General features: G+C 62.2%; 108 protein-coding genes (2 of these 108 only partly in view). 50 read left to right on the forward strand and 58 right to left on the reverse strand.

What is annotated here, in order from left to right; all coding sequences use genetic code 11:
* Positions 1 to 156, reverse strand: partial view of a TetR/AcrR family transcriptional regulator gene (locus tag ACFQ6H_RS02480; protein ID WP_378643553.1) — the start only. 570 nt of this gene lie to the left of the window's left edge; the window shows 156 of its 726 coding nt (coding positions 1-156); its start codon is at positions 154 to 156; its stop codon lies beyond the left edge, outside the window.
* Positions 157 to 253: 97 nt separating this feature from the next.
* Between ACFQ6H_RS02480 and ACFQ6H_RS02485 the strand changes: the two genes are divergently transcribed.
* Complete coding sequence (locus ACFQ6H_RS02485) at positions 254 to 631, forward strand: VOC family protein (protein WP_378643557.1); 378 nt, start codon at positions 254 to 256, stop codon at positions 629 to 631.
* Here the strand turns inward: ACFQ6H_RS02485 and ACFQ6H_RS02490 are convergent.
* Complete coding sequence (locus ACFQ6H_RS02490; RefSeq protein WP_378643561.1) at positions 619 to 2,232, reverse strand: helix-turn-helix domain-containing protein; 1,614 nt, start codon at positions 2,230 to 2,232, stop codon at positions 619 to 621. The genes ACFQ6H_RS02485 and ACFQ6H_RS02490 overlap by 13 nt on opposite strands.
* A gap of 107 nt (positions 2,233 to 2,339) precedes the next feature.
* Here ACFQ6H_RS02490 and fepB point away from each other — a divergent pair, with 107 nt between their 5' ends.
* The 5 genes from fepB to ACFQ6H_RS02515 are packed head-to-tail and all read left to right on the forward strand — an operon-like array spanning position 2,340 to position 7,164.
* A complete protein-coding gene (gene fepB, locus ACFQ6H_RS02495; protein ID WP_378643571.1) occupies positions 2,340 to 3,353 on the forward strand; it encodes a Fe2+-enterobactin ABC transporter substrate-binding protein in 1,014 nt (337 codons plus the stop codon).
* Positions 3,346 to 4,404 carry a FecCD family ABC transporter permease gene (locus ACFQ6H_RS02500; RefSeq protein ID WP_378643576.1) on the forward strand — a complete coding sequence of 353 codons (1,059 nt, stop codon included), beginning with the start codon at positions 3,346 to 3,348 and terminating at the stop codon, positions 4,402 to 4,404. Before fepB ends, ACFQ6H_RS02500 begins: the two co-directional genes overlap by 8 nt.
* A 2-nt stretch (positions 4,405 to 4,406) precedes the next feature.
* Positions 4,407 to 5,456, forward strand: coding sequence for a FecCD family ABC transporter permease (locus ACFQ6H_RS02505; RefSeq protein ID WP_378644016.1), 1,050 nt, complete (start codon positions 4,407 to 4,409; stop codon positions 5,454 to 5,456).
* A 25-nt stretch (positions 5,457 to 5,481) separates the two neighbouring features.
* Positions 5,482 to 6,300 carry an ABC transporter ATP-binding protein gene (locus tag ACFQ6H_RS02510; protein ID WP_378643580.1) on the forward strand — a complete coding sequence of 273 codons (819 nt, stop codon included), beginning with the start codon at positions 5,482 to 5,484 and terminating at the stop codon, positions 6,298 to 6,300.
* A gap of 21 nt (positions 6,301 to 6,321) precedes the next feature.
* The gene (locus ACFQ6H_RS02515; RefSeq protein WP_378643585.1) at positions 6,322 to 7,164 is read left to right on the forward strand and encodes a siderophore-interacting protein; all 843 of its coding nucleotides are present in this window, start codon (positions 6,322 to 6,324) and stop codon (positions 7,162 to 7,164) included.
* A gap of 48 nt (positions 7,165 to 7,212) precedes the next feature.
* On the opposite strand, the gene ACFQ6H_RS02520 is transcribed toward ACFQ6H_RS02515, so the two are convergent.
* A complete protein-coding gene (locus tag ACFQ6H_RS02520) occupies positions 7,213 to 8,562 on the reverse strand; it encodes a lipase family protein (protein ID WP_378643590.1) in 1,350 nt (449 codons plus the stop codon).
* 289 nt (positions 8,563 to 8,851) lie between these two features.
* Between ACFQ6H_RS02520 and ACFQ6H_RS02525 the strand changes: the two genes are divergently transcribed.
* Positions 8,852 to 9,493, forward strand: coding sequence for a TetR/AcrR family transcriptional regulator (locus tag ACFQ6H_RS02525; protein WP_378448339.1), 642 nt, complete (start codon positions 8,852 to 8,854; stop codon positions 9,491 to 9,493).
* Between the two features lie 81 nt (positions 9,494 to 9,574).
* On the opposite strand, the gene ACFQ6H_RS02530 is transcribed toward ACFQ6H_RS02525, so the two are convergent.
* Together ACFQ6H_RS02530 and ACFQ6H_RS02535 are read right to left on the reverse strand one after the other, a co-directional pair.
* Positions 9,575 to 10,312 carry an SDR family oxidoreductase gene (locus ACFQ6H_RS02530; protein WP_378541611.1) on the reverse strand — a complete coding sequence of 246 codons (738 nt, stop codon included), beginning with the start codon at positions 10,310 to 10,312 and terminating at the stop codon, positions 9,575 to 9,577.
* Entirely contained in the window at positions 10,309 to 11,784 is a 1,476-nt protein-coding gene (locus ACFQ6H_RS02535) for an aldehyde dehydrogenase family protein (protein ID WP_378541613.1), read from the reverse strand. Before ACFQ6H_RS02535 ends, ACFQ6H_RS02530 begins: the two co-directional genes overlap by 4 nt.
* A 162-nt stretch (positions 11,785 to 11,946) precedes the next feature.
* Here ACFQ6H_RS02535 and ACFQ6H_RS02540 point away from each other — a divergent pair, with 162 nt between their 5' ends.
* Together ACFQ6H_RS02540 and ACFQ6H_RS02545 are read left to right on the forward strand one after the other, a co-directional pair.
* Entirely contained in the window at positions 11,947 to 12,606 is a 660-nt protein-coding gene (locus ACFQ6H_RS02540; RefSeq protein WP_378448336.1) for a TetR/AcrR family transcriptional regulator, read from the forward strand.
* 170 nt (positions 12,607 to 12,776) lie between these two features.
* Positions 12,777 to 14,456, forward strand: a complete 1,680-nt coding sequence (locus ACFQ6H_RS02545) for a hypothetical protein (RefSeq protein ID WP_378448335.1) — start codon at positions 12,777 to 12,779, stop codon at positions 14,454 to 14,456.
* A gap of 71 nt (positions 14,457 to 14,527) precedes the next feature.
* Here the strand turns inward: ACFQ6H_RS02545 and ACFQ6H_RS02550 are convergent, their stop codons facing one another.
* Genes ACFQ6H_RS02550 through ACFQ6H_RS02560 form a run of 3 tightly spaced genes read right to left on the reverse strand, consistent with a single transcriptional unit; the run spans position 14,528 to position 17,812 of the window.
* The gene (locus tag ACFQ6H_RS02550; protein ID WP_378643607.1) at positions 14,528 to 15,739 is read right to left on the reverse strand and encodes a winged helix DNA-binding domain-containing protein; all 1,212 of its coding nucleotides are present in this window, start codon (positions 15,737 to 15,739) and stop codon (positions 14,528 to 14,530) included.
* The gene (locus ACFQ6H_RS02555; RefSeq protein ID WP_378541618.1) at positions 15,739 to 16,380 is read right to left on the reverse strand and encodes a histidine phosphatase family protein; all 642 of its coding nucleotides are present in this window, start codon (positions 16,378 to 16,380) and stop codon (positions 15,739 to 15,741) included. The genes ACFQ6H_RS02550 and ACFQ6H_RS02555 overlap by 1 nt, the downstream gene beginning before the upstream one ends.
* A 16-nt stretch (positions 16,381 to 16,396) precedes the next feature.
* Positions 16,397 to 17,812 (reverse strand): FAD-binding oxidoreductase, encoded by a 1,416-nt coding sequence (locus ACFQ6H_RS02560; RefSeq protein WP_378643611.1) that lies wholly within the window; start codon positions 17,810 to 17,812, stop codon positions 16,397 to 16,399.
* A gap of 141 nt (positions 17,813 to 17,953) precedes the next feature.
* Between ACFQ6H_RS02560 and ACFQ6H_RS02565 the strand changes: the two genes are divergently transcribed.
* Positions 17,954 to 18,856: a LysR family transcriptional regulator gene (locus ACFQ6H_RS02565; protein ID WP_378643615.1), complete on the forward strand. Its 903-nt coding sequence runs from the start codon at positions 17,954 to 17,956 to the stop codon at positions 18,854 to 18,856.
* A 17-nt stretch (positions 18,857 to 18,873) separates the two neighbouring features.
* Here the strand turns inward: ACFQ6H_RS02565 and ACFQ6H_RS02570 are convergent, their stop codons facing one another.
* Together ACFQ6H_RS02570 and ACFQ6H_RS02575 are read right to left on the reverse strand one after the other, a co-directional pair.
* Entirely contained in the window at positions 18,874 to 19,950 is a 1,077-nt protein-coding gene (locus ACFQ6H_RS02570; RefSeq protein WP_378643619.1) for a helix-turn-helix domain-containing protein, read from the reverse strand.
* Positions 19,951 to 19,977: 27 nt separating this feature from the next.
* Positions 19,978 to 20,931 carry an alpha/beta hydrolase gene (locus tag ACFQ6H_RS02575; RefSeq protein WP_378643623.1) on the reverse strand — a complete coding sequence of 318 codons (954 nt, stop codon included), beginning with the start codon at positions 20,929 to 20,931 and terminating at the stop codon, positions 19,978 to 19,980.
* A gap of 92 nt (positions 20,932 to 21,023) precedes the next feature.
* On the opposite strand from ACFQ6H_RS02575, the gene ACFQ6H_RS02580 reads away from it, so the two are divergent.
* From ACFQ6H_RS02580 to ACFQ6H_RS02590, 3 genes are all read left to right on the forward strand, one after another.
* Positions 21,024 to 21,617: a hypothetical protein gene (locus ACFQ6H_RS02580; RefSeq protein WP_378643627.1), complete on the forward strand. Its 594-nt coding sequence runs from the start codon at positions 21,024 to 21,026 to the stop codon at positions 21,615 to 21,617.
* Positions 21,618 to 21,778: 161 nt separating this feature from the next.
* Positions 21,779 to 22,207, forward strand: coding sequence for a YciI family protein (locus tag ACFQ6H_RS02585; RefSeq protein WP_007735729.1), 429 nt, complete (start codon positions 21,779 to 21,781; stop codon positions 22,205 to 22,207).
* A 3-nt stretch (positions 22,208 to 22,210) separates the two neighbouring features.
* On the forward strand, positions 22,211 to 23,485 hold the full coding sequence (locus ACFQ6H_RS02590; RefSeq protein ID WP_378643632.1) for an RNA polymerase sigma factor: 1,275 nt from the start codon (positions 22,211 to 22,213) through the stop codon (positions 23,483 to 23,485).
* A gap of 15 nt (positions 23,486 to 23,500) precedes the next feature.
* Here ACFQ6H_RS02590 and ACFQ6H_RS02595 read toward each other — a convergent pair whose 3' ends face one another.
* A complete protein-coding gene (locus tag ACFQ6H_RS02595) occupies positions 23,501 to 23,914 on the reverse strand; it encodes a hypothetical protein (RefSeq protein ID WP_378643635.1) in 414 nt (137 codons plus the stop codon).
* A 154-nt stretch (positions 23,915 to 24,068) separates the two neighbouring features.
* Here ACFQ6H_RS02595 and ACFQ6H_RS02600 point away from each other — a divergent pair, with 154 nt between their 5' ends.
* The gene (locus ACFQ6H_RS02600; protein WP_317555728.1) at positions 24,069 to 24,239 is read left to right on the forward strand and encodes a hypothetical protein; all 171 of its coding nucleotides are present in this window, start codon (positions 24,069 to 24,071) and stop codon (positions 24,237 to 24,239) included.
* Between the two features lie 230 nt (positions 24,240 to 24,469).
* Positions 24,470 to 25,168, forward strand: a complete 699-nt coding sequence (locus tag ACFQ6H_RS02605) for a type 1 glutamine amidotransferase domain-containing protein (protein ID WP_378530439.1) — start codon at positions 24,470 to 24,472, stop codon at positions 25,166 to 25,168.
* Between the two features lie 77 nt (positions 25,169 to 25,245).
* Here the strand turns inward: ACFQ6H_RS02605 and ACFQ6H_RS02610 are convergent, their stop codons facing one another.
* The 3 genes from ACFQ6H_RS02610 to ACFQ6H_RS02620 are packed head-to-tail and all read right to left on the reverse strand — an operon-like array spanning position 25,246 to position 28,087.
* Entirely contained in the window at positions 25,246 to 26,544 is a 1,299-nt protein-coding gene (locus tag ACFQ6H_RS02610; RefSeq protein ID WP_378643638.1) for a DUF222 domain-containing protein, read from the reverse strand.
* Between the two features lie 59 nt (positions 26,545 to 26,603).
* The gene (locus ACFQ6H_RS02615) at positions 26,604 to 27,458 is read right to left on the reverse strand and encodes an alpha/beta fold hydrolase (protein WP_378643640.1); all 855 of its coding nucleotides are present in this window, start codon (positions 27,456 to 27,458) and stop codon (positions 26,604 to 26,606) included.
* The gene (locus ACFQ6H_RS02620; RefSeq protein ID WP_378541638.1) at positions 27,455 to 28,087 is read right to left on the reverse strand and encodes a TetR/AcrR family transcriptional regulator; all 633 of its coding nucleotides are present in this window, start codon (positions 28,085 to 28,087) and stop codon (positions 27,455 to 27,457) included. The genes ACFQ6H_RS02615 and ACFQ6H_RS02620 overlap by 4 nt, the downstream gene beginning before the upstream one ends.
* A gap of 68 nt (positions 28,088 to 28,155) precedes the next feature.
* Between ACFQ6H_RS02620 and ACFQ6H_RS02625 the strand changes: the two genes are divergently transcribed.
* A complete protein-coding gene (locus ACFQ6H_RS02625; protein ID WP_378643643.1) occupies positions 28,156 to 29,589 on the forward strand; it encodes an amidase in 1,434 nt (477 codons plus the stop codon).
* Here the strand turns inward: ACFQ6H_RS02625 and ACFQ6H_RS02630 are convergent.
* The 4 genes from ACFQ6H_RS02630 to ACFQ6H_RS02645 are packed head-to-tail and all read right to left on the reverse strand — an operon-like array spanning position 29,586 to position 31,561.
* On the reverse strand, positions 29,586 to 30,224 hold the full coding sequence (locus ACFQ6H_RS02630; protein ID WP_378643645.1) for a DUF5701 family protein: 639 nt from the start codon (positions 30,222 to 30,224) through the stop codon (positions 29,586 to 29,588). The genes ACFQ6H_RS02625 and ACFQ6H_RS02630 overlap by 4 nt on opposite strands.
* Positions 30,225 to 30,234: 10 nt before the next feature.
* Positions 30,235 to 30,879 (reverse strand): TetR/AcrR family transcriptional regulator, encoded by a 645-nt coding sequence (locus ACFQ6H_RS02635; RefSeq protein WP_378643647.1) that lies wholly within the window; start codon positions 30,877 to 30,879, stop codon positions 30,235 to 30,237.
* Positions 30,867 to 31,130 (reverse strand): hypothetical protein, encoded by a 264-nt coding sequence (locus tag ACFQ6H_RS02640; RefSeq protein ID WP_378530453.1) that lies wholly within the window; start codon positions 31,128 to 31,130, stop codon positions 30,867 to 30,869. The genes ACFQ6H_RS02635 and ACFQ6H_RS02640 overlap by 13 nt, the downstream gene beginning before the upstream one ends.
* Positions 31,127 to 31,561, reverse strand: coding sequence for a hypothetical protein (locus ACFQ6H_RS02645; RefSeq protein WP_378643649.1), 435 nt, complete (start codon positions 31,559 to 31,561; stop codon positions 31,127 to 31,129). The genes ACFQ6H_RS02640 and ACFQ6H_RS02645 overlap by 4 nt, the downstream gene beginning before the upstream one ends.
* A gap of 154 nt (positions 31,562 to 31,715) precedes the next feature.
* On the opposite strand from ACFQ6H_RS02645, the gene ACFQ6H_RS02650 reads away from it, so the two are divergent.
* Positions 31,716 to 33,044 carry a diacylglycerol kinase family protein gene (locus ACFQ6H_RS02650; RefSeq protein WP_378643651.1) on the forward strand — a complete coding sequence of 443 codons (1,329 nt, stop codon included), beginning with the start codon at positions 31,716 to 31,718 and terminating at the stop codon, positions 33,042 to 33,044.
* Here the strand turns inward: ACFQ6H_RS02650 and ACFQ6H_RS02655 are convergent.
* Positions 33,025 to 33,243, reverse strand: coding sequence for a hypothetical protein (locus ACFQ6H_RS02655; protein ID WP_378643653.1), 219 nt, complete (start codon positions 33,241 to 33,243; stop codon positions 33,025 to 33,027). The two genes, ACFQ6H_RS02650 and ACFQ6H_RS02655, sit on opposite strands and share 20 nt — an antisense overlap.
* 336 nt (positions 33,244 to 33,579) lie before the next feature.
* Between ACFQ6H_RS02655 and ACFQ6H_RS02660 the strand changes: the two genes are divergently transcribed.
* From ACFQ6H_RS02660 to ACFQ6H_RS02675, 4 genes are all read left to right on the forward strand, one after another.
* Complete coding sequence (locus tag ACFQ6H_RS02660; RefSeq protein WP_378643655.1) at positions 33,580 to 34,293, forward strand: response regulator; 714 nt, start codon at positions 33,580 to 33,582, stop codon at positions 34,291 to 34,293.
* Positions 34,290 to 35,984: a two-component system, sensor protein gene (locus tag ACFQ6H_RS02665; RefSeq protein WP_378643656.1), complete on the forward strand. Its 1,695-nt coding sequence runs from the start codon at positions 34,290 to 34,292 to the stop codon at positions 35,982 to 35,984. The genes ACFQ6H_RS02660 and ACFQ6H_RS02665 overlap by 4 nt, the downstream gene beginning before the upstream one ends.
* 74 nt (positions 35,985 to 36,058) lie before the next feature.
* On the forward strand, positions 36,059 to 36,736 hold the full coding sequence (locus ACFQ6H_RS02670) for a GAP family protein (RefSeq protein ID WP_378541660.1): 678 nt from the start codon (positions 36,059 to 36,061) through the stop codon (positions 36,734 to 36,736).
* A gap of 25 nt (positions 36,737 to 36,761) precedes the next feature.
* A complete protein-coding gene (locus ACFQ6H_RS02675) occupies positions 36,762 to 38,336 on the forward strand; it encodes a carboxylesterase/lipase family protein (RefSeq protein ID WP_378643658.1) in 1,575 nt (524 codons plus the stop codon).
* On the opposite strand, the gene ACFQ6H_RS02680 is transcribed toward ACFQ6H_RS02675, so the two are convergent.
* Positions 38,329 to 40,299, reverse strand: a complete 1,971-nt coding sequence (locus ACFQ6H_RS02680; protein WP_378643660.1) for a BTAD domain-containing putative transcriptional regulator — start codon at positions 40,297 to 40,299, stop codon at positions 38,329 to 38,331. The genes ACFQ6H_RS02675 and ACFQ6H_RS02680 overlap by 8 nt on opposite strands.
* An 82-nt stretch (positions 40,300 to 40,381) precedes the next feature.
* Between ACFQ6H_RS02680 and ACFQ6H_RS02685 the strand changes: the two genes are divergently transcribed.
* Positions 40,382 to 41,260, forward strand: a complete 879-nt coding sequence (locus ACFQ6H_RS02685; RefSeq protein ID WP_378643662.1) for an alpha/beta fold hydrolase — start codon at positions 40,382 to 40,384, stop codon at positions 41,258 to 41,260.
* Here the strand turns inward: ACFQ6H_RS02685 and ACFQ6H_RS02690 are convergent, their stop codons facing one another.
* A complete protein-coding gene (locus ACFQ6H_RS02690) occupies positions 41,261 to 42,238 on the reverse strand; it encodes an ABC transporter substrate-binding protein (RefSeq protein WP_378643664.1) in 978 nt (325 codons plus the stop codon). It abuts the gene before it with no gap.
* A 244-nt stretch (positions 42,239 to 42,482) separates the two neighbouring features.
* Between ACFQ6H_RS02690 and ACFQ6H_RS02695 the strand changes: the two genes are divergently transcribed.
* From ACFQ6H_RS02695 to ACFQ6H_RS02705, 3 genes are read left to right on the forward strand one after another with little or no spacing between them, the layout of a single operon-like run.
* The gene (locus ACFQ6H_RS02695) at positions 42,483 to 44,036 is read left to right on the forward strand and encodes an MBL fold metallo-hydrolase (protein ID WP_003942885.1); all 1,554 of its coding nucleotides are present in this window, start codon (positions 42,483 to 42,485) and stop codon (positions 44,034 to 44,036) included.
* Positions 44,037 to 44,050: 14 nt separating this feature from the next.
* A complete protein-coding gene (locus ACFQ6H_RS02700; protein ID WP_378448310.1) occupies positions 44,051 to 44,716 on the forward strand; it encodes a YoaK family protein in 666 nt (221 codons plus the stop codon).
* 40 nt (positions 44,717 to 44,756) lie between these two features.
* Positions 44,757 to 46,385, forward strand: a complete 1,629-nt coding sequence (locus ACFQ6H_RS02705; protein ID WP_378530485.1) for a cation:proton antiporter — start codon at positions 44,757 to 44,759, stop codon at positions 46,383 to 46,385.
* On the opposite strand, the gene ACFQ6H_RS02710 is transcribed toward ACFQ6H_RS02705, so the two are convergent.
* Positions 46,386 to 46,823, reverse strand: a complete 438-nt coding sequence (locus tag ACFQ6H_RS02710) for a DUF2867 domain-containing protein (protein ID WP_378530487.1) — start codon at positions 46,821 to 46,823, stop codon at positions 46,386 to 46,388. It abuts the gene before it with no gap.
* Positions 46,824 to 46,876: 53 nt separating this feature from the next.
* Here ACFQ6H_RS02710 and ACFQ6H_RS02715 point away from each other — a divergent pair, with 53 nt between their 5' ends.
* Positions 46,877 to 47,449 carry a TetR/AcrR family transcriptional regulator gene (locus tag ACFQ6H_RS02715; protein WP_378530489.1) on the forward strand — a complete coding sequence of 191 codons (573 nt, stop codon included), beginning with the start codon at positions 46,877 to 46,879 and terminating at the stop codon, positions 47,447 to 47,449.
* A gap of 179 nt (positions 47,450 to 47,628) precedes the next feature.
* Entirely contained in the window at positions 47,629 to 47,757 is a 129-nt protein-coding gene (locus tag ACFQ6H_RS02720; protein WP_003943237.1) for a hypothetical protein, read from the forward strand.
* Positions 47,758 to 47,817: 60 nt separating this feature from the next.
* Here the strand turns inward: ACFQ6H_RS02720 and ACFQ6H_RS02725 are convergent, their stop codons facing one another.
* Entirely contained in the window at positions 47,818 to 48,702 is an 885-nt protein-coding gene (locus ACFQ6H_RS02725; RefSeq protein WP_378643666.1) for an NAD(P)H-binding protein, read from the reverse strand.
* A gap of 56 nt (positions 48,703 to 48,758) precedes the next feature.
* Between ACFQ6H_RS02725 and ACFQ6H_RS02730 the strand changes: the two genes are divergently transcribed.
* Complete coding sequence (locus ACFQ6H_RS02730; protein WP_019745900.1) at positions 48,759 to 49,085, forward strand: helix-turn-helix domain-containing protein; 327 nt, start codon at positions 48,759 to 48,761, stop codon at positions 49,083 to 49,085.
* Between the two features lie 7 nt (positions 49,086 to 49,092).
* Here ACFQ6H_RS02730 and ACFQ6H_RS02735 read toward each other — a convergent pair whose 3' ends face one another.
* From ACFQ6H_RS02735 to ACFQ6H_RS02760, 6 genes are all read right to left on the reverse strand, one after another.
* Positions 49,093 to 50,154, reverse strand: a complete 1,062-nt coding sequence (locus ACFQ6H_RS02735) for an alpha/beta hydrolase (RefSeq protein WP_378643668.1) — start codon at positions 50,152 to 50,154, stop codon at positions 49,093 to 49,095.
* Between the two features lie 83 nt (positions 50,155 to 50,237).
* Entirely contained in the window at positions 50,238 to 51,707 is a 1,470-nt protein-coding gene (locus ACFQ6H_RS02740) for a cellulase family glycosylhydrolase (protein ID WP_378643670.1), read from the reverse strand.
* Between the two features lie 80 nt (positions 51,708 to 51,787).
* The gene (locus tag ACFQ6H_RS02745) at positions 51,788 to 53,911 is read right to left on the reverse strand and encodes a phosphocholine-specific phospholipase C (protein WP_378643672.1); all 2,124 of its coding nucleotides are present in this window, start codon (positions 53,909 to 53,911) and stop codon (positions 51,788 to 51,790) included.
* Positions 53,912 to 54,017: 106 nt separating this feature from the next.
* Complete coding sequence (locus ACFQ6H_RS02750; RefSeq protein WP_378643674.1) at positions 54,018 to 55,763, reverse strand: Ig-like domain-containing protein; 1,746 nt, start codon at positions 55,761 to 55,763, stop codon at positions 54,018 to 54,020.
* A gap of 29 nt (positions 55,764 to 55,792) precedes the next feature.
* Entirely contained in the window at positions 55,793 to 56,935 is a 1,143-nt protein-coding gene (locus ACFQ6H_RS02755; RefSeq protein WP_378448302.1) for an Ig-like domain-containing protein, read from the reverse strand.
* A gap of 269 nt (positions 56,936 to 57,204) precedes the next feature.
* On the reverse strand, positions 57,205 to 59,112 hold the full coding sequence (locus ACFQ6H_RS02760) for an O-acetyl-ADP-ribose deacetylase (protein ID WP_378643677.1): 1,908 nt from the start codon (positions 59,110 to 59,112) through the stop codon (positions 57,205 to 57,207).
* A gap of 78 nt (positions 59,113 to 59,190) precedes the next feature.
* On the opposite strand from ACFQ6H_RS02760, the gene ACFQ6H_RS02765 reads away from it, so the two are divergent.
* The 3 genes from ACFQ6H_RS02765 (at position 59,191) to ACFQ6H_RS02775 (ending at position 61,533) form a co-directional block, all read left to right on the forward strand.
* Entirely contained in the window at positions 59,191 to 59,871 is a 681-nt protein-coding gene (locus ACFQ6H_RS02765) for an NUDIX hydrolase (protein WP_378643679.1), read from the forward strand.
* A gap of 61 nt (positions 59,872 to 59,932) precedes the next feature.
* Positions 59,933 to 61,057 carry a dihydrodipicolinate reductase gene (locus ACFQ6H_RS02770; protein ID WP_378643681.1) on the forward strand — a complete coding sequence of 375 codons (1,125 nt, stop codon included), beginning with the start codon at positions 59,933 to 59,935 and terminating at the stop codon, positions 61,055 to 61,057.
* The gene (locus ACFQ6H_RS02775; protein WP_378643684.1) at positions 61,054 to 61,533 is read left to right on the forward strand and encodes a carboxymuconolactone decarboxylase family protein; all 480 of its coding nucleotides are present in this window, start codon (positions 61,054 to 61,056) and stop codon (positions 61,531 to 61,533) included. Before ACFQ6H_RS02770 ends, ACFQ6H_RS02775 begins: the two co-directional genes overlap by 4 nt.
* A gap of 2 nt (positions 61,534 to 61,535) precedes the next feature.
* Here the strand turns inward: ACFQ6H_RS02775 and ACFQ6H_RS02780 are convergent, their stop codons facing one another.
* The 6 genes from ACFQ6H_RS02780 to ACFQ6H_RS02805 are packed head-to-tail and all read right to left on the reverse strand — an operon-like array spanning position 61,536 to position 69,313.
* Positions 61,536 to 62,324 (reverse strand): SDR family NAD(P)-dependent oxidoreductase, encoded by a 789-nt coding sequence (locus tag ACFQ6H_RS02780; protein WP_378530509.1) that lies wholly within the window; start codon positions 62,322 to 62,324, stop codon positions 61,536 to 61,538.
* Positions 62,314 to 64,059 (reverse strand): amidohydrolase family protein, encoded by a 1,746-nt coding sequence (locus ACFQ6H_RS02785; RefSeq protein ID WP_378643686.1) that lies wholly within the window; start codon positions 64,057 to 64,059, stop codon positions 62,314 to 62,316. Before ACFQ6H_RS02785 ends, ACFQ6H_RS02780 begins: the two co-directional genes overlap by 11 nt.
* Positions 64,056 to 65,717 carry a class I adenylate-forming enzyme family protein gene (locus ACFQ6H_RS02790; protein ID WP_378643688.1) on the reverse strand — a complete coding sequence of 554 codons (1,662 nt, stop codon included), beginning with the start codon at positions 65,715 to 65,717 and terminating at the stop codon, positions 64,056 to 64,058. The genes ACFQ6H_RS02785 and ACFQ6H_RS02790 overlap by 4 nt, the downstream gene beginning before the upstream one ends.
* Positions 65,718 to 65,736: 19 nt before the next feature.
* A complete protein-coding gene (locus tag ACFQ6H_RS02795) occupies positions 65,737 to 66,777 on the reverse strand; it encodes an NAD(P)-dependent alcohol dehydrogenase (RefSeq protein ID WP_378530515.1) in 1,041 nt (346 codons plus the stop codon).
* On the reverse strand, positions 66,774 to 67,928 hold the full coding sequence (locus ACFQ6H_RS02800; protein WP_378643691.1) for a serine hydrolase domain-containing protein: 1,155 nt from the start codon (positions 67,926 to 67,928) through the stop codon (positions 66,774 to 66,776). Before ACFQ6H_RS02800 ends, ACFQ6H_RS02795 begins: the two co-directional genes overlap by 4 nt.
* Positions 67,925 to 69,313 (reverse strand): flavin-containing monooxygenase, encoded by a 1,389-nt coding sequence (locus tag ACFQ6H_RS02805; protein WP_378643694.1) that lies wholly within the window; start codon positions 69,311 to 69,313, stop codon positions 67,925 to 67,927. The genes ACFQ6H_RS02800 and ACFQ6H_RS02805 overlap by 4 nt, the downstream gene beginning before the upstream one ends.
* Positions 69,314 to 69,480: 167 nt before the next feature.
* Between ACFQ6H_RS02805 and ACFQ6H_RS02810 the strand changes: the two genes are divergently transcribed.
* Positions 69,481 to 70,137, forward strand: coding sequence for a TetR/AcrR family transcriptional regulator (locus ACFQ6H_RS02810; RefSeq protein ID WP_378530521.1), 657 nt, complete (start codon positions 69,481 to 69,483; stop codon positions 70,135 to 70,137).
* A gap of 3 nt (positions 70,138 to 70,140) precedes the next feature.
* Here the strand turns inward: ACFQ6H_RS02810 and ACFQ6H_RS02815 are convergent, their stop codons facing one another.
* Both ACFQ6H_RS02815 and ACFQ6H_RS02820 read right to left on the reverse strand, forming a co-directional pair.
* Positions 70,141 to 70,713: a TetR/AcrR family transcriptional regulator gene (locus ACFQ6H_RS02815; protein WP_378643696.1), complete on the reverse strand. Its 573-nt coding sequence runs from the start codon at positions 70,711 to 70,713 to the stop codon at positions 70,141 to 70,143.
* A 36-nt stretch (positions 70,714 to 70,749) separates the two neighbouring features.
* On the reverse strand, positions 70,750 to 71,865 hold the full coding sequence (locus ACFQ6H_RS02820) for an agmatine/peptidylarginine deiminase (protein ID WP_378643699.1): 1,116 nt from the start codon (positions 71,863 to 71,865) through the stop codon (positions 70,750 to 70,752).
* A gap of 174 nt (positions 71,866 to 72,039) precedes the next feature.
* On the opposite strand from ACFQ6H_RS02820, the gene ACFQ6H_RS02825 reads away from it, so the two are divergent.
* Entirely contained in the window at positions 72,040 to 72,354 is a 315-nt protein-coding gene (locus ACFQ6H_RS02825) for a hypothetical protein (RefSeq protein WP_378448288.1), read from the forward strand.
* A gap of 30 nt (positions 72,355 to 72,384) precedes the next feature.
* On the opposite strand, the gene ACFQ6H_RS02830 is transcribed toward ACFQ6H_RS02825, so the two are convergent.
* Entirely contained in the window at positions 72,385 to 73,971 is a 1,587-nt protein-coding gene (locus ACFQ6H_RS02830; protein ID WP_378643702.1) for a helix-turn-helix domain-containing protein, read from the reverse strand.
* A gap of 170 nt (positions 73,972 to 74,141) precedes the next feature.
* Here ACFQ6H_RS02830 and ACFQ6H_RS02835 point away from each other — a divergent pair, with 170 nt between their 5' ends.
* Positions 74,142 to 74,972 (forward strand): siderophore-interacting protein, encoded by an 831-nt coding sequence (locus ACFQ6H_RS02835; RefSeq protein ID WP_378643705.1) that lies wholly within the window; start codon positions 74,142 to 74,144, stop codon positions 74,970 to 74,972.
* Between the two features lie 74 nt (positions 74,973 to 75,046).
* A complete protein-coding gene (locus ACFQ6H_RS02840) occupies positions 75,047 to 76,132 on the forward strand; it encodes an ABC transporter substrate-binding protein (RefSeq protein ID WP_378643707.1) in 1,086 nt (361 codons plus the stop codon).
* Between the two features lie 117 nt (positions 76,133 to 76,249).
* Here the strand turns inward: ACFQ6H_RS02840 and ACFQ6H_RS02845 are convergent, their stop codons facing one another.
* Positions 76,250 to 76,630 (reverse strand): hypothetical protein, encoded by a 381-nt coding sequence (locus ACFQ6H_RS02845; RefSeq protein WP_378644018.1) that lies wholly within the window; start codon positions 76,628 to 76,630, stop codon positions 76,250 to 76,252.
* Positions 76,631 to 76,956: 326 nt separating this feature from the next.
* Here ACFQ6H_RS02845 and ACFQ6H_RS02850 point away from each other — a divergent pair, with 326 nt between their 5' ends.
* From ACFQ6H_RS02850 to ACFQ6H_RS02860, 3 genes are all read left to right on the forward strand, one after another.
* Positions 76,957 to 77,187, forward strand: coding sequence for a hypothetical protein (locus ACFQ6H_RS02850; RefSeq protein WP_378643709.1), 231 nt, complete (start codon positions 76,957 to 76,959; stop codon positions 77,185 to 77,187).
* Between the two features lie 55 nt (positions 77,188 to 77,242).
* A complete protein-coding gene (locus tag ACFQ6H_RS02855; RefSeq protein WP_378643711.1) occupies positions 77,243 to 78,400 on the forward strand; it encodes an acetyl-CoA C-acetyltransferase in 1,158 nt (385 codons plus the stop codon).
* 102 nt (positions 78,401 to 78,502) lie between these two features.
* A complete protein-coding gene (locus ACFQ6H_RS02860) occupies positions 78,503 to 79,090 on the forward strand; it encodes a sugar O-acetyltransferase (protein ID WP_378643714.1) in 588 nt (195 codons plus the stop codon).
* A gap of 11 nt (positions 79,091 to 79,101) precedes the next feature.
* On the opposite strand, the gene ACFQ6H_RS02865 is transcribed toward ACFQ6H_RS02860, so the two are convergent.
* From ACFQ6H_RS02865 to ACFQ6H_RS02910, 10 genes are all read right to left on the reverse strand, one after another.
* Positions 79,102 to 80,649, reverse strand: a complete 1,548-nt coding sequence (locus ACFQ6H_RS02865; protein WP_378643717.1) for an ATP-binding cassette domain-containing protein — start codon at positions 80,647 to 80,649, stop codon at positions 79,102 to 79,104.
* Complete coding sequence (locus tag ACFQ6H_RS02870; RefSeq protein WP_378643720.1) at positions 80,649 to 82,280, reverse strand: ATP-binding cassette domain-containing protein; 1,632 nt, start codon at positions 82,278 to 82,280, stop codon at positions 80,649 to 80,651. The genes ACFQ6H_RS02865 and ACFQ6H_RS02870 overlap by 1 nt, the downstream gene beginning before the upstream one ends.
* Before the next feature lie 129 nt (positions 82,281 to 82,409).
* Positions 82,410 to 83,303 carry a hypothetical protein gene (locus ACFQ6H_RS02875; protein WP_378643722.1) on the reverse strand — a complete coding sequence of 298 codons (894 nt, stop codon included), beginning with the start codon at positions 83,301 to 83,303 and terminating at the stop codon, positions 82,410 to 82,412.
* Between the two features lie 46 nt (positions 83,304 to 83,349).
* Positions 83,350 to 85,122 (reverse strand): sulfite reductase subunit alpha, encoded by a 1,773-nt coding sequence (locus ACFQ6H_RS02880; RefSeq protein WP_378643724.1) that lies wholly within the window; start codon positions 85,120 to 85,122, stop codon positions 83,350 to 83,352.
* A 34-nt stretch (positions 85,123 to 85,156) separates the two neighbouring features.
* Positions 85,157 to 90,625 carry a glutamate synthase-related protein gene (locus tag ACFQ6H_RS02885; protein WP_378643726.1) on the reverse strand — a complete coding sequence of 1,823 codons (5,469 nt, stop codon included), beginning with the start codon at positions 90,623 to 90,625 and terminating at the stop codon, positions 85,157 to 85,159.
* A 182-nt stretch (positions 90,626 to 90,807) separates the two neighbouring features.
* Entirely contained in the window at positions 90,808 to 91,851 is a 1,044-nt protein-coding gene (locus ACFQ6H_RS02890) for a ParB/Srx family N-terminal domain-containing protein (RefSeq protein WP_378643728.1), read from the reverse strand.
* Between the two features lie 184 nt (positions 91,852 to 92,035).
* Positions 92,036 to 92,896, reverse strand: coding sequence for a 3-hydroxyacyl-CoA dehydrogenase (locus ACFQ6H_RS02895; protein ID WP_378643730.1), 861 nt, complete (start codon positions 92,894 to 92,896; stop codon positions 92,036 to 92,038).
* Positions 92,897 to 92,914: 18 nt separating this feature from the next.
* Positions 92,915 to 93,526 carry a TetR/AcrR family transcriptional regulator gene (locus ACFQ6H_RS02900; RefSeq protein WP_378643732.1) on the reverse strand — a complete coding sequence of 204 codons (612 nt, stop codon included), beginning with the start codon at positions 93,524 to 93,526 and terminating at the stop codon, positions 92,915 to 92,917.
* An 84-nt stretch (positions 93,527 to 93,610) separates the two neighbouring features.
* Positions 93,611 to 94,207, reverse strand: coding sequence for a hypothetical protein (locus ACFQ6H_RS02905; protein ID WP_378530556.1), 597 nt, complete (start codon positions 94,205 to 94,207; stop codon positions 93,611 to 93,613).
* A 4-nt stretch (positions 94,208 to 94,211) separates the two neighbouring features.
* Positions 94,212 to 94,670 carry a hypothetical protein gene (locus ACFQ6H_RS02910; RefSeq protein WP_058038394.1) on the reverse strand — a complete coding sequence of 153 codons (459 nt, stop codon included), beginning with the start codon at positions 94,668 to 94,670 and terminating at the stop codon, positions 94,212 to 94,214.
* A 101-nt stretch (positions 94,671 to 94,771) separates the two neighbouring features.
* Here ACFQ6H_RS02910 and pip point away from each other — a divergent pair, with 101 nt between their 5' ends.
* Positions 94,772 to 95,731 carry a prolyl aminopeptidase gene (gene pip / locus ACFQ6H_RS02915; protein WP_378643734.1) on the forward strand — a complete coding sequence of 320 codons (960 nt, stop codon included), beginning with the start codon at positions 94,772 to 94,774 and terminating at the stop codon, positions 95,729 to 95,731.
* On the opposite strand, the gene ACFQ6H_RS02920 is transcribed toward pip, so the two are convergent.
* On the reverse strand, positions 95,719 to 96,321 hold the full coding sequence (locus tag ACFQ6H_RS02920; RefSeq protein WP_378643737.1) for a TetR/AcrR family transcriptional regulator: 603 nt from the start codon (positions 96,319 to 96,321) through the stop codon (positions 95,719 to 95,721). The two genes, pip and ACFQ6H_RS02920, sit on opposite strands and share 13 nt — an antisense overlap.
* 106 nt (positions 96,322 to 96,427) lie before the next feature.
* Here ACFQ6H_RS02920 and ACFQ6H_RS02925 point away from each other — a divergent pair, with 106 nt between their 5' ends.
* Positions 96,428 to 97,507, forward strand: coding sequence for an alpha/beta fold hydrolase (locus ACFQ6H_RS02925; RefSeq protein ID WP_378643739.1), 1,080 nt, complete (start codon positions 96,428 to 96,430; stop codon positions 97,505 to 97,507).
* On the opposite strand, the gene ACFQ6H_RS02930 is transcribed toward ACFQ6H_RS02925, so the two are convergent.
* Complete coding sequence (locus tag ACFQ6H_RS02930; RefSeq protein ID WP_378643741.1) at positions 97,478 to 98,599, reverse strand: endonuclease/exonuclease/phosphatase family protein; 1,122 nt, start codon at positions 98,597 to 98,599, stop codon at positions 97,478 to 97,480. The two genes, ACFQ6H_RS02925 and ACFQ6H_RS02930, sit on opposite strands and share 30 nt — an antisense overlap.
* A gap of 132 nt (positions 98,600 to 98,731) precedes the next feature.
* Here ACFQ6H_RS02930 and ACFQ6H_RS02935 point away from each other — a divergent pair, with 132 nt between their 5' ends.
* Positions 98,732 to 100,024: an MFS transporter gene (locus tag ACFQ6H_RS02935; protein WP_378643743.1), complete on the forward strand. Its 1,293-nt coding sequence runs from the start codon at positions 98,732 to 98,734 to the stop codon at positions 100,022 to 100,024.
* Here the strand turns inward: ACFQ6H_RS02935 and ACFQ6H_RS02940 are convergent.
* Positions 99,999 to 101,012, reverse strand: a complete 1,014-nt coding sequence (locus ACFQ6H_RS02940; protein ID WP_378643745.1) for an ABC transporter substrate-binding protein — start codon at positions 101,010 to 101,012, stop codon at positions 99,999 to 100,001. The two genes, ACFQ6H_RS02935 and ACFQ6H_RS02940, sit on opposite strands and share 26 nt — an antisense overlap.
* A gap of 88 nt (positions 101,013 to 101,100) precedes the next feature.
* Between ACFQ6H_RS02940 and ACFQ6H_RS02945 the strand changes: the two genes are divergently transcribed.
* Positions 101,101 to 101,928, forward strand: a complete 828-nt coding sequence (locus tag ACFQ6H_RS02945) for a transglutaminase domain-containing protein (RefSeq protein WP_378643748.1) — start codon at positions 101,101 to 101,103, stop codon at positions 101,926 to 101,928.
* Between the two features lie 13 nt (positions 101,929 to 101,941).
* A complete protein-coding gene (locus tag ACFQ6H_RS02950; RefSeq protein ID WP_378643751.1) occupies positions 101,942 to 102,736 on the forward strand; it encodes a 2-phosphosulfolactate phosphatase in 795 nt (264 codons plus the stop codon).
* Here the strand turns inward: ACFQ6H_RS02950 and ACFQ6H_RS02955 are convergent.
* From ACFQ6H_RS02955 to ACFQ6H_RS02970, 4 genes are all read right to left on the reverse strand, one after another.
* Positions 102,691 to 103,482, reverse strand: a complete 792-nt coding sequence (locus ACFQ6H_RS02955; protein ID WP_378627840.1) for an ABC transporter permease — start codon at positions 103,480 to 103,482, stop codon at positions 102,691 to 102,693. The two genes, ACFQ6H_RS02950 and ACFQ6H_RS02955, sit on opposite strands and share 46 nt — an antisense overlap.
* Positions 103,479 to 104,420 carry an ATP-binding cassette domain-containing protein gene (locus ACFQ6H_RS02960; protein WP_378643753.1) on the reverse strand — a complete coding sequence of 314 codons (942 nt, stop codon included), beginning with the start codon at positions 104,418 to 104,420 and terminating at the stop codon, positions 103,479 to 103,481. The genes ACFQ6H_RS02955 and ACFQ6H_RS02960 overlap by 4 nt, the downstream gene beginning before the upstream one ends.
* 14 nt (positions 104,421 to 104,434) lie before the next feature.
* Positions 104,435 to 105,310 (reverse strand): DUF4097 domain-containing protein, encoded by an 876-nt coding sequence (locus ACFQ6H_RS02965; RefSeq protein ID WP_378643756.1) that lies wholly within the window; start codon positions 105,308 to 105,310, stop codon positions 104,435 to 104,437.
* Between the two features lie 65 nt (positions 105,311 to 105,375).
* The gene (locus tag ACFQ6H_RS02970; RefSeq protein ID WP_378530576.1) at positions 105,376 to 105,891 is read right to left on the reverse strand and encodes a toxin-antitoxin system HicB family antitoxin; all 516 of its coding nucleotides are present in this window, start codon (positions 105,889 to 105,891) and stop codon (positions 105,376 to 105,378) included.
* A gap of 131 nt (positions 105,892 to 106,022) precedes the next feature.
* Between ACFQ6H_RS02970 and ACFQ6H_RS02975 the strand changes: the two genes are divergently transcribed.
* Positions 106,023 to 106,619, forward strand: a complete 597-nt coding sequence (locus ACFQ6H_RS02975) for a CHAP domain-containing protein (RefSeq protein ID WP_378643759.1) — start codon at positions 106,023 to 106,025, stop codon at positions 106,617 to 106,619.
* Here ACFQ6H_RS02975 and ACFQ6H_RS02980 read toward each other — a convergent pair.
* Positions 106,610 to 107,380 (reverse strand): acyl-[acyl-carrier-protein] thioesterase, encoded by a 771-nt coding sequence (locus ACFQ6H_RS02980; protein ID WP_378644020.1) that lies wholly within the window; start codon positions 107,378 to 107,380, stop codon positions 106,610 to 106,612. The genes ACFQ6H_RS02975 and ACFQ6H_RS02980 overlap by 10 nt on opposite strands.
* 126 nt (positions 107,381 to 107,506) lie before the next feature.
* On the opposite strand from ACFQ6H_RS02980, the gene ACFQ6H_RS02985 reads away from it, so the two are divergent.
* The 3 genes from ACFQ6H_RS02985 (at position 107,507) to ACFQ6H_RS02995 (ending at position 109,308) form a co-directional block, all read left to right on the forward strand.
* Complete coding sequence (locus ACFQ6H_RS02985) at positions 107,507 to 107,851, forward strand: ArsR/SmtB family transcription factor (protein WP_378643761.1); 345 nt, start codon at positions 107,507 to 107,509, stop codon at positions 107,849 to 107,851.
* Complete coding sequence (locus tag ACFQ6H_RS02990; RefSeq protein WP_378530584.1) at positions 107,851 to 108,522, forward strand: cation transporter; 672 nt, start codon at positions 107,851 to 107,853, stop codon at positions 108,520 to 108,522. Before ACFQ6H_RS02985 ends, ACFQ6H_RS02990 begins: the two co-directional genes overlap by 1 nt.
* A 369-nt stretch (positions 108,523 to 108,891) precedes the next feature.
* On the forward strand, positions 108,892 to 109,308 hold the full coding sequence (locus tag ACFQ6H_RS02995) for a hypothetical protein (RefSeq protein ID WP_378530586.1): 417 nt from the start codon (positions 108,892 to 108,894) through the stop codon (positions 109,306 to 109,308).
* 94 nt (positions 109,309 to 109,402) lie between these two features.
* Here the strand turns inward: ACFQ6H_RS02995 and ACFQ6H_RS03000 are convergent, their stop codons facing one another.
* Positions 109,403 to 109,615 (reverse strand): hypothetical protein, encoded by a 213-nt coding sequence (locus ACFQ6H_RS03000; RefSeq protein WP_003943015.1) that lies wholly within the window; start codon positions 109,613 to 109,615, stop codon positions 109,403 to 109,405.
* Positions 109,616 to 109,873: 258 nt separating this feature from the next.
* Between ACFQ6H_RS03000 and ACFQ6H_RS03005 the strand changes: the two genes are divergently transcribed.
* The 3 genes in view from ACFQ6H_RS03005 to ACFQ6H_RS03015 are tightly spaced (at most 15 nt apart) and all read left to right on the forward strand, a layout consistent with a single transcriptional unit that may run on beyond the window.
* A complete protein-coding gene (locus ACFQ6H_RS03005) occupies positions 109,874 to 110,533 on the forward strand; it encodes a GAP family protein (RefSeq protein WP_378447568.1) in 660 nt (219 codons plus the stop codon).
* A 15-nt stretch (positions 110,534 to 110,548) separates the two neighbouring features.
* The gene (locus ACFQ6H_RS03010) at positions 110,549 to 111,262 is read left to right on the forward strand and encodes a GAP family protein (protein ID WP_378643764.1); all 714 of its coding nucleotides are present in this window, start codon (positions 110,549 to 110,551) and stop codon (positions 111,260 to 111,262) included.
* Positions 111,259 to 112,111 carry the 5' portion of a SulP family inorganic anion transporter gene (locus tag ACFQ6H_RS03015; RefSeq protein WP_378643767.1) on the forward strand. Its footprint extends 848 nt past the window's final position, so 853 of the gene's 1,701 nt are visible here — the first part of the coding sequence; the start codon lies at positions 111,259 to 111,261; the stop codon falls past the right edge of the window. Before ACFQ6H_RS03010 ends, ACFQ6H_RS03015 begins: the two co-directional genes overlap by 4 nt.

Below are 112,111 nucleotides of genomic sequence, written 5' to 3' on the forward strand. Positions count from 1 at the left end.
ACGCACGGTCACGGCGTCGAGCCCCTCGGTATCGGCAAGGGCGAGCGCAGCGTCGACTGCCTGTGAGGTCGTGACCTTCGCCCGCGGGCCGCGGGCGCCACCCTTCGGTGCGAGGGGGTGATCGCGCCAGAGTAGGTCGATCAGTTCGCGTGCCATCAGTCGTCTCCAAGAATCGGGAACACCTCAACTCTGGTATACCTTATACGGTGCATACTGTATGCACTGCATAAGGTTTATGGTCATGGAGGCCACGATGAAAATCACCAGCACTGCTCTGTCCTTGAACGTTGCCGACACCGACGCGTCGGCGCGCTTTGCGAAAACCCATTTCGGTTTCACCGAGGCCATGGCCGACGACGGCTTCGTTTCCCTGAATCATCCGGATGCCGGGGTCAACGTGGTCTTCCTGCGCACTGGCCTCGGGACGTTCAAGCCCGACTTCGTCGCAGGTCCGGCCGGTCAGGGCATGCTCGTCGCATTCGTGGTCGATGACCTCGACGCCGAGTTCTCCCGAATCGCCGCCGAAGGTGCCTCCGTCGTCACCGAGCCGGAGACCGAACCGTGGGGCGAGCGCTACTGCCAGTTCGTCGACCCCAACGGAATCGTGTGGCAACTCGTTCAGTGGGTGTGAACCCGAGTGTTCGGCTCGGCGGCGCGCGGCACCGAACGTAACCAGAGGGCGCGTTCGACGGACTGAGCTTGGAAACGCTGCGGTGAGATCCCGTGCGCAGTGCGAAACGCGCGGCTGAATGCGGACAGGTGCGCGTAACCCAGGTTTCTCGACACAGTGCCGGGTGCAATCCCGAGTTGGAGTTGGGTGCGCGCCTGGGTCATCCGCGAAAGGGAGCGCCATTGCGGATACGTGGAGCCGGTCTCGGTCCGGAACTCCCGGCGCAGACTGGCCGCGTCGGTGCCGAACTCTTGCGCCCACTCGTCCAGTGTGCGAGGGTCGGCCGGCCGGGCGGCGATTGTCGCTGCCAGTCGCGTGGCAATCGAATCGGCGACGGATTCGTTCGAAACCGATTGCGCGAGAGGGCCGGTGGCGATGATGTCGAACACCGCGTTGCCGTCGTGGCCACGTGGCCGCAAGGGCGTGTACGCGGCGACGAATGTGTGCAACAGGGCCAATTCGTGTTCGCGGGAGAACTGGACTGTCTCGAGGGCGTCGGCAGTAACGGTCGACCCGTTCGAGGCGCGGAAGCCGAGCGGTAGCAGCAGTGAACCCATCGGAACTGTGACGGTATTGCGGACGCCTGCAGGCAGGATCATTGCCTCGCCGGTGCGCAGTTCCCAGCTGCAGTCGGCGACATCCACCCGAGCTTCGCCTCGGTAGACCCACACTGCGACGTGGGCGCCGTTGACGCGCGGCCACGTCGCGTTGGCCGGGATCGGCGGCGCGGTGTCCCCGGATTGTCCGGGCTGTGCGAGCATGCGGACCAATGCCTGGTCATTGTCTGTGCGCGCACTTCGATCGGTTGGGCGGGAGCGGGTCCGTCGACGATAGTCGCTCGGGCTCTCTCCTAACTGGGCTCGGAACGCGCGAGTGAATCCGCTGCCCGTTTCGAAGCCGACTTCGTTTGCTATCCAACCGATCTCGCGGTCCTGCTTCAGATACTCCAACGAGGCGGCGATCCGCGCTCGAAGCCGCCAGCGAGTGAAGGTGAGGCCGGTCTCCTCCACGAAATACCGCTGGAGCGTTCGAGTGCTGATCCCGGCGCGCTTCGCGAACTGTCCCTCGGTGTCGTCGGCGCCAGGTGTTCGCAACAGGGCGTGCGCGATCTCGAACGCTTCCCGTGACTGCGGCAGTCGCGGCAGCGACGTGCATCCGTCGTCCGCCCGGGCGATCATTTCGAACAGAGACGTCGGCCTTTCCGCGTCTCCGCGCAGATAGCCCAGGTTGTGAACGAACTCGTGGATCAGTCTGTCTTCCCACCCCGGCGGCACGCGCAGGCGAGTCACGGCCGTTGGTCCGTCGGTGACGCCGTCCGAGGGTGGAAGCAGGATGGGGAACGCGACGGAATTCGAATCCGTCTCCATCGCGTATCGCACGCCGGCCGGGATCCACAGCAATTCGCCTGCCGGTATCTCGTGGACGGCCGATCCGGCTCTGACGCGTCCGCTGCCTGCAAGAACCCAGAACAAGAGTGGTGAGCGGCCGGTGCTGAGTTCGGTGCTGCCGGCGCGGATCGGCCCCAAGTCGACCGTGTCCGACCCTCCCGATAGTGGTAACACGTTGGCGCTCCTGGACAACCTTTGCTACTTAAGTATGGCTAACTTTACCTCTCGGTCGGTCTGCGTTCGCAGCGGCAACTCTCGTACCGTCAGAAAGCCACATACTCATGCGCAGATCTCTACGCCCGGCGGCGGCAATACTCGCCGCGGTCGTCGCCCTCGCTCTAGCAGGCTGCTCGAATTCGTCAGGTAGTGACACCGGAACCGAGGGCACCCAGAAAACCTCCGGGTCCACCGAGGGATGGCCGCGCACCGTCGAGCACGGTGGCCGCAGCACCGAGATCACCGCAAAGCCGACTCGGATCGTGTCCACCTCGCCGTCCTTGACCGGCACGCTGCTCGCGATCGGTGCACCGGTGGTCGCGAGTGCGGCAACAACGCCGTCGGGAATGACCGACAGTCAGGGATTCTTCTCTCAGTGGTCGGACGTGGCGGCTGATCGTGGCGTCGAGGTGCTCTACCGAAATCTCGAGCTGGACCTCGACGCGATCGAGACCTTCGAGCCCGATCTGATCATCGGGTCCGCCAACGGCGGCGACTCGACGCTCGACGCCTACGCACAGCTGAGCGATATCGCGCCCACCGTTCTTCTCGACTACGGCGCCAGCTCCTGGGAGGAGCTTGCGGCTCAGCTCGGGGCGGCGACCGGACTCGAGACCGAGGCCGACAAGACCGTCGACGAGTACGACAGCTGGGTGACCACGCAGGCCGGGAAGATAAAACTTCCCGAGCAGCCGGTGACGGCACTGGTCTACATGGGAGCCGACGGGGTCTGGACATTCCGAGCCGACAGCCCGCAGGGCAATCTGCTGACCTCGCTCGGCTTCACCTATGCCGAGCCCTCCGAACAGTTTGTCGCCCCGGACAAGCGGGGTGCCTCCGGCGTCGCGATCGTCAGCTCCGAGAACATGTCTGCCGCACTTGACGGTTCGCAGACGCTGTTTGCCGTCTCGATGGGCCCCAAGGACGTGGAGAAGCAACTCGCGGCCGACCCGCTCCTTGCGAATCAACCTGCGGTCAAGGGTGATCGGGTCTACACGATGGGAACTGCAGCTTTCCGTCTCGACTACTTCAGTGCGAAGCAGACAGTCGAGCTACTGGTGTCCACGTTCGGTGGATGATCGCGTGACCACTTCTGCGCAGTCCCAGATTGAAGCACCGCTGCGGTCTGGGACAGCCGCGCGTGCGGGGTTGTTGGTCGCCGCCTCCGTCGTCGTGATCGTGCTGGCATCCATCGGTGGACTCGTCCTCGGCTCTCGTAACATCCCGGCCTCCACTGTGATCGACGCAGTGCTTTCCTACGACGCCGGCAGTAACGAGCACCTCATCGTGATCGAATCGCGGTTGCCTCGAACAATTCTCGGGCTTGTCGTCGGGGCCGCGCTCGGACTGGCCGGTGCGCTGATGCAGTCGATCACCCGCAACCCTCTGGCTGATCCGGGGTTGCTGGGGGTGAACGCCGGAGCGTCAGCGGCAGTTGTGATTGCGATTGCCTATCTGGGGGTGACCTCGGTCGGCGGTTATCTGTGGTTCGCGCTCGCCGGCGCGGCCATTGCCTCGGTAGGTGTGTACATGTTGGGGTCGGCGCATCGCAGCGCCGCGACCCCAGCGCGCATGGCGCTCGCCGGTGCCGCTGTGGCGACGGCGATCACGGCGCTCACCAGCATGGTTCTCATCAGCAACGAGGCCGCATTCAATCAGTTCCGATTTTGGGCGGTCGGCTCGTTGCAGGGCCGCGGCGGGGACGTGATCGTCACCATCCTGCCCTTCGTCATTGTCGGTATCGCGTTGTCGTTGTTGCTGATTCGACCACTCAATGCGATCGCGCTCGGCGAGGACGTCGCCAAAGGGCTCGGCGCCCGCACCGGACCCGCCCGGATCGGGTCCGCTGTTGCAGTCATCCTGCTGGCGGGAGCCGCTACTGCGGCCGCAGGCCCACTCGGCTTCGTGGGGCTCGCTGCGCCGCACATCGTGCGCGGCGTTGTCGGACCGGATCTGCGGTTGCTTCTGCCGTGCGTGCTCGTCGTCGCGCCGGCGTTCCTGCTCTTGGCCGACGTTCTCGGCCGCGTTGCCACCGCACCGGGCGACCTCCAGACGGGGATAGCAGTGGCTGTGCTCGGCGGCCCGTTGTTTGTCGCGCTCGTTCGCTCGCGGAGGGTGGCGTCGCTGTGAACATGATTGCAGCGCAGCCGGTCCCACCGCTGTTTCGCGGCTGGGTAGTTCGAATCGGGTCGGGGTCGTGGCGAATCGTCCCGCGAGTGCTGTTCGTAGCCATGACAATCAGTGCGGCACTGGCGGCACTCTCGTTTGCCACGCTGATGTACGGGACCCTGGACCTGTCGTTGGGTGAGGTGTGGCGCGCCCTGCACGGCGAAGGCAGCGCGGCGGCGGTTCGGTCCGTCCAGAACCGCCGTCTGCCACGGCTGATCACGGCGATCGGGGTGGGCGGCGGCCTCGGTGTGGCCGGCGCGGTTTTCCAGACGCTTTCGCGCAACGTTCTCGGCTCGCCGGACATCATCGGTTTCACGACGGGCGCTGCGACAGCGGCGGTGGTCCAGATCGTGTTCTTCGGCGGCGGGGTACTGCAGACCGCGGGCGCCGCTGTTCTCGGCGGCATGCTGACCGCCTTGCTCGTGTACGCCCTGGCACGTAAAGACGGGGTCAGCGGCGGCCTTCGCCTCGTCCTCGTCGGCATCGGAGTGGGCGCGATGCTGAGCGCGGTGATGTCTTTCCTTGTGGTGCGCGCGGATATCGACGACGCCACCGTGGTGCAGCAATGGACGGCCGGTTCGCTGACCGGGCGCGGTTGGCCGCACGCGGTCAGTGTTGCGATCGCCGTTGGTGTTCTCGTTCCCGCTCTCGTCGTGGTTTCCCGGCGCGTCACCATGATGGAGATGGGCGACGACGCAGCGTCTTCGCTCGGAATCTCCGTGGAGCGATACCGATTCGCCGGCATCCTGCTTGCGGTCGCGCTCACCGGAGCAGCGACAGCCGCCACCGGTCCCATCGCATTTGTTGCGCTCGCCGCTCCCCAGATCGCACGCCGGTTGGCACGGCGCAGCGGTGTTCTTGTCGCAACCTCCTTCCTGCTCGGCGCAGTTCTGTTGGCGGGCGCCGACTTGATCGCGCAAGCGGTCGAGGTCGGTCTCCGCGCGCCGGTCGGTCTTGTCACCAGTCTGCTCGGCGGTGCCTATCTGATCTGGCTGCTCGCCCGTCAGGCCTGAAAAAACCTCGTTACGAAAGAGATTCATGACCACTTCGACATCAAGGCTGCGCGCTGAGAAGATCGAGCTTCGGTACGCCGATCGAACCATCGTGGACGAGTTGAGTCTCGAGATCCCCGACGGCGGGTTTACCGTGGTCGTCGGACCGAACGGGTGCGGCAAGTCGACTCTGCTCCGAGCGCTCGGCAGAATGCTCACTCCCCGATCGGGCCGGGTTGTGCTAGGCGGTAACGATATTCGGTCCTGCCGCACCAAAGAAGTGGCCCGGCGAATCGCTCTGTTGCCGCAGTCCCCGCTTTCCCCCGGAGCGATCAGTGTCGCCGACCTCGTCTCCCGCGGCCGATATCCGTACCAGAGCATGCTGCGCCAATGGTCACCCGAAGACGAGCGAGTTGTCTCCGAGGCGCTGACCGAGGTCGGAATGCGCGATGCAGCAGATCAATTGGTAGACGAGTTGAGCGGTGGGCAACGACAACGTGTGTGGATAGCGATGACACTCGCGCAGCGCACCCCGGTGTTGTTGCTCGACGAACCGACCACCTTTCTCGACATCGCCCATCAGATCGAAGTTCTCGACCTCTGTTCCCAACTTCACCAGTCCGGTCGAACATTGGTCGCGGTCCTGCACGACCTGAACCTCGCGGCCAGATATGCCACGCATGTGGTCGCGATGCGGTCCGGAAAAATCGTCATGCAGGGCGGTGCCTCGGAGGTCTTCACCCCCGAGTTGTTGCGCGAAGTGTTCGACCTCGAGGCTCTGGTTCTCGAAGACCCGGAAACCGGACGGCCACTTGTTGTTCCGCGTGATCGCCGACCTGTCACCCCGCTACCCGTCCGCAATTGAACCACCGATCAGGAGATATCAATGACTACCGCATCTCGACCTGAAGAAACTGAAACGTCTGCGTCGGCAAAGGCGCCACGCGGAGAAGACCACGACCGCGGTCTCAACGACGTGGTCGCCGTCGTCGAACGCGTCGAACGCCCGACCGAGAGTATCCTGCGCATCACGGTCCACTTGACCTCGTCGGCGGATGATCCGAATTGGTTGCGTCCCAACGTCGCATTCCGCATTCAGCTAGGTCCGCAGTACGGCGACATCTCTCGTGTCTACACGGTGCGCACTTTCGACGCGTCGAGTGGTTCGATGACCTTCGACGTCGTGCTGCACGGGCACACCAGCCCGATGATGAGGTGGGCCGACGAGCGCCGTGTGGGTGACTCGTTCTCGCTCACCGGTCCTCGCCCGCACTTCCTCGTTCCCGAGATCGCTGGTCGCCGCGTCGCGCTGTTCGCCGACGACACCGCAATACCCGCTCTCTATTCGATTCTGCTTCAGTGGCCCGAGGGCCTGACCGGCGTCGGCTGGGTCGCCACCGGTGACGCCGAGGCGTTCGCGGAACTGCCCGTGATCCCCGGTCTCGAATTGCACCACGTCGAGGAACGCCTCGCCGAGTATGCTCTCGAGCTCGAGAATCCAGGGGACTACGCGGTGTGGGGAGCCGGGGAGCGCGACGAGATGCGTGCTATCCGAGCGCATTTCCGAAAGATAGTCGGCCTGGCGAAGGATGACGTGGTTGTCTTCGGCTACTGGAAGCGCGGGGTCAGCACCACCGAGATCGATCAGAACCGACTTCGGAACTACACGAGCATCCTCGAAAGCGGCGGCACGCTTGCAGATATCGACGATCTGGCAATCGGGATCTGACTACGCGGGATCTGACGACGCGGGATCTGACGACGTCGGTTGGATTGTTCAGCCCACCGCGTGCTCTTCCGGCGCCAGCGAGTTACCCGGTGCGATGTTCGAGCAGTTGTTCGGCGCTGGGTTCCCGTTGAAACGGTCGTTGAGCCAGGTTATGGCGCCGGGGAGCCACAGCGCGCCACCGGGAACGTGACTGATGGTGTCGTACTGGTCGTACTGGATGGGTAGACCTGCGTCGCAGTAACGAGTGGCGAGTGTGCGGACGTCCCCGGCAACCATGACGCCGTCGCCGGGGCCGACGCCGGGCCCACCTGGCTGGGTGCCTTCGAGAACTCCGTTTGCCGCCTGGGCAATGAACATCGGGATGGTGGGTATCGGCGCGATGCCCATGTTGACCTTGTTTGCGACGTCGACGTACTCGGATACCGAGTTGGGATTGGCGTACTCCGGTTTGGCAATGTCCTGCCAGGTGACTCCCGGATACTGCAGGATCACGTTCCCGATCGAGGCGTCCTCGAGGCGGGGCAGGAGTTCACGTCCCCGATCGCTGATATACGGATCGAAATCGATGTCGTAGGCACGGGCGAGTCCGACGACTGCCATCCCGACAACGCCTGCCCAACCGATACTTCCGTTCGCGTACCGGAGATTGTTTGCCGGGTTGACCAACAGTCCACCCTGGGCCGCGCCGATCAGGTCTTCGTTGATGTCCGGGGCGTAGTCCGGTGCGAGGATGGACGCCCAATTGGTGGCTATTGCACCACCCGAGTACCCCATCAGTCCGATCTCGGCTGAGTCGGAAATACCTGTCTCGGGAGTGTTGCGAGCGGCGCGGATGGAGTCGAGAGTCATCATTCCGTATTCGGGTCCTGCCGCGAAGTCTGCGTTCGGGCCCTCGGTGTCGGGAATGACGACGGTGTAGCCCAGCGCCAGTAGAGGACCGAACATGACGGCTTCGCCGGAAGCGAGAGTCCCGCCGAAGGCGACATTGCGTCCACTGGTGGACAGGCTGCCGATCGGGGTGTCCCCCGCGACGGCCCGTGACGGCCCGTCTTCTGGGTTCAGTGAGTCGTAAGCCGACTGGAATGAGACGACTTTGTCCGGCTGGGCGTTGGGCGGTCGAAGAATCGAGGTGACATTCGCAGACGGCCGGCCCAGAGCGTCGGTCGACCGGTACAGCACCTGTACGGCCTGCAGCGGGGTGGGGATGTTGACGGCGTGATAGGGCAAGGTTCTCGTTTTGAGAACGGCCCCAGGCTGATACGAAGACAGCGGTGCCAAACCGTCGTACTGGTAGAAGGGATCTGCCGACGGTTGCGCGGCGACAGTTGGTGCTGTGATGCCCGTGAGTGCAATGGCTGTCAGTGCCACCACTCCCCGAAAGAGAATCCTTGATGCCACGGCCGACCCCTCGATTTCGTATGTCACTGTGCGCTTGACGAACTGTTGTGATGGCGCCCACACGTTATCTTACTTTTGAGTAATAAACGAGGGGGTTTGTCTTGTTCATTCGAATCAGATTTGGATGCAATGGCTTTGAGGGATGATCAGCTGCCGTGAGGCTCTCTTTCTGCTGTCATGTGTACGATACGACTAGTAGCTATCGCATCCATCGGGTGCCTCGGGCCGCATGCGCTCGACATCAACAAAACCCCTGTGCTGCAAGGGGTTGACGGGCAAAGGAGGACGCATGGGCAAACGCACTCCCAGCGAGGGGGTGTCTCGCAATCCCGGCAATACCGAGACGGGATTGCTCACTCCTCCAAGTGGCACACGTAGTGAAGTGGCCCACGAGAAGGCCCTCCGATCGGCGGAATCCCTTCTGAAGTCCGGTGGGATGAAGGCCGCGACCATCGATGCGATCTCCGAACAATCGGGCGTCAGCAAGGTAACTCTGTATCGGCACTGGCCGTCGCGCCAGGCGATCGCCGCTGAAGCGTTCGGTGTGCTCATGGCCCGGCACTTGACGTTTCCGGAGTCTGACAGTGCGCAAGCCGATTTGAACGACTACCTCGGGGACATCGGAAAGTTCTACGGAGGACCGCTCGGTTCGATCTTCGCTGAACTTGTCGGCGCGTGTGCCAACGATCCGACGACGGCGGCGTACTTCCGCACCTTCTTCCTCGACGAACGTCGTCGCGGCTTCGCCGAACTGATTCGACGATGTGTGGAGTCCGGATACTTCCGCGACGACATCGAGATCGAGGAAGCGATCGATCTCTTCTTCGGACCCTTGGTCTACCGGATGTTGGTGGGGCACGCGAGTATCGACGACAACACGGTGCGCTCGATCATCGATCATGCCGTTCGTGGACTCCGGAGCGATACCTAAGAGGTTTATCCGTTGGAATCCTTGTGCTGGAGAGGGCGAACTGCCCTCTCCAGCGTTGCGATGTGTGTCAACTGGGTGCCGTCAGCTGAGCATTTTCAGCACGTTCTGGTACTCACCGTTGATCTCGGCATAACGAAGTGGCTTGGCGGCCTCGACCACGATTTCCGTGGCGTTGTCGTGTGCCTTCAGTGCGGTAATGGTTTCGGCGATGTAATCGTCGAGCGGCAGAGCAGATTCGGAGTTCTCCTGGTTCATCAGCGTGGTGCGGACGCCCGGTGGGATGAGCTCGATGCACTGGATCGAAGTATCGGCGAGTTGCACACGCATGCTCTCGGTGAAGAGATGAACAGCAGCTTTCGTCGCGTTGTAGGTCGGAGTGATGGGAAGCGGGACGAAGCCGACGGCGGATGACACAGTGATGATGGTGGCGGTGGGCTTCGTCAACAGATGCGGAATGAACTGGCCGGCCAGTCGAATTGTCCCGAGTAGGTTCGTCGTGATCGTTCGCTCGGCGACGTCGAGGAAGTCCGGGCTTTTAAGATCCTCCGGGTACATGATTCCCGACATTGTCACAAGGACGTTCAGGTCGGGAAAGTCTTGCGTGACAGATTCATACGCCTCTCGGATGGAATTCGTGTCGTCCACATCGATGACGACGGTACTGATCTTCGGATGCTCGCTCGAGATCTCTTGCAGCAGAGTGGATCGCCGTCCACCGATGATTACCTTGTTCCCCTCGTTCTGCAATGCCAGTGCAAGTTCGAGGCCGATTCCGGAGGTTCCGCCGGCAATGAAGATGGTATTTCCCGTGATGTTCAACTTGTGATTCCTTGCTTTGACGGGGGAGTCGACGTGACTACAGTGATCGATTTGAGTTGGGTGTATTCGTTGAGCGTTTCGAGGCAGAACTCTCGCCCGAGACCGCTTTCCTTGAATCCTCCGAAGGGAACGCCGCCTCCCAGGTTGAAATACTGATTGATCCAGATACATCCGGCCGCAAGACGATCGGCGGTTTCCATCGCGTTCTTCAAGTTCGACGTATAGATCCCGGCAGCGAGCCCGTATGGAGTGTCGTTCGCTTCTGTGATCACTTGCTCGTAATTGTTCCACTTGAGGACGCACAAAACAGGTCCGAAGATTTCGTCCTGCGCAATTCGCATCGAGTTCGTGACCTCCAGAATTGTCGGTTCGATGAAGTTTCCGGCTTCGAATCCCGGCACTACTGTTCGTTTGCCGCCGGTAAGTAGTTGTGCGCCTTCTTCGATTCCGGAATTGATCATCGAGATCACACGATCGGCATGTTCTTGGTGAATCAGGCCACTCAGCTCGGTGTCTTCGCTCAGAGGTGGCCCGACTCGCAACGATCGGAATGTGGCGACGAGTTTTTCCACGAAGGTGTCGTAGATATCCTCGTGGATGAACAGACGTGTTCCGGCTAAGCAGGATTGGCCATTGCACATCAGGACGCCAGAGGTTGCGTCGGCGACCACAGCATCGACGTCGTCGATGTCAGGAAAGACGATGCTCGGACTCTTGCCGCCGAGTTCGAGAGTGGTCGAGATCAGTCGGGATGCTGCGGCGTGTGCCACCAGCCTGCCGACTTCGGTGCTCCCGGTGAAAGCGAGTTTGCTGACTTTCGGATGACCGATCAGGGCTGCGCCGGCCTCTTCGCCGAGGCCGGGTACAACATTGAGAACGCCTTTCGGGAACACTTCGGCGGCGATCCTCGCCAGTTCCATGACTGAAACACAGGCATTTTCATCAGGTTTGAGTACGACGGTGTTTCCGGCAGCGAGAGCGGGAGCAATCTTGAATGCCGTCATCACAACGGGATCGTTCCAGGGAATGATCTGTCCGCACACGCCCAAGGGCACCCGTTTCGCAACCAGATATCCCGAGGCCAATTCGCGGCCGAAACCGTGGTGCGCCAACGAAACTGATGCAAAATATCGTAGGTGCGACACTGCGGCCCGATAGTCTTCTCGCATCTCCCTGATGTGTCGCCCGGTGTCCATGCACTCGAGTTGGGCAAGCTCTTCAGTTCGTTCCTCCACCAGTGCGGCAAACTGCAAGATTTGTGCGGACCGTTCTTCGGTCGTCAGGCCTGCCCACGCCGGAAATGCCCGTCCGGCGGCTTCGACCGCATCATTGATTTCTTCTGCCCCGCATCGGGACAGTGTGGCGAGCAGAGCGCCGGAAGCGGCGTCGCGTGCCTCGAATGTGGATGTGCCCATGGCTCGGAACGATCCATCGATGAACGCACCGTATTCACGAACTGCTGGACCCTCCATGGAACCTCCTAGATCGGTCAGTCGCTGACGAAGATAACTGTACTGTACGTTTCGTACACTTGTCGATGGTTGGCTGTCGAACTGGCCTCTCCGTCACCGGCGGAGCCCGTTGGCTACTCTCACTTTGGTCAAGTCGAGAACGCGGCGGTGAGAGGCGGGGTGGTGACGGCGAGAATTACCGAGGGCGTGTTCTTCACTACGCCGCCGGATTTGCCGCGAGGTAGGCATGAACTGAGCAGGGAAGACGTTCTGACTGCGCAGCGTGAGCGGTTGATGATCGCTACGACGGAACTGATGGCGGAGTCGGGCTATCAGGGCGTCGGGGTACGTCAGATTGCCAAGCGAGCAAAGATTTCGCCGGCCGCTTTTTATGAGTGTTTTCCCGACAAGGATGCGTGCGTCTTTGCCGCGTACGGCAGGTTTATCGAAGTGCTGCTCACTCGTATTCGTGGGATCTTGCCGGTGGGCTCTTTCACCTGGGAGCGCCACGCCATCTCCGATGTGGTCGAGGGTTACCTCACGGCGTTGAATGCAGATCCTGTTGTGGCACGAGCATTTCAAGTCGAGATGGATGCGCTCGGGCGACGCGCGCGCGTGCAACGAAGGGCGGCGCTGGTCGGGATGTCCGAGGTGCTCAAGGCGGAGCGTGAGCGCGCTCCCGGCAATCCGCGAGTTCCGCTGAGTGCGTATGTCGGAGCCGTATATGCCATTCGGCAGCTCGCGTCCGATGTGCTCGACGAGCCGGGAAGCGGGTCGATCGAGGCTCTGTCGGCAGAGGCCGGCGTGTGGGTCGAAGCCATGCTTTCAGCCGTGTCGAACTGAGCTGTGTCGAACTGAGCAGTGTCGCACTGAGCTGAGTCGAACTGTGCCTTGCCTGGGTCGAGAAGTGCCTGGATGGTGCGTCTCGAAGAAGTTCTGCGTGACTTGCGTCATACGAACCTGTATAAAAGAAACGCCTGTAACTTTTATGGCTCGAACAGAAAGACTCCCTCATGATCCTTCGTCGCGTGATACCCGCGATTGCGGCATCCGCACTTCTCGTAATCACGAGCGTCGCCCAAGCGAACGCGGAACCATTCACTGGTTCAACCGGTTCCGTCGGCTCGTTCGGCTCGACGGGCCCTGTTGCGGCCTGCCCCGAGTCGATCGACCCGGCATCGTTCGCCACGGCTGACGATCTGCGCGACCTCAATGCAAAGATTGCCGGCTTCGGTCTCCGATCGACGGCAAGCGCCGAGCACGAGAGCATGATCGACTGGGTCGAAGACAGCATGCGTGCTCTACCTGGCGTCGAGACCGCATCGGACGAATATCAAATCAAGCGCTGGCAGCCGTCGCCACTGGCGACAGACGGCCCTGGCCGCGACCTTGTGGCGGCCGGCAAGCTGGCGGTGTTGCAGCCGGATACTGCACCCGAGGTTCTACGAACCGCAGGCGCAGTCCCGTACTCACTGCCTACGGGCGACGAAGGCCGCACGGCCCCACTGGTCTATCTTCCACCCGGCACCGCGATCACACCGGAGAACTCGAAGGGGCGCATCGTGATTCGCGACGTCCAGACTCCGGCAGTGCCCTATGCGACCTTTGCTGCATTCTCTCACTACATGACACCCGACTTTCCGCTGGCGGGTGACTACGAACGGCCGTTCACTGCCGAGCTCGGAAAAGACCCGCTGGCAGCAGGACTCGCTGGCGCAGCCGGGCTGATCCTCGCGTGGAACGTTCCTGCGGAACAGATTCAAGGCTACTTCGACCCGCACAACGGCACACACTTCACCGTGCCCGCGGTGTGGGCGGGTATCGACGAAGCTGTCCGGCTCAAGCAGTTGGCGGAGTCCGGAACCGAAGCGAAGATCTCAGTTCTGGCGGACGTCGATTCTGCTCCCACTCGAAACCTGATCGCCACGATCCCCGGGCAGAGTCAGGAAAGAATCGTGATCAACACGCACACCGACGGGGCAACCTGGGTGCAGGAGAATGGCAGCGCTGCGGTTCTGGCACTTGCACAGTATCTTTCGCGTCTGCCGCTCGAATGCCGTCCGCGAACCTACGAGTTCGTCTTTGCCAGTGCACATCTGCATATGTCGCGAGAGGGAACGGATCGGTACGCGACGGAACTGGACAAGGAATACGACAGCGGATCCGTCGCCTTCGACTTCTCCGTGGAGCACATGGGTACACGCGAGATTCTGCCCGTCGATCGAACTGATGGACCTGGTCAGAGGCTCGAATTTACCGGGGCCGGCGAACCGTACTCGTGGTTTGCCGGAACTGAAAGTCCAGCACTGGTCAACGCATTGGTGGCAGCGGTCAAATCTCATCCCCTCGATCGAACGGCAGTTCTGCGGGGCTTCGACCGGCCGCAACCGACTCGGGTTCCCATGTTCTGCAGCTTCGGTGGCCTCGGTACCAGCTTCCACAATCGACTGATTCCGACCATTGGAGGAATCTCCGGCCCGTGGTCGCTGTGGGCTCCGTCGTTCGGCGCCGACGCGATCGACTTCGAACGGATGCACCAGCAGACGCTGGTCATGGGCGACGCCCTGCTTGCGCTCGACAGCACTCCCCGTGAGGAACTCGCGGGTGGTTATCCGGCGGAGAGGGTAGCGCGTGCGGCCGGTGCAGAGACATGCGCTCACTTGCTGCCTCCGGAAGATGCGCCGACTCGGTAGTTGGTATGACGAGTAGTTGGTATGACGAGTAGTTGGCATGACAGGATCGGCTGGGCGACAATGATTGTCGTTCAGTCGATTGCCAGTGCAGTCGGCATACCTTTCATCGCCGGCGAGACGTAACCGGTGCCGATCTTGACGCCGCTCAGCCACTCGGTGAGGCGCGCCGCCTCGGCATCGAGAGAGCGTCGTGCAGACGCCGGCACGCTCTCGAGCAATCGAACGTGCACAACACCGGCTTCGTCTTGGATCCAGCAACCTACGACGCGACCATCGACCCATGCTGTGGTGCCGGCGTTACCGCGGGTGTCGAAGAGTTGGTTGCGGTGTGGTCCGAGATAGAAGTCGCGGTCCTTCCAACCCATGATCGTGGGGTCGAGCACCGGTAAGAGCGCCACCCAGGGCCCCGGATCGGACACCTCGGCGACATCATCCGGTAGCAACCAACCGGTGCCGTCCCCGTCGAGTGAGACTGCAACGGCGTCGAGTTCGGTGAGGGCGGCCCGGACGACCGTCTTCGTGGAGCCCAGCCACCAGACGATGTCGTCTTCCGTTCCCGGTCCGAAGGTGTAGAGCCAGCGCCGGACTATTTCTCGGTATCCGTCCCCGGGTTTGAGGTCGTCGGGTTTGAGGTCGGCAGATTCGAGGTCGGCGGGGGCGTCGTCGAGCCAGTGTCGAGTGAGAGTCCACAGTGGGCGTGAGACGGGGAAGCGGGCAGTGTTGGTGCCCCGCATGATGTCTGCGGTCGCCCCGAGGTGCGTGAGAATCCTGGGTGCCGACCAGATTTCACCTGCCGAACCCTCGACCTTGACGTCTATCATCGGCACGGCCTGACGAATCTCTACCGCTGAAAGCCCTTCAGGCCTATCGGTGAGCAACTTCAGTACTTCCGTCCGTGCGCGATCGAGCCAGTCGTTGCCGTCGACGGCGAGTCCGGCCTTGACGACATCCTTGGACATTCGAGCACGCTCGGTGTTGGCGACGCGGGCGGATGCACTCGACCACGCGGCCGGTAGCAAGTCTCGGGGAAAGGTGAAGAGCGTGCGGCGCATGGCCAATTGCTTGACGAGACTGCGTCGGTCGTACAAGGCGCGGTCGACATCGGCGGCGTCCAAGGATCGAGCCCTCGCCCAGCAAGACAGATAGACCGTCGCTGACTCGGTGGCGTGAAGCACCGTCATCGCCCGAGTCGCAGCTTCCGGGGAATCGACGCGGAACGAGGGCGCCAGCGCATGACGTACGCCCATGCGTGCACGGCGTTCGTCGTCGGAGACATGGCGCATCAAGCCATCGTGCCACAGTCCAGGTGCGAGGTATCGGCTAGCTGTGCGAGAGTTCGATTGCGCCAGTAGTCGTCGTGCTGGAGATGAGTGATTGCACCCGGTGTGGTCGCGAAAGTTGCAAACCCTGCGGCTTCGATGGGGATCTGCAGCCAGGCGGAGACTACGAATGTGTGTGCAAAGCCGTGTGTTACGACAATATGATCGTGGTCGAGATCGGTCATCAGTTCGCGAGTGCATTCGCCGACCCTCGATGCGATGTCGCGGCGAGTCTCGGCACCGGCAACGGGGCCACGGTGATCGAGGCGGTTGGTGTCGGGAGCCGGCACCTGGCGCTGGGCGAGCCACGAGTTCGGGCGTCCTTCGGCTTCTCCGAAGCTGATTTCGCGCAATCGTGAATCCGTTGTCACCGGAGTGCCGAGTGTCCGGGCAATAATCGTAGATGTCTCGGCGCAACGACGGAGGTCCGACGAGGTGATGCGGATCGGGCGCGAATTTCCTGTGCGTCGTCGCTTCAGGGCTGCCGCGATCAATTCTGCATCGCGCCGACCGGACGGGGTGAGAACCGAATTGTGCCAACCGCCGACGACGTCCTGCGCTGTGTGTTCGGCATGAGGATGAGTGACGACGTAAAGATCCTGCACGCGACCGCCTTTTTGCTTACCCGACCTTTTCCGGCAACAGTATTCCAGGATTGAGGATTCCACGCGGGTCCCAGGAAGATTTGATCAACTGCATCGCGGTGATGTCGGTGTTCGTGCGCCCCAGCGTTACCCACGGAGACTTCGCGCGACCTATCCCGTGCTCGGCGCTGATGCTTCCATGGTGGGCGGCAACGAGTTGGAAGACCGTATCGGTCAGTTCGTGTGCGACCCCAGGGGCGGCATCCAGGAGGTTCACATGAATGTTTCCGTCGGCGAAGTGCCCGAACAAGATTGGCCGCACGAGGGGGAATCGCTCGTCCAACGTCTCTCGAAGGTTCCCGATGAACATGCCCATCACGGACAAGGGCACGGAGATGTCCAGCTTTACAACCGGTGTCGTCGACGAAGCGCTGATGCTTTCGGTGTGACTCTCCCGCAAGGTCCACAGTTTTCGAGCGGGTCCAGGTTCGACCGTCGCGTCCTCGATGAGATCGGCAGAGTCGGAGAGAACTTCGAGGAGTGACTCTTCCGTCTCGCGCGGCGACGACACCTCGATGAGTGTGTACATCGGCGAAGGGGCGCCGAACGGACGACGGGCGTCGGTGTGTGCGCAGACGAGGTCGATGCCGTCGTCAGTCATGATTTCGGCGGCTTCGACGGTCAATCCGCTCTGGCGCACGCGATTACACAGATGCAACGCTTGATCGACGTCGCTTACACCGGCGAGTACGACCTGGGTGTCGGTCGCGGGGGTGACCAGCTTCATCAATACTTTGGTGATGACGGCAAGAGTTCCCTCGCTGCCGGCAAGAAGGCCTGGAATGTCGTATCCGACATTGTCTTTGACGAGTGGCGTCCATCTGCTCAAGACGGAACCGTCGGCGAGCACTGCCTCGATGCCGAGGATCTGTGCCCGCGTGTTTCCGTATCGGACCATGCGCGTACCACCGGCGTTGGTAGCGACGATGCCGCCGAGTGTCGCGGATTCCTTTGATGCCAAATCGATTCCGAACCGGAGACCGTGTGCAGATGCGGCCAGGTCGGCGCGGGCAACGGTCACGCCGGCGCCGGCTGCGATTGTCCGGCCGATGGGATCGACGGACTCGATCGTCTCCAACCGCCTGGTACTCAGCACCACGGACCCGGCCGAGGCGATTCCGCCACCGACCAGTCCGGTGTTGCCGCCTTGGGGCGTCACAGGTACCCCTGCATCGAAGCAAGCTCGAAGGACAGCAGACACTTCGGCGGTGTTGCCCGGACGAACTATCGCGATCGCGTCGCCGATCCATCGTCCCGTCCAGTCGCGCGTGTAGCCCTCGATCAGTTCGGGATCGGTGAGGACATGCGTTTCGCCGACTATCTCCGCGACGGCGTCGAGGAGTCTGGCGTCCGTTGCGGGTTCGCGCGGTTCGGCGAGTGTTCGGGGGTTCATGTGCAACCTTGTGATCGTTCGGGAGACAATATTTCGGGAGACAAGCGGTGGAGCAGCGTGACCTCGATCCTCCGACCTCAGGTGATGCCATGTCCAAGACCAAGTAGTGACACCACCATCTGTTCTTCTTATAATCGCCGTATGAACCTGCAGCGCGCCCGTTATCTGATCGCTCTCTCGGATCATGGCAGCTTCACTCGCGCCGCCGCGAACGTCCACGTCGCGCAGTCAGCGCTCAGTCAGCAGATCAAGGTTCTCGAGCGCGAACTCGGAGTGCCTTTGGTGGATCGTCGAGGTCCGCAGTTCACCTTCACCGACGCCGGCCGGGTAGCGGTACGAGAGGCGCGCTTCTTGCTCGGGTGTGCGGACCGGGCGGTCGAACGAATTCGATTGGCTGCGCGCGGAGTGGATGGAGAACTGCGCATCGCGTACACGCGTTCGTGGGCAGGCGGCGCAGTCGCGGATCTGGTCAGCGCCTATCGAAAGCTCTACCCGGGGGTGGAGGTCGTCGTCCATCGTGGCACGTCGGCGCAGACAGTTGATCTCGTCCGAAACGGAGCAGTCGACGTCGCGGTCGTCCGGCCGCCACTCGATGACGGCGATCGCGAACTTCCCCTGATCGTCCTCGACACCGAACCAATCCTGGTTGCGGTGCCTGCGGATCATCCGTTCGGGAGTCGAACGACCCTCGAACTCGGGGACCTGGTCGGCATTCCCGTCGTGTTCTGGCCCGAGGCAAACGCTCCGGGCATGTATTCGCGTACTCTCGAACAGCTTTGGCCGGACGGCACTCCCAATATCGTTCGATTCGAAGCTGACGACGAGCAGGTCCTCCATGCCGTATCGGACGGAGTGGGAATTGCGCCGATCCCTCAGGGGCGGGCCAGGATGCTCCGCATTCCGGGTATCCATCTGTGCGAAATCGTCGGTGAACAACCAACTCTCGATGTTGCTGTCACCTATCGACAGGACAATCCGAATCCAGCGCTTGCGCCGTTCGTTGCGCTCGCCGAACGCGAAAGATCGTCAACTGCTTCGCCGTGACTGATCCTGGGCCGGATCTATTCGGCGTCGAGAACCAGCATCATTGCGGTTGCGCGTGCTCGGTTCTCGACGGTGTCAACGTGAAACTCGACGTGCTGAGATAGCTTTGACAATCGGTGCGCGACGCTGCTGTGATGGAGATGCATGGTATCCGCCGTGGCCCTCAATGTTCCGGATCGCAGATATGTCCTCAAGGTTTCCAGCAGCTCTGATCCCTGCTTGGTGTCGCCAATCCGTCTGGCAAGAACCAAATCCGGGATTTTCGTGTGATCGATGTGCGATCCGGGCGCCAGGAGGTTGAGGGCGCCGAAGCTGTCGGCGTTCACGATCGGTGTTGTTACCGAGGTCTGAGTGTGAGCGAATCGTGCTGTGCTGATTATCGTGTGCATTTCGGAAGCGGCGGCAGCCAAAGATATTCCAGCGCGGATGGATGACGCCAACGCTGCCTCGGACAGTTCGGTTGTGGGTGTGAACGAATCCTTCACGATATCCAAATATTCTCCGTCAGCCTCTATCCTGATGGCTTTGCCGGGAATGCAATCCCTCGAAATGGTAAGACGTGCAGTGCTGTTCGCCGCACCCGAGGAAACCGTGGATACGACAACACGGACTGGGGCGCCGGGTTCAATCCCGAGACCAGCGCACGAAGTGAGTACGGTCAACTCGTCCATCGGAAAGAGCAGATTGCGGGTGTGCTCGGCTTCGGTAGGTAAGCGGCGGGGCTGCAGGATTATCGAGGCAGTCAGAGCCATTCGGTCGACGAGCATCTCGTCGAGCGGCAAGTTTGCACCAGGACGCTCGATCCATACCCTCCCGAGAACGTCATCGTCGACGGCAATCTCCCTGGTAATGCTGGGGGCGAGACAGGATTCGGGCGACCATCGGCCGCGCGGGTCGCAACGACGTGAACTCTTCTTGTTGCCGTGTTCGACGATCTCGATGCCCACAACGCAGTCCGCCAACTGTGCGCTCGCGCGCATCAATGATGCTGTGTCGGCGCCGTGCCGCACGAGGGTGTCGAAGTAGTCGATGACACGTACCAGGCCTGCCGAGTCTGAGTCGAGCTCGGCAAGCCGGTACATCAGTCCTTGCATCTCGCAACGCTACGAGACGCGTGCCAGCTAGCGCAACCCTTTCCGGAGCGCGGTGAGTCTCTCGGCGGCACCTCGTTTGCTGACCTCCGCGGCCGCGATGAGTGCCGACCCGTGAAAGGTGCCGGGGAAGGAGTGCAGCTCGACACTGACGCCGGCTTGGAGTAGACGAACGGCGTACTCGATTCCTTCGTCGCGAAGTGGGTCGAGTTCCATGGTGCACACGTAGGCCGGGGGCAAGTTGCCGAAATCGGTTGCGCGAGCCGGGGCGGCGTAGATCGAGACGTTCGGTTCTTCGGGCCCTGAATACGACTCGCCTAGATAGAACTGCCACGACAGAATCGCGTTGGGTCGGTGCCAATTCGGAGTGTCGACGAAGTCCGTCATCGATGTCGAGGTCAGGCGGTCGTCCAGTGCCGGGACCTCGAGAAACTGGAATGCGACGGGGACAACGCCCTCATCTCGGGCTTTCAGCACGGTTCCGGCGGCAAGTCCACCTCCAGCACTCTGACCGCCGACTGCGATGCGACTGGGATCAATACCCAGTTCCTCGGCATGGGCGTGTACGTACGTGAGTGCGGCATAGCAGTCGTTGAGGGGGCCGGGAAAGGGAGTCTCGGGGGCAAGGCGGTATTCCACGTTGGCGACGGCGAATCCAAGCTCGCGTGCTACCTCGAGGCATAAGGGATCACTGCTTTCTGCTGTGCCGACGGCAAATCCGCCGCCGTGCATCCACAACAGAACTGGGACCGGACCGGTTGCGTTGTCCGGGGTGAAGAAACGTATCGTGACCTCCGGATCGCCGTCGAGGCCGGGGGCGGATAGTTCGCGAAGCGTGACGCCGTCGTATGAAAGGCCGGCCAACGTGGCGCCGATCAGTGCGTTGTAGGTGGCTCTCGTGGTTGGGAGGTCCGAAAAATCGACCTTCGGGAGCATCGTGAGTGCCACAGCGAGTTCGGGGTCGAGGGTGGGGAAAGTCGTCATGTATTCATCATCGAGCTGCAAGTGGCGTGCGGCATCGGCGATTTGTAGGGAATTGGGGAGTCTCTATCCGACGGGCGTCGGATCTCCCTAGGATGACGCCGGTGGACACAGTACATCTCGGGGTGGACTCGAGCGATTCGGCGATTGGGGCTCGGATCGGTGGACATCCGCCGCAGGTTTTCGCGGGACAGCCGATTCTGCAGACACACGAATACCTTCTGACGCTTGCGGCCCACACGGCCACGTGGCTCGGTGAGCGAGAACTTTCCGTCTTCATTCGTCGGGGTTTCTCCATCGGAGATGATGACCTCGAATACCCGGACATCGGGGTTCGGGCAATCCTGCACGCGCCGTCATCGCGAAGTGCGGAATCGGCGGGCATTCATAGGGGCTTGGGGAGCGCGGCGTTGATCAAAACTCCCGCAGATGAAGAGGTGATGTCGTTGGTGTTGATCGCTCCGCAACCGGTGCTCATCCAGAACGAGCCGTCCTACGCCGAGGCCGTCGAGGCCGACGGACACCGTTTCCTTTTCCAGATCAATGACGAGGGGTGGCCGGTGGGTTCGCAGTCGCAAGCCGAGTTCGCGGAGGAGTACCTATTCGGTTACGGGTCGGTGTATTTCTACGGGAGCACTGACGCGAACGGCCTCGTTCGTGAAGTTGTGCCGGGATTTCTCGACTTCTGACCTGCCCGACGGTTTGTCTGCCGATAGCGTGAGCAGCGCATCCAGACCGGCGGTTTTGTCCTCGGGAAAAAACTTTCGGAAGTTTGTCGATCGGTGAGTGTGCCGTTCGACGTGTAGGCAGAGGGACCGAACAGAGCGGTCCACAAACGAAGGAGATTCTCATGAAGTACATGCTGATCATGCGTTCCACCGACGAGGCCATCGAAGCATCCAAGGACATGGATTTCGACGAGATCATCGCCGCGATGGGTCAGTACAACGAGTCCCTGATCAAGGCCGGTGTCTTGTTGGCCGGTGAGGGACTGGCCATGGAGGAGGGGTTCATCGTCGATTTCGAGTCCGATCCTCCGCTGGTTTCCGACGGCCCGTACGGGGAGACGAAGGAGTTGTTCTCCGGCTTCTGGATCATCCAGACGTCGACCAAGGATGAAGCCCTGGAATGGGCAAAGCGCTGCCCGTTGGGGCCGGGCAGCAAGCTCGAGGTGCGCCGCGTGAGTGAGATGTCGGACTTCGATCAGGACAACGAGTACATCCAGAAAGAAGCCGGCTGGCGCGAAGAGCTCGGCACCGATCGTCCGGTCGCAGGCTGAACCATGACCGACGAGGCGGTGCGAGAAGCAACGAGAACGGCTGTCGACGCGGTCTGGCGTATCGAATCCGCGAAGATCGTCGCCACGTTGACTCGCACCGTCGGGGATCTTGATCTTGCCGAGGACCTGGCCGCGCAGGCTCTGCTCGAAGCCGTCGAGCAATGGCCTGCCACCGGGGTTCCGCGAAATCCGGCTGCCTGGCTGACGTCTGTTGCGACACGACGCGCAATCGACGGGTGGCGACGACGCGAGAAGTTGGACGAACGCTACGCCCACTTCGCGCGTGAACTCGAGAACGACGCTTCGCACTTCGATGACATCAGCTGGGATCCGGATCGGATCGACGACGACGTCCTTCGCCTGATGTTCATTGCCTGCCACCCTGTGTTGAATCGAAAAGCGCAGGTAGCCTTGACTCTTCGGGTAGTGGGCGGGTTGACCACGGAAGAAATTGCCAAAGCCTTCCTCACACCGACCGCGACAGTGCAGCAGCGGATCGTCCGCGCGAAGAAGGCATTGACCGCCTCGAAAGCAGTATTCGAAGTTCCAGGGCGAGACGAGTTTTCGAAAAGACTGGGTGCCGTGCTCGGCGTGCTGTACCTGGTGTTCAACGAAGGTTATGCAGCCAGCTCCGGGGAGGAATGGATGCGCGCGGATCTGAGTGCCGAAGCGCAGCGGCTGGCTCGGATACTGGCCGAATTGGTCCCGGGGGAATCCGAGGTGCACGGCCTCGTCGCGTTGATGGAACTGACAGCCTCGCGATTCGGTGCCAGGACAACTTCGACGGGTGAGCCCATCCTGCTTGCGGACCAGGACCGGACTCGGTGGGATCGCATTCAGATTGCACGGGGGTTTGCCGCGCTACAGCGGGCTGACGCCGTCGGGCGTGGACGCGGTCCATACGGTTTGCAGGCTGCGATCGCCGAATGCCATGCTCGAGCAGCAACTTTCGATGACACCGATTGGAAGAAGATCGTTATCCTCTACGAGGCTTTGGCGCAACTGGCGCCCTCGCCCGTGGTCGACCTCAATCATGCGGCGGCGGTATCCATGGCATACGGTCCGGCCCCAGCACTCGAATTCGTCGACAAGCTTGTCGCTTCAGGTGAACTGGCCGGCTACCACCTGCTTCCGAGCGTGAGGGGTGAGTTGCTCAGTCAGCTCGGCCGATCCAAGGAAGCTCGAACCGAACTCCTCGAAGCGGCTCGGCTGGCTGGGAATGAGCGTGAGCGTGCAGTGCTGGTCGCGAAAGCAGATGCGCTGCTGTCGGATCAGTAGTCACACGATTTGTAGTCAGGACTCAGTTGGATCGTCATTCGGCACCATGGGCGGCATTCCGACTCCGTATGGGTCGAGCATGTCCGAGACACGACGACCCCACCGTTCGTGAGCTGACTGACGGGTCATTCCGGCCGCGCGGCCGATGGTTGCCCACGTTGCGCCGAATCTGCGCAGGCTCATGACGCTTGCCGTCGAATCGATGCCCGCGGCAAGTTGAATCCGGAAACTTGCCAACTGCCACGCCATCTGACGCTGCGCCGGGATATCGGTGTCTTGTTCCGCCTCCCACTCGGAGCTGCCAGGTAAGGGGTCCATATCGACAATTTTGTCCGCCTGCGCGCCGGCCTCGGTGATCGCGGCGTTGGCCGTCGTAATGGCGGCAGCATCGATCCCTGCGGTCAGAGCGTGCTCGATCAGGTCTTCCATGAGAAATTCTCCTTTCGTCAGGAATAGCCTGACAGTTCCAATCGAACGTTGTCAAGCTTTACCTGACTGATGCGCAGTTTAATTAATGCGCGATCTATTTGTGTACTATCTAAATTGTCTCCGGCCCTGTTGGCCGACGTCGAAGGGGTTGCTGGTGAAAATCGTGGTTCTGTCATTCCTGTTGGCGCTGACCTTGATGACGGTCGGGATCATCGCGGCACGCAACCGCAGTACCCGACCAGCCGTGACCGGGGTAGTTACCGCAGCATCGACGGTTCTCGCGGCCGCCTGGACACTTTTTGCCGTGGCCTTCGTTTTGGCGTGATCGCGCTGTTCGACCCAGATGCCCGAGTTGGGAAAGTGGGTATGACGGATTCCATGCCCGTTGGTGAGAAGTCGCACTGGAACCGGCGATGCGGAATTCCCTCCCGGTGAGTGCGTTTCATCCATGGGAGCGTTCTCCGGGTTTCGTGTCCCGGGTTCCTGAAACCAACGGTTCCTGACTGCGACGGTTCCTGAACACGACGGTTCCTGACTACGACGAAAGGTTGCGCGATGACAAAGCTGTTGTTTGCAGTTACTTCTGCAGATCACTGGACGCTGAACGACGGAACAGCCCACCCGACCGGGTACTGGGCGGAAGAGTTGGTCGAGGCGCATCGCGTTTTCGTCGACGCCGGCTACGACATCGTGATCGCGACGCCGGGCGGTAAAGCCCCCGTTGTGGACGAGGGGAGCCTGGCGCCCGAGGTCAACGGCGGGCAAGAAGGCGCTGACCGTATGCGCAAGTACATCGCCGATCTGAAGCCTGTGCTCGATTCGCCGGAGATTCTCGAGAACGCAAACGCCGCCGACTACGACGTGGTTTTCGTACCAGGTGGACATGGACCGATGGAAGATCTTGCGGTGTCGGCATCCTTCGGCGAGCTTCTCGTGAACTTCTTGGATGCAGACAAGGTGGTCTCGGCGGTCTGTCACGCACCGGCGGCACTCCTGCCGGCGAAGAGGTCCGATGGGAGCTGGCTGTTCGACGGCTATCAGCTGACCTCGTTCACCAATGAAGAGGAGACGCAGGCTGGTCTGGCGGACAAGGCTCCGTGGTTGCTCGAAACTCGACTACGCGAGTTGGGTGGCAAATTCTCGAAGGCTGATGCCTGGTCGCCTTACGTCGTGGTGGACCGGAAGCTCTACACCGGTCAGAACCCGGCGTCGTCGAAGCCACTCGCCGAGCGGATCGTCGCCGACTTGGGCTGAGCATGGCTTCTGGCACCGCATCGAGATCTCCTCGATGCGGTGCTGGGCCGTGTTCTGTTGTCCCCGAGAAGCTCTTCTCAGGTTTTGAATGTTGTGTTCGCCGGCCTGGGGTGCTGCCCGGGGTCGATCGAGGGCGGCGGGATGAACCACGGTTTGTTGTCGACGCCGATTCGGATTTCCCATATTCCGACGAATCCCGTTTTGCGGTGCATCAGTCGGTGGTGCGAACGGCACAGTAGGACAAGGTTGTTGATCACCGTCGGACCACCGTTCGCCCAGTGCCGGATGTGGTGCGCATCGGTCCAGGCCGGTACGCATGTGCAGCCGGGGAAGGCGCAGCCCTTGTCTCGGGCGATCAACGCCACTCTCTGTTCGGCGTTGACCAATCGTTTTCCGGGTTTCGCATCCAACGGCGCGCCGTGAGCGTCCAGCAGGACAGTCGACAGGAAGCAGTCGCAGCCGAGAAGCCTCGTCTGTGACACCGACAACGGTCCGAGCCAGGGCATGTGCCCGACATCGAGATCCGACCGAGAGCCGCGACCATCAGTTGGTGTTGCGGCACAATCCCGATGCTCAGCCAAATCACGGGCGTTGATGTGCACGTTCACGTGCGGTCGTTGCCCACCGTCGGTTCCGGTCTTGGCGCAGTCGAGGTAGCGGCGGATCAGTTCGGTGAACCCGTCCGCGGTCCGCTTCGCCGCCGACCGGGCATCGGGAGTTCCGTCCGGTGCTGGGGTGGGCATCGTCAGATTCGACAGGGCCGATAACAGCATTTCGCCGGTGAGGGCGTCGAAATCGCCTCGCACCACCACGCGACCGTTGAGTGTCGAGGCGATGCGGAGTTCGTTCCGATCGACATCTTCGGCTGGCGGAATCTCATCCGATTCGAACACCCGCTCCAAGGTCGCGATGACGTGCCGCACCTTCGTCGTCGTCGCCTCCACACCCGACGCAGCTGCGAGCAACAAGTCGATGCAGCGAGGGAGTGCTTCCTCCGGCATCCCCTTCGGCGGGGATTCACAGAACGTCACGATCAAGACGGCATGATCGAACGAGCAATCCCCAACATCGAACCGAGCCGCTACCGCCGGAAACGGCCGCAGCGCCGCACCAAGGGCGGCGATCTTCTTCCCGTCCCGAACCTGCAGCATCGTGTTCGCCGCCAACCACGCCCCCACCCCGCGAGAGGCGATCACCTGATCATCCGGGCGCATCGACAGTTCGTCCACCACCGCCACCCGCACCGCCTCGAGACGCAGAATCTCCGCACTCGCCGACACCGCAGCCTCACGCAACTCAGAAGCAGACAACTGCCACAGGCGTCCGCGTAACCCCAACGCAGAACCAGACACCACATCCGACAACAAGACACTCATTGAATCCCCCGATCCCCTCCACACAGGGTACTCGAACACCCGTTCGAGTCAAGTGGGAATTAAGCGAGGGCGCGAATGAGTGGAGTGGGGTCCGCGACGACGAACAGATGGCCGCCCCCGCTGATCTCTTCGAAGCGAGAGTGGGGGATCAACGAGTGTGCCCAGCGGGCAACTTCGATGGGTACGTTTCCGTCTTCGGATCCGTGTAGGAAAACTGTTGGTACCGAGATGGATTGGAAGAGCCCTGGCACCTCGTGGCGATACCGAGCCAAGTCGACAACCGCTGCCGATCCGCCCTGCGCGATCCCTTCGGATGAATCCAATTGGAGGGCGGGGTGATGCGACTCGTCGGTCATGACGGCCTGATCGGCGGCCGGCCAGATCGAGACGGAGTCGCTGCGTAGCTTGGAGAACACCCCGGTTCCTGCGAGCATTGCGCCGGCCACACGGGGAGCCCAGTTGGCGGCAAAGTACAACGCGGATATCAGTTTTATTCTGCGTCGCAAAGTATCTCGCGGTGCCCCGGGAATCATGGCGCACGCCAACACCAGTTTCGAGACCCGTTCGGGAACGGCTGCAGCGACCGCGAGCGCGTAACCACCGCCCCCAGAGAAGCCCATGAGCGTGGCCGAGTCCAACTCGAGGTGATCGATCAGGGTGACGAAGTCGTCGTCCCAGGAATAAAATCCCTTGTCCAGGAACGGATCTGTGCGTCCGAAGCCGGGGCGATCGGGAACTATCAGCCGTATGCCTGCCGCCGTAGCCGCGTTGTCGAGTGAGAGACCCTCGTATCGGCTGCCAGGTGACCCGTGGACCACGACTACCGGGCGGCCGGTCGGATCGCCATACTCGCAGAACGCGATACGGCGCCCGGAGGCGTCACGAATTTCGTTTGTCGTCACGCTGCTTGTCATGTTGTGCTTCCTTGCTGCGCGATCGACGCCACACCGTCCAGGATGAGAGTGACTCCGAATTCGAATCTTCGGGCGGGATCGTGATGAAGCGCGAAGACCGATGCATCGCGTCGATCAGCGGGTGCACTGTCGAAAGCTCCGCGTCCCAATTGAATTGCGACGTGTCCGGTTACAAAATCATGCAGGGCGCCGTACGCGTACGTGGCCTGTTCGTCCTCGAGGCCGGCCAGGGAAAGGGCGCTGACGACTCGGTGGGCAGTGTCGTCGGCGCCGGGTGCTTCCAGTGATGCCTGTCGATGGGCTTCCAAGACCAGGGGATGGCGCATCAGGAGATCGTGGAGTCCGTAGGCGAACGTGCGGGCAACCTCGCGCCAGTCGGTCGGCCAGTCGATCGACGAGACCGCTTCGCCTACGAGGGTGGAGATCAGGTCTCGCCTCAAGGCGTCGATGCCGCCGGTTGTGCGGTGGACGGACATCGGCGATATGCCGAGTCGCTCGGCGAGTACCCGAAATGACACCGCATCCAGGCCGTCCGTATCGGCAATCTCTGCCGCGGCATCGAGAATCTGTCTGTGACTCAATGCTTTTGGTCGGCCGGCCCTTGCGGAGCCGGCGGATTCGGATACCATGCTGACAACAATAGCGATACGCGTATCGAAATTACAAGTGTCTATCGACCTACAAGGAGTGTTGCCAGATGACTGATCTCCATCAACTGTCCGCTGTCGAACTTGCCGGTGTGATCGCCGCCAAGCAGGTGTCCATTCCCGAGGTAACCAGGTACTTCGTCGACCGTGCGACCACTTCCGACGACGTGGGCGCGTTCACGACGATTGCCAGGGAGCATGCAGTTGCACTTGCCGAACAAGCCCAGCTCAGGCTGGACGAGCGGGACAACGGACCGCTTCCGCGCCTGTTCGGCGTTCCGACGGCCATCAAGGATCTCGACGCTACTCGCGGCATCCGCACTACCTTCGGATCGGCGCTGTTTCGGGACTTCGTGCCCGATGCCGACGACGAGATCGTCGAGGCGATCCGAGAAGGTGGGTTGATCGACATCGGTAAGACGACGGTGCCCGAGTTCGGGGCGGCGTGTTACACCGAGCCGGAAGTTGCTCCGCCTGCTCGCAGTCCGTTCGATCGCACGCGGAGTGCCGCCGGCAGCAGTGGCGGCGCTGCTGCCGCCGTCGGCGCTGGTTTGGTGCCGTTTGCCCAGGGAAGTGACACCGCCGGTTCGTTGCGTTCTCCGGCAAGTGCGTGCGGTGTGGTGGGCCTCAAGCCGAGCCGCGGTTTGATCACGATGGGAGTGGCAGGGCACGACAACTTCGGATTTGCGAGCAAGGGGCCGATCGCCCGGACAGTTCGCGATACCGCTGCGCTGTTGGACGTTCTGGCAACGCGACCTGGCGCGGGCACTATCCACCCGCCTCGGCCGAAGTCGTTCGAAGAGTTTGTCGTACAGGCTGGGGGAGTGCAAGCTCGCCCCTTGACCGTCGCTCTTGCTCACGGATCGGTCTCCGGCGGAGCCGTGGATCCGCAGCTCTCGGATGCTGTGTCGAAGGTTGGTACTGTACTGGAGGAGCTGGGACACAATGTGTTCGAGCGACCGCAAGCCCGCGATGACGTCTTTGTTGATGCCTTCACCAAAATGTTCTCATCCTTGGCCGGCACCAAGCCGATCCCGGAAGAATACGAACACCTTCTCCGTCCGATTGTGCAGCACTTGCGAGTTCAAGCAAACGAGGTGCCTTCGGGTGAGCTGGCCGCGGCAATCGGAATGGTTCAGGCCTGGGCACGGCGATGGAGTCTCGACTACGCCGACGCCGACCTTGTTGTCACTCCGACTGTGACGAAGCCGCCGCTTGCGATCGGGGAGTTGCGCAACGACGAAGACCCCGCGACCGAACTGATCGACATGGTCGCATTCACTGGAAACACGATCGTTGCCAATGCAACTGGATTCCCGTCGATCAGCTTGCCGCTCGGTTGGACGGAAGACGGTGTTCCGCTCGGCGTGATGATCTCCGCGAAATGGGGTTGTGACGCGGAATTGCTCTCTGCCGCTGCAATGCTCGAGGCCGCGATGCCGTGGAAGGATCGGTACCGATTCGACCGCGCAACCGTGCTCTAGTTCGGGAGCGGTACCCGGCCGCTCGCCGATGCGAACCCCAACCACGTGTGGCGGTTACCCCACCAGCACCACCCGACTTTCGGGGCGTTGCGGTTGTCTTTGCCGTCGCGACCGGTTCCGTTGCTGATCCACACGGCGGGAGTTCTGGTGTCGAAGGATCCGTCAGGTTTGCGCAGTCGGGAACCGATGGTCATGAAGCACTTTCCGCGTTCGAGTATGTCGGGGCGCTGCAACAACCAGTGGATGCCTTCGGTAAGCGTCAGCGGCGTACGGTCTGCGTCGACGATTGCGGGCAGCGCTTCGTCCGGGCTCCAATTTGCCAGGTGGTCCCCACGGTCGACTCCACTGAGCAGATGTAATGGGCTTTCGGGCAGCATTGCCTGCTCGGTGGGGGCGAACAAATCAACATCCGCCATGTCGACGACAACGAATCCGCTTTTGCTCTTGCGCCTGAGCAGTGGAGTCAGAACTGAAGCTGGAGCCAGTTTTTCGTGGACGGTAAGCAATCCCGCGTCACCGTGTCCGGCCGCGGCGGCCGCCCTGACGTCACCGGCAGAAAGTCCGGCCATCTCGTGAACTCCGAGTTCGATCAATCGCTCGGCCTGCTGATCGATGGGCGGGAGGTCGAAGTGCATACCTGCGATCCTACCGATCGTGGGCAGGCCGATCAGTGGGTTCGGCGGCGAGGGAAGTCGGCCACGCAACGCCCAACGCGCGCATGATGAACGGGACGGTGGTCGCTACGACGGTGTCCACGCGGTCGCCGGCCATGAGCATCGGACGTCGGCTTTCCACGCAGGCGAGGATGAGTTGCGCGGAGGCGGCTGCATCGGAATCGACAAAGACACCGGCGTCGATACCTTCCCGGACGAGTTGTTCGACCAGAAGCGACAGCGGGACAATACGTTCGAGAAAGCGTTCGCGATCCTGTGCGGACAACAATTCGACCAACGCGATTCCCGTGAATCGCTGCAGCGAGAACTCGACGAGCGTCAGCTTGACGAGGATTTCGATTCGGTCGACAGGATTCTCGCGATCCGCGAGTTCACGCTCGGCCAGGAGTAGGAATCTCTCCATCTCGCGGGTGGACCAGGCGAGCAGTAACGCAGATTTGTCGGGGAAGTAGTTGTACACCGCTGTCCGCGAGACGCCGGCTGCCTGGGCCACGGTCTGCAGCTTCACGTTCTGCCAGCCCTGCTCGTGAAGTTCGTGAATGAACGCGTCCAGCATGGCTTCTCGGGTAGCGACCTTGTGCTCTGCGGTTGTCGCGCCACCGGTCAGCTTCGGCATGATCGATCCTCCTGTGTCTGATTCACGGTCACGGGGAGGTCGAACAGATCCGCAACAAGGCGTGGATCACCTTGCCACATCGAGACTGGTACGAGCATCATCTGCTGCGCGATCGAGCGTACGGATCGGCTGACCTCCTGCTCTTCGGCGGGGGTGAGCGTCGTGCGTTTGCGCAATCGCTCCATCTCCGCCGCAGTCAGATCAGTGATCCATTCTTCGGCCGCAAGCGAGAGGGGTGAATCCGGTGTCACGACCGATCCAACTCGGCACTGGAGAACCGCGAAGTCATCACTGACAGCGTGATGACGGCTACGACCGAGACGGCGTGTGCCGCCGCCAGCCAGAGCGACTCGGGTGCATGTTTGTGGAGTGTCGGCGCCATCAGCATGGCCATGAGGAGGGCGAGACCCGACAACATCGCGGGTCCGTCGGGTCGGCTGACAAGCAGGGTGACCAGAAGAACGAGCGCGACGACGCCGCAGGCCACATCTGCAGGCGGGTACGTTGCCGGAACGATTCCGCGGACAGTGTCGGTGAAGGTCAGCCCGATCGTCACCAATTGCGCAAGACCTGTCGCGCCGGCCAACCAGGCCGTGCACCGCAGGCCGTGGAGACCGGCTTTCCGAGTCCCGGTAAGGGGAGCTTCCGGAGATCCCCACGCTGCGGTTGTCGGTGTTGTCACGGGCCTGCTCCTTTTTATGACGAGGTGTCGTCATAACGTATCAGCGCATGAAAAGTGGGTTTCCGAGGGCTGGTTATTGGCTAGTCCTGAGGGAGCAGACACGGAAGTATCAACACTTGAATAGCCGGCCAGTCGGACTGCGGGAGGTGGCTCGATGACGACCCCTGTCCGCACGGATCGGCCTTCGTCAAAACAGCGTTGGTTGGCGCGCGCGGCATTTGCGGCGTTGGTCTTGTCGGTTGGGGTGCTTCTGACCTTCGCCGGCTTGAAGACCCTGACGATGCTGCTCCTGGGGATCGGCGGCGTGATTGTGTGCGTCGTGGCGGTGTACTGGTTTCTGACGACCCGCGGGTTTCTGCGCTGGATCTCGTTGGCCGTGGCGGTACTGACGCCGATCGTGGTGCTCACCTTCCTGGTCCGAGAACGCCTCCTGTGGGTGGTGCTCCTCGCGATCGGATTGTTCGTCGTAGCCGGTATCTTCGCTCGCACCGCCTTGGAGGGGGAGGAGAAGGAATTGCCGGTGGTCGAGCGACCGGCACCGCCGCCCGTCAAACCGTTCTTCGTGATGAACCCGAACTCTGGCGGTGGCAAGGTCGAGAAGTTCGACTTGAAACGCAAGGCCGAGGAACGGGGGGCCACGGTCGTACTGCTCGAGGGGCCCGAGAAGATCGATGTGACGGCCTTGGCCAGGCAGGCGGTCGCGGATGGCGTCGACCTGCTCGGTGTTGCCGGTGGCGACGGAACGCAGGCACTGGTTGCTGCTGTCGCGGCCGAACACGACCTGCCCTTCCTCGTCGTCAGCGCGGGAACGCGCAACCACTTCGCCGCGGATCTGGGGCTCGATCTCGAGGATCCGTCTCGGTGCCTCGACGCGCTCGTCGACGGCGTCGAGGTCACGGTCGATCTGGGAAACGTCGGCGGTCGAACTTTCGTCAACAACGCATCGTTCGGGGCGTACGCCGAGGTAGTCCAGAGTCCGGAGTACCGCGACGCCAAGACCAGCACCTTCTTGCAGATGCTCCCGGATCTCCTCGCCGGACGCGCCGGAGCGGTACTGACTGCCCGCTCCCCGAGCGTGTCCGCGATCGGGCCCCAGGCGGTGTTGATCAGCAACGGACCGTATGAGATGAACGACTTGGCGGGGCTCGGCCATCGCCCGCGTTTGGACCGGGGCACTCTCGGGATCGTCGCGATCTCGGTTGTCAGCGCCCGTCAGGCCGTCGGGTTGCTCCATCGGGCGCATCAGCACGGGCTGGCCCAGGGCACCGGATTCGAAGTGATCATCGACGCCGACACCGATGAGATTCCGGTCGGCGTCGACGGCGAGGCTCTCGTGATGCCAACTCCCGTCAGGTGCACAGTCAGCCCACAGGCACTGCGGGTCAGAGTCCCCCGAGATCGTCCGGGCGTCCGTCGACCCAGGCATGCCTGGGATCTGGTCCGGTTGCGAGAGTTGGCGAAGTTCACGAAATCCGGCGCATGACCTGGCCGACGGCCAGCACCCCCTGTGGATCATGCGTGTTCGCCAAAGCGCTGAGCCAGTGGGCGGTGTCCTCGTCGTAGGTGCGGGCGATCTTCTCCGGGTCGACGCTGGGCGCGAAGTTGGGCAGAGCATGCCCGTTCGTCCATGGCGCCATCGCTCGACCGAGAGCCTCGGCGTGCGGGACTACAGCGTCGATCATCGGCGGGGCAAGAACTCCGACGGTGAACAACGTGAAGGCGGCATCGCGATGGCAGAAAGCGCTGCGGTGCTTCGGTTCCCGAGCGAGGGCGCCACCGAGAAGGCGCAGTTAGACGACGGTTTGAGGTGAACCGGATCCGGAGCCGGCAGCGGACAGCAGTGCGTCGACGGCCTCGTGTGACAGCTCGGTCGTCAATGCCGTGGATTCTGCTCCGGCGCTTGGGACATACCGGGCGAAATGCTTGGAGCCCGCATGGTCGATAACTGCCGTGTTACTCGGAAACCGTCACCACCCGCTCGGTCGAATGCGCACTGTCCCAACAGTTAATCTCTGGTCATGGAGACCAGCCAGTGGGTGCGACGGGTGTTGGTGGTGGAAGACCAACCACTGATGCGTGCACTCGTCGGTGACGCGCTCACACACGCCGGGTTCGTGGTTCATACCGCCGGATCGGCGGTCGAAGCGCTCACGGAGTTCGACGGATTCGATCCGGACCTCTTGGTCACGGACATCGACCTGGGTGTGCGGCCGAACGGCGTCGATCTCGCGAACATCGTCACCGTGAAGGCTCCGCATTGCGCGATCGTGTTCCTGACCAACTACCCCAACGCATCGACGGCGCCAGGTTCTGCGGGTGTGCCGCCGAAATCGCTGTTCGTGGACAAGGCGGCTGTCCAGTCGGCGGATCAGTTGATCGGCGTAGTGGAGGCCGCGTTGACGGAAACCGAGCCACCGACGCTCGGGAGTGATCGGGACTCCGCCCTGTCGAGCCTCACCAGATCACAGCTCGATCTTCTGCGTTACATCTCGCTCGGCTGGTCGAACAGTGCAATCGCAGCCCATCGTGGGTCCTCGATCCGCGGGGTGGAGAAGCTCATCGCGCGCACCCTCGAGAGCCTGGGGTTGGCGCACGATTCGTCCACCAATCCGCGAGTGCTTGCCGCGAGCATCTTCATCCGTCATTTCGGTGTTCCCGAAGTGACCGGTGTTCCCGAAGTGACCGGTGTTCCCGAAGTGACCGGTGTTCCCGAAGTGACCGACTCGGCGTGAACCTGCGCGAGTGGTGGCTTCGTCTCGGTGATCGGAACATAGTCACCAAGTGGTCGTGGATTCTGACGCTGCCGTTCGCGGTGACCGTGATGGCCAATTACTACCTGTGCACCGGGGTGCGCGAGGTCGGCGTGATGGCGGTCGGCGCCTTTGCGACGCACTGCGTTGTCGGGGTGATGCTGCTGATTGCGAGGGCCGTCCTTACAACGCACCGATCGCAGTTCGCAGCCCTGGCCCTGTTCGCAGTGATCGGTGCGATCCGCCCGTTCGTCCTCGACGCGATCACCCGCGCGCTCGAACTCCCCGTCGACCCCAGACCGATGCTCGTCCGGGTTGCGCTCAACGTCGTGTGCAGCGTTGTTTTCTTGTCGTTGACCGCCGTATTGGTAGGTGCTCTCCGTGACCGCATCGCGCTGCAACGGAGTTTGAAGGTTGCCGGGGCCGCCGTCCAACTCCAACAGACCCGGGATCGATTCCGTCTCGACCAGACCCGTGCGCAGTGTCGGCGAGAGCTCGAGCGCAGCATCGAAACAGTCATGCACACGGTTGCTGAAACGGAACTCGAGGGAGTGCGCGGGGCAGCGCTCTTGAAGCGAATCTCCGACGACGTGGTTCGCCCGATGAGTCATCGGCTGTTCCGGGAGATTCCCCCGATCGAATCACCGACGCCGATTGTGCGACTGACGGCGAGGGATCGATTGATCGGCGTCGTACGTAGCGTTGAACCGGCGCCACTGTACGGACCGGTGTTCGCATACACGGCACTGGTGACCGTCTACCTGCTCGGAACGTACGGCGTGACGTTCACGGCGGTCCAGATTGCCGTCGGTTTCTGGATCTTCGTCGGTGGCAATGTGTGCGCTCGCCGAGCCGTTCGCAACGGAGGCGGCCCTCTGAGACGGATCGCGACTCTTTTTGCGGTGTACTGCTCGAGTGCGCTGATCAGCAGTACCGTGACGTGTCTGCTCCTGACAGTCTTCGGCCGTACCCCGACTTTCTATCTCTCGTCGATGGCCGTCTACCCGCTGGTTGCGCTGTCCGTCTGTCTGATCAGGGCTGCGGATACGCAGCGTCAGGACGAGGAGCGTCAACTCCGCAGTGCCCTGAGCCGGCAAGCGCGCGATGCAGCTCGTATCCATGCTGAGCTCATGCACACCCGACGTGGACTGGCCAGGCTGTTGCACTCGTCGGTGCAGGGTGAACTCGTGGCGGCCGCATGGTCTTCGGGCACCGTTGCCGGTCGTCGAGTCGATGTTGCGGCAACCATTGCCCACATTCTCGACGGCTTGGAAAGCGACCTGTCTGCGTCATCTGATCAGCCGGCTGACTCCGATGCCCGAAAGCATATCGATGATCTTGTCACGGTGTGGCGCTACGCAATTCCGATCGTCAGTCACGTCGACGACGAAGTCTGGACGGTGATTGGATCGGGCTCTACTCGGCTCGACAGTGTGGTGGAGATTCTGTCGGAGGGACTGACCAACGCCGTGAAACACGGTGCAGGAGGGCCCGTCTTCCTCGAGGTGGCACTCTCGGATGCTCGGGCAGTGGTAGTGCGGATCAGTTCGCCGGGTCGGTTGCCGGTGGCACGGGACTCAGGGATCGGGCTTGAATCGCTCGCCTGTACGGTATCGTCCCTCGAGCTTGTCGAGGAGGAGGACCGGGTGGTCCTCACGGCTGTGCTTCTGTGACACCGTGAGTGGCAATGTCGTGGAGGCCGAACATTTCGCCAGTGGCCGGATTGGCCGCTTGTACGGTCGCAGAAATGGAATCGATTACTGCGCAGCTCATCCCACTCGCCACCGGCGTCGTCATCAGCCCGATTCCTCTGGTTGCGATCATCGCGATCCTGCTTTCCACTCGGGCGAAGGCAAATGCTTTTGCGTACACCGCGAGCATCGTCCTGGCGGCGGCTGCGATTACAGCAGCGACGGCACTCTCGACCACCGGAGTGGAATCGAAGTCCAGCGGCAGCGCGCATACCGTCCAGACGGTGTTCGCCGTTGTGTTCACTGTCGGTTTTCTGGCGCTCGCTTACTCGAGTTGGCGTAGCCGTCCGAAAGACGATGCCGAGCCGGCGATGCCGTCGTGGCTGGCGCAGATCGACTCGATGCAACCGGCCAAAGCTGCGGTCCTGGGACTGTTGTTGACCGTACCCAACGCGAAGAACCTGCCACTCGAACTCAAGGCAGGTTCGATCATTGGTGGCGCGCACCTCGGCTGGGTATCCGTGGTCGCGTACTCCGTTCTGTTCGCGGTCGGGGCGTCCATCGCCTTGATCGTTCTGTCAGCCTTGGCTGCCGTGCCCTCGGCGAAGGTGACCGATGCACTGAGCGCCACCAAAAGCACTCTGATCCGCCACAATGCGGCAATCATGACCGTTTTGTTCCTGATGCTGGCAGCATTGGAACTCTCGCACGTTGTCGAAGCCCTGTCGAAGTAGCAACTTGTTTTCGAGGAGAAATCGAATGACGATCACCCCCAGCGAAGCGCCGGTAGTCGAGACAACGTACGGGCCGGTTCGAGGATCGACGAAAGACGCGGTATCGAGTTGGAAGGGTATCCGCTACGCGGCGCCTCCGGTCGGTCCACTGCGATTTCGTGCACCGGTTCCGCCGCAGCCGTGGACCGAGATCCAGGACGCAACAGAATTCGGACCGTGCGAGCCGCAAAGTCGACTCGCGATGATCCCGCTCGGTGAGAATGTTCCGATGGACGAAGACTGCCTGTTCCTCAACGTGTGGGCGCCGGGTCCCGTCGGTTCTGAGGCTCCGAGTAAACCGGTCATGGTCTGGATTCACGGCGGCGCGTACTTCCGTGGCGCATCCAGCCAACCACTTTTCGACGCAACCACATTGGTAGAAAACGGTGACGTTGTCGTAGTCTCGATCAACTACCGGATCGGTGTGTTCGGCTTCGTCGATTTCTCGTCCTTCAATTCGAGTGAACATACCTTCGAGCCCAATGTCGCGCTCCGCGACATGATTGCAGCACTGCAGTGGGTTCAGGACAACATCGCGGCTTTCGGTGGCGATCCGAATCGAGTGACGCTGTTCGGTGAGTCGGCAGGCGGCGGCGCCGTGACGACGCTGATGGCCGTCCCGTCCGCGCGCGGCCTGTTTCATCGCGCCATCGCCGAAAGTTCGCCCGCCACTTCGGTGTACGGGAGTGAACGCGGCGAGATCGTCGCGAAGCTGTTTCTCGAGATCTTCAGCGGCGGAGGCGATCTGGGCCTGTTGCGGTCTACGTCCGCCGAAGACTTGGTCGGGCCTTCGGACGAGTTGTTTGCTCGCGTCCCGCAGGAGACGCCGGGAACTCTTGCGTTCGCGCCTATTGTCGACGGTGATCTGCTTCCCGACTACCCGGTGCGAGCGTTTCGTCACGGCAATGCGCACCCGATTCCGCTCATCATCGGGACCAACAGGGACGAGTCTTCGCTCTTCCGGATGATGAAGTCGCCGTTGATGCCGATCGATCCCGTCGTGATCACGTCGATGTTCGCGGAGATCGCCGACGAGCACCCAGGGCTCGAGTTACCCGATCATTCCCAGATCGAAGGGGCATACTCGGGGCTGTCGAAGCTGGGCGCCGGCCTCGGTCTGACCCGTGACTTCGGATTCCGTCTGCCGACACTGTGGATTGCCGAGGCGCACAGCAAGATTGCACCGACGTGGTTATATCGCTTCGACTACGCGCCGCCGATGCTCAAGGCACTGAAGATCGGTGCGACCCACGGCACCGAACTTGCCTACGTCTTCGGCAACATCAATCACGGAGCGCGGGACATCACCTACAAGTTGGGTGGGCTGAGCGCGGCGCGTCATGTATCGGAGCGTATGCAGGCGAGGTGGTTGGACTTCGCCAGAGCTGCAGGCGATTACGCCGCCGGGACTGATCGTGAACTGGGTACAGATCCAAGGTGGCCAACGTACGACACCGACCGACGTGCGACGTTGTTGATCGACAAGCACGATGCCGTTGTCGCTGACCTCGACCGCGAGATCCGGGAGGCGTGGGGTGACACGGTGATCGCATTCACCTGACGGGTCCGACCGAGCCCAGTTCGGCGAGATAGTCCGAGACAGGTCCCGCAGTGAGCATTCCGCTTCCAGCGCCGGCAATTTCGGATGCGGCAGACAGGAGTGCCGCTCGGGCTCGCTCCTTGACTCGGCTGTCGCCGACCGCAGTCGCCGCAGCAGCAGTCAGGCACCACAGTGCCTCGGAGAGTAAATCTTTGGGCGGGTCTGGCAATGCGTCGACTGCCTGGGCGGCCTCGTTCACCTCTCCGTGTGCGAGAAAGAGGTGTGGCCGGGCCCAGGGTTCGTACGGGCCCCACTGCGTCGTGGCGTCGAACCTTGCCGGCAAACCGCGCCACACTCGGAGTGACAGAATTGCGAGAGGGAGTATTCCGTCCTCGAGTCCGGGCATGCCGGAATCGGAAAGGTTCACCGCCGCAGCTTCGTACAGCTTCTCGCAGTGCGCGGTTTCCGCGCCGGTAGCGGCCGTTCGCATTGCGCGGAACCAGGTGGTGAATACCGCTGCCAACGGCCGTTCGTGACGTCCAGCTAGTCGATCAACTGTCTCGGCATGTAACGCTGCTGCATCGAATTGCCCCAGTGCGCCGAGGGCTTGCGTGCGGATCAGATGGCCGAGGATCTCGAAGGTGGCCAGGCCGTGTCGAACGGAGAGGTCTACCAGTTCACGGCCGATGCTGTCGCGCTCGGAGGCCAGACCGGTAGTCCAGAACGTCTGCATGAACAACCCGTTCAGGGCGAACGCCAAGAGTCCTGGATCGTCGAGAGCGCGACCGATCTGTACTGCAGCACGGGCACATTCGATCCCGCGATGATCGGACACTCCGCGCGATTCGAGTGCGATCGTCGCCAACAGTCTGGCCCGAGCGGGTTCGTTGCCGTCCGGAAGGCGATCGAGGGTGCGCTGTGCGGCCTCGACGATCCGCGCAGCCTGCCGAGGATCGTCGGATCGCGTCCAGATTCCGGGCACGTCGTAGTTGCCGATGATCCGTGCGGTGAGTTCGACATCGTCCAATTGTTCAGCGGCGCCGATGACTGTCAGTCGCTGGTTTCGGGCAGTCTCGAGTCCGCTTCCGCCGGCAACTGCCAAACTTCGGAGGAGGCCGACGGTTGACTCCAATCTCGATTTCGATCCGGCCGCTACGGTCCTGTCGTACGCTGCCGAAACCTGAGTGAAGATCTGTTCTGCCCCTACAGGATCCAGGTGCGTCTCCCGGCGGAGAATGTCGGACTCGAGGTCGTTCAGTCGTGGACCGGGGTCGATGCCCAACTCTTCGGCGAGTAACTTTCGTGCGCGACGTAGGACTGCCAGAGCATCGCCCTGACGGTCGGAGCGGTACAGTGCGAGGGCGAGTAGTCGCCAACCCTCTTCTCGCCAAGGGTGTTCCGTCACGTGGGCATCCAGATCGGGAATCGCTTCGGCTGCTCGCCCGAGATCGAGTTGCGCGGATGCCAAGCGTTCGACGGCAGTCAGACGCAGTTCCTCCAAGCGCGATCGCTCCGTTCGGACCCAAGGCTCGTCGGCGAACTCCGCGTAGGCCGGCCCTCTCCACAGCTGCAGCGCGGTTCGGAGCAGTTCGAGTGCTTGCGCCGACGTCGAATCGGCGGCCTCACGCACCAGCCTTTCGAATTCCCAAGCGTCGACCGCGTCGGGTGCAGCATGGAAGGCGTAGCCAGGCCCTTCGGTGACAATGACTTTCGGCTTCGTTCGCGGCGCACGATCCGGTTCGAGCGCGCGTCTCAGTGCGGAAACGAACGTACGTATTGCGCTGGTCGCCCCGGCCGGAGGATCGACCCAGAGGTCGTCGACGATCACGTCCACCGGAACGACACGTCCGCGGGCGACGATCAGACGAGCGAGGACCGCTCGGTGTCGTGGACCCTTCAGATCAATCTGGTGTGAAGACTCGTTCCACGCGACCACGGGTCCGAGCACTCCGAACGCCGGGGCTTCAAATGTGTGGTCTCGCATTTCCCCACGCTATCGCGCTCATCGAACGCTCATCGACTGCGGCGAAGCTGATTGCCATCACCCCGACCAACGAGAGCGACCGATGACGATCATCATTCCAGGCTTCGAGTACCGCCAGATTTCTACAACAGACGGAGTGCGGCTCAACGTCGCGGTCGGCGGAAGCGGAACACCACTCGTCCTTCTTCACGGCTTCCCCCAGACTCACCTCATGTGGCGTCACGTCGCCACCGCATTGGCGTCGGATCACACCGTCATCTGCCCAGATCTGCGCGGATACGGAGCCAGCGACAAACCGGTCGAGGTAAACGCCGACACCTACTCCAAAAGAACAATGGCTACCGACATCGTCGAGGTGGCGAAGAAACTGGGACACGAGAAGTTCGCCCTCGTCGGCCACGATCGTGGGGCACTGGTTGCCATCAGAGCGGGGCTGGATCACCCAGATGTGATCACGCATCTCGGTTCGTTGGACGCGCTCCCCACCTTGGATATGTGGGACATCCTGCACGGATCGAATGCCGCTGTTGCATTCCATCTGTATCTCATGGCTCAGCCACCCGGCCTCCCCGAGCAGATGGTCAGCGCCAGCGCCGACGCGTTCTTCGAGTACTTTCTCGACGCGTGGACGCAAAACCGCGAAGCGATTCCGGCTGACGTGCGGGCGGAATACCTGCGTGCCTCACGGGAGGCGGTGCCCTCGATCGTTGCCGATTACCGGGCGTCGGCAGGCATCGACATCGAACACGATCAGGCCGATCGCGATGCGGGCAACCAACTGCACATGCCGGTCACGGTCATCCAGCAGGACTGGGGTTCGATGCTCGGTTACGACGCCGAGGCCCTGTGGAAAGCGTGGGCGCCCGATCTCGAGCACCGCACGCTGTCCGCTGGTCACTTCATGGCAGAGGAGGCGCCTGCCGAAGTGGTCGACGCGATCCGTGCCCTGCTGAAGAGGTAGTCAGCGCTTGACCCCGGCAGCCAAGTCGTCGACGAGGACCTTGGCAGTCAAGGCGTATCCCGCGGCCTTGTAGTAGTCGAACGGAATCACGCGACCGGCCTGTGCGGCGGGCAGTCGCTGCCACGTAGGCGAGGTGTACACGCTGCCGGAGGCGCTGCGATCCAAGGCGAAGATGACGTCGGCTTCTTCGAGACGGTTGAACTGCTCCGACCCGAGCATCACGCGAAGGTCGGGGCCTTCACGGAGCACCTCGAACCCGAGGTCCTCGGCGACGGCGGTGCGGAAATCGTTCTGGAACCACGCGATCTGATCCTCCGCGGCAGCCACGAAGGCGACCTTCTTGCCGGCCATCAGCGGTTCGACGGTCGGGCGGACCTGAGCTACGTGGGCGTCGTAGTCGGCGAGTACTTCTTCGGCGCGATCGCTGCGCCCGATGCCGGTGAGGAAGTCCACCATGACCTTGCGCCACTCCGGTGTGAAGTCCTTGCCGACGGGCAGGACCGGTGCGATCTGCTGCATCCGGTCGTTGCCGTACGACCCGGTGTCCCACCAGCCTGCGCTGAGGACGAGGAGGTCGGCGCCGAGGGTCGAGATGTATTCGAAGTTGGGATCGGAAGCACCTTCGGCGAAGATCTCGACGCCCGTGGCATCCGGGACCTCACGGCGCAGGTGTTCGGCTGCGCCGGTCGGGTAGGCGGTCACCGGGTATCCGGCGAGGATCGACAATTCGAGGCCGTCCCGCGGGTCGAGGGCGACGACGTTCTGTGGGTCCGTCGGAATGATCAGCTTCTCGTCGCCGCGAGTGAACTCGAAGGTCTCCGCGTTCTCGGGCGTCGAACTTTCCGTGCTGGCGCAGGCGGCGAGAAACGCGGTCGCAGCGACGCCCGCGCCGACGCCGAAGAAGCCGCGTCGCGTCAGGTTGTCCACGATCGCCCAGTAGTCGTGATCGGTCATGGAGGGAGAAAGGAGTCGAGTCATGCTTGTTAGGTTAGCCTTAGGAGCTGGCCTCGGGAATGCTGAAACAGCTCCCGTGAGCGCCAAGAAATACGGCGAACACGCCAGCGTGGAGAGTGTTGTCGGCGTCACCTACCTGTCTGATTCACAACCCACTTTCGACCTCTGACGTGCATGACGTCACAACCGGTGGCCTCCTCGATCGCGATTTGGCCCTGATCGCGCCGACTATGCTGAGTTGACCAGCAGTACGATTTCGGAGGTTGCAATGCAGATCACCAGCGTCGGCCACGCAGGATTTCACATCCAGACCGAGGCCGGATCCATCCTGTGTGATCCATGGGTGACCCCGACGTATTTTGCGTCCTGGGTGCCGTTCCCCGACAACACCGAGTTGGACTGGGACGCTCTCGGCAACTGCGATTACCTCTACGTCTCGCACCTGCACAAGGACCACTTCGATCCGAAGAATCTGATCGCGCACGTCAACAAGGACGCCACAGTCCTGCTCCCCGATTACCCGGTGCCGGACCTCAAGCGTGAGCTCGAGAAGCTCGGCTTCCACAAGTTCTTCGAGACCGAAGACTCCGTCAAGCACACCGTCAGCGGTCCCAAGGGCGACCTCGACATCATGATCATCGCTTTGCGCGCTCCCGCAGACGGTCCGATCGGTGACTCTGGCCTCGTCGTCTCGGACGGGGAAACCACCTGTTTCAACATGAACGACGCCAGGCCCGTCGACCTGGACCCACTGACCGACGCCTTCGGGAAGGTCGACATCCATCTGCTGCAGTACTCGGGCGCGATCTGGTACCCGATGGTCTACGACATCCCGAAGGGCACCAAGCGCAACTTCGGCAAGCAGAAGCGTCAGCGTGGCATGGACCGCTGCCGTAACTACATCTCTCAGGTCGACGCCGCCTGGGTTGTTCCGTCGGCCGGCCCGCCGGTCTTCCTCGACGACGACCTGCGCTACCTCAACGACGATCACGGCGACGAGGGAAACATCTTTCCCGACCAGATCACGTTCCTCGAGCAGATGCGCATCAACGGCAACGATCGTGGTCTGCTGATGATCCCCGGCTCGGCCGTCGAACTTCGCGGTAGCGAGAAGGTCGCGCTGACGCATCCCATCCCGGACGCAGACGTCGACAAGATCTTCTCCAACAAGGCCGAGTACATCGAGAAGATGGCGCAGAAGATGGCTCCGGTCATCGCCGCGCAGAAGGCCACGTGGGCTCCGGCCGAAGGCGAGCCGCTGCTCGACGGTCTCAAGGCCAAGTTCGAGCCGATCATGGCTCAGTCCGATCTCATCTGCGACGGAATCGGCTACCCCGTCGGACTGGTGATGGGGGAGGAGACCGTTGTCCTGGACTTCCCGAAGCGGATCGTTCGTGAACCCATCGACGGAGAAGGTAAGTACCGCTACGGCTTCCGCATCGCTCCCGAACTGGTTCGCACTGTTCTGCGTGACGACGAGCCCGACTGGGTCAACACCATCTTCCTGTCGACGCGCTTCACGGCGTGGCGCATCGGCGGCTACAACGAATTCCTCTACACGTTCTTCAAGTGCCTCACCGACGAACGCATCGCCTACGCCGACGGCTGGTTCGCCGAGGCCCACGACGACAGCGCGTCTATCGAGCTGGGCGGGTACGAGATTCAGCGTCGTTGCCCCCACCTCAAGGCTGACCTGTCGAAGTTCGGTGTCGTCGACGGCACCAACCTCACCTGCGATCTGCACGGCTGGCAGTGGGATCTCGAGACCGGCCGCTGCAAGACGTCCAAGGGTCACGAGCTGCGCACCAGCAAGCTGAGCTGAACCGAGCTCGTCGGGTGACGGGATACAGCAGGTCGCTGATCGGCCTGGCGACAGCGCTCGCCGGGCTGGCCGGTTACGTCGACGCGCTCGGATTCATCACGCTCGGTGGGCCTTTCGTTTCGTTCATGAGCGGCAACATGACGCAGGCGAGCGTCGCATTTGCCGACGGAGTGTGGGCGGCCGCGCGGGTGGCCGGCGGGATCATCGTGCTCTTCCTCTTGGGAATCGCGTTGGGAACCGTCGTCACCCACTTCACGGAGCGGTACTCCGTCCGGACCCGCAAGGTCACGGTGCTCGCGGTTGTGGCTGGACTGCTGGCCATCGGTTCGGTGATGAGCAGCCTCGACGTCACCCCCGGCGCGATCTCGGCGATGGCCTTGGCGATGGGAGCCGTCAACTCGGTGTTCCAGCGCGACGGCGAGGTCACGATCGGCGTCACGTACATGACCGGTGCGCTGGTCAAGATGGGCCAGCGTCTGACCGGAGCCTTTCTCGGCGGCCCGAAGTGGGCGTGGCTGCAGCACTTCGGGATGTGCGCGGGTTTGATCGCCGGCGCGGTAATCGGTGCGTTGGTTCATCGGTGGATCGGCCTTCACGCTCTGTGGCCTGCGTCGGCATTCACGGTTGTTCTGGTCGCCGTTGCCTGGCGGGTCTCGCCCCCGGCGCCGGCGCAGGTGTAGAAAGAGCCAGACACACAAGCCGGGGGTACAGGGGGAAGCAGTGGATGCTCTGATCATCGTGGTGCTCGGTCTGCTCGGAATCGTCGCGGCCTCGACGCTCGGAGCGCGGATCGGAGTCGCAGCACCGCTGATTCTGGTGATGGCCGGGATCGTTGTCAGCCTCCTACCCTTTGTCCCAGCGGTGGACATCGACCCGGAATGGATTCTGGCAGGCGTGCTTCCGCCACTGCTGTACTCCGCCTCGGTCTCGATGCCGTCGATGGAGTTTCGGCGTGAGTTCGGTGCCATCGGTGGGCTTTCCGTTCTGCTCGTTGTCGTGAGTGCGCTTGTTCTCGGTGTGTTCTTCTCCTGGGCGATACCAGGACTGGGCATCTGGTGGGGCATTGCACTCGGTGCGATCGTGAGTCCGACGGATGCCGTCGCGACATCTATCGTCAAGAAGCTCCCGGTCTCGCCGCGGGTGGTGTCGATCCTCGAAGGCGAAAGCCTGCTCAACGACGCCACCGCTCTGGTTCTGTTGCGTACTGCCATCGCCGGCGCCGCCGCGTCGGTGTCACTGTGGAGTGTGTTGGGCAAGTTCGCTTTTGCCGTGGTTGTGGCCGCGGTCATCGGTGTTGTCGTCGGCAAGGTCAACCTGATGGTTCGTGCCCGTGTCACCGATTCGACGGTCAACACGGTCATCTCGTTCACGGTGCCGTTTCTGGCGGCGATCCCCGCCGAAGAGTTGGGTGCGTCAGGGTTGGTTGCTGCCGTCGTGGCTGGGCTCGTCACCGGCTACGACGCTCCTCGGAAGCTGTCACCGCGACATCGGTTGTCGGACTCCCAGAACTGGCGCACAGTCGAATTGGTCCTCGAAGGCGCGATCTTCCTGGTGATGGGCCTGGAACTCTCGTCGATAGTCGACGATGTCCGGGTCGACCACGAGGGCATATCCACGGCGGTCTTCGTGGCGGCGGGGGCTCTGTTCCTCACGATCTTGGTGCGTGCTCTGTACGTAGCCCCGCTCCTGCGAGCGCTCCAAGCGCGGGCGAGATTTCGTGAACGTATGAAGCCCAGACTCTCCGACATCGCGAATCGACTCGACAATCCGGAAGACTACCCGCCAGACGAACGACGCCGCAGTAGGCGTCGGGAGCCTTCGGCGAGCCAGATGGAACGGTTCAAGGTTCGGGTGCGGCGCACGGTTGCCGATATCGACTACTACCTCGCTGCGCCGTTGGGATGGCGTGAAGGCACGATCGTCATCTGGGCCGGCATGCGCGGGGCGGTCACTTTGGCTGCCGCGCAGACTCTGCCGGAAGACACCCCGAGTCGATCGCTCCTGATCTTGGTTGCGTTCCTGGTGGCAGCAGGTTCGTTGATCCTTCAGGGCGGGACGTTGAAGCGCGTCGTAGTGGCGGTCGGTCCGGCAGCGCAGGACCTCACCGATTCCGAACTAGACGAGCATCGCAGGTTGCTCGAGCTTCTCGAAGATGCGTCGGCGAGTGTCGTTCCGCCAGAGGGTCGGTCGAAGAAGAGGATCCGTCTCGACGTGATCGACGCGCAGCGTCAAGCGTTACTCGACGCGCGGGACGACGGCCTGTTCGACGCACGGATGCTCGGATCGGCACTTGCCGCGCTGGATGCCGATCAGATCAGTCTCGAACTCAAGGGCGGTCCGGACGGTTGATCACGTGCACAGCCTCTTTCGCGCCGACGTCATCATCGCCCGCGTGATGACGCCGTGCAGTATCTGAACGGGTGCGAAGTAGATTCGGCCCGCTCTATTCTTCAGCTCCACGGCAGTGACGACGTGCAAGAGGCCGGCGTCGTTGTCGGCCTGAACCGAGGCGACAAATCGTAGGTGTTTCTCGTCCGCTTCGATGAGGGCCTCGCCGTCGGCGATTTTGTCGACGGCAAAGGTGTCGGGGCGTCCCTGGGCGATACCGAGCAATCCGACTACCCGCTCCCTCAACCAGAACATCGCGAGAACTGGAGCGGGGACATTTCTGACGTCGAAGACTGCCTGTGCCCACTCCTCGGAAGTATGGGTCGGAACAGGCGGGATGGTGATCGTGGTGGCCTCTGCCCAGTCCGGCGCAGGCATGGCCTTGAAAGCGAGTGTCATTTCGTCCTCCGTACGGTGCCGTATGGAACCTACCCATACGGTACCGTACGGAGGTGACGAATGCCCGCGCCCGACTTTCTCGCGACCAGTGGATCGATGCAGCTTTCCAGGCTCTGGCCAGCCATGGGCCTGATGCAGTTGCCGTGGAAAAGGTGGCGCGCACGCTCGGATCGACCAAGGGTTCCTTCTATTGGCACTTCGCCAACCGCGACGAGTTGCTGCAGGCTGCGCTCGATCGGTGGGAAGTTGTGGCAACCGAGAGACTGATCTCGTCCGTCGAGTCCTCTGGTGAACCGGCGGAGGCGCGATTGCGTCGTCTGGTGGATTCGGTCACGACCGGATTGGCCGATCGCCGTGCGGAGTTGGAACTACTTGCCGGGATCGACCATCCATTGGTTTCGGCGGCGGTTCGACGTGTCACCGAGCGTCGCGTTGCGTACATCGTGACGTTGTTGGCCGATCTGGGTATGGACAGGCACAAGGCGGAACATCGTGGCGTACTTGCATATTCGATGTACCTCGGGCAGATGCAGCTGGTGCACAGTGCACCCGATGCGGTTCCTCGCAGCGGTGCGGGCCGTCACGCACTCGCTGACGAGTTCGTGAACATGGTTCTAGCCAGGTAAGTCCGCCGTCGAAATCGGCGTGATCTGCGCATCACCCTGCGCTTTCAGGTGAGGGACCACACATTGCGCGTAACCCATAGTTACAGATACTTTGAGGTCAGCTGAAGTGGGGTGCCGGATATGTCGACATTTCCCGGAGGCGCAAAACCGTTTCACGACAGGAAGAAAGGTGACTCACCATGAGCGTTGTGCTTATTTCGTTGCTGGTCGCCGCTGGACTCACCGTGCTGGCCACCAGTGACGGTGCCGGTCTGGACTTCGGGAGTCGGCAGCTGAACCGCCAGTTGAAGACCCGCACGCACCGGTAACCCCGGAAAACGGCCGGCTCCACGCGATCCTTCGCGGAGCCGGCCGTTTGCGCTGTCCGGTCAGTTCACCCCGAGATCTGTCAGCCAGGCCTGGGTGTTGCGTGCATTGATGCCCAGGACAGCGGCAGAACCCGTCGCCGAGTCGAACGCGACGTTGTCGGCAGTTGCGAGTCCTGCGTAGAGCTGAGCAACCCCGGTCGCCGCGCCCGCTCCGATGATCGGCGCAATCGACACGCCGAACTTCTCGGGTGTCACGGCTTCGAAAGTTACCGCGCGCGAGAAGTGTTCGGCGAAAGCCTCGGCCAATTCGTTGCCGGTGATCGCCGGAATCTGTCCGATGTCGACTGCGTCCGGTGCTACGTCGAGAGTCAGGGCCGCAACGGCTGCATCAGCGACATCGAGGTGCGAACCCCATGCGACCGCGAGATCGGCACGCAATGGGTACCGCAGGACGCCTTCGTCTTTCACTCCCGACAGCACGGTAGGCAGAAGCAAATTTTCGAGGAACAGTCGCGGGGTAAGGACGGTCACCGCGATTCCTTCGGCGCGAAGCCCGTCGACGAGCTCGGAGAGAACGGGTGTGTTGGGGCCGGTAAGTGGCGAAGTAGCGTCGCCGATCACCGTGCCGCTGGTCGAGATCACGAATCGCGAAGGACGTGCCACTTTCGCTGCTGCCAGAACGTTTTGGGCGTAACCCGCGAGCGATTCGGTGTCACCGGCGAGTGGCAGATGGAAGAACACCCCGTCTGTCGCGCGATAAGCGTCGGCGAGAGAGTTGACGGACGTATTGTCCGCGACGACGGTGTTCGCGCCCTCGAACGTCTGGTCAGGGTTACGGGTGATTGCTCGGACCTCGGCGTCGGCGGATCCTTCGAGAGCCGCGACCAACCCTGCGAGAACGGGAGAACCTTGAGCGCCGGTGGCGCCATGCACTGTGTAAGTCATGACGCCTATAGTTCACATCGGGAACCAGTTACTTCAAGTGAACTAATGGGGAATCGATGAGTGAATCAGGTCACGTACTTCCGGAGTGTGGCGTCGCGCGCTTCCTGCTGGTCCTGGACGGACCGTGGGCCACACTGATCGTTCGTGAGCTCACGCACGGCCCGATGCGTTTCACCGAACTACGACGCGCTCTGCCGGGTATCAGTCCCAGGACACTCTCAGCCAGGCTCAAGCGATTCGAGGAGTTCGATCTGGTGACCCGGACCGCCTACGCCGAGGTACCGCCGCGGGTGGAGTACGAACTCACCGCGACGGGGATGGAACTGCGCTCAGTGCTCGAAGCGATGGTCGAGTGGGCGGATCTGGCACTCCCCGTTTCGTGACCTGCCCTCAACGTGGGCCCGAAAGTCCCATCCGCAGAGCGCCGCAGGCCTCGAACATCGCATCTTGGCCGGTATGGCCGACACCGGTGGTGTTGACGAAGGCATGGATCAATCCACTGTGACGCCTCAGTGCAACTGGGACTCCGGCCTCTCGCAGTCGGTTCGCGTATTCCTCGCCTTCGTCGCGCAGTGGGTCGAAACCGGCGACGGCAAGGTAGGCCGGCGGCAGGCCGGCCAGATCCGGGGTGAGCAGCGGGGAGACTCGCGGGTCGAGAGCCGAAGCGCCGCCCGACAGGTAATGGGCCGCATACCAATCGAGTTGGGCGTCGGTGAGAAAGAAGTCGGTGCCGAACATCTTGTGCGAAGGGCGCTTCGACGAAAGGTCCACCCAGGGAAAGAAGAGCAGCTGAAATGCAGGCTTGACGTCGTCTTCGGTCGTGGACTGCGCGACGACGGCAGCCAAGTTCCCACCCGCGCTGTCTCCGCCTACCGCAATGGATTTCGGATCTGCACCCAGATCTGTGGCATGTTCGACGCAGTACCGGAATGCGGTGACGGCGTCATCGACCCCGGCGGGGAAGGGGAACTCCGGCGCTAACCGGTAATCCACCGACAACACACTGACTTCGCCGTGACGGGCCAGGAAGCGGCAAACACTGTCGCCGCTTTCGAGGCTGCCGAGGACGAACCCGCCGCCGTGGAAGTACACCAAAAGTGGAGCGGGCGTTGGCACCCCGGCCGGTCGATACAGCCGTGCGGGAATGGAGTGGTCCGCGGCCGGGATCTCGATGTCACGAACCGTCTCGATGTCGATAGGAGCACCGCCGAACAGTCGCGATTCGGCGTCGATCTGGGCTCGCCCCTCTTCGACCGGAAGATGCTCGAAGCTCGTGCCCTCGACTGCCGAGAGCAATCGCAGTGCAAGTTGGATCTCGGGGTGCAGAGTCTGCCCGTCGATTTCCTTCGGCTTGCCGCCGAGAATGCGCTGCGCGCCGGTCGGCAGGGCACCAACGATGTCGAGAACCACTCGCGCAACACGATCTTGGACAGACATCTTCTCCGTGGACATACTCGCCTTCCGTCGGCCGATCACCCGTCGCTTGTACGTTACGAAAGAACTGGACAAATATCCAGGAACTCTGACACTCGAGATCAGGTTGCCGGAGTGACCGTGACTGTGACCGGACCCGTATCATCCGCGGTTTCCACTGTGAGAAGACGGCTTTGGGGATTCCAGTTCACTACATCGGCTCCCGCGACGTCGACGCCGCCGGGGAAGCCGCTCTCGGGTAAATAGATCTCGGTCGGTGCCGTCACCGCGGGGGCCGGGTTGAACGTCAGCTGAAGGCGGTCAACGGTCGAGGACCATCCGGTGGGTGTGCCCGCGACGGCACGCGGATACGGCTTGTTCAGGGTGTCGACGAGGAGTGTCTGCGTTCCGTCCGGCAGGTACGGGCCCCAAGGACCTGGATCACTGGACCAGTAGGAGACACCCGCGCCGAGTTCTCGGGCGGTCGTGTAGACGCGGTCGATGTAGTCGGTTGCGCCGGGCAGTGTTGTGTCGAGCCCGAATTCGCCGAGGATGATCGGAGCGCCGCCGAGTACGTTGCCGGCAATGTGTTCGACGCTGTCGCGCCAGGTGTCGATGGTCGCGTCGGTGAGAGTGCGCGAGAGGCCCGAGTATCCGTCACCGAGGTCGAGGGGCAACGGATACAGGTGCGGGCAGTAGGCGATTCGCTGTTCGCCTGCTCGTGGGTCGTTGATCTTCGTGAGCCCGCTGGGGACACCTTGGTTGACGCCGACTGCCTGCGGGGCCACACATACCCAACTGTCCTGATCCACTTCCCTGATGGCGTCAGTGGTTCGCTGATACAGGGCGGCGAGGGGTCCACCTTCGAAGGCGGGACCCTGCAGGGAGCCGCCCCAAGGCTCGTTCATCAGGTCGTATGCCACGACGGTGTCATTGTCGGCAAAACGCTCGGCCACTGCCTGCCAGGCGTTCGCGTAGTGCTCGACCAGTTCGGGGTGTTGACCGGTCGTGTTCCAGAAGTTGTCGAAGGCGCGCATCACACCAGGTTGGATGTAGTACAACTCCCATCGGTCTTGAGGGCTGACCGGAAGGCCGTCCATGTAGGTCGCCCAGGCCGGTGCGCCGTTGCCGATGTTGCCGGCGCCGTTGCCACTGTTGCCTTCTGGAGTGATCGCGCCGGAGTACACGTCCTGATGCATGTCGAGCATGACCTTGTAGCCGCGATCGGCGTACCAGCCGACTCGGTCCTCGACGCGGTCCAGATACTCCTGGTCGTACTGTCCCGGCTCAGGTTCCACCGAACGCCAGGAGATCAGGAAACGCACGAAATTTGTTCCCATGTCGGCATGTTCGCGTTCGAGATCCGCTTCGGTGAACTTCGGCATCCCGTCGGGTGCGCTCTTTGCGCTCGACGCCGTGTTGAACCCTCGCAGGATCAAGGAGCGGCCGGCGTCGTCGGTCAGGTACGACGGTGGCACCGACGTGCCATCGGTGCTCCCCGACGTGGGCAGGCTGCCCTGAGCCGCGGCAATTCCGCCGCCCAGTATCAGTGAGCCCGCGACTATCAGTGCTGAGAGCGGGATACGACGCACGGAAACTCCTTCTGGGTGTGCGGATGGATTGACTTGTCTGACTGGGGATTCGGCCCTGGGCTTGAACGCTCGGTGTCGATTCACGTCGGTTGGCTTACGCTGGTCCGCCCGTTTTCGATGTGTCCGACGAGCACGCGCTTGAATTCAGGATCTTCGTCGACCGTCACGGTGGCCTGATACCAACCGTCCACCGACGGCACCGTCCACCGACCGCGTGCACCCGCTCCGAGCCTGCGTCGATCCCCGTCCACATTGACGGAGAGCGCACGACTTCCGGAATTGGTCGCCGTCAGTACAAGCATGCGCGTCCCTGCGTCGATAGTTGTCGAGACGTCGAGCGAAGCTGCCGCACTGTCGGTCGCTCCGCTGAACTCGCGCCTGAAACCATTGGGACCCAACAGGGTCAGGCTGTAGACCCGGTCACCGAGCGCAACGACGTCGTCGACTTCACCGACGACGTCGTAGTGTCGCGGCTCTTCGAACTCTCCCGCGTACGGGTACAAGGCCAAGTGTGCGGACGCGGCACCGGTATTGGCCAGATGGACCGTCAACGAGCCGGCGCCCGGATCCGCCGTCGCGTAAGCGTCGGGCTGATAGGGAAGTGCTCGCGCAGGCCGAGTTCCCTTTTCCTGCACGGGCATGCTCTGTTCGGTGGGAGGGGTTGGCGTCCATCGCGGTTCCAGTGGCGGTGTGGGTTGCGGGCGCGCCAACGTCGGCCGGCTACGCGGGTTGGCGAAGTCGAACGCCGACGTTAGGTCGCCACTCACCGTGCGTCGCCACGGGTCGATTTCCGGTTGCGTGATTCCGAACCGCTTCTCCAGAAATTGCGTGACGGACGTGTGGTCGAATACCTGCGAACAAACGAAACCTCCGACGGTCCACGGCGAAATGATCGTCATCGGCACCCTCGGGCCGAGACCGAGCGGCTGACCGCCGACCCATTCGGTTTCGATCGAGCGCGGTGGTCTGGGCGGCGGTACGTGGTCGAAGTAGCCGTCGTTCTCGTCGAAGTTGACGATCACGGCCGTCTTCGCCCACAGTTCGGGATCGGAGGCTATGGCGTCGAGCACTTGATAGAGCAGTGTTGCGCTCGCCGCTGGTGACGATCCCGAAGGGTGCTCCGAATCCACTTCGGATGGAACGAGATAGCTGACTCGAGGCAGAGTGCCGGACTCGACGTCTTTCCTGAACTCGGCAGCCAGTGTGCCGGGCCGGGATCGGTACAACGCGCGATCGTAGAGTTGGCGATCAGCGGGTGACAGTTGGTCTGCGGCATTCGCGAGGGCCAGTACCGCTGCGTCCTGGACCGGCGTCGGCATCGACGGCAGGGCGAGATAGAACCCGGCCAAGGTCTGCAGTTCGTAGGGGAGCAGGCTTGGCCGGCCGAGCAACCCTGCCGCCACTTTCTTGAAGGCAGTGAAGTATTCGAGGTTATTGTCTCCGAAGTTGTCCCACTCCTGGTAGGTCTTCCAGGAAATGCCGGCGGACTGCAGTCGCTCGGGGACCGTCGTCCATCCGTAACCGGCGTGCCAGGGGTTGTAGGCCGCATTGGTTACGGCTCGCCCCTCCGGGCCCGGTGGATCCGAAGGAAGTACCGACTCGGTTGGATTCGGCGAGAGTGGTTCGTATCCGGTGTATCCAGAGACCCAATAGTTCCGGTTGGGGCTCGTCGATGTCGGTACGGAGCAGTGGTAGGCGTCGCAGATCGTGAACGCGTCCGCCAGTTCGTAATGGAACGGGATGTCTTGCCGGTCGTAGTACGCCATCGTCGTACCGGTTTTTGCCGCGATCCAACCGTCGTGCCAGCCGTCGGCGAGTGCGGCATGTCCGCCCGCCCAGCTGTGGTCGAGTCCGGTGACGTTCTGGGTGTCCATGCGTTGCGCCGCAGCCGAATCGCGGATGGGGAAGGGGAGCACAGGACCGGTAGGCCCGGGTTGTTCGAAGACGCTGTGGCCGCCGCGCAGACGCAGCGCATTCGGATCCCCGAATCCGCGAACCCCCCTCAGCGCGCCGTAGTAATGATCGAAGGATCGGTTCTCCTGCATGACGAGGACAACGTGCTCGATCGAATCGAGCCCGCCGGAGTTGACGGGTGTCGCGAGTGCACGCTGAAGCGACGGCGGGAGAAGGGAAGTGGCGGCGAGTGCTGTCGCGCCGACCCCGGCAGCGAGAAACGACCGTCGGGAGAGAGGGTTCCTGGACACTTGTGCTCCATCGACAGATCAATCGGTGCAATGACTACGGCCGCGACATGCTGTTGCCGCTGCTCCGAATCGGTGCAGCGGCAACAGCATGTCGAGCGAATTGCGATCAGGAACCGAAGAGACCGCCCAGCGAACCTAGGCTGCCCGAGCCGCCGGTCCCGCCGTCGTCAGGGGCAGCAGAAACCTTGACGACGGATTCGTCCGACGCGGACTGTGTGAATCCACTTCGCCCGGCGTATGCCGCCTTGATTCGATGATCGCCGGTTGACGCGAAAGTGTGCGTCAGCCGTGCCACACCATCGGCTCCGACGACAACGGGTTGTCCGATGGGTTGGTCACCGTCGTAGAACTGAACCGAGCCCCCGCCGGGGTTGGGGGTGACCGTCGCGGACAGTTCTGCCGCGACATTCTGCTTGGCCGTCGAGGGTGCTGCCAGTGAGGTCGAGGTGGTGACATCGGACGGTGCGGGATCAGACACGGTGACCGTCTGAGCGGATGCCATCGACGGCATGAATCCTGTTGCGCCGGAGTAATAGGCCGACACGGCATGAGGTCCAGCCGAGGTGAAGGCATGTTCCAGGGTAACTTTGCCGTCAGTGCCCACCGGGATCGGAGCGCCGATATCTGCAGCGCCATCCTTGAACTGGAGAGTGCCACCGGTCGGTGTCGGCGTGACCTGCGCCCTCAGCGACACCGATACGCCGGTCTTTGCATCGGTAGGAACGTTCACGGCAGTGTCGGTCTGCTTGACGACAGGTGCCGCAGTTACCGTGAGCATCGCCTCGGTCGAGTTGGAACTTTGGAATCCGTTGATTCCCTGGAATGTTGCGGAGACCCGTGCGGTTCCGGCGGTGTAGAACGTATGCGGTAGCCGGGCAATGCCGTCGGCACCCGGCGTGACCGGTGCGCCGACGTCGGCGCCGTCCACCCGGAACTGCACGTTTCCAGTGACCGGAGCCGGATCCACCTTCGCGACAAGCTCTGTCGGTGTACTGGCTTGGATCGAGCCGGGCATCTGGACTGTGGTCGTTGTCGGTTGGCTGACGTAGATGGTGGTCAGAGCCTGGCCGCCGGCGTTGAGGCCGGAGTTCCTGTTGTCTCGCGGGGAGCAGTTGTAGCGCTCCCAGTAGTTGACCGTGAAGACATCCTTTTCGCGCTGGACGAATGTGAGCGCATTTCGGTCGTCGTCGTAGTTGGCGGAGCCGGGATCGGAAACCCTCAACGAAGGCTTGATTTCGGTACCGGCCGCACCAGCTTTGACCGTGACGTCGACCGCGGGGAGTCGGAACTTGGTATTGGCGCCGACGATGATTCCGTCACTGGATCGAACTGCGGAGGACGGACCGTTTCCGGTGGTGCGATTCGATCCGGAGATGCGCAGGTGCGTTCCGGATGCAGAGGGATTTCCACCGTCGTCGATCTGTGTGACTGTTGGAGTGGCACTGTCGGATCCGAGGCCGTATGCACTGTTCGCCACAAGCTGGGAGCTCACGAATTCGACGCCGGACGGGATGTCGAAGTCGTACTTGATTCGGGCCCAGTGCACGACTCCGCGGCTGGCATGCCCGCTGTTGTTTGCCTTCATCTCGTTCGGCTGCACGCGGTAGGTGACGGTCTCACCCGGTGCCGCGGTGGTTGGTGCGGTGATGGTGACTCCCGATCCGAGCGTCTCGTTGAACGTGATCGGGCTTGCCACACCGTCCATCTCGCGCACGTGGCATGCAGTCGTGAAGGGCACGCTCTTGGTCTCGGGGGCCGCAGAGGCGATCCCACCGCCGGCGATCGAGAACAAGCCGCCGGCAAGTACCGAGACGGTTGCAATCGCAGAGCCGCGTAGCAGTTTCGAGTTCATCGACGAATCCTTGTTTCTGTTCACAGTTTTCACGACCCGAATCCGGGGGTGCCGAGGCTGCCGAGGCTCCCGGTGCCAGGCTCGGGCTCGGACGGTTCGACGACGTTGATCGTCACGGCACCCGACATCGACTCCATGAAGCCTGCAGATCCCGTGTAGTACGCCGTGATGTTGTGGTCGCCCGCTGTTGTCATCGTGCGGTTGGCCTTTGCGACACCGTTGACGACAGCCACCGGAGCGCCGAGGTCTACCCCACCGTCACGGAACTGCACTGTTCCACCCGACGGCCACGGAGTGACCGTTGCCGTCAACTCGACGGAGTCGCCGACGACGGCCTTACCGGGCGCTTCGATTCGCGTCTGTGTCTGAGCGAGGCTGGAGTCGACATTGATCACGGCGAGTGGCTGGCCGCCCGCGTTCAATCCGGCCGAACGATTATCGCGCGGTGAGCAATTGGTGGTCAGCCAGTACTTGACTCCACCGAGCAGCGTCTCCTGCTGCAGGAAGGTCAGGTAGTTGGCGGCACTGTCGTAGGAACCCGAGTTGGTGTCGGACACGCGCAGCATGGGCTTGATCTGGGTGCCGACAGCCCCGGACGTGACGGTGACGTCAACTGCCGGGAGCTGGAACGTCTTTCCTCCACCGACCTCGATTCCACCGCCGCCGTTGTCGTCGGTGTTGGGTCCGTTGCCCGCGGTGATGTTGTTGCCGGAGATACGAAGATGCGTCCCACTCGGATCGGGTGAACCGGCATCGTTCACCCGCGTGATCGTCGGGGCGACCCCACCCAGATTCGAGCTGGTGCCCGCCACGATCTGCGCCCCCACATAGGTGGTGCCTGCGGGGATGTCGAAATCGAACTTCAGGCGGGTCCAGTTCACGACAGACCTGAGGTCGTAACCGTCTTTGGGGACCGTCATCGGCTTGGGGGCAAGACGGTAAGTGAAGGTGGAGTTCGGCGGGACCACGGTCGGGGCACTGATCGTGACGCCGGAATCACGCGTCTCGTTGTGTGTGATCGGCCCGGGGAACTGCCACCCATGGCACGATGCCGTGAACGGAAGGTTCACATCAGCTGCGGACGAGACTCCCGCTCCGCCGACGACCAGGGCAACGCATCCGGTCAAGGACGCGGCCACCCCTACTCCTCGGCGCATCAACGTCGACACCATTCACATTCTCCTTGAGTAGCGCCCGAAAAATTCGAGCTCTCGGCTGAAAGCCGGGTCCGGGAACCGGCCTCGAGCTGACAGAGAAGCGAATGCGTCTTGTCGTCTGCTTACCACCAGCTCAAACCCTGGAGAGGAGTAGAACACAGAGCCGGCCGCAAAATCTGCGATTCGGATAAATTGTTGGACAAACGTCCAATCGGTGAAATTTCTCCACTCGATTGATCGCTCTGCAGCGCTTCAAGGTGGAGTGATGTGGGCCCGGTAAACGGTCAGGCGAGGGCGCGGCGCATCAGGTCTGCCGTCTCCTTGTTGAATGCGACCAGTGTGACAGTCTCGACCTCGGTCTTCGCCGCGCGAATCGCTGAAACGGCCTGCCGGACCGCGTCTTCCTTCGGCCAGCCGTAGACCCCTGCCGAGATCAACGGAAAGGCGACGGTTCGGGCGCCGATCGAGTCGGCTACGGCGAGGCTGCGGGTGTACGCCGATCGAAGCAATCCGGATCGGTCCTCGGATCGCGAATACCTCGGGCCGACGGTGTGAATCACGGCCTTGGCGTGCAGCTTTCCCGCAGTGATGGCTACGGCCGCACCCACCGGCAGGCCGTCGGGAAGGCTGGTGTTGCGCAATACCTCGCAAGCCTTCAGGATCTCCGATCCTCCGGCTCGGTGGATCGCGCCGTCGACACCGCCGCCGCCGAGGAGCCTGGAGTTGGCCGCATTGACGATGGCGTCGACGGTCAGCGTCGTGATGTCACCTTCGACGACTGTAATAGCGGGCATGGATCCTCCTGTGTGTCCGACGGCTGTGTTCCAGAGTTCACGCTTGGGGCGAGCCCACGGCATGGCCGAGCGTACGTCGTAGGGATCACGTCCGATCAACATCGAGTATCGCGCCGCAACCGACGGTGTGCGGCTGTGCGCCTGAACGCAATGCAGAAGTACGCGCTTTCCCTCAGCTCGCAACACCTGGACAGTGCGCGCTGCGTCGTCGAGAACGAACTCGAGGTTCGCGTTGGAATCATGGCCGTCGTCGACCAACCAGAACTCGACGTGTTCGGAGCTGACCTGTCGGTTCCCCATGCGGCACAGGCTGACCACGGCGTCGTAGTCCGCAGTGGACACCGCATCGACGCCGCCGAGCATGACGCCGTCGTCGTGCGGGTGCGTCGTCAGGTGGTGGGTTCCGCGAAACCTCGAGTAGTCGAGTTCTGCCGTCGACGGCCAACCGTTCTTGTCGTCGGTACCGCCGCGAGCAGTCTTGATCGCCAGGCGAACCAGATCGGAGGAACGATATCCCGGCCAGCCGTGCATGATTCGGCGCCAGCGCGCGGGAACCGCCGACGCTCCCCAACGGGCGCCGAGAAGGCCACCCGCGATGGCCGCAGTCGTGTCGGTGTCCCCGCCGGCTCGTACGGCTGCTTCCAATGCGTACTGGAGGTGGCGAGCATCGGCATTGTCCGTAGAAGTGATGGCCCACCAAGCAGTCTGAAGTGCATGCACCACCCAACCGTTCTTGGAGAAGTCCTGCGGGTTTCCGGTTTCGGCTAGATCGAGCAGCGGGCCCCAGTATTCGGCGACCTCCTGATCGGCAACGGAGAGGAAGCCGCGAACACCGTCGAAGTTGCCGGCGACAACGGCATGACGGATGGCGTAGGTCCACAACTCGCACGCCTGTCCGGCACGCAGATCATCGTGCGTGAGTGAACTGATCCGGTGCGCGGCCGCCATGGCACCGTCTGCATCGTCCAAGTAGGCGAGGGCGACGGGAGCGGTGCGCATGAGTGAGCCGTTGCCGGCCTTGCGGCCGCTGATTACCTGCGCGCGATTTGTCATCGCGGCTGCGGTTTCGGATCGTGCCGACAGTACCGCTCGCGTCTGGTTGCCGATGTCCTCGGGCTTCGAGTCGTACCACCGGATGAACTGTGCTGCAATGGCATCGAGACCGCCTCGACCTCCGATGTCGATTCCGGTCGCGGCCACCTCGGCAATCGCAACTGCCATCGAGGTGTCGTCAGTCCATTCTCCCGGCGCCCAGTTGAACGGGCCGCCGCCGATCATGTCGATGGCGACCTCGGCCTTCGGGTAGCTGAATTCGTAGCCGGCGCCGAGTGAATCTCCTGCTGCGGTGCCGAGCAGAACGCCGGCCGCTCGATCGGACTGCTGTGCGGTGAGTTTCATGGCTACCTCTTCGGTTCGCGATGATCGTTTGATCAACTTTGCGCTAACCATAGATCATGTTTGAGATAACATGCAAGGGTGAATAAATGGACAGGCACGAGCGGTAAGGGATTGACGGACTATCCGCGTCCGTCTGTGGCAGTGGACGTCGCGGTGCTGACGTACAGCGGTGGATCTCTGAAAGTTCTGGTGGTTCGGCACCGTCTCGGTGCGCTGGCGCTACCGGGAACATTTCTGCACGAACGCGAATTGCTCACGGCCGCTGCCGATCGTGCCCTGTCGGTCAAAGCCGAATTGGCCGAGACGAACTTTCACCAGTTGGCGATTTTCGACCGCCCGGATCGCGACGACCGCGGTTGGGTTCTGTCGGTCGCGCACACCGCCGGCCTGGCGGAATCGGCTCTGCCCGATTCAGCGCTTCTTGTCGATGTGTACGACGATGCGGCGGTAAGTGGGCTTGCGTTCGATCATGCCGACATGGTGCGACTTGCGGTCACGGACCTGCGCACGAGGTATGCGTCGTACGTAGATCCGGACGGATTGTCGGGTGGATCGTTCACCGTTGCCGAACTCAGAGGCCTCTACGAGGTGATCTTCGATCGGCCGTTCCAGAAAGACAGCTTCCGCCGGCAGGTGATCGACGCGCTCGAAAGCACCGGCGAGATGAGTAGGCCAGGTAACGGCCGGCCGGCCGAGACGTACCGGAGGCGGGGTGACGGCGCACTGACTGCGCAGGCAATGGCATTTTTGACCGGATGAAGTGAAACGAATTCTTGCAATTCTGCTGACCTGACGCGCTGAGCTGGGTAATGTCCGATTGATGGGTGCAGTTTCGAATGAAGCCGAGTCCAAGATTCCGACCGTCGTGTGGGGTACAGGCAACGTCGGGCGTGCTTCGATTCGCGCTGTGACAGCCAATCCTGCCCTCGAACTTGTCGGCGTCATCGTTGCCAACCCGGCGAAGGTCGGGCGAGACGCAGGTGATCTTGCCGATCTGGGAGTGCACCTGGGCGTCGCTGCTACCGACGACGCCGAGGCCGTGCTCGCCGCGTCCCCAGGCGCGGTGGTCTACGCGGCGTCCGGTGACATTCGGCCCGATGACGCCGTTGCCGACATCACGCGGGCACTGGCGGCCGGAGCTGTGGTGGTCACACCATCCGTGTATGCGCTGTACGACCCGAAATCGGCACCTCCGGAACTTCGAGATCCCGTCGAAGCTGCTGCCAAGGCAGGCGGCGGCGCCCTGTTCGTCTCCGGTATCGATCCGGGTTGGGGCAACGACATCCTGCCGATTCTCGTCAGCGGGCTCGCGGGGACAATCGATCAGATTCGGTGTCAGGAAATCTTCGACTACACGACCTACGAACAACCGGATTCGGTGCGCTACCTGATCGGAATGGGTCAGCCGATGGACTACGAACCTCCGATGGTCGCGCCCAGTGTTCCCACCATGGTCTGGGGCGGGCAGATTCGGCTCATCGCGCGGGCACTCGGGGTGGAACTCGACGAGATCCGCGAGACCTTGCTGCGCCGCCCGCTCGAGGAAACCGTGTCGACCGAACATATGGGGGAGTTCGCGGCGGGCACTCAGGGGGCACTGCGATTCGAGGTTCAGGGAATCGTCGGCGGGGAACCCTTGATCGTGATCGAACACGTCACGCGTATTCATCCGTCCTGTGCCCGCGATTGGCCGCTTCCACCCGACGGTGGCGACGGTGCGCACAAGGTGATCGTCGAAGGACGACCACGAATAGAGATCAACGTCGAGGCCACCGATGAAGGTGGAAACCGCGCGGCCGGCGGAAACGCCACGGCCGTAGGACGTCTCGTCAATGCAATTCCGTGGTTGCGTCAGGCCGAACCCGGCCTTTACGACGCGCTGGACGTTCCGCTCACACCAGGCGTCGGCAAGCTCGGTGCCCGAGACTCGGAGGTACTCACATGAACATCGACATTCCCGAAGGCAAGAACCCGATTGGCTACGTGTGGGGTGAGATGGTCCCCGGCATCGGACCTGCAGCGGCTGGATTCTCCCAAAAAGTCTACACGGACGGCACTCTCGGCCTCCGCGAGTTCGAAGCGGCCCGGCTAAGGATCGCTCAGATCAACGGATGCATCTTCTGTCAGGACTGGCGCACCGAGCGCGACGGCGAAACGGTGGAGTCGACGTTCGATCAGGCTGTCACCGACTGGCGCAACTCCGATGCCTTCGACGACAGAACACGCCTCGCTGCCGAATATGCCGAGAGATACGCTCTCGACCACCATGGGCTCGACGACGAGTTCTGGGAACGCATGACCGCTCACTATTCCCAGCGGGAAATCGTCGAGTTGAGCATGTGCCTCGGATCGTGGTTGGCCTTCGGCAGGCTCAACCACGTCCTCGGTCTCGACACTCAATGTGTGTTGCCCGGTAACTGAACCTAGTTACCCAGCGTTGTCAGATCCGGGTAGTTCGAGACCTCCCAGCCACCGTCGACGACCAGACTGGTTCCGGTGATGTACGAGGCGTCGTCGCTGGCGAGATAGAGGCAGGGGCCGGCGATCTCGTCGGGAGTTGCTGCTCGGGACATGGGGATTCGGCTGAGGAACATGTCGCGGGCGGGTTCGTAGTTCATGACCGGCGCAACCAAGGGTGTGTCGACCAGGCCAGGTAGAACGGCATTGACCCGGATTCGCGACGCAGCGAGTTCGATCGCGGCATTCTTGCTGAACATCTCGACCCCGGCTTTACCCGTCGCGTACGCGCTTCCATAGGGGCTCGGCACGTGCGCGTTGAGGGAGGACACGTTGACTATCGCGCCGCCGCGACCGTGCTCTCGAATATGTCGCGCTTCATGTTTGGTGCAGAGGAAGACGCCCTTCTGAACCAAATCGATGGTGAAATCCCAGTCGGCCTCGTCGAGGTCGACTATCTGCCCCACCCGCGATGCGCCGGCAACGTTGAAGGCAATGTCGATCCCACCGAATTCCGCTGCCGCCGCGGCAATTGCTTCGGCAACATCGGATTCCTGGGTGACGTCGGCCGGTGCGGCGAGATATGAACCGTCGTGTTGAGCCGCAATCGCCTTCAAAGCATCTGCAGCGATGTCGATTCCGGCTACCTGCGCACCTTCGCTGAGTAGCCGTAGGGAGATGGCCGCACCGATACCTGATGCCGCGCCGGTGACAACCGCGGTTTTGCCGGCAAATCTGGACGTGTTAATGGGCACCTGCCTTCAAGAACTTTCCGGTTCGGCGGTTGCCGAGAACCGGTGCTGCTTCTCCGTCGCCGAAGACGTACTCGCCGCCGACGAACACTGCGGTGACGGTCTGATCGTTGCGATTGACCATGCGTGAGAGGTTGTCGTACTCCACAACCGGGCTCTCCGCGTAGGTCTCGAGTGAATCGTCGAGATGGGCGGGATCGATGACGACGAGGTCGGCGCGGTCACCCAATCGCAGGTGTCCTGCATCCACGTCGTACCACTCGGCCAGTTCACCGGTGAGACGATGCACGGCTGCCTCGACCGTCATGAAGGGCCGGCCGATCTTCTGGGCGTCGTAGACTCGGCGAAGAAGTCGTAGGCCGAAGTTGTAGAACGCCATGTTGCGCAAATGTGCTCCGGCGTCGGAAAATCCGAGTTGGACGCCGTTGTCCCGGGCGAACTTGTCCAGAATTTCCGGCCGGTGGTTCGAGATGGTTGTGCGCCACCGAACCTTCGTGCCGTGTTCGAGGACCAGATCCAGGAAGGCATCGACAGGGTGGAGGCCACCACGTTCGACGCCGACCTGCCCGAAGCTCTTGCCGACCAGGGATCCATCTGGGCAGGATACGATTTCGGCGTCGAAGAAGTCGCGGTGCCAGACTTTGACGCCGAACTTCTGATCGTAGTCCTTGCGGAATTGCCGACGGTACTCCTCGCTCTGCATCAGAACGTTGCGTTCCATCTCATCGGTCAGATGCAGTGCCGCAGCGCCGGATCCGAACTCCTCGAAGACGACCAGATCGATTCCGTCGGCGTACACCTCGAAGGGGACCGGCAGGTGCTGCCAGCGCAAGTCGCCGCCGAGTCGATTGACCAGATGCGCCAGCGGGCCGAGAATTGCCACGGCAAACTTGTTCGACTTGATGTCTGCTGCAGAGAGCATGCTCGTTTTGAGTCGCTTACGCCAGAGGCCCACGCTGGTGAATGCCATGGCACCGGTGCTCACTGGATTGGTGGGGTCTGGTCCGGCCTGAAACACCCGCCCCCGGTTGCGCAGTATCGCGTTGAGTCGGCGGCGTTCCTTCGTGCTTGCATACGTCGACGGTAGGGTTCGTGAGCGACAGGTTTCGCCGTCGAGTTTGTCGAACAGTAGTTGCTGCCCGGACATTCCGACGAAGCCGGCGTCGAGCGCCTCGGTCAATTGTGCTTCCATCGACGCGAGTTCGGCGTCTGTGGGACGCACGTCCTTCCGGGTTGCACGGTCCAGTCCCATCTCGGCGGCCCGCATGTCCGAGTGCCCGATGAAGGCTGCCACGTTGGGGCCCAACGGAAGCGCCTCGAGTGCAGCGACGTACTCTCTCGCGGAGCTCCAGGTCTTGGCACGCGTGAGTGCTTCGACGACGTGTTGACGAGGGATTGCTTCGACGCGGCCGAAGAGATCCCCGGCGTCGGACGGACTGGCGTGAATGGTGGACAGGGAACACGATCCGACAAAGATCGATGTGACCCCGTGCCGAAGGGATTCGCTGAGCGCAGGCCCTTCCAGGATCTCGACGTCGTAGTGCGTGTGAATGTCCACGATGCCCGGGATCACCCACTTTCGTCGCGCGTCGATGATACGGGGACAGTCGATTTCGTCGAGAGGATCGAGGGAGATGGCAGTAACCACCCCATCGCGGATACCCAGATTGCGGACAGCTGGTTTGGCCCCGGTGCCGTCGAACCACAGACCGTTGTTGATCACGGCGTCGTAGGTCATGAGAGAACCACCTTTGCACGTATCGTTTTTCCGGTTGCGTTGCGGGGCAGAGGAGTTGTGCTCAGTTTCCACTTGACCGGTACCTTGAAGTAGGCGAGCCGTTCGGCGACGTAGTCGCGTAGTTCTTCTTCGCCGGCGGCTCCCTCACTCCGCAAAACGACGACCGCCGCAACTTCTTGGCCGAGGTCTGCCGAATCAATTCCGATCACAGCGCATTCGAGTACGGCGGGATGCTCGTCGATGGTCTGCTCGATTTCGAGGGGATAGACGTTCTCGCCGCCGCGCAGGATCAGGTCGGATCGGCGGCCGGTCAGGCGGAGTCGGCCGTCTTCGAACACTCCGAAGTCGCCGGTTCGGAGCCATCGATCAGGCCCGATAGCGGCTGCAGTCGCTGTCTCGTCGTTCCAGTACCCCAACATCACATAGGGACTGCGCGCGCAGATCTCACCTTCCTCGCCGTCGGGGACTGCAACCCCGAAGGGATCGCGCACCTCCACGCTCACCCCGATGATCGGCCGGCCGAGGGTTCCGGGGAACGCGGCAAGTTCTGGTGGTGTGGCAACCGAAATGCCAGTGGAGGATTCGGTGAGCCCGTAGCTGTCCACCAAGGTGTGCTGCGCAAAAGGCAGCCGTGCACGCAGGCGGTCCTGCAAGGCGGGAGATGACGGCGCAGATGCGAGCGCAAAGGCGCTCAGTGAGGTCAGGTCATATTTCTCGATGTCGCCGTGTTCGAGGAGACGGGTTGCCATGGTGGGTACGACCGCCCAGTTGGTGACCTTCTCGCGTTCGACGAGCGAAAGGACTTCGTTGATGTCGAAGGCGCCCTGGTGGATGACCACTGCTCCGCCCGTCGCGAGACGTGGGATCGCGAGGTTATGCAGGCTTGCAATGTGAAACAGCGGAGCGGTCAGCAGATACCGCAAGTCACTCGGTCGGCCGTCGCTGGGTTTGCCGGTGAACGCAGCAGCGAGGCGATCGCTGTAGCGGTGGTAGTCGATGACGGCCAACACGTTTCGGTGAGTGTGAACAGCCCCCTTGGGGCGGCCGCTGGTTCCGCTCGTGTACAGGATGACGGCCGGATCGTCCTCGTCGACGGAAGTACGGGGCAGTGCCGATCCCGAATACTTCGCCATCAAGGCAGGTAGATCTCCTTCCATCGTGAGTACGGGAACATCGGTGTTCAGTTCGGAAAGAATTTGTGCGCGTTTGGCGTCGGCGATCACCACTATGGGGGTGGTGTGATCGATGCCGTACGCCACCTCGCGGGCCACCCACCACGAGTTGAATCCGACGGCGATGGCGCCGAGGGACTGAGCCGCCCAGAAGGTCATCACCCATTCCGGCGTATTGGCGGCAAGTATGCCCACCCGATCGCCTTTGCGGACGCCGTACCGCTCGCGCAGTGCTGTGGCCAATGCTGCTACGGCTTCACCGTGCTCGAGGTAGCTGAAACGTCGGTCCTTGGTCACCAAGTAGTCGCGTGAGCCGTAGTCGAAGGACGCGGCGAGCACGTCGCCGAGTGCCTTGTCACGGTTCTTCATGACGGGCATCGAATTGCCGAGTACATCCTCGACTTGCATTTCGAAAGGACCACCGGGGCCGGTCAATCCGGCCATGACGGACGCGATGAATGCTTGAGTATCAGCGGAAGTGGTCACGTGAAGCGCCTTTCGAAGATCAGGGTACGAGCACTGCGCGTCCGGTGACCTTGCCGTGTTCGAGACGATCGAGTGCGTCTCGGGCATCAGCGAGGTCGAAGCGGGCTACTTCTACGGTTACCAGACCGGCCTGTGCCAGGGCGATGGAATCGACGAGGTCGTTTCTAGTGCCGCCATAGGACTTCCGGATCGATGCTCCCCACGGCCAACCTGGTCCGCCGGCAGCTTCGGCGGTGATTCCGGGGTTTCCGCCTCCGAGGCCCACCATGCGATACGCGCCGTTCGGTGCAACCGCTTGAACCGACATCTGTGCAGTTGCATCGACACCGACGAAGTCGAAGATGACTTCTGCGCCTCTGGCCGATGTGAGGTCGAGGATCTGGCGCGCGGTGTCCGGTCCCGATTCGAGCGTGATGTCTGCGCCGCAGCGTTTGGCAAGATCGAGTTGATCCGGTCCGACGTCGACAGCGATGATGCGCACGGCACTGATTGCCCGAAGTATCTGTACTGCAACGTGACCGAGCCCGCCGATGCCGATTACCACGGCGGTGGCACCGGGCTGAAGATGTTCGCGGGCGCCGCGAATGGCGTGGTAGCTCGTCAGCGCCGCATCGGCGAGTGGTGCGGCCTGCAGGAAGTCGAGGTCTCCGATGGGCACGAAGGAGCGAGCCGGAATCTTGACGTACTCGGCCATGCCGCCCTCAGGGCCGAGCCCGGGGCAGGGCGGCATTGCAGTGCGTCCGGCGGCGAGGCACATGTTCTCGTTGCCGCTCATACATTCTCGGCACTGTCCGCACGACCAACACAGGTAGACAACGCCGCGTTCCCCGGTGGAACGGCCGTCGACGGCACTGCCGACGGCTTCGATGGTGCCCGCGATCTCGTGGCCGATGGTCAGTGGTTCTTCGCGCATCTTGTACGGAAAGTGCAGGAGATGGAGATCGGAGTGACAGATTCCCGCTGCGCCAACCCGAATCAGTAGTTCCGACGGACCGATTTCCGGGACCGGCACGTCGTTGATTTCCAGGAGCCCGGGCCCCATGAGCTGAGCTGCCTTCATGAACTGACCTCGCTGACCTCGGAGTTGTATGCGGCGCTCAGGTAAGCGTTGCTGCGGTCGGATCCGATCAGACCCGGTGCCATCTTGTTCATGACGTAGGCGAAGGTCATCCGTCGGTCCAGATCGTTGACCAGCATCGAACCGCCGATACCTGCCCACCAGCAGGCGCGTCCGTCGGGAATCAGTGGCGCGGTAACCGGGTGCGGCAGTCCGTAGCCGATGCCGAACTTGAGTGGAGTCATGATCCCGAGATCGATACCGTCGGCTTGGATCTCGAAGATCAGGTCGATGGTGCTCTGCGAGAGCAGCTTCTGGCCGTCGAGCACACCGCCGCACGAGATCAAGGATTGGACCCTGGCGATAGAACGTGCGTTGCCGTGGCCGTTGACTGCGCCGATCTCGGCTTCCCGCCAGGGCGCGGTGTTGACCTCGGGGTAGTCGAGTAGTGGGCAGGTCAGGGTCTTGATGAAGATGCTGTCCTGATCGAGCGTGGACAGGTCGAATTCCAATGCGGGCGGCGGAACCAGAATCGCGATTCGACCGAAATGCTCTGCGGACGTGCCGATGTGGAAGTCAGCGCCCAGTGGACCGGCAAGCTCTTCGGCAAAGAACCTGCCGAGAGTCCGCCCGTCGATGCGACGAATGACCTCGCCGACGAGATGGCCGTAGTTGATCGCGTGATAGCCCGACGCCGTACCGGGGGTCCACCACGGTGGCTGGGTGGCGAGGCGGGCGGTGGACGCCTCGAGGTCGTAGATGTCCTTCAGTTCGATCGGGCGCTCCCAACCGGAGACCCCGGACGTGTGTGACAGCAGGTGGCGAACTTCGATGTCTTCCTTGCCGTTTGCCGCAAATTCGGGCCAGTAGTGAGCAACCTTCTGGTACACGTCCAGTTGGCCACGTTCGACGAGGAGTAGTGCGCACAGTGCCGTCATCGTTTTGGTGATGGAGAAGGTGTTGACGATGGTGTCGCTGCCCCAAAGAGTGGTGCGAGATTCGTCGGCGTATCCACCCCAGAGGTCCACGACGGGTTCTCCGTCGACGGTGATGGCGATGGAGCCGCCGAGTTCCTCGCCGGATTCGAGTTGAGCCTCGAAGGCCGTGCGAACGGCGTCGAACTCGTTGTTGCAGTGACCGTTCACCAGACTCATGCGCGATCCGCCTTCTCGAGTGCGTGTGCGGCTGCACGCGCCGCAACAGGTAGCTTGTTTCCCGAGCCGTCGGCACGCTTGGTGCCCTTGGCGATTTCCTTGTTCATGTTGCGAACGTAGGGATCGAACTCGAGCTGGATGGTGTGCCGCGGCGACTTGTAATAGGGGGCGAGGAAGTACGCCTCGTCGGCCTTGGTGATCTCCTGCATCTCGTTCGCAGACGGCAGTTGGTACTTACCGGTCAGGTAGGCCGCGACGAGCTTGCTCTGCTGCTCGGCGAAGTTGACGAGTGTCGGCATGGGCTGCGCCAGTCCCATGAAGAAGAGGTTGTCGATGCCGGGCTTCATCATTCGCTTGAACAGTGGGAATCGGTTGTCCTTGTCCGGCAGCAGATTCGGATCACTGAAGAAGGGGAAGCTGATGTTGTAACCGGTGGCGCAGATGACCACGTCTACGTCCTCGGCGGTGCCGTCCGCGAAGTGCACCTGCTTTCCGTCGAGTTTGGTGATGGCAGGCTTGAAGGTTATGTCGCCGGACCCGGCGCGTCCGAGGAACTCGCCGCTGGCCGACGGGTGGGCCTCGAAGGGGCGGTGGTCGGGTTTGGGTAGACCGTAGCCTTCCATCGTTCCCAGATTCTTGCCGAGGAATCGACGGCTCAGGAACAACCGTAGGCCACGCGGCATCCAGGGCGGGGTGATCAGTTTGTCGCCGGGCACTCCGCCCAGATATTTCGGCAGTACCCAGACTCCACGGCGAGCCGACACGATGAGCTTGTCGGCGAGGTATCTCTGGCCCAATTCGGAGGCAATATCCAAGCCGGAGTTGCCCATTCCGACCACGACTACCTTCTTGCCGCGCATGTCGACCGGGTCGAACGGGTCGTTGTAACTGTGGCTGTGCATGAGGACCCCGTCGAACTCACCGGGATAGTCCGGGATGTTGGGATCCCAATGATGGCCGTTACAAACCATCAGGACGTCGTAGGTGCGGACTTCGCCGTCGGAGCGCGTGATGGTCCACAGTCCGTCGGCATCACGTTCTGCCGCAACAACACTGGTATTGAAGATGATCGACTCACGCAGGCCGAAGTGTTCGACGTAGTCCTTGAAGTACTGGAAGAGTTCGGAGTGGTGAGGGAAGTCGGGAAGGTCGGCAGAGACCGGGAAGTCCTCGAATGCCAAGCGCCACTTCGACGTGTCGATGTGCAGGCTCTGGTAGCAGGCCGACATCCCGTTGGGATTCTTGTAGTACCAGTTTCCGCCGACCTCGTCGGACGCTTCGTAGCAGTCGAAGGGTATTCCGAATTCCTTCATTCGCTTGGCCGTCGTGATTCCGGTGGGCCCGGCGCCGATGATGCACACGCTCGGCAAGGGGGAGGGGCTCATTCGCCATCGCTTTCTGTTCTGTCTCGGGCGTGCGAGCAGAGGAATCGAAGCCCGAGAAGTGACTTGAGTCATAGTGCGCCATTCGCTGACGTTGTGTCAATGAATGACGCAATGTTTTTTGATGACGGCGAGTCGGTGATTTGCCAGGAGGTCGAAATGCGAGCAAGGTGGGCGACGTGAGCACGACTACGGACGGCCCGAAGAACAGGCGGGGAACACTTCGCGACGAGCAGAAACGCGCGACGCGGGCCAAACTCGTGGACGCCGCACGCACGTTGTTCGAGGAACGGGGATACGCGGCTGTGACGGTCGACGACATCGCCTCGGTCGTCGGATGCAGTCGAGCCACGTTTTACGTGCACTTCGCCAGCAAGGTGGAGATGCTCAAAACGATCGGCGCGGCGGGGATGGCGGCGAGTGCGTTCGCTTTCTACATCGATCTCGATCGGGTCCTCGACACGAACTCTCGCGTGGAATTCACGGCTTGGCTGCAGCGTGCCTTCGACTGGTTCGACGAGAACAAGCGCCTGCTGCCGGCGTGGGACGAGGCCGTGGCACTCGAACCGGAGTTCCGCGAGACAGCGCGAGACGGTATGACCCAACTACCGAATGCCATGCCCAAGTACCTGGGTCGGTGGCCCTCGGAACAGCACGACGAGGCGAGGTTGCGCGTCGAACTGCTCGTGAGTCAGTTGGAGCGATTCTTCACACGCTGGGCCGTGCAGGGGACGATCGACGTGACACGGGTTCAGGCCGCCGAGGTTCTGACCGACATCTGGTTCCCGGCTCTGTCGCCGGAATCGAAGGGCGTCGACGAGCGGTAGAGGCTAGTTCGGATCGATCTCCACGCCGATCGCACCGGTGAGCAGTTCTCGGGCTCGTTCGATGGGGATCGAGCCGCTCAGCCAGCGTTCGCTCAGACCCTCGACCAGGGCGGTGAGTCGCTCGGCGGCGTCGGCCGGGCTTGCCTTCAGGTCAGCGAGTCCGGCGTCCTGCGCTTGGCGGATCAAAGATTCGACGTCGTCGGCCCACTCTTGCGTCGTGGTGCGTAGCGGTTCGCGCAGCTCGTCGGCGAAGACTGCGCTTGCTCGGAGTTCACCCCAGGCGATGCTGTTCTCCCGAATCTTCGGGGCATTCTGAAACTCCAGCAGGAGCATCTGCTCGAGCTGCGCACGAGGGTCTGTCTCCGTGAAGGCACTTTCGGTGTACAGCGCGGCGCGATCGTTGATGTGATCGAGGGCCCGGCGCAGCACACCTGCGCGATTCTGGAAGTGGTAGTAGATGAGTGCCGTCGACACTCCGGCCTCGGCAGCGAGCGTCTCCACCCTCAGTCCGCGTACGCCGTGTTGGGCAATGACGCGGACTGCTGCTTCCAAGATTTGCGTTTGACGGTTCGACACGAGTCCGAATTCTACGAGGGTGGTCGGGACGGGTTTCTAGTCCGCGGGTTCCTGCTGGGTGGTGCAGTGAATGCCGCCACCACCGGCGGCGATGGCGTCGATGTTGATCTGCACGACGCGGCGGTCGGGGAAGAGGCGCTCCAATTCACTTCTGGCGGCCTGGTCGGCCTCGGGATCACCGAACTCGGGTGCGATGACCGCCCCGTTGCACACGTAGAAGTTGATGTATCCGGCTGCGAAATCATCCGATTCGAAGTCGGGCCTGATCGCGACCGGCGCCTCGAGGACAACCACTTCCAGCTTCCGCCCCTGTGCGTCGGTCGCGTTCTGGAGAATCTCGAGGTGACGTGCGGTCACGTCGTGGTCGAACGACTCCGGGTCTGTGTCGAGGCCTGCGACCACGACACCTGGACGTGCGAAACGGGCGTAGAAGTCCGTGTGGCCGTCCGTGATGTCCTTGCCGGCGATTCCCGGTAGCCAGATGATCTTGTCGAGACCGAGCAGGGGGCCGAGTTCGGCTTCGACGTCCGACTTCGACCATCCCGGGTTGCGGTTGTTGTTGAGTACACAGCTTTCGGTGATGATGGCTGTGCCTTCGCCGCCGACCTCGATGCCGCCGCCTTCGAGGATCAGGTCGGTAGGCAATGATTCGACTCCCGCGCGAGCGGCAACGAAGGCTGCGACCTGGCCGTCCTGATCAAAATCCTGCTTTTCGCCCCAGCCGTTGAAGTTGAAATCGATACCCGCTTTGGTCCCGTTGCCTTTCACGAATACGGGGCCGGTATCGCGCATCCAGAGGTCGTCGAGAGGCGCGGTGATCAGTTCGACGGATGGGCCGACGAGGGTGCGAGCCAAGTCCAGTTCCTCGGAACGAACAAGCATCGAGACGGGCTCGAACTGCGCGATGGTCTGCGCGATCGTTGCGAGGTTGCGCTGGACCTCGGGCAGGAGAGCCGCTCCCCAGATCGCTTCACTGGCGCCGAATGCCATCCAGGTGCGCTTGTGTGGATCCCCCTCTTCCGGCATCACCCACTCGCGTGGATCGTCTTCGCCATTGCTCCCGCCCGAGGCGGAATCGGAATCGCTGCAACCTGCCAAGAAGAGGCCACTGAGCGCTGCTGCGCCTGCCTGAATGAACCGACGTCTTTGCATTGCGGTGACTCCTTCTGCTCTTCGCGTGCTCGCTTGGTCTTCGAGGAATCTGTTCATCGCGCGCGAGCGGGGCAACATCCAGCTACTGTTCGATCGCGCCAGATTTCTCCGGCGCCGACTTACTTGCACAGAGAATAGCTCCTGACTGAAAATTTAGTCAAGAAAGTAGTGATCATGAACGACGACATTCGGGATACCCGTCAGCCGATGGTGACTTCGCTCGGCATCATCTTGGGGTTCTTGCTGAACTTTCTGGCTCAGTGGGCAATTCGCGACGACGGCAAAGCGCCGGTGGAAACCACGACGGACTGGGTCATCGTGGTCACACTGTTCACAGCCGTCGCTCTGATGCTCGTAGTTCTCTTCCGGACTCTGAGTAGTTCGTACGAAGTGGAGCAGGCTCGCGAGAGGTATCGCGGCATTCTGCGTCTCTACTTGTTTGCCATCTCGCTCGTTTTTGCCGGAATGGCCGCCGCGTTGTTCGTGTAGTGGGGTCTGTCGGAATTACTCCGACGAAGGTCACGAGTCGATGAGTCCTTCGGTCGCGCCTCGCCACCCACGGCGCTGGTAGTCCCGCGGCGACATACCGTGGGTAGCGACGAAGACCTTGGTGAAGCCGGAGGCGTGCGCGTAGCCGAGCCGGCGGGCAGTCTCTCCGGCCGAAAGGCCCTCCTCGAGATGACCGCGGGCAAGGGTCATGCGCAACTGAGCACGCCAATGCGGGTAGCTCTGGCCGGTGGCCGCTACGAAGCGTTTGTGGAGCATGTTCTTGTCGACGCCGAGTTGAGCGCCCCACTCCGACAGCGTGCGCGAATCTTTGGGGTCCACTCGGAGCGCGGCAAGCATCCGCTCGATTGGATCGGTCTGACGGCCGGCGGATGGACGCACCGCCGCGATACTTCGGACCTGCCTCGCGATCTGCGCCGGATCGTGGATCTCGGGGCGTAGGTGGGTGTAATTCGCGACCACCGTGTGCAACAGATACGCCTCCGCTTCGCGAGCGAAGTGCAGCACTCGTGGCGGCGGTGCGGTGACGGGAGAGGCGCCCGGCTGGGATCCGAGCGGAAGTAACAGTGAACCCTCCCCGATCTCGACGCTGTTGCGTACTCCCGCGGGAAGCCACATCGCGTCGCCCCGCCTCAGATTCCAGGTTCGGTCGCCGAAAGTGACCCGGGCGGAACCTCGGTAGATCCAGACGACGACGTGAAAGTCGTTGACCCTTGCCCACGTTCCGGTTGCGGGGATCGTCGGGGGTGCCGGTGCAGAGTCCGACTGGGCGCCTTCCTCCGACAACAGTGCGACGCCCTGTGCCAGAGTCTCGTTCTCCTGGATCGGCGTCGGGCGACGGTGGGCCCGCGCGTAGTCGCTGGGTGTCATGCCAGTGTGTTCACGGAACGCTCGGGTGAAGCCCGCGGGCGTCGCGAATCCCACCTGCATACCCGTCCAACCGATTTCGCGTCCGGCGTCCAGGTAAACGGTCGCCGCCGCGATCCGTGCCGTGGTGCGCCAGCGCACGAATGACAATCCCGTTTCCTCGGTGAACCTGCGCTGCAGAGTGCGGACACCGATCTTGAGTCGCGGGGCGAACTGGGCAAGGTCGGTGTCGTCGGCAGGCGTTCGTAGAAGCGTGCGAGCGATCTCGAGGGCCTCGGCCGAGCGTGGCAACTTCGGTGGGGCGTACGACACCGAAGCGTCGGCGTCGTGGGAATGGGCTCCCGCGACAAGCTCGAGTAGTCCGGCTCCCACAGCCGTCCCACCGCGCAGAAATCCCAAGTTGTGCGCGAATTGGTGGACGAGCCAGTCCTGCCAGGCTGCCGGGATCTCGAAGTCGATGATCCGGTTCAATGCGGGCGGCAGGTCGGCCGCGGGCATCGGAATGGGAAACGCGACCGCTCCCGGGTCGACCTGGATGCTGTACGCGATTCCCGCCGGTACCCACACTGCCGCCCCCACGGTCAGGCTGCGGACGCGGTCGCCGATCTGCAGTTCCGCGCGTCCGGTGCGGACCCAGAACAGCAGCGGTTCACGTTCATTCGCGATCGAGGCGAGTCGAGCAGCGGGGATCTCGGGTACTTCGCCCGCGGAGAACACCAACCGTGGTCCCACGATGCCCTCCTGATGTAGATGCCTTCTCGCGTAGGCGGCCGATGAGTGTAAGAAGTCGGCACGCACGGATAACCGTAGCCGATTAGGGCAGGCTAGCTTTATTTATGAGCCCTCCCGCCGTGATCGAACGTGGGCCGAACCCCCGCTTGTGCGCTTCCGAGGAGTCTTCCGTGCCCCGAAACACCCGTCCGATAACGGCGTATCCCGTCACCTTGCGCGAACTCGAGGTACGTCGCGTGACAGACGTGTCGCCGGGAATGCGAAGGGTGACGCTCACCGGAGCGCAGCTCGACGCCTTCACCAACGCGGACGGTCACGTCGAGCCTGCCTTCGCCAGCACAGGCTTCGACGACGACATCCGATTGTTGTTCGCCTACCCTGGCGAAACCGATCCGGTCCTGCCGGTGATAGTCGATGGCAGTGTGACTTTTGCAGCGGGACGCCGTCCACTCGCCCGTGCGTACACCGTGCGACGCTACGACCCGCGAACAAGGGAACTCGACGTCGATTTTGTCGTTCACGGCGGTGGAGTGGCTACCACTTGGGCGCGCGACGCCAGCCCGGGCGGCCGGATACATATCGCGGGTCCCTCGGTATCACAGGGACTTCCGCATGATTACGAGCATCTGTTGGTCGTCGGTGACGAGACGGCGCTGCCTGCGATCGCACGTCTGCTCGAGGAATTGCCCGCCGACGCCAGGGGGCAGGTGTTCGTCGAAATTGCGGACTCGGTTCACATTCAATCGGTGCGCGAGTTGCCCGGGGTGAGCATCACGTGGTTGCCACGCGAGGAGGCCGAGCCCGGCATTACTTCTTTGTTGCTCGATGCGGTCCGTGCTGCCGAATGGTCTGACGGACGCGTATTCGCTTGGCTTGCAGGAGAGCAGGCGACGGTTCGATCGCTCCGTCGATACCTCATCCGTGATCGGGGGATCGCGAAGACCGACATCGACTTCACCGGCTATTGGAAGCGCGGGGACACCGTGCGCGCAGATTCCTGACCTGGATCCATCACTCGGTAACACCCAAGGCGCTCAATAACACCGAAAGTGTTCGATAACACCGAAAGGCAGAAATGACAGTCCTGCGCACCAGACGATCACGGATCACCGGACTGATCGGGGCCGCGCTCGCCGCAGCGCTCCTCGTAACCGGGTGCTCGGCCTCGGCCGAAGACTCGAAAACGGCATCCTCTCCCGGTTCGGAAGGGAGTGCCCTTCCTGCGGCGGAAGGAACAACCACCTACCCGATCACCTTGGAATCGCCCTACGGTACAAGCATTCTCGAGAAGCGGCCGGAGCGGATCGCCGCGATCGTGCCCAATGCCGTCGACACGGAAATGCTCCTCGCGCTCGGCGTCAAACCCGTCCTCTCCTCGTCGATGGTGAAGGAATCGGCTTCCCAGTCGTACTTGTTGCCTTACGGCGCAGAGGATCTCGACACCTTCGAGTTCGCGATGGGCGGCACACTTCCCGTCGAAGCGATCGCCGCGAGCGAACCGGACCTCATCGTCGCCGTCGGCTGGGCTGACGGCCTGGGTGGTTTGTCCATGGGCGACTACTACGAGCGTTTATCCTCCATCGCACCGGTGGTGACGAGCCCCGACACGAAGTCGCGGATGCTCGTGCCGTGGAAGGAGTCGATCCGTGTTCTGGGCGAGACCCTCGATCTCTCGAATGCGGCTGAAAAGGTTGTGGCAGAGCATGATCAGTACTTCGCCAAAGTGCGTGAGGAGAACCCGCAACTCGCGGGTCTGACTGCGACTTGGGCGATCTTCTACGGCACCGGCAATGGGCTGCAGTATCTTTCAGCGCCAGGTTCGGCGCCGGCAACATTCCTGGGTGAGCTCGGTTTTGCCGAGAACCCGCGCGCACAAGAGTTCCTTACCCAGAGCACGGTCGGAGAGGAACTTCTCGAGAACATCGATGCGGATTTCCTGCTGATCGGTCGCAGTGCCGCCGGCAGCGAAGAGGATTTCGACAAGCTGACCGGCGGGAAGCTCTTCCAAGCACTTGGAGCTGTGTCCTCCGGGCACTGGGTTGGCCTGCCTCCTCGCACCGCCGACGGAGGGGATGTTCTGTGGGCAATCACGAGCGGAGGCCCGATCGGAACGATGTGGGCGGCTGAACATATCGTGCCGCTCATCAGCGCGAAGCTGTAGGTACACCACTGCAGATCGGAAAGCACTCACCCGTCGCCACATGATCATGTGGCGACGGGTTTGTTCGTGCAGCAGATGTCCCGGTTTTTTTGGGGGTTGCCTATTTTTGGGGGTTGCCTATGGGACGAAGAAGGTCGCGAAGCCCGGGGTGATCGGTCCGGCGGCAGGCAATATGGCGACGGCGACTTGCCCGGCTCCAGTCTGCAGGGTTGCCTCCCCCGGGGTTCCTTGGTTGTCGCCCGAAAGCCGACCGGCGCCGGACGTTCCTGTCGAGAGGTTCATCCAGCGCACTTCGGTCGAAAGCATGCAACCCCAACGCTGGTCTTTTGCGCCGGTGATCGTCACCGTGCCAGGTTGTTCGCCGACTACCGCCACACAGTGGACGGGGGGTGCGTCGAAGCTGCCGTTTGGGTTCCCGAACGGTGCCGGGTTGATTTGGAACGGAACGGTGACAGAAGCGGAGGCAATGGCTGCGGGCGCGAGAACCGAAACGGCCACTATGGATACGCAGGCAGATAGTCGGCGTACGAGATTCGTCACGGTAACCTCCGGTAATCGAAGACGGTGTGGTGCCCATGCTCTACCCGGAGTGCCATTACCGCAAGGGTATCCAGTTTTCGAGTCAGCGGGGGTTCGTGAATCGCTGAATTGGTCGCAATTTACAGAAGAGTTGTCCTGCAACGTGTATCGGCATGTGAACTCTGCGTTCGGCGATGAAAGGCCATATCGCAGTTGGCTCCACCGAAAGTACTAACTTTTCATCCATCGTCCAACCGACTTGTGGCGGAGCAAAGCCCGGTTTGCGAGGTAAACGAAGGATTTCTGTGGGCACGACAATTGATATGAATCTTGTACTCGTTCTGCTCGAAGTTCAACGAGCGCAGCTATTTTCACAATCCTGTCAATGCGCATTTATAGGTGTGGATGCGACTTCGGCCGCCATGTCAGGTGGGGTGATCGATCATCGAACTGTCGAATATTTGCGACAGCAATGGATTTCATTGGATGAGATGTTCGAGATTGAATATCGTTTCACAAACCAAGCAAACGCTTGATCGCTAGAGTGTGGACATCGAAAGCCCGACCAAAGCTCGATTCGGAGGAGTTCGTATGGTTGCACCCCAGGCGTATGTCGTCGATGCGCTCCGCACTCCCGTGGGTAAACGGCACGGCGCGCTCGCAGGAGAGCACCCAGCGGACATGGGGGCCCACGTGATCACATCGATTCTCGACCGCACCCAACTGGACCCGATGGCCGTCGACGATGTGATCTTCGGTTGTGTCGACGCGATCGGGCCGCAATCGGGCAACATCGCCCGCACTGCCTGGCTTTCAGCAGGCCTACCGCTGGACATCCCAGGAACGACAGTCGACAGACAATGCGGATCTTCACAGCAAGCCATCCATTTCGCAGCGCAGGCGGTCATGAGCGGGACCCAAGACGTGGTGCTTGTCGGCGGCGTGCAGAACATGTCCGCGATTCCTATCTCTGCGGCGATGCGTGCCGGCAACGAATACGGATTCGACACGCCCTTCAGTAAGTCCCGGGGGTGGGCTGCACGATTCGGCGCGGCTGAAATCTCACAGTCCGTCGGCGCCGACCTCATTGCCAAGAAATGGGGCATCAGCCGTGAAGACATGGAGGAATGGGCACTGCAATCGCATCAGCGTGCCCGTGCTGCCATCGCAGCGGGTCGATTCGATCGTGAGACAGTGCCATTGGGGCGTTGCGTCGTTGACGAATGCCCAAGAGAGACGTCTATGGAGCAGATGGCTGCATTGCCCGCGCTGAGGGAAGGCTCGTTGCTGACGGCTGCCGTGGCCTCGCAGATCTGTGACGGCGCATCAGCGGCCCTGATCGTCTCCGAGAAGGCGCTCGATGTTCATGGATTGAAGCCGCGAGCGCGTATTCATCATATGACCGTGCGCGGCGACGATCCGATGCTGCAGCTCTCGGCGCCGATACCCGCGACGAAGTATGCACTGGCGAAATCCGGCATGGCGATCGGCCAGATGGATACCGTGGAAATGAACGAGGCATTCGCTTCGGTGGTTCTGAGCTGGTTGATCGAGACGGGTGCAGATCCCTCCAGGGTCAATCCCAACGGTGGTGGAATCGCATTGGGTCACCCGCTTGGGGCGACTGGCACCAAATTGTTCGCCACGATGTTGCACGAGTTGGACCGCATTGATGGACGGTACGGACTCCAAACCATGTGTGAGGGTGGCGGGACCGCGAACGTCACTATCATCGAGCGGCTTAGCTGAGCTCGAGAAATTGGGCGGGATGGAAGCCGCTCTGTTGTAGCGCTTTGTCGAGTGCAACGCGCCCAACAGGGGTGCCGTTGCGCGATGTGCGACGATCCGAGTGTGGGAGAACAGGCGGATCGTCTTGCTCGTGGTGAGTGGTATCTCGATGATGACGAGCTGAGGCAGCGGCGACTGGAGTGTTGGCGTCGACTCGACTCGTTCAATGGGGCTTCGGCGGACGACGATGCTGTCCGCTCGCAGGCTCTCGCCAGCCTTTTTGGTGAGGTAGGCGTGGGAGCATCGGTGGTGCCGCGGTTCCAATGCAGCTACGGATACAACATTCGGCTTGGAGCCAACGCATTCGTCAACGCGAACGGGTTCTTCATGGATGACGCGCTGATCACAATCGGCGCGGACGTGAGGATCGGGCCTGGAGCCCAACTGATGACAGCGTTGCACCCTGTCGATGATCATCGCCGGCGTCGCGAGGGGTGGGAGCGAGCCGCTCCGATCGTCATCGGTGAGAACACGTGGCTTGGTGCCTCCGTCACCGTCGGTGCGGGAGTCTCGATCGGTCAGAACGCTGTCATCGGTGCCGGAAGTGTGGTGCTGCAAGACATTCCGGATCACGTCGTGGCTGCTGGAACACCTGCAAGGGTTATCCGTCGTACACCTGCCGAAGTCGAGGGACTGCAACGCGAGCACTAGGGTATGCGATGTCAGAGAGTGATCCTGCGGGTGGGCTCCCAGATGGCAGGGTCGCGGTGGGTGACGACGAAGACGGTTGCCGCCAATTCCCGCACGGCGTAGGCGATGCGGCGTTCGGTGCCCTCGTCGAGAGCCGAGGTCGCCTCGTCGAGCACCAGGACGGGAGCGTCTTTGAGGAAGGCGCGAGCGATCGCCACCCGCTGACGTTCGCCGCCGGAGAGAGCGGCACCCTGGTGTCCGATGTCCTGATGGATTCCTAGCGTCGAGCGATCGAGAACGGCACCGAGGGCAGCACGCCTGGCGGCGTCCTCGATCTCGGTTTCGGAAGCGCCCGGTCTTCCGAGTCCGATGTTCTCACCGAGAGTGCCCGAGAACACGAGTGGATCCTGGGGGACGTAGCCGATGTGCGCCGCCAGGTCGTCGTAGGGCAAGTCGCGCAATGAAACTCCGCCGAGAGTGACGCTGCCTTGGTCCGGGTCGTCGAAGCGCATGAGTAGCCCGAGAAGTGTGCTCTTGCCCGTACCGGAGCGCCCTGCGACGAGAACACGTTCACCAGCGGGGATCTCCGCGTTGATGCCATGCAGAACCGGAGCGTGGTCCACCACGACGACCTTGATGTCCGTTCCAACAGGGCGCGCGGCGTCCTGGGGTGCGGACTCAGGCAGTGCGGGAGCCGAAGTCGCTGTGCGGTAGTCGCGAACCGTTGCGCGCAGTTCGTTGACTCCGATTCCGGCCAGGGCGAGTTCGTCGAGCGGCGCAGCGGCGCGAGCAGTGAGGATGACGAGGGCGAGAGCGGCTGCGGGATCGTCGAATCCGGTGGCGGCGAGGAAAATCACTGCACCTGCCAGCGGCACAATGGTGGCGATCGCCGAGATGAATGTCGCTGGTGCCGCGGCGAGATTTGTCCGTGCGAGCGCAGCTTCCTGATCCCGCCAGCTTCGCTCGATGCGATCGACGGCACGCGTGGGACCGGCTGCCGTACGCAGTAATTCGAGATGGTCGGTGAGCTCGAGTGTCGACTGCGTTGCTGCGAGTTCGGCTTCGTGTCGGCGCTCGTCCGCTCGGCTGAGCGCGCGTTGGGCCAGCGTCTGAGCGGCGAGCGACACGGCGAGCAGCCCGCCGACGAGCAGCATGACGCCTGGCCCCGCGACGACCGCGATTCCAGGAAGCAGGAGCAGCGGGATCAGTGGTGCAACGAGGAACGTCTGAAGTTGGTGCGCAGGAACGCTCATCAGTGACGGGATTCCGCGGCCGGCGACGGTGGCGAGCAGTGCCCGGTTGTCGTCGGTGAACCAGGACAGCTTCGCGCGGGCGAACGCGCCACCGAGGGCATCGTAGAGATCGCCGACGAGTCGGGCGCCGGTGAAGTATCCGGCTCGCGAGACGAGCACGGTCACGAAGAGCGCGATCGCCGCCGTGGCCAGGACAAGAACCGGTGACCGGTGATCGGCGATCGAGAGCGCGAGGGTGGTGTACGCGATCGCTTCGAGGACGGCAACGGACACCCAGCCGAATCCGATGGTGATCAAGCGTCGGCGGGCCGCATTGGCGCTGTTCATTATTCGGCTCCAGTCAGGGCTGCATTGTGCGAGGTGGCATCGTGCACATTTCGACCGCCGAGGTCGAGTCGATCGTCGGCATCATCTGCGAGAGCGGGGTCGTGGGTGACGATCACAATCGTTTTTCCTTCGTCATGTGCGAGGTGTCGCAATTCCTTCAGCAGTTCGGCGGCCGTGCGATCGTCAAGTGCACTGGTCGGCTCGTCGAGCAGCAGTACTGCTGCGGGCGAGAGGAATACACGAGCAAGCCCGACGCGCTGGCGTTCTCCTCCCGAGAGTGATGTGGCGTCGGCATCGAGGCTGACGTCGATCTGTGCCCGGCGTAGTGCAGCGGTGTATTCCGCGTCCGTTGCATCGGGTGCGGCCAATGCGATGTTCTCGCGCACCGTGGCAGGCAACACGTCTGCGCCCTGGGGTGTGAGCAGAATGGACTGTGGCCGCAGGTTCTCGTCGATCGCGGTGATGCAACGACCTGCGTAGCGGACGGTACCCAGTTCCGGGACTTCGAAGCCGGCCAATGCTTTCAGGAGCGTCGACTTGCCCGCTCCACTCGGTCCCGTGATCGCAGTGATCGTGGCTGGGCGGAATGCATGCGTAACGTCGTCGATGACTCTGCGGTCCGCGATCGTGACAGTCAGGTCGACGATCTCCAGTCGATCGGAGGGACTCGAGGCCGGAACGGTTGGCGCTTCACCGGCAGGGAGGGTGGGTTCGTCCAGAGCTGCTGCGAGTCGGACTGCAGCAGAGCGTCCCGCCGTGACGTAGTCGAGGCCGTGCCCGAGCCGCAGGGCCGGTGTCACGATTGCGAGGCTGAAGAGGATGGTTGCGGCTAACGTCGTTGCATCCCAGCGGAATCCGACGGCATAGGCGATCGCGAACGTCGCCGTCGCCTGCATGAGGGAAACTGCGACGGCCGCAGGGGTAGCCACGAGTCGAACGCGCTCCTGCATTCCGCGAGTGAACCGTGCCGTCGATGCTGCATAGTCGGCGGCAGCACCGGTCTGCGCACCGTAGATCCGACAGACGCGGATGCCGCGGGCATAGTCGTCCACGGAGGTCACGATGTCGCCCATGACATCCGCGCTTTCAGCGCTGTGCCGCGCGGCCATTCGGGGGATCACGATCAGGTAGAACAGTGCGGCCACGATGCCGGGGACCAGAGCGAGAAGCGCCACGGGGCCGGCCGAGATGACCAGCACCGTGATCGTGACCGCGGGGACCACGATCAGCGTCGCGAACTCGGCCGGTAGGTGCGCGGTCATATGGTGCAGCGCCGAGATGTCATCCGAGACAAGCCTCCTCAGCGCGTCTCCGCTGTAGCGGGACAGCGCACTTGCCGGCAGGCGAACGAGGTGGGCTGCGAGTTGGCGTCGAAGCCTGGCTTCGAAGAGCGACTCGGCGTGGTGCGAGAGCCACGACGACGTGGCCGCGAGCGTTACGCCGACGAACCAGAGCGCACATGCCCATCCAGCCCAGCTCATCGACGGTTCACCGATGAGCTGCACGACGCACCAGAGCGCACCGAGCATCGCGATTCCCGACGCCGCCGCCGAGACCACCCCGGCTGCCAATGCAGGCAGCGCCGGGCGCAAGGCCGGGACCAGCGACGGTTCGACGAGAGGGCGGGGCATGGATAACTCCTTGAATCAGCATCAGGATGCAGGCACGACAAGTGACCGAAACCCAAGGCTAGGCTTCAGCCATCCTGTTTGGTTATCGCGGTACGCCGATTTCTTACACTCGATCAGCAGCTGTCGGTGTCAGGACGCGGCCGAAATCGAACTCATGACGTCTTCCCACACACCCATGACCGCGGATTCGGTTGGGCCAGTCTGAGTGAACACGGCTACGCACTTGCGGCGGAAGTCGTACACCTCGATCGAACTGGTCAGTCCGTGAACGCCGTGGGCGCGGGTCAGCCAGCACTCCGAGACGCCGTTCAGATCGATCATCGTCCGGCAGGTGTCCGACGCCAAAGTCAACGTCCCCCCGAACATCGCTGCGGCGTCGAGATCGCCACGGTGGATCTGCAGGCAACCGTTGCCTGCGACGACGGTCGTGACGGGCAGTTGGTGGTAGGACAGGTGCTCCATCCCGGCAGCCATGAGGTGTGGATCGATTCGCCGGTAACCGAGGGCGCCCAGAGCGACCAATCCGCTGCGGCGTTCGCTGCCGCCGTCCGCGAGGATGAAGTCGAGTTGTGTCAGTTGATCGGCTTCGGCCCAGAAAGCGGGTGTATTCGCTGACTGGACGGGAGGGCCTGTCTCCCTTGTAGTCTCCGGTGCGGCTCGCATCGCCTCGAAGGCGAGACGATCTGACGTCGGGGTCAAATAGGTGGTGTGTGAACTGGATCCGTGGGTATCGAACATCCGAAGTGTTGGCGGGAGGTACTGCTCTGCGTCAGTGGTCACCACCGAACCGAGGGCGGAAGTGTTCAAACGCAGAGAGACAAGTCCGGGCGTGCAGACCAGTGGATCACCGGGAAACGTGGGAACGGCGTACGTGCCCGAGTTGTTGACAGCCGCTGGCCCCGCAACGGTGATGGCGACGACGTCGCCCAAGAGTGGCAGCATTTCGCCGACTACCGCGGGTGCAGTGTCGATCAGGCCACCGCGGAATCCTGGGCGCGCAAGCAGCACGTCCAGGTCCGACATGCGCGCTAAAGCTGCGCAACGACATTCGCCACGGTGCGGGCACATCTCAGTAGACATCCCGTAGATACCGCTTCGATCGTTTGAGGTTGTTGACGTAGTCCTCAGCGGCATCCGCATCCAATCCGCCGTGCTCCGCGATCACCTCGTGCAACGCGTCGTCGACGTCCTTCGCCATCCGCGTGGCGTCGCCGCACACGTACACGTGCGCGCCCTTTTCGAGCCAGGCGAACAACTCCCGGCCCTGCTCGCGCATGCGGGTCTGGACATAGATCTTCTCGGATTGATCGCGCGAGAAGGCCAGATCGAGACGCGTCAGGACGCCGTCACGGGTCAGCCCGGTCAACTCGTCCTCGTAGATGAAGTCGCTCGACTGATGCTGATCACCGAAGAAGAGCCAATTCTGCCCCGACGCTTTGCGTGCGCGACGCTCGTGCAGGAAAGCACGGAAGGGAGCGATTCCGGTTCCCGGGCCGATCATCACGACGGGAGCAGTATCATCCGCGGGTAGGCGGAACGAATTGTTCTTGGAGACAAAAACTCCGACCCGATCGCCCTCGGAGACACGATCTGCCAAATAGGTCGAGCAGACGCCACCGCGATCCCGCTCGCCGGAGCGGTAGCGCACACTCGCTACCGTCAGATGCACGGTGCCGTCGTGGGCCAGCGGACTGGACGAGATCGAGTAGACCCGATGCTGAAGCGGACGCAGGAGAGCAAGAAACTCTTCGGGATTCATCCGAACGCTGCTGTCCAACCGCAGGAGATCGAGAACGTCCTTGCCCCACAGCCACGCGTCGAGCGCTTCCCGATCTTCGGTGTCGAGAATGTGTTGCAGTTCGGCGTCTCCGCTGCGTCGGGCGATGTCGTCGATCAAATCGCGCGAGGGAATCGAGATCTCGTAATCGCTGGTCAACGCCTGGTCCAACGGTGCGGAAGAGCCGTCTTTCGCGGTGACGACGTAGTCACTGCTGACACCGAGCTGATGGATGATCGCCTCGACGAGAGCGGGGTCGTTGATCGGGCGGATGCCCAATCCATCTCCGGCCTCGTAGTTCAGACCGTCCTCGCCGAGCGCGAAGGTGAAGTGGCGGACTTCCTTGGCGGAGTCCTCGCCGGACAACAGTCGGTTGGCGAGGACTGTTGCAGGATAGGGGTTCTTGCGTGTCCATTGGGACTTGGTCTTCGTCGGAGCGGGCGCAACCGGCGAGACAGCGGCCCCCATATCACCGTCGACGCCGGCCACCGCAGCGACTGCACGAACGATCCACTCGGCAGCGGTATCCTCGTAGTCGACGTCGCAATCGGTGCGGTCGACAACCCTGGTCCCGCCGAGCGCTTCGAAGCGGGCGTCGATGTTCTTGCCCGACTGGCAGTAGCCGTCGTAGCTGGTGTCACCGAGCGCGAGCACGCCGAAGTAGAGACCGTCCAATCTGGGTGCACTCTCGGATTCGACTGCTTCCCAGAACAGTTGCGCGTTGTCAGGCATTTCGCCCTCGCCGTACGTCGAGGTGATCACCAGTACCCGGCGCATCGCCGACAGGTCGCCTATGTCCACGGTATCGAGGCCGGCGACGAGCGGTTCCAAACCGTGGGCACGGGCAGCAGCGGCCACGTCCTCGGCGACGGACTCCGCATTACCGGTCTGGCTTCCGAAGAGGATGTGCACGGCTGCGCCGGCAGTTCTCTCCACTGTTGCTGTTGCAGTACCGGTTTGACCGGGCATGACGGTTCGTGAGTGTAGGCCGGCCAGGAATCCGGAAAGCCACGCGCGCTGGTCGCCGGTGAAGGGTGCGTATTCGGGGATGTACGGAATTTCCATGATGTGAAGCTCACCTACGTTCGGGGGGAGGAGGTCAGGAGACCAGGTCGGGGATCGCACGCGAGGCGAACAACTCGTCGAAGTTCGGCAGCGATCCGAGCTTGTCCCGGTTCTTGTTGTCTTGAAACAGAATCCACCCGTACGTTGCCGGGCTGTCCATCGCCAGCACGTTGCGCAGACTCAACGCCTGCTTGTAGTCGTCGACCCGCTTGGCTGCAATCAGCGCTGCCAATTGTTCGTCGTCGTAGCCGGCCAGAATCTCTTTCGAGTACTTGACCAGGTGTTGGACGAGTGCAAAGTCCTCGGTCAGCACCAGGTTGCGGGCAGCTTTCTGCAGCGCCGGATCGTCGGGTCCGGACGCACCCGGTGTGCGGGCGGCGGCGAGTTGTTGCGCAAAGTGAAGCACGGTGTACTCACTGAGCAGCGCATACATCGTCGCAGTATCGGTCTCGCCGTAGCCGGGGACCGCACCGCCCAGTGCAGGGCGCCCGTCGCGCACAGCGAGTTTGAACGTTCGAACCTGCCGTGCCGCGATGGCGGACGCCAATTCTTCGAGAAGTTCCTTGTGCGTTTTGGCAGCCAGGATGGCGTCGCTGTCCTGGTAGAGCATCAGCGCCTTGGGCATCGCGTAGACAAACGAGTGCTGTTCGACTTCCCAGTTCTCGAGCAGCCGGGTTCCGAGCGCGGATCCCGTTGCCTCCACATGCAGTTCGAGCAAGAGTTGCACTGCGTGGTTGTGGACGGCGGCAAGAGGGTCGGTCGCAGCGGTGATCGAACCCAGTAGCACGGAATCGGTACTTGCTCGCAGTGCCAGTTCGCCGCGAGGGTCGTACTGATAGAAGAACCCGCCACTCATGCCGTTGCCGACGCCTTTGCCGAACTCGCCGAGATTCACGACAGCACCGTTTGTCATGTATTCGCCGGCGAAGTCGCCGACACCTTCGACGACAGCACCGGCGCCAGAATTGCGGACCGCAAAGCGATCGCCTGCTTCACCTTCGACGAACACTCGTCCACCGGTGGCGCCGAAGAGCGCGAAGTTGCCGATCAACACGTTGCCGCCGGCGTCACTGGAGCCGCCGCCTGGGCTGCGCACGGCAATCACTCCGCCGCTCATGCTCTTTCCCACACCGTCGTTGCACGTCCCGGTGTGCTCCAGGTGCATGCCGTCATTGCAGAATGCGCCGAACGAGAGGCCCGCCGATCCAGTCGTCAGGACGCGAACGCTGCCCGGAGCCAGATACCGTCGCCCGCGCTCGTCGGTCAGTACTCCCGGAGCGAGAAGTCCGGCCGCTCCGTAGTTGAGTTCACGTTCGAGGTCGACCGCCAACTGCCCGCCGACGCTCTTGTTCCGGTTACCCAGGTGCAGTGCACCTTCGGCGAATTCGGGTCCGGACACGGTGACCGAGGCCTCGCCGCGGTCGAAGAGCGCCGCGCGAACCTCGTCCATGATCTTCTCGTCGAGCGCGTACTCGCGCTCGAGGTACACGGGATTGGCGATAGTGATGTCCGGCGCCGACGCGAACATCGCGTCCAGGTTCAGATTTCCGACGATGGACGGGTGATCGATCAGATGCAGGAGATCGGTTCGGCCTCGCGCCTCCTGAAGGGATCGCATTCCCAGATTTGCCAACAGTTCCCGAGTTTCGTGGGCGATGTTGAGAAGGTACTGCGCCATGGCGCGGGGATCGCCGTCGAACAGTTCAGGGTTGGTGGTCAGTCCTGCGGGGCACTTGATGTTGCAGTTCTTGGCCATGACGCAGCCCATCATCATCAGCGCCGACGTGCCGAACTCGAAGCTGTCCGCGCCGAGTAGTGCAGAGGTGATGATGTCACTACCGGTCTGATGCGCGCCTGAGCATCGCAGAACAACCTTCTGGCGAAGGCCGTTGGCGCACAGAGCTTGATGGACCTCGGCGATACCGACCTCCGCCGCACGGCCCGCGTACTTGAGGCTGGTGACCGAGGCAGCGCCGGTGCCACCGGTGTTTCCGGCGACGTTGATGACGTCCGCGCCGGCCTTGGCAACGCCGACGGCGATAGTGCCGATTCCTTCCGAGGACACCAACTTCACGATCACTCGGATGCGCGCTGCTTTGCAGTCGTGGATGAGCTGAGCGAGGTCCTCGATGGAGTACGTGTCATGGTGCGGCGGTGGAGAAACCAGTTCGACGCCGGGCGTTCCGCCGCGGGCCGCAGCGATGTCGACGGTGACCTTGGCGGCGGGAAGCTGCCCGCCCTCACCGGGTTTTGCGCCCTGGCCGAGTTTGATCTCGATCTCTTCGAGCATCGGATCGGCGAGGTATCCCGCCCAGATTCCGAAGCGGCCCGATGCAAACTGCTTGATACGCGAAGCTCGAATTGTGTTGTAACGAGACAGGTGTTCACCACCCTCGCCGCTGTTGGACATCGCGCCGACCATGTTCGTGCCATGTGCGACTGCTTCGTGTGCCGGAGCATTGAGAGCGCCGTGACTCATGGCTCCCGATGCCAACTTCGGGGTGATGTCGCTGGCACTCTGTACTTCGGAGAGTGGCACGCCTGCCGGTGCGACCCTCAGCTTGGACAGGAACTCTGCCGCAACACCGGTTGCCTTCAGCACCAGATCCGGCGCGGTGGCTTCGATGGTGACGTCGTCGGCAAAGGCGGCGGAGAGAGCATCGCCGAGTGCTACCACCCGAGCGGCGTCGTCGGCCAGGGGACCGTCCAGGCCAAGCGTGTACCGGTCGTCTGCGTCGGATTCGCACTGGATTCCGCGCATCACGATCGTCTTATTGCCGCGCACCGAGAATCGACTGATCTGGTCGGTGAACTCGGCTGTCGTCACCGCAAACGTGACATCGGCGGGACCGGAGATGACGTCGCGCAACGCGGCGGGACGACGCGATCGTTCCGCAGCCATCACAGTGGAAAAGTCCCGGTACCCGGCGGTGATGTCGAAGTCGTCGATCTGCTCGGTGGTCAGCCGGTCGAAGCTCGTCGCCCGGTATGCCCCGGCGTCGAGGCGGAATGCGTCGTCGAGCCGTCCGAGGGGAAGGAGACGCAGAGCCTCGAATTGTTCTGTTCCCGAGGGGCTGTCGAACGCGATCTTCTCCTCGGTGAGCTCGACGTACTTGCGGACCGCAGTGGTACCGAACGAATGCCCCGCGCCGTCTGCACGCTCCTTGAACAGGCCGAGCAGTGGTAGGTCCTTCTCACCCCCGACTTCGCTCGCACGCTCGTGCCACTGCTTCGAGGTCACCGCAACCGTCTCGAATCCGACGCCGCCCACCGGTGACTTCATGTTGGGGAACCACTGGCGCAGAACAGGGTCGGACGTATCGAGGAAGTTGGGTTCGAAGAATTCGCCGCCGATGTAGCTCTCGACGGTGCACAGGCCGACGCGTCCCATCGTCTTCATGAGGGATTTTTCGGCAGCTTTCGCGAAGCGCCGGAACGCGGCATCCGGGTCAGCGGCGAACTTCTCCTCAGCCCGTAACTGAACGGAGAGCGGGTAGACGGCGGAAGCGCCGAATCCGAGTGCAGCCGCAACGTGGTGCGAAGACTCGATCTGGCCGCTCTCCACGATGAGCGAGACACGCAATCGCAGGCCTGCGTCGATGAGGCGCTGGTTCAGTGCTCCGACGACCATGATCGCGGGAAGTGCTGCACGCTCGTGAGATACGTGGCGGTCGGTCAGGACTGCGATTCCGCCCTGCTCGGCCGCGAAGGCTACAACTGCGTCGCCGAGTGCGGTCATCGCGTCGACCATCACCTGCGCTTCACCCTCGGCGGGATAGAGCATTTCGAAACGGCGGTGCGGCGTGTGGTTCTGCTCGCGGATCTTGAGCATGTCCAGATGCCCGAGGATCGGTGACGAGATGACGATCTGCTTGCCTTGTCCGGCCGTCATCTTCGCTCCCAATGCGACCCGGAGAGTCATGCCGTCCGCCTCACGGATGCTGTCCAGCGGAGGGTTTGTGACCTGGGCGAATCGTTGCGAGAAGTACCGTGCCACACCGCCTTCACGGTCGCTGAGCGCGTTGATGGCGTTGCCGTATCCCATGGCCGATACCTTCTCGGCTCCGTGCGTGAGCATCGGATCCATCAGGAATTTGAAGCTCTCCTGATCCAGGGAGTACGCCATGTAGCGCTGATGAACTTCGAAGGTGCCGTTGTAGCGGGTCGGAGAGCTCACCTTCTCCGCAGGTACGGCGGGAATGTCTTCGATCAGGATTCGCGAGTGCGCGAGCAACGACTGGTAGTCACGCTGCGCGGCAATCTTCGCCAGAGCTTCACGTGCAGTGTAGGTATGGCGATCTCGATGATCGAAGTAGAGCATTCCGCCGGCTTCGACGCGGCCACGGTGGATCACCGTCTCGGGTGGGAATGCGATCTGTCCGGCCTCGGAGAATGCGCATACGTAGTCGTGTGTCTCGATCGTGCGCAGTGGACGCAGACCGAGGCGATCCAGGCGCGCACCGATGATGGTGCCGTCGCCGAACACCAGCGCTGCCGGTCCGTCGTTCTTCTCCTCGTACAGCGAGAAGTACTCGAACATCGCCCGCACTGCGGGGGAGAGGGTGGTGTCGTTCTCCCAGGCCGGCGGCATCATCGAGACCACAGCCGTCACCAGGTCGACGCTGTCCTCGATGACGCGAGCTTCCAGAGTCTGATCGAGTCGGCAACTGTCGGACTGGCCGGGCGGACGGACGATCGCACGTCGTTTTGCGCTGGCGACTGCAGCTTCGGAGAGCCGATTCTTCTTGTCGGTGTTCAGTTCTCCGTTGTGAGCCATGAAGCGGAACGGCTGCGCCATCGTGGGATGCGGGTCCGTGTTGGTCGAAAATCGCGTGTGGAAGTACATCGTGTGCACCGCGTGATCGGGGTCGATCAGGTCGCGGAAGTACGGGATCACTTCGTCGGAGTTCAAGCGGCCCTTGAGAACCTGAGTTCTCGCGCTGAGTGAGAGTGGGTACAACCCGCGCAGCGCAGGCGTGTTGTACGCGATGGCTTCTATAGCGAGTAGGGCTTCGTGAACGAGGCGATCGACGACCGCAGGTTGGGGACGCGGAGTGGGGACCTCGAAGATCCACTGCCTGATCGGAAGCTGATGTGCGATCGCAGCCGGCCGAATCGCCGAGTTGTCGACCGGAACGTCGCGCACTGCGAGAGGGGTGAATCCTCGGTCGAGTAGTTCGCGTTCTACCAGTGCGGCTGCGCGAGCATGCTGAGCGTCGTCGTCGGGAAGGAAGAAGTTGCCGACGCAGAAGCGTCCGGCACGTAGGTCGGAGCGCCCGGTGACCTTGCGGAAGAACCGGAGGGAGAGGTCCACCGAGACGCCGCCGCCGTCGCCGACGCCCTCGGAGGACATACCGCCGCGGTGCGGAACCGAGCAGAGAGCTTCGCTGCCCTTGATCAGGACATCGTGGGTCTGCACGCCGTCCTTGCGCGTGATGAACCCGACCCCGCAACTGCTCTTGTCATCTGCGGGGTCGTACAAACCGACGATGGACGTGCTCACTGCAGCAACCTTCTCCCTGTCCTGGTTGCCCGGAGATTGTTCGACCGGGCAGATACGACGGCATGTATTCCGTCAGGGCAGGGCGTCGCTGCTTCGATGAAGCGGCACCCGAATGGGATCAGACTACTGAGTAGAGGCTTACCTTAGTCAAGTCTGTTGGGTGTGACTTGGATCCGAGCAGGTCAGAGGGTTGCTTGGTAGGCAAGTGCGTAAGCGATCTTGCCCGGCTTGTCGTCGGTGTACGGCTTCGACAGCTTTGCGAACTCTCCCTTGGACTCGGCTTTGCCGTCGTTCCAGGCCGACAGGACGCCAAGATCGGTGGCCGTGAATCCGCTGTCGACGACGGCATCGCCCGTCAACGCAGTCTGTGCTTTGGTCACCGACTTCACGGTGCTCAGGTAGCTGGAGAGATCGTCGCGATTCCAGTTGGTGAGGTCGACGGGCGCGGTGTCGCGGACCCACGCACCCCAGTAGAACTCCTGGAAGGGGATCGAGCCTGCGGCAAATCCGATGTCGCGGGAGAAGTACATCAAGCTGCGGTACTTGTCGTCGGCGAAGTTCGCCAGGCCGACGCTCTTCGGCAGGGACTGGACCGGCACCTGGTTTCCGTCGACGTCACGCGACCAGACCCACTTGTTCTTCTCCATCTCGGTCCAGAAGGCACCTTCACTCAGGCCGCTGAGGTTGCCGAGAACTCGAAGTCGCACGTGAAGGTCGGGACCCCCGTCTGCCGTCTCGATGAAGGACGTGAGGGTGTGGTGGCCGTCGGTCAGGTAGAGATCGCCGCGGGGGCCGACGACCACGGTCTTCATGGGTGCGATGCTCTCGGCGGTTTCCTGACCGACCGGGAGCTGGCAGGTGAAGGACGACGGGTCCTTCAGCGTCGACGCCGCAGTGGCGGTCGCGGCCTGGATCTGGCCGTTCGCCTCACACCAGTCGTCGAACTTCTTGTTGATCGTGTCTTTTCCGAGCGTGTATCGCCCGAGCTTGTAGTACACCTCGTCGTGGCCGAGGGAAGGTTGCGTCGCGTGAACGTCGCCGATGCGCACGTCCAGGAGATCACCTTCCTTGGCGCACAGGTACTCCGAGCCACCGGCGGAACCTGAGAACGAACCGGTGGAGATGCCGCCACACGCGAGGGGAGCGGCGACGGCGGGTGTGCCGGCCAGTGTTCCGGCACCGAGCAGTGCCAGTGTTGTTAGTGCCGAGATGACGGAACGACGCATGTGGGGATCTCTCCTGAGAATGGGTTCGCACGTGAAGAAGCTTGCGTCACAATCGCTCAGGGTGGTTTCGGACTTACTGACAACAGACGTCCGCGCGGTGGCTACCACGTGAATTCACGTCGTAGCCACCGCGCGGTGAGCCGGTAAGTCGGTCAGCCCTGCAGTCGGTCAGCCCTGCAGTCGGTCAGCCCTTGTAGTTGTAGAAGCCCTCGCCGACAGCAACGCCGAGCTTGCCTTCGTCGATGTAGTTCTTTTTGATGTAGTCGGCGAATTCGCGCTGCTTCTCGCCGCCCTGGGAGGAGATGTTGTAGACGGTGGTCAACCCGACGACATCCATGATCTGGAAGGGGCCGAACGGGGCTCCGGTGCCGATGCGCCAAGTCTTGTCGACCATGTCGGGATCAGCGATGCCGTCGATCAGCAAGTCGGAGGCCGCGTTGAGGAGCGGGACCAGGAGCGAGTTGAGTACGTAGCCCGCCTTCTCCTTCTTGAGTTCGATCGGCACCATGCCGATGTTCTTCGCGAACTCGACGACCTCGCGGTACACGGCGGGGTCGGTGGACTCGGTGCCCATGACCTCGGCAGTGTTGTTGACCCACACGTGATTTGCGAAGTGCAGTGCGAGGAACTTCTCGGGGCGGCCGGTGAACTCCTTGAGGTCGCTCGGCAGAAGCGTCGAGGAGTTCGTTGCGAACACGGTGTGCTCAGGGGCTACTGTGGTGAGCTTCTCGTAGGTGTCGCGCTTGATGGCGATGTCCTCGGGAATTGCCTCGATGATCAGATCGGCCTTGGCGACGGCTTCGGCGAGATCGTACGAGTACGTAATCCGTTGCAGCGCTTCGTCGGCCTTGCCGTCCTTGGCGCCCTCGACGTTCTCGGCCTTGTAGGCCGCGGCCAACGAATCGAACCGAGTCTTGGCCTTCTCGATGACCTCCGCATTGATGTCGTACGCGACGACGTCGAAGCCGTGGTAGGCGGTCTGATAGGCGATCTGCGAGCCGAGAACTCCGGTACCCAGAACGGTGATCTGCTTCAGTTCAGTCATTTTCGATCCTCAATCCTTTTAGGTGGGTAGTCCGGCAAGGGTCAATCGGACCTGTGCGGCAACGATGTTCGTGAGCTCGTCTGCCGTGATCCGGTCCAATGCCGCGCGGGCTATTTCGAAGTGCAGCACGTTGGAAATCGTTCGCGCTGCAGTGGTGGTTCGGGTGGGGTGGTGGGGGTGACCCTCGTGCAGGATTTGTGCAATCCGCGTTTGCAGGCGTTGCGAGAGTTCGAGGCCTTCGGCCCGGAAACATTCGCTGGGCTCGCCGAACAGCACTTCGCGTTGGTAGATGCCGGTGTTCTCGTCGTTTCGGCGACTTGCGATCAGCAGGGGTGAAACAAGCTCGAGCACACGGTCTTCTGTGCCCGTCGACTTGGCCTCACGCTCTTCTCCCAGTTCGATCTGCTTGCGGTACTCCGCGTTGTACACCATGAGAAGTAACTCGGCTTTGCTTGCGGCGTAACGAAAGAGTGTGCCGCCGGCTACATCGGCGCGGTCGGCGATTTCTTGAGTTGTGACCGCGCTGTAGCCCTTTTCCGCGAACAGATCGGCCGCGGCGTCGAAGATGCGTGTCTGCTTCTCGAGCTTGTTGCGTTCGCGACGGCCCAACTCCTGGTCCGGCTTCGTCATCCCGCTCACCTCGCTTCATTTCGGATCACGCTCATAAATGAGTCTACTCCGAAATGTGGGTGGGGTGGAGTCTCCTCCGTCACATCACCGCAGTCCGCTGACCCAACCGGCGAACACGTCGGAGAAGACGTCCGCTTCGCACGCATGCGCCGATTGGGGGTAGGCGCACTCCGGGTATCCGGCGACGACGGTGGCAAGTTCGACGTTGCAACACTGTGCCAAGAGGCCACGCAGGAGATCTGCAGCCGACCAACCGGCAACGGATACCGCAGGGATCCCCTCTTCCTCGTAGACCTTCACCAGATCGGCGTGTCTCCAGGACAATTCCTCGGCTACCAGTGCATCAGGGTTGAAAGACATGGCGCGGTCGAGTGATCCGCGCAAAAGTGAGTGTGGATCGTCCTCGCCGCGAAGCCTGGTCGCGAGATCGGCCGGCGCCTTCTGCATGACGAACATCCAGGGTTTGCCGTCGGGAAAGACTCCGCCGAAGCCTGCCACGTTGAACGGTAGGTGGCTACTGAGAAAATCGGTCTCCACGTCGACGTGCTGATCGTCGCCCAGATGAATGAAGTGACCGGACGCAATCTCCTCGCCCATTGCCGGCTCGGCCCATGTGTTGTTCCACAGATCGGTCATCCGACTGCCTTCGGGAAAATCGAGTACCTCGAAGAGAAAACCCATGTCTCTACAACTCCCCGTCGAAGTGGGTGGTTACTCCACCGGTCAATCGAGAAACCGTCTGCGCCGAGGTCGCGAGGACGACTCGGCTTGTCTCGAAAGTCATCTCGTCGCGTTCGGTGTCCTCCGATTCGGGATCCTCGGCCAGTGAGAAGTCGAGTTCCACCTCTCGATCAGTGCTGGAACAGACCGAGATCATCAGCCCGAGTCGTTCGTCGGTGAACGACGGGAGCGAATTCTCGGGATGGAAGTCTGCGGCCGCGTGAAAGAAGAACGCCGCCAGTCGTTCGACAAACCCCTCGTCCGTGTGCCGGCTGAGGTACTGATTGAACCGATCGGGGCTGAGCAGTCCGACGTCGAAAACAAGTGTGGGCACGTCGGATTCGAAGACAGTGGCGGGAACCGCATGACTGCGAAGGAAGACCGCGGCGCCGCCGTACCCCGGCAACCTGAACCCGTCACGCATCTGGTGTACTCCCGTCGCAGAGGTGTCCTGTCCACGCTAGGCCATTGCCCGGCTGCGTGCTGCCTACTCGAGTAGGGGGCTTGATGGAAGAATCACCGCCTATGAGTGCTGTCCTGTACCCGCCTGTCGAACCGTACGAGTCCGGTCTGTTGGAAGTGGCGGATGGTCAGAGCCTCTACTGGGAGACACTCGGGAATCCGACGGGTATTCCTGTCCTCTATCTCCACGGCGGTCCAGGTTCGGGATGCACTGTCGGCGCCAGGCGCTTCTTCGATCCCGAAGCCTTTCGCGCAGTTCTGTTCGATCAGCGGGGCTGTGGGCGCAGTCTTCCGCTTGCGAGCAGTCCGGACGTCGATCTGACCGTGAACACCACGGCGCACATCCTCGACGATATCGAGCGCCTCCGTGAGCATCTCGGTATCGAGCGATGGATCGTCACGGGACTTTCCTGGGGCGTCAGTTTGGGACTGGTGTACGCCCAGGCGTTTCCCGAGCGGGTGATCGCGATGGCCTTGGGCGCAATCACCGGAGGGACGAGGGTCGAAATCGAGTGGATCACCCGCGCTATGGGCAGAGTGTTTCCGCGCGAGTGGGAAGAGTTCGTTGCGCCGCTGCCCGTGGACGAGCGTGACGGTTACCTCCCCGCTGCATACGCGCGACTGCTCGCCGACCCGGATCCTGTTGTGCGGGAGAATGCTGCGTTGCAGTGGTGCCGTTGGGAAGACGTGCACGTGTCGCTGATGCCGGGTTGGACTCCGAGTGTTCGATACCAGAATCCGGACTTCCGCCGCGTGATGACCAGGCTGGTCACGCATTACTGGGGTAACGACTGCTTCCTGGCGCCGAATCAGATATTGGACGGAATGGACCGTCTCGCTGAGATTCCCGCGATTCTCGTGCACGGACGCTATGACATTTCCGGGCCACTGGACACTGCCTGGGCGATCCACCAGCGGTGGCCGGGTAGTCAGTTGGTGGTGCTCGACGACGCCGGGCATGGCGGTGGCGGATTCAACGAGGCAATCGTGGAAGCTCTGAATTCACTGGCTCATTCGGTCTGATCGAGTGCACCGGCGCGGGCCGCGGCGAGCGCGCCGGCAGCAGCACGATCGGCAACCGACTGGTCGACGGGTAGATCGGCGACCAGCAGGCGATAGTAGATGGGGGCGGCGACGGCCGCCAGAAAATCAGCGGCTGAGACCTTCTCGGAGATTTCCCCGCGTTCGACCGCCCTGCGGACCACGATGTCTGCCAGTTCGTAACGTGCGGAATAGAACTCGCGCTTGAGTGTCGCAACCTCGGGCGTGCGGACGGCGTCCGAGAACAGTGCAGCCACCAATGCGCCGCCCGACTCGCTGGTCACCAGTGCGACTATCGATCTGGCCATCTCGCGTAGGTCGGATTCGATGAAACCGGTATCCGGGATGGGAACGGTGGTTGCCGACACCTCGACGGCAGCGTCGGCCACCAGTTGGGCGAGCGTGCTCCACCGCCGGTAGATCGTGGTCTTGTGGACTCCAGAGCGGGCGGCTATGTCCTCGATGGTCATCGCTGCGAATCCGCGTTCGGACAGTTCGGCCGCGGTGGCTGCCAGGACGGCCTCGCGCACCCTGGCGCTGCGCCCTCCGGGCCGTTGTGGTGTCGAGGTCATGGGCCAACCTTATCGCAACAAGGTGTTGTGTTAGTTCTAGCCGCGTGGTTCACTGAGCTAATGCAACTGATCGTTGCATTAGAGATGAATTGAGGGGTGTTTTCCCATGTCATACGAATTTCCTGTCGATCACCGAGGCCTCTTCGAAGAGCGAACAGGTCAGTTCCTGAGCTTCGGGCTCCCCGTCTCGGATCTCGAGGAATTGCGCGTGACCATCGACTCGACCTGGGCCGACGCGCCGGGTGGTTGGTCGTACGAGTGGTCTGCGCTGGCGGCAAAGTACTCCGCCGACGGCAATCATTCACTCGCGGCGATGATCTACGGAATCGCCAAGTTTCCCGTGCTGGCCAACGAGTCGCGGCGCCGGGCCCTGCAGAATCAGGTGGACGAATACGTCAAGGCAGCTCCAGGATTCGGGCTCGAGTTCGAGCGTCGAATCCTGTCCCTGGCTTACCGATCCGGCGAGATCGAGCTACCGGTACACATTCTCTCCGTGGACGGAAGGTACGAAGACGCACCCGTCCTGTTGTTCAGCGGAGGCGTTGACGGCTGGAAGATGGACATGCATCCGTTGGTCAGTGCGTTCGCGAAGAACGCCGGCGTGACTGTTGTTGCCTTCGATCAGCCCGGAACTGGTGAATCACCGGTTCCTCTCGATGCTTTCGGTGACGAGGTGATCGACGGATTGGTGGCGACGGCTCGCACACTCGGCAATGGCCAGGTGGCGCACCTGGGAGTCTCTTTCGGTGGCAACTTCGCCGTGCGGTCGGGGCTGACCGGCGCCGTCGATGCGGTGATCAACATCGGCGCCCCGGTCAAGGGTGCATTCGAGACCGCGAACGCAGAGCGCCTGGTCTACGGCATGGGTGACATCGTCGGAAACGCACTGGGTTTCGATGCACCGGCAACCAAAGAGGCACTGGTACAGGGTCTTCGCGCCTTCGATCGCAGTGCCTTGATGGCCGCAGACGACGGCCAGACCCCGATGCTTGTGGTCAACGGGGCCGACGACGTTCACATTCCGCTCTCGGACACCACTCTCTTCGAGGAGCGTCCGAACACGCAGGTACACGTCATCCCGGATGCGGGGCACTGCGCAGTGACCAAGCTGCCCGAGTTGACGCCGATGATGATCGACTGGCTACGAGATGCCCTGTCAGGACCCGCTCCACGAGCCGGTCGATGATCCGCCGCCGAACGTGGCAAATCGATACGTCGCGAGAACGGCCTTGTGATCGGTCGGCCACGGCGTCGGCGAAGCGATGAAGTTGTCCTGGGAGTTCTCTTCCACTCTTTTGTTGTGCACGATCGTCTTTCGCGGACCGATGATTCCGACTGATCCCAGCTTCAGGTCGGAAGCGCGGTCGGCGAAGATGTAGTCGATCCGATCGCGTTCGTCCGCCTCGGGCGCCCAGGTGAGCTGTGAGGTGTCGACGTCGGGATTGTCGGACGGCCAGGTGAAGCCCGGGTGTGTGGCCGGGTTCGGATACTTACTGCGGTAAGCGTCGACGAATCCGGCTTGGTCGAGCAGACGAGTGGATTCCCAGGGAATGACGACACCGTTGTGGTCGAACAGATTTCGCGTGCCGTCGGTCCAATCCAGGGCCGACGGTTCGTTGAAATCGCCACCGAGGATGACGGATCTTCCCTTGGCCCGTTCTTTAGCCGCATCGTCGATGAACGTCGAAATTGCCTTGGGTCGTCCCGAATTGACGTTCACACGCTGAACCGTTTCGGGGTCCGTGACCGGACCGGACGACATCTTGTTCCAGCCGAACTCGGAGAACTCTCCAGGCTTGGGAACACCCGCGCCGTATCCGCGCGGTAGATACGTCGCGTAGGACGTGTAGGCCAGATGTGCCGAGTAAGCAGCGATTTGTTTGCCGTCGACCGTCACGACTGCCTTGATCATCGAGTTCAGGTTGGCTGTTTCCTCGATCGGAAACTTGGAGAGAATCCCCACGTCGGAGGACGCTGCTCCGTAGAAGGTGGTTCCTGATTTGGTCAGCATGTCGGCCAATGCAGTTGTCGCAGTACCGGCTTCCGACAGGAGAATAATCGACGCCTGTGTCGAGATGATCATGTCGGCGATCAGCTGCAGGCCACCGTTGATCTTGGTTCCGCCGTGCCAGGTATTGAGGGAGAGCACTTTGATCTCGTGTGCGGGGTTCGCCCCCGCGACGGAGGTATTGGCACCCAATGTAAATGCGCTCGCGGTGACTGTGCCCGCGGCTACCGCCATCGCCTTGACCATCTGGCGGCGCGTCAATCCATTCATCAAATCCCGGCTCTCGTTGTCGTGTGCTCGAACCCCCGGAAGATGATTACCATCGCTACCTAAACGGACAGTTAACCAATTGCAAAATGGCAGATTTCCACAGAACGCCGTGCGGGCAATAGTCTTCTGATCGTGGTACTCAGTGAGCGTTTCCCCGGTAACAAGACCTTCGCCAAGGTTCGTGTCCTGCCGCCGGTGGTGAAGCTGCTCCTCCTCTCGATGGTGCTGTTCAACATCGGGTTCTATCTGGTTGTCCCCTTTCTGGCGGTACACCTTTCGGGGGACCTCGGATTTGCGGCCTGGATTGTCGGCCTGGTCCTCGGGCTTCGGATGTTCAGTCAGCAGGGAATGTTCTTCATCGGTGGAAGCCTCGCCGACAGGTTCGGCAAGCGTCCGATCATCCTGCTGGGCATAGCCGTTCGTGTGGTCGGTTTCCTGATGCTCGGTCTGGCCGAAAGCATGACCGCCGTGATCGTCGGCGTGCTCCTGGTCGGCTTCGCTGCCGCGCTCTTCGCACCCGCCGTGGAGTCGGCCAACGCGGAATACGGACGCGAACTCGAGTCCGCCGGAGTGATGCGCCGTACCGATTTGTTTGCAGTGGAACAGATGTGCAGTCGACTGGGAAGCGTGATCGGTCCCGCGCTGGGAGCTGCTCTCCTGATGTTTCCGTTCTCGTGGACGGCGTCGAGCGCCGCGTTGCTCTTCGCGATCATGTGGGTCGGGTTCTTCATCTGGTTCCCCCGACCGGGCGATGCACACGACGGCCCGGTGTCGACCTATACGCTGCGCGACGTCTGGCGAAGCGTCCTGACCAACAACAACTTTCTGCTCTTCGCGACGCTCTGCAGTTTTCAGCTGGTTGCGTACAGCCAGCTGTACCTGATGCTTCCGGAACAGCTCGAGCGCGGAATCGGTTCGCAGGCGGCGCTGGGATGGTTCTACGTGGGCGCGGCGGTATTGGTGATCGTCGGGCAGGGACCGACGGTCGCGGTGGCCCACCGCATCGGCCATCGGCGCGCGATCACCTTCGGGCTTGTGCTCATTTCGGTGTCGTTCCTGGTTCCGCTCGTCACCGGCGTCAGCGCCGCAGCTTCGGCGTCGACGCAGATAGTCGGTCTGGCGGTGTGGATCGGGCTGCTGCACCTGGGACAGATGTTGATGGTGCCGCCGATGAGGGACACCATCGCGATTCTCGGTCGTGAAAGCAACCTCGGAGCGCACTTCGGCATGCTCAACACGATCGGCGGTCTGCTCGCGCTCCTGGGAACGGTGGGAGTCGGATTCGCGTACGACCTCGTCGACAACGGCCACGCAGCGCCGGCGTCACCGTGGGTGATGGTTGCGCTCTGCGTGGCCGTGTCGGCTGTGGTGTTGTGGGTGTGGTCCGGCCGAACGAAGGTTATCGACCCGCGATCGTCTGATTGATCTTTGCGACGAAATCTTCCAGCACAAACGGAATGGTGAGCGGGTTCGGCATGGACACCGCGTCGCTGACGATGGGGTCCAAGCTGATCAGGCCGCCGGTCTTGACCACGTTCAGATTGGTGAATGCCGGCTGCGACTCCATCTCGGGACGAGCCTTCTCGTAGTTGTCGAAGAGCAGGTAGTCGCACTCGAGAAGGTCGTAGTTCTCGGCGGAGATCTCGTAGTTCAGCTTGCTCGCGAACCGATCCTTCAGTGCGGCAGGCGCCGTGAACCCCAGTTGCGTGAGCAGCTGAGCGCGCGCCGCCTCGGGGCTGAACGCTCGAAGATTTCCATCACTCCAGCGAATGACGAGAGCTGCCGTCTTGCCTTCGAACTGGGGATTCTCCGCGCGGGTGCGAACGATGAGGTCTTCGACTTCCTGGACCTCTTGCTTTGCCTGCGCGGGAACGCCGACAGCGGTGCCGATGCGGGTCGTGACTTCCTGCCAGGGCAGAACCCAATCCGTCTGATCCGCGGCGTGCAGCACCGTCGGCGCGATGGCGCTGAGCTGCTTGTACAGATCCTCGTCGATCGCGTTGTTGACGGCGATGATCAAGTCAGGCGCTGCAGCCACGATCGTTTCGATGTCGAAATCGGTGGTGGCGTTGGCCAATGGCGTCGGCTCGGCGCCCTGGACTGCAGAGTCGGCCCAGACGCCGATTCCGTCGTCGGTCGAGCCCTTCCACACCGGGACCAGGACGGGAGTCAGTCCGAGGGAGAGCAGTACGTCTGCGTCGCCGATGCCGACCGCTGCGATGCGGCTGGGTGCCTGCTCGATGGTGGTGGAGCCGAACTTGTGGTCGATCGTCACCGGGAAGGCGTTGGCCTCGGCGTGACCACCTTCGGTGCCGGGAGTGGATTCGTCCTTCGCACTGTCGCCGCAGGCAGCAAGGGCAAAACCTGCTGCCGTGGCGAAGGTGACGGACAGCATGGCACGGCGACTCAACATAGGGTTCACGGCAACCTCGGGTTTCATTGTTATGGGACCCTAACCATAGTGGAGTGGCTGTGTCGGCAGTGTTTGTTAACCTCCGCCCATGACGGCGGTTCTCGACTACACATCAGCAGGACCGTTCACCCGCATCGACAAGGTGGACCTGCTCGCCCTCGAGTCGATCTCCACCGACCCCGTGAAAATATGCCGGGTAGTGCCGTACCTGGTGGTCCAACCCGCCGATGCTCAGTCGCTGAATCTGCCTGCCGACCGATTCGACGAAAACCAGATCCGGCCGGTAAGCGTTCTGCTCCAACGCCTGCTTGCGCTCGATCCGGCACCGGTGACCGCCGCCCGGGAACCCGACAAGCGGGTCGTCGGAACCTGTCGGCACTTTGCAGTTTTGAGTTGTGCGTTTTTGCGCTACCGCGGTTTTGCCGCCCGGGTCCGTTGTGGTTTTGCCACCTACTTTCAACCGGGACAGGGCGTGGACCACTGGATCACCGAGTACTGGGACGACGCGGGCAAGCGGTGGATCCGCATCGATTCCGAGATCCTCGGACAGAACGTCCTTCCTCACGCCCATGATCTGCAACCGGGAGAATTCCTCAGTGGTGGTGAGGCGTGGCTGGCGTATCGACGCGGCGAGATCGACGCGTCCCAGTTCGGGGTGTACGGAACCCAGAACTGGGGAGCAGCCGAGATCCGCGGCAACGCTGTGAAAGATCTTGCCGCGGTGAACAAAGTCGAAACTCTGCCGTGGGACGAGTGGGGCCGCATGACCGATGCCTACGACGGAAAGACAGGAGAGGAGTACGACGCACTGCTCGACGACATCGCCGCCGTGTGCGCCGCCGACGATTCCGCTGCCGTGCGAGCAATGTACGAGCACGAGGATTTACGCGTGCCGGAGAAGCTGCTTACTTTCTGAGAGACTTGCCCACATGAATCAGGAGCACCGCCAACTCGAGTACGGACTTCGATTCGACTGGGGGTTGCGCGGCGCCGAAGCGATTGCTGCCGGCGTCGATGTGGCAGTGGTGGTAGACGTTCTCTCGTTCACGACGACGCTGAGCGTTGCCGCCGACGCGGGAATCGACGTACTTCCCTTTTCCTGGAACGACGAGCGCGCGTTCGATTACGCGCGTGATGCCGATGCGGTTCTGGCTGTACGACGAAGTGTGGCCAGAGAGGGGCAGATCAGTCTGTCTCCCCGGACGATTCGCGAGACCGAGGTGCCGAGTCGGCTGGTGCTGCCGTCGCCGAACGGGTCGACTATCGCGTTTGCGTTGGCGTCTCAGGTTGCGGTGTGTGTCGGCGCTTCATTGAGGAACGCTTCCGCCGTCGCGGATTGGATTGTGCACGAACATGGTCCGGGATCGCGAGTTGCGATAGTCGCATCCGGGGAGAAGTGGCCCGGTGGAGAGTTGCGTCCTGCCGTGGAGGATTTGTGGGGCGTTGGCGCTGTTGTGACGGCTCTTGCCTCGACTGGTTGGAGCGGTGAGGTATCGCCCGAGGCGCGGATGGCGGCGGATGCGTGGGCGGCGGTGTCGGATTCATACGAGGACCGCCTGCGGGACTGTGCCTCAGGACGCGAGTTGATCGCCATGGGGTTTCCACACGACGTCGCCATCGCCTCGGAACTCGACGACAGCGACACCGTACCCGTTCTCGAAGAACATGTGTTTCGAGGTCAGCGCACCGGGCGTCGGTTGAACAAACTCCGCGCCCAGAGGTAGGAGAGGATGGTGATGGCGACGCACCATCCGATCGCGAGTATCGCGTTGTTCCCGATAGCTTCGCCGAGAAGAAGTCCTCGAAGAGTCTCGATGATCGGAGTGAACGGCTGATACTCGGCGAACCATCGCAACACGGTCGGCATCGAGTCGGTGGGGACAAATCCGCTTCCCAGGAAAGGTAAGAGGATCAACACCATCGGGAGATTGCTGGCCGTCTCGACGCTCTTGCTGACGAGACCGAAGGCAACGGACAACCAGATCATGGCGATGGAGACCAGGATGAGAAGTGCAAACGCCGCGACCCATTCCACGAAGCCTGCAGTCGGCCGGAAGCCGACGGCTATCGCCACGGCGATGACAACAACGAGGCTGACAATCGTCTGAAGGAGACTGCCGAGAACGTGACCGGTCAGGACGGACGTGCGCGTGATCGCCATCGTGCGGAATCGTGCAATGATCCCCGCGGTCATATCGGTTGCGACGGAGATGGCAGTACCTTGTGCCGCAGATGCCACGGTCATCAGAATGATCGCCGGTGCAACGTAATTGACGTACTCGGCTCGGCCACCACCGCCGGGGCCGAGGCCGTTCCCGAGCGTCCCACCGAGCACGTAGACGAACAGCAGCAGGAAGACGACTGGCATCCCGACAAGCATCACGGTCATCGACGGATATCGAAGGATGTGTCGAATACTGCGACGCAGCATGGTTTTCGAGTCCTGATAGGCAAGCGTCATGGTGGTCATCGCGCGTCGGTCCTTTCGGTGGCGGTCAGAGTCAGGAACACGTCGTCCAGGTCCGGTGTGTGTACGGAGAGTTCCTTGACGTCGATCGAGTGGGCGTCGAGTTGGTCGAGAAGAGAACGCAGCGAGCGGACACCCCCGTCGCTGGGGACCTGGAGGACATAGGCGGCGTCATCACGCGATGAATCGTCGAAAAAAGCTGCAGCAGAATCGAGCTGATCTCGGTCGAAGAAATGGAGTCGAATGTGGCCGCCGGGGATGTGCCGCTTGAGTTCCGCCGCCGTACCTTGGGCGACTATCCGTCCCTGGTCGAGGACGGCGATGTGGTCGGCCAGCTGATCAGCTTCCTCGAGGTACTGCGTCGTGAGGAAGACGGTGACACCGCCCTTGACCAACTCCCGGATGATCTGCCACATTGTGCGTCGACTCCGGGGGTCGAGACCGGTGGTGGGTTCGTCCAGGAAGATGATCTCCGGCCGCCCGATCAACGTCATTGCCAGGTCGAGCCGTCGGCGCATGCCGCCCGAGTAGGTCGAGGCCAGCTTGTCTGCGGAGTCGACCAGATCGAACATCTTCAGGAGTTCGTCAGTGCGAGTTCGGCGTTCGTCTTTACCGAGATGATGTAGGTCGGCCATGAGGAGAAGGTTTTCCTCACCGGACAGATAGTCGTCGACCGCCGAGAACTGCCCGGTGACGCCGATGCGCGAACGCACCGCGTCGGGATCGTCGGAAGGGTTGTACCCGGCGATGCGGATGTCGCCGCCGTCTGCCGGAACGAGGGTCGAGAGAATTTCCACGATGGTGGTCTTGCCGGCGCCGTTGGGACCGAGGAGCGCAAAGACGGTTCCGCGGTCGACGGAGATGTCGATTCCGTCCAGTACCGTCTTGTCGTCGTAGGCCTTCTTCAGGCCCGTCGCGGTGATGGCTGGTTTACGGGACATCAGCGTTCCTTTCGCTAGATCTTCTTGTTGGATTCTTCTCGAGGCTCCGAACGTCGAATGACGATGTCGCCGTAGCTGGTGTGCGCCCGGACGTCTACTTGGCGTTCGGTCGAAGCCGGTCCGTGCGTGGCATTCATCTGGTTGTCGACGCGACCGAAGGACGTATGAGCGTCGAATCGCGCGGCGGTTCCGGATCGAACGCCGATATGGATTCGCCCGGCAGCCGTCTTTGCAGATACGACACCGCTCTCGATGGTCTCGAAACGTATGTCGCCGTTGGCGGTTGCGGTCGTTGCGTCGGACTCGGCGTGCTCCACGGCGACACTGCCGTTGGCGGTCTTTGCCTTCAGCGCGCCTGTGATCGTGCCGATGTTGATGTCGCCGTTGGAATTCTTGACCTCCGCGTTGCCGTCGACGCGGCCGATGCGGATGCTTCCGGACCCGGTGCTCGTGTCGATGTCACCGGCTACATGCTCGACGGTGATCGCGCCGGCCCCGGTGCTGACGTTGAGCGGTCCCGTGGTGTCCAGTGTGCAATCGCCGGCCGAGACCTTCACGCGTGATCGTCCGAGAGTGCCGTCGGCGCGGAGGCTGGCAACTGCGGCAGTGCCTTCGAGTTCCGAGGCGGACGGAAGTTGAACGGAGATGTCGACAGATCCTGTCTTCCCGAAAATGCCGAGGCCGCGCTGCTTCGGAGTCTTGATCTGCAGCCGGCCACCGGCGAATTCGACGCGCGTTTGTTCGGCGACTCGAACGTCGACCTCGCGAGACGAGTTGCTGGGCAGCACTTCCACGACAGTGTCGTTGCGGTCGCTCGCAGCGATCCGGATGTGCCCGACTGCCACGTCGAAGTTCAAGGTGATGGGGTCAGGTGTGCTGAATGTAGGCATGGTGATACTCCCGATGAGGTTGTCTCGGTTGGTGAAAGAGGGTGGTGCGAAAAAGTGGGCCGGTGTCAGTGCACCCAGCCGGTGAAGCTTTCGGAACCTTGGGACGTGCGCTGTCTCGGAATGCTTCTGTTCATGCCGCCTTCCAGAGCCGTTGCAGCCGAGCGAACCAGCCACGCGTTGACGGAGATCCCGGCTTCCCGGGCCGCCGCCTCGATCCGGTCTTTGAGGTCTTGCCCCAGACGCAGGTTGATTCGAGTCATCGAGGCGTCGTCGGACTCCGTGACAGGACGCGGTGCCGGAGTCGGTTCCTCTTCGATGGGGGCTGGAGCCGGTTCACTGATGGCCGGTGCCACCACGAATTCGGGTTCGCGTCCCCGCAGGCGCAGGTCCACCGAACCCGGGGCGAGGTCACGCGTGATCTCGGCAGCTGCCGCAGACAATGCGTCGAGAAGGGTGAGTCGCACTGCTGATTCCAGCGGTGCGGTCAAACGATCGGCGAGTGCCTTTGCGTCGTCTCCGCCTGCTTCGGCTGCCACCGCGAGTTCGTGGCGAAGGTTGTCGACGTACGGTGTCAAGTCCATGGCATCACTATGGCACCACTTTGGTGCCATAGCAATAGTTTGGTGGCACATTCGTGTGGGTTTGTTGTGAATGGCCAGGTCAACCGCACGGTCGGGGATTTAGTGCGTGGCCAACTGGCACACTTGTAAGGGTGAGTCCTGCCGAACCCGACCGTCGCCGCCGTATCTTGCTCTGGATTGCCGGAGTGCTCGGCGTCGTCATCGTGGTTGGTGCGGTGGCCGTCGCGGTCGCGCCATCGCGATATCTGCCCTGGGATACCGCCGAGTTCCCGACGGTCGACGCCAGTTCGGTGACTTCGGACCAGGCTCGTGTGCTCGAACTACTCCGATCCGAGCACGAGCAGGATCGCCCGGGCACCTTCTATTCCGACGGTATCGACGAAGAGTGGTGCGCCGATTTTGTCAGCTGGATCATGAGGGAAGCGGGTCGACAGTTGTCGAACCCGAACTCCGGCAGCTGGCGCATCCCGGGGGTGTACACCTTGCAGGAGTACTACCAGGGGATCGGCTCATACGCCGAGAACGGCAGCGGATACACCCCGAACGTGGGTGATGTGGTGATCTACGACAGTTCGAGATGGGTCGGTCAGCACACCAACATCGTGGTGGCAGTGGACGGCGATACAGCGATCACGGTTGGCGGCAACGAGTTCGGCAAGGTGCGGGTGCACGATCTGGACTGGCAATCCGACTCTGCCGTTGTGGGATTCGGAAAACTTCACCCCTGATCGCTGCTCTTCGGAGTCAAGGCGAACCAGCGCGCCGACGCACGCGCTTCACCGCCGGCGTCGATGTGGAGGGTGTTCGTGGCCCCTCGCGCAGTCACCTGCTCACCTCTTTTGATGGGCTGCGTGTACTCGAGGATCGCCCGAAAGGGTCCGCGCCTCAGGTCATCGGTCAGCGCATCTTCCACAGGCTGCCAGTAGATCGCGTTGTTCACGTGATCGAAGGGATCGAAATCGCTCGAGCGCAATGGGAACGGCGTATCCGTTGACGGCGTCGTGTCAGGGGCCGGGTCGATCCACCGACGCCAGTGGAGATGCTGGTCGATTGCGGTCGACGCAAGCGCGGCGGTGAACTTTTCACTGATGGTTGCGGGCATTCCCGTCTTCGGGTCGATGTTGATCCAGAACGCCTCGGTTTCGATCAACCCACCTGCATCGGACCTGATGCGAACCCGCATCGAACACCACTTGCTCGACAGCCCGGAACACCAGCGCTGCAGGTGAACTCGATCCGGCCAGACGACGGGTTCGAGTACGTCGATCACCGTCCTCCGCACCATCCACAGTGGATGGGTCTCCATGGCGCCGCGGTCGACAAGATTGTCGAAGCCCGCGTCTTGGAGGTATCGCGCGATCGCGTCGAGGCGCAGGCTTTTGTCGGTGTGAATGTCCCCTGTTCGCACCGGCCAGGAGGCATGAAAGATGCTGCCGGCCGTCGGAAGTTCTGGCATCGCTATGTGATCGTCGATTTTTGTGCGGTTCATCTGATGCGGGCTCCCGCTGGTCGAAGTCTGGTCGAGCGTTCCAGGCTTGCGGTACCCGATGGCTGGATCTTGAACCATTGGAGTTCACTGTTTTCTCAATACAGATTTCGATGTACTGTCGTTCGCATGGATGTCGAGGGCATGAATGTGGTGACCAACGTGGCGGTGCTTGCGAGGTTTGGGCATGCACTGTCCGATGAGACTCGGACACGGATACTGCTCGAGCTGAAGTCCGCGCCCCGGTATCCGTCCGACCTTGCTGAAAAGTTGGCTGTGACCAGGCAGAAGCTGTCCAACCATCTGGCCTGCCTGCGTGGCTGCGGCTTGGTGGTGGCCGTCCCCGAAGGGCGCCGGACCAGGTACGAACTCGCCGACGCACATATCGGTCAGGCTCTCGACGACCTGCTCGGGGTCGTTCTCGCGGTGGATCCGTCGTACTGCCCGGACAGCGAGTCAGAGGGGTGCTGCTGATGGTTGCGCCGCTCGATCACGTCGGTCAGTCGGCTGCCCGACGAGCGCTCTTGTCGAGAAGAATTCGCATCTTCGTGGCGATCACGATCAGCTACAACGTCGTCGAGGCGATCATCGCGTTGACGGAGGGGACGCGAGTGTCTTCCGCGGCCCTGTTCGGGTTCGGTCTTGATTCGGTGATCGAAGTGTCCTCGGCGGCAGCGGTCGCCTGGCAGTTTTCGGCTCCAGATCCGGCGAGTCGTGAGAAGACGGCACTGCGAGTGATTGCCTTCTCGTTCTTCGGGCTCGCTGCGTATGTGTCGTTCGACGCGATCCGGTCACTGTTCGGTCTGGGCGAAGCGCAGCACACTACTGTCGGAATAGTCTTGGCTGCAGTGAGTTTGGCGATCATGCCGGCCCTGTCCTATGCGCAGCGCCGAGCGGGTCGGGAGTTGGGTTCGCTCTCGGCGGTCGCGGACTCGAAGCAGACGCTGCTTTGCACTTACCTCTCTGCTGTCTTGTTGGTCGGTTTGCTGCTCAACTCGCTGCTCGGCTGGTCGTGGGCGGATCCGATTGCCGCACTGGTCATCGCCGTCATCGCGGTGAAAGAAGGCGTCAACGCGTGGAAGGGCGATCCGTGCTGCCCGGTTGTGGCTGTGCCCGAGGGCGGGCATGAGTGCGACTGCTGCTGAGTGGGCACTGGTTTTGTCGAGTGGGCACCCTCTGCGGCGCGTCAGAGAGGGTGCTCACTCGGTGAAAGGGGTGCCGGCTTCTGCACGGCTCTTGATGTGCGCGGCCCGTTGCTCGAGAAGACGCCGCAGATAGGGGGCGACAGCCAACCTCAGTGCCAGGTGCCCGAGCACAGATTCAGTTGAGTGAACACCCTTACAAGTACGCCACAGCCTGTGTTCAGTCGAGGAAAAGGGTGTCAGGTCTGGTTTGCGTTGCCGACAAGCGGGTACGGGTCGGTGACCTGCGGTTCATCCGCGACGGGTGATGTTTTCGCTTTCCAGCCCCTCGAGACTGAGTAAGGGAAGTGCATTCTGTCGAAAGGAACGCTGATGACTGCTCCACCGCGGGAACCCGCGAATCACCCTGTCCGGCAGGGTTTCGCGGTCGGTACGACGTTTGCAGCAGCAATTCTGCTGCTCACCGCAGGCATTGTCGCTCTGCTTCAGGGCATCGCGGCCGTCGCCGACAACAATCTGTTTGTCGTGGGTATCAACTACACGTACAAGTTCGACATCACGACGTGGGGTTGGATCCACATCATCTTGGGCATCATCGGAATTTTGGTGGCCCTCGGCCTCTTCACCGGTGCAGTGTGGGCCAGGGCGGCGGCAATCGTCATTGCGTCGCTCTCGATCATCGCCAACTTCTTGTGGATGCCGTATTACCCACTGTGGTCGATCCTGGTCATCGCGCTCGATGTCGTGGTGATCTGGGCCGTCGCGACCTGGGATGGAGACAGAGTCTAGGCGCCGAACAACTCGAGAGCAGTTGGTCCCGACCGAATCGACTCGGTCGGGACCATCGCTCGTGCGCGGGCAATCCGTCGGATGGCGGCTCGGATCAGTCTGGGAGTCGACGCATTTCGGCGACGGTCAAGCCGAGGGAATCGAGACGGGCCATGATGCTTCGCATAGCAGTGTGGTCCGCGACGGGGCCGTACAAACTGGTGAATCCACCGGCCGCACTGGCAACACTGAGTTCGGGAAACGCGGCCTTGACACGGTCCGACACTTCGCCGTCGATGAGGAATTGATACCGAGTGGGAGCATTCATCAGTGTCCGCTCCATTTCGTAGGGCCATGAGGTCCGGGACGGCACCGCTCCGAGCCTCGAAATCACATGTCGTCAAATGTAATCGGCGTCGCTGCTCGATCCAGGACTCCGCATCCGTGAGATCCAGTCTTACTCCCGCACGCTTCCGAGGCGTCATCCCCAACGGGTGAAAGTCGTCGCAGTTCCGTTCATCCCTTTTGTGTGAGGCTCCGCAGAGCCGTCACCCCTAGTGTCGACCGGGAGAGAGAAGAGGTCGGCATGGGATCTGTCATCGGGGATCTGTTACCCCTCGCGGTCGGCGTTGCGGTATCGCCGATCCCGATCATCGCGGCAATCTTGATGTTGTTGTCCAAGCGTGCCGGCAGTACCAGCGTCGGATTCGCCTTGGGCTGGATACTCGGAATCATCGTCGCCACTGTGATCTTCGTGCTCCTGTCCAGCAAGCTCGGCGACTCCGAGGGCGATCCGTCAGCGACGGTGTCGTGGATCAAGCTGGCGTTGGGTGTGCTGCTACTTGCGTTCGGAGCCAAGCAATGGCGCGGCCGCGGAGGTGAGCACGAAACCCCGAAGTGGATGCAAGCCATCGACGACATGACTGCTGCCAAGGGCCTGGGCTTGGGCTTCGCTCTGGCCGCGATCAATCCGAAGAATCTCATGATGTGTATCGCGGCCGGAATCTCGATCGGATCCGCCTCGCTTGGATCCGGAGAAGTGATTGTCGCTGTTGTGGTCTTCACGATCATCGCCGCCTCCACGGTATGCGTACCCGTGATCGGCTATCTCGTTGCCGCGGAGCGGCTGCGCAGTCCGTTGGCGAAGCTGAAGGTGTGGTTGCAGGACAACAATGCCACCGTGATGAGCGTGCTGATCCTGGTCATCGGCGTCGTTCTCATCGGCAAGGGCATCGGCGGTCTCTGACAACTGGAGGTAGTTATGGGATCGCTGCTACTGCAACAGATCCCGCTGGCGCTCGGGATCATCATGAGCCCGCTGGCGGTTGTCGCCGTTGTGGCCGTACTCTTTTCCGAACGAGCGCGTGTCAACAGCATTGCGTACCTGATCGGGTGGTATCTCGGAATAGTTGTCGCGCTGGCCGGTTCGTACATCATCTTGACCGCACTGCAAGTTCACCAGCGCACACACCCGCCGCTGTGGGTCCCCCTCCTCCATCTCGTTCTCGGGGCGACGCTGCTGGCGGGAGCTTGGTTCGTCTACTCGCGCAGCCGCCGTGGCGTCCAGGCGATGGCGGCTGCAGTGGCGCCCGGCGACGTCGTGGCTGCGGCACCTCAGCTGCCTAAAATGCTCCAGTCGGTGGAGCATTTCCAACCGGCGCGGTCAGGTGTGCTCGGTTTCGCTCTTTTCGTTCTCAACCCCATCGACATGTCGTGTGCCATCGCCGCCGCCATGAACTTTCGGCTCAGCACCGTGGCGCCCACGTCGCAGATCGTCTCGGCCGTGATCTTCTCGCTGGTGTCCGTGACCTCGGTTGCGGTGCCCGTCGCGCTCCTACTGGTCAAGAAGGAGGAGGCAACCGAACCGTTGCAGAAGATCCGCACCTGGATAGCCACCAACACGCACTTGCTGAACGTCGGGCTCCTCGTCCTGATCGCGGCGATGCAGATCAGTAAAGGGGTGCAAGGACTATGAGTGCTCCGCACACGCGGACCTGGTGGGTCTTCGGGTCGTTGTCCGACTACCAACGCGCTTGGCTTCGCCCCGACATCATTGCGGGCCTTACGGTGTGGGCTGTCCTTGTCCCGGAAGCGCTCGCCTACGCCACCATAGCCGGAGTTCCACCGGTGGTCGGACTTTATGCTGCGGTGCCGTCGCTGATTCTGTATGCAGCGGCTGGCAGTTCGCGCCATCTGATCGTCGGGCCGATGTCGGCGACCGCAGCCCTGTCCGCGACGATGATCGCGCCACTGGCCTCGGGTGACGACGAGCGTTTCATTGCGTTGTCGGTCGGGTTGGCGATCGTCACCGGGCTCGTCGGGCTGCTGGCGGGATTCATGCGTCTCGGATTCATCGCCTCCTTCATCTCCGAACCGGTTCTGAAGGGATTCATCGTCGGTCTGGCGCTCACGATCATCATCGGTCAGGTGCCCAAACTTCTGGGCGTGGACAAGGGTGAGGGAAACTTCTTCGTCCAGGCGTGGACAGTGGTGAAGGAACTGGGCGAGGTCGACGGACCGACCGTGATCATCGGATTGCTCAGCCTGGCAATGGTCCTGGGCGTCAAGAGATGGCTTCCGCTTGTGCCGGGTTCGCTCCTCGTCGTACTGCTGGGCATTACCGCAGTCGCGTTGTTCGGCCTCGATGATCGTGGCATCGACATCGTCGGGCACATCGACTCGGGCCTGCCGTCGATGGGTCTGCCTAGTGGCGTTGGAGCCGAGGACTACCTCGATCTGGTCGGACCGGCGGTGGGTGTTCTGCTCATCGGATTTGCGGAAGGTCTGGGCGCTGCAAAGACGTACGCGGCCAAGGCCGGTTACA

Origin of the sequence: Rhodococcus sp. NPDC056506 (genome assembly GCF_042794945.1) — a bacterium.
GTDB lineage: Bacteria > Actinomycetota > Actinomycetes > Mycobacteriales > Mycobacteriaceae > Rhodococcus_F.

Excerpts from the sequence above, each read along its gene's own strand:
- ACFQ6H_RS02750 (WP_378643674.1), bottom strand. The coding sequence starts at position 55,763 with ATGAACTCGAAACTGCTACGCGGCTCTGCGATTGCAACCGTCTCGGTA.
- fepB (WP_378643571.1), top strand. The coding sequence starts at position 2,340 with ATGCGCAGATCTCTACGCCCGGCGGCGGCAATACTCGCCGCGGTCGTC.
- ACFQ6H_RS02840 (WP_378643707.1), top strand. The coding sequence starts at position 75,047 with ATGACAGTCCTGCGCACCAGACGATCACGGATCACCGGACTGATCGGG.
- ACFQ6H_RS02710 (WP_378530487.1), bottom strand. The coding sequence starts at position 46,823 with ATGACACTCGCTTTCAAGGCCATGCCTGCGCCGGACTGGGCAGAGGCC.
- ACFQ6H_RS03000 (WP_003943015.1), bottom strand. The coding sequence starts at position 109,615 with ATGAATGCTCCCACTCGGTATCAATTCCTCATCGACGGCGAAGTGTCG.
- ACFQ6H_RS02970 (WP_378530576.1), bottom strand. The coding sequence starts at position 105,891 with ATGGACTTGACACCGTACGTCGACAACCTTCGCCACGAACTCGCGGTG.
- ACFQ6H_RS02725 (WP_378643666.1), bottom strand. The coding sequence starts at position 48,702 with ATGACTTACACAGTGCATGGCGCCACCGGCGCTCAAGGTTCTCCCGTT.
- ACFQ6H_RS02625 (WP_378643643.1), top strand. The coding sequence starts at position 28,156 with ATGACTGATCTCCATCAACTGTCCGCTGTCGAACTTGCCGGTGTGATC.
- ACFQ6H_RS02485 (WP_378643557.1), top strand. The coding sequence starts at position 254 with ATGAAAATCACCAGCACTGCTCTGTCCTTGAACGTTGCCGACACCGAC.
- ACFQ6H_RS02595 (WP_378643635.1), bottom strand. The coding sequence starts at position 23,914 with ATGGAAGACCTGATCGAGCACGCTCTGACCGCAGGGATCGATGCTGCC.
- ACFQ6H_RS02575 (WP_378643623.1), bottom strand. The coding sequence starts at position 20,931 with ATGACGACTTTCCCCACCCTCGACCCCGAACTCGCTGTGGCACTCACG.
- ACFQ6H_RS02880 (WP_378643724.1), bottom strand. The coding sequence starts at position 85,122 with ATGGAAATTCCGTACATCCCCGAATACGCACCCTTCACCGGCGACCAG.
- ACFQ6H_RS02650 (WP_378643651.1), top strand. The coding sequence starts at position 31,716 with ATGACGACCCCTGTCCGCACGGATCGGCCTTCGTCAAAACAGCGTTGG.
- ACFQ6H_RS02560 (WP_378643611.1), bottom strand. The coding sequence starts at position 17,812 with ATGAACCCCCGAACACTCGCCGAACCGCGCGAACCCGCAACGGACGCC.
- ACFQ6H_RS02805 (WP_378643694.1), bottom strand. The coding sequence starts at position 69,313 with ATGAGCCCCTCCCCCTTGCCGAGCGTGTGCATCATCGGCGCCGGGCCC.
- ACFQ6H_RS02770 (WP_378643681.1), top strand. The coding sequence starts at position 59,933 with ATGGGTGCAGTTTCGAATGAAGCCGAGTCCAAGATTCCGACCGTCGTG.
- ACFQ6H_RS02925 (WP_378643739.1), top strand. The coding sequence starts at position 96,428 with ATGTCATACGAATTTCCTGTCGATCACCGAGGCCTCTTCGAAGAGCGA.
- ACFQ6H_RS02875 (WP_378643722.1), bottom strand. The coding sequence starts at position 83,303 with ATGTCGGACCTGGACGTGCTGCTTGCGCGCCCAGGATTCCGCGGTGGC.
- ACFQ6H_RS02525 (WP_378448339.1), top strand. The coding sequence starts at position 8,852 with ATGGGCAAACGCACTCCCAGCGAGGGGGTGTCTCGCAATCCCGGCAAT.
- ACFQ6H_RS02760 (WP_378643677.1), bottom strand. The coding sequence starts at position 59,112 with ATGAAACTCACCGCACAGCAGTCCGATCGAGCGGCCGGCGTTCTGCTC.
- ACFQ6H_RS02695 (WP_003942885.1), top strand. The coding sequence starts at position 42,483 with ATGCAGATCACCAGCGTCGGCCACGCAGGATTTCACATCCAGACCGAG.
- ACFQ6H_RS02675 (WP_378643658.1), top strand. The coding sequence starts at position 36,762 with ATGACGATCACCCCCAGCGAAGCGCCGGTAGTCGAGACAACGTACGGG.
- ACFQ6H_RS02985 (WP_378643761.1), top strand. The coding sequence starts at position 107,507 with ATGGATGTCGAGGGCATGAATGTGGTGACCAACGTGGCGGTGCTTGCG.
- ACFQ6H_RS02900 (WP_378643732.1), bottom strand. The coding sequence starts at position 93,526 with ATGACGAAGCCGGACCAGGAGTTGGGCCGTCGCGAACGCAACAAGCTC.
- ACFQ6H_RS02690 (WP_378643664.1), bottom strand. The coding sequence starts at position 42,238 with ATGACTCGACTCCTTTCTCCCTCCATGACCGATCACGACTACTGGGCG.
- ACFQ6H_RS02890 (WP_378643728.1), bottom strand. The coding sequence starts at position 91,851 with ATGCGTCGTTCCGTCATCTCGGCACTAACAACACTGGCACTGCTCGGT.
- ACFQ6H_RS02865 (WP_378643717.1), bottom strand. The coding sequence starts at position 80,649 with ATGAACAGCGCCAATGCGGCCCGCCGACGCTTGATCACCATCGGATTC.
- ACFQ6H_RS02920 (WP_378643737.1), bottom strand. The coding sequence starts at position 96,321 with ATGACCTCGACACCACAACGGCCCGGAGGGCGCAGCGCCAGGGTGCGC.
- ACFQ6H_RS02670 (WP_378541660.1), top strand. The coding sequence starts at position 36,059 with ATGGAATCGATTACTGCGCAGCTCATCCCACTCGCCACCGGCGTCGTC.
- ACFQ6H_RS02820 (WP_378643699.1), bottom strand. The coding sequence starts at position 71,865 with ATGCAAAGACGTCGGTTCATTCAGGCAGGCGCAGCAGCGCTCAGTGGC.
- ACFQ6H_RS02955 (WP_378627840.1), bottom strand. The coding sequence starts at position 103,482 with ATGACCACCATGACGCTTGCCTATCAGGACTCGAAAACCATGCTGCGT.
- ACFQ6H_RS02995 (WP_378530586.1), top strand. The coding sequence starts at position 108,892 with ATGACTGCTCCACCGCGGGAACCCGCGAATCACCCTGTCCGGCAGGGT.
- ACFQ6H_RS02795 (WP_378530515.1), bottom strand. The coding sequence starts at position 66,777 with ATGAAGGCAGCTCAGCTCATGGGGCCCGGGCTCCTGGAAATCAACGAC.
- ACFQ6H_RS02550 (WP_378643607.1), bottom strand. The coding sequence starts at position 15,739 with ATGCGCCATGTCTCCGACGACGAACGCCGTGCACGCATGGGCGTACGT.
- ACFQ6H_RS02960 (WP_378643753.1), bottom strand. The coding sequence starts at position 104,420 with ATGTCCCGTAAACCAGCCATCACCGCGACGGGCCTGAAGAAGGCCTAC.
- ACFQ6H_RS02620 (WP_378541638.1), bottom strand. The coding sequence starts at position 28,087 with ATGGTATCCGAATCCGCCGGCTCCGCAAGGGCCGGCCGACCAAAAGCA.
- ACFQ6H_RS02545 (WP_378448335.1), top strand. The coding sequence starts at position 12,777 with ATGATCCTTCGTCGCGTGATACCCGCGATTGCGGCATCCGCACTTCTC.
- ACFQ6H_RS02655 (WP_378643653.1), bottom strand. The coding sequence starts at position 33,243 with ATGATCGACGCTGTAGTCCCGCACGCCGAGGCTCTCGGTCGAGCGATG.
- ACFQ6H_RS02565 (WP_378643615.1), top strand. The coding sequence starts at position 17,954 with ATGAACCTGCAGCGCGCCCGTTATCTGATCGCTCTCTCGGATCATGGC.
- ACFQ6H_RS02505 (WP_378644016.1), top strand. The coding sequence starts at position 4,407 with ATGATTGCAGCGCAGCCGGTCCCACCGCTGTTTCGCGGCTGGGTAGTT.
- ACFQ6H_RS02685 (WP_378643662.1), top strand. The coding sequence starts at position 40,382 with ATGACGATCATCATTCCAGGCTTCGAGTACCGCCAGATTTCTACAACA.
- ACFQ6H_RS02720 (WP_003943237.1), top strand. The coding sequence starts at position 47,629 with ATGAGCGTTGTGCTTATTTCGTTGCTGGTCGCCGCTGGACTCACCGTG.
- ACFQ6H_RS02855 (WP_378643711.1), top strand. The coding sequence starts at position 77,243 with ATGGTTGCACCCCAGGCGTATGTCGTCGATGCGCTCCGCACTCCCGTG.
- ACFQ6H_RS02905 (WP_378530556.1), bottom strand. The coding sequence starts at position 94,207 with ATGGGTTTTCTCTTCGAGGTACTCGATTTTCCCGAAGGCAGTCGGATG.
- ACFQ6H_RS02535 (WP_378541613.1), bottom strand. The coding sequence starts at position 11,784 with ATGGAGGGTCCAGCAGTTCGTGAATACGGTGCGTTCATCGATGGATCG.
- ACFQ6H_RS02940 (WP_378643745.1), bottom strand. The coding sequence starts at position 101,012 with ATGTTGAGTCGCCGTGCCATGCTGTCCGTCACCTTCGCCACGGCAGCA.
- ACFQ6H_RS02680 (WP_378643660.1), bottom strand. The coding sequence starts at position 40,299 with ATGCGAGACCACACATTTGAAGCCCCGGCGTTCGGAGTGCTCGGACCC.
- ACFQ6H_RS02950 (WP_378643751.1), top strand. The coding sequence starts at position 101,942 with ATGAATCAGGAGCACCGCCAACTCGAGTACGGACTTCGATTCGACTGG.
- ACFQ6H_RS02895 (WP_378643730.1), bottom strand. The coding sequence starts at position 92,896 with ATGACTGAACTGAAGCAGATCACCGTTCTGGGTACCGGAGTTCTCGGC.
- ACFQ6H_RS03005 (WP_378447568.1), top strand. The coding sequence starts at position 109,874 with ATGGGATCTGTCATCGGGGATCTGTTACCCCTCGCGGTCGGCGTTGCG.
- ACFQ6H_RS02775 (WP_378643684.1), top strand. The coding sequence starts at position 61,054 with ATGAACATCGACATTCCCGAAGGCAAGAACCCGATTGGCTACGTGTGG.
- ACFQ6H_RS02965 (WP_378643756.1), bottom strand. The coding sequence starts at position 105,310 with ATGCCTACATTCAGCACACCTGACCCCATCACCTTGAACTTCGACGTG.
- ACFQ6H_RS02930 (WP_378643741.1), bottom strand. The coding sequence starts at position 98,599 with ATGAATGGATTGACGCGCCGCCAGATGGTCAAGGCGATGGCGGTAGCC.
- ACFQ6H_RS02730 (WP_019745900.1), top strand. The coding sequence starts at position 48,759 with ATGAGTGAATCAGGTCACGTACTTCCGGAGTGTGGCGTCGCGCGCTTC.
- ACFQ6H_RS02515 (WP_378643585.1), top strand. The coding sequence starts at position 6,322 with ATGACTACCGCATCTCGACCTGAAGAAACTGAAACGTCTGCGTCGGCA.
- ACFQ6H_RS02800 (WP_378643691.1), bottom strand. The coding sequence starts at position 67,928 with ATGAGTCTGGTGAACGGTCACTGCAACAACGAGTTCGACGCCGTTCGC.
- ACFQ6H_RS02635 (WP_378643647.1), bottom strand. The coding sequence starts at position 30,879 with ATGCCGAAGCTGACCGGTGGCGCGACAACCGCAGAGCACAAGGTCGCT.
- ACFQ6H_RS02735 (WP_378643668.1), bottom strand. The coding sequence starts at position 50,154 with ATGTCCACGGAGAAGATGTCTGTCCAAGATCGTGTTGCGCGAGTGGTT.
- ACFQ6H_RS02605 (WP_378530439.1), top strand. The coding sequence starts at position 24,470 with ATGACAAAGCTGTTGTTTGCAGTTACTTCTGCAGATCACTGGACGCTG.
- ACFQ6H_RS02785 (WP_378643686.1), bottom strand. The coding sequence starts at position 64,059 with ATGACCTACGACGCCGTGATCAACAACGGTCTGTGGTTCGACGGCACC.
- ACFQ6H_RS02610 (WP_378643638.1), bottom strand. The coding sequence starts at position 26,544 with ATGAGTGTCTTGTTGTCGGATGTGGTGTCTGGTTCTGCGTTGGGGTTA.
- ACFQ6H_RS03010 (WP_378643764.1), top strand. The coding sequence starts at position 110,549 with ATGGGATCGCTGCTACTGCAACAGATCCCGCTGGCGCTCGGGATCATC.
- ACFQ6H_RS02990 (WP_378530584.1), top strand. The coding sequence starts at position 107,851 with ATGGTTGCGCCGCTCGATCACGTCGGTCAGTCGGCTGCCCGACGAGCG.
- ACFQ6H_RS02585 (WP_007735729.1), top strand. The coding sequence starts at position 21,779 with ATGAAGTACATGCTGATCATGCGTTCCACCGACGAGGCCATCGAAGCA.
- ACFQ6H_RS02630 (WP_378643645.1), bottom strand. The coding sequence starts at position 30,224 with ATGCACTTCGACCTCCCGCCCATCGATCAGCAGGCCGAGCGATTGATC.
- ACFQ6H_RS02870 (WP_378643720.1), bottom strand. The coding sequence starts at position 82,280 with ATGCCCCGCCCTCTCGTCGAACCGTCGCTGGTCCCGGCCTTGCGCCCG.
- ACFQ6H_RS02570 (WP_378643619.1), bottom strand. The coding sequence starts at position 19,950 with ATGCAAGGACTGATGTACCGGCTTGCCGAGCTCGACTCAGACTCGGCA.
- ACFQ6H_RS02615 (WP_378643640.1), bottom strand. The coding sequence starts at position 27,458 with ATGACAAGCAGCGTGACGACAAACGAAATTCGTGACGCCTCCGGGCGC.
- ACFQ6H_RS02510 (WP_378643580.1), top strand. The coding sequence starts at position 5,482 with ATGACCACTTCGACATCAAGGCTGCGCGCTGAGAAGATCGAGCTTCGG.
- ACFQ6H_RS02980 (WP_378644020.1), bottom strand. The coding sequence starts at position 107,380 with ATGAACCGCACAAAAATCGACGATCACATAGCGATGCCAGAACTTCCG.
- ACFQ6H_RS02660 (WP_378643655.1), top strand. The coding sequence starts at position 33,580 with ATGGAGACCAGCCAGTGGGTGCGACGGGTGTTGGTGGTGGAAGACCAA.
- ACFQ6H_RS02590 (WP_378643632.1), top strand. The coding sequence starts at position 22,211 with ATGACCGACGAGGCGGTGCGAGAAGCAACGAGAACGGCTGTCGACGCG.
- ACFQ6H_RS02825 (WP_378448288.1), top strand. The coding sequence starts at position 72,040 with ATGAACGACGACATTCGGGATACCCGTCAGCCGATGGTGACTTCGCTC.
- ACFQ6H_RS02910 (WP_058038394.1), bottom strand. The coding sequence starts at position 94,670 with ATGCGTGACGGGTTCAGGTTGCCGGGGTACGGCGGCGCCGCGGTCTTC.
- ACFQ6H_RS02945 (WP_378643748.1), top strand. The coding sequence starts at position 101,101 with ATGACGGCGGTTCTCGACTACACATCAGCAGGACCGTTCACCCGCATC.
- pip (WP_378643734.1), top strand. The coding sequence starts at position 94,772 with ATGAGTGCTGTCCTGTACCCGCCTGTCGAACCGTACGAGTCCGGTCTG.
- ACFQ6H_RS02755 (WP_378448302.1), bottom strand. The coding sequence starts at position 56,935 with ATGGTGTCGACGTTGATGCGCCGAGGAGTAGGGGTGGCCGCGTCCTTG.
- ACFQ6H_RS02580 (WP_378643627.1), top strand. The coding sequence starts at position 21,024 with ATGACGCCGGTGGACACAGTACATCTCGGGGTGGACTCGAGCGATTCG.